The sequence below is a fragment of the Streptacidiphilus sp. MAP12-20 genome, assembly GCF_041262525.1.
In the GTDB taxonomy this organism is placed as follows: Bacteria; Actinomycetota; Actinomycetes; order Streptomycetales; family Streptomycetaceae; genus Streptacidiphilus.
In genome coordinates, this window is record NZ_JBGCCK010000002.1 from 1 (window position 1) to 110,819 (window position 110,819).

Here is a 110,819-nt window from a genome sequence, read left to right on the forward strand (position 1 = left end):
GAGCGGACCTGGTTGGCGACTTGCTGGCGGGCCCAGACCGCGTCCTGCTGGGCGCGGGCCAGCACGGTGATCGCACGGGCCAGCTCGCTGTCGTCGGGCAGCGGCCGGTGGGCGTGCATGTCAGTGCGCAGGATGTTGGCCAGGACCAGGGCGTCACCGGGGTCGGACTTCTTGCGGCTGACACCGTGGCGGTCACGGTAGCGGGCAGCGGCGAGCGGGTTGATTGCGAAGATCGTCCGCTCGCTGGTGCGCAGGACGGCCACGAGCAGGCCGCTTGCGGTCTCGATAGCCACTGGTATCGGCGTCTCGGGGCTGTCGCCGTGCTCGGCGAGCAGGTCCAGCGGCAGCCGGTAGCCGGCGAGGTCGTCGCTGATGCGGCGCTTGGCCAGCAGCTGGCCGTCCTGGTCGACCAAGGCCACGTCGTGATGCGACTCAGCCCAGTCGATCCCGCAGAACACAGACAAACCGTTCCCCTCTCATTGTGCGTTTGCGCAGGTGACAAGCCCGTTCGGGCCACGCGGCGACCTAATCCCAGGACTCGACGGTCCGCCATCTCACTAGCCGTTCGCGGCACCAGCGCACCGCGCGGGCCCCGGTCTCGGTCAGAGCTCGAACGGCTCGCGGAGTTGGAGGGGGTCACCGTGCGGCGGACTCACACCACAACGATCAACGTTCGGCACAGGCCGGTGAGTTTCGCAGCGGCCCGAAGACACCGGGCGCCACCGCTCTTTCAGGAGGTCTCACGGGACCGGGAACCAACAGGAGTCAGCCCGGTGCCCACGAGGCGGCCACGAACCCACCTCATCGACAGTCCGGTCGGCCCCTCAGAGAGGGCCAACCGGAGCCGCTACTCAAGGATTAGGACCTGAAAGCGCATGGACCGCCTGGAGAACGCCGTCCGTCCCTATGCCTGGGGGTCGCATACAGCGATCCCGGCGCTGCTCGGGGTCGAGCCGAGCGGCCGGCCGCAGGCCGAGCTGTGGATGGGCGCGCATCCCGGGGCGCCCTCCGGCATCGACCGCGGCAGCGGCGGGCGCTCCCTGGCCCAGGTGATCGCAGCGGACCCGCAGGGCGAGCTCGGCGCGCACACCGTCGCACGGTTCGGGTCGACACTGCCGTTCCTGTTCAAGGTCCTGGCGGCGGAGGAACCGTTGTCGGTGCAGGTGCATCCGGACGTGGACCGGGCCAGGGCCGGCTTCGCCGCCGAGGAGGCCATCGGAGTCCCGCTGGAAGCACGCCGGCGCAACTACAAGGACCCCAACCACAAGCCGGAGCTCCTCTGCGCGCTGTCCGAGTTCACCGGCGTGTGCGGGTTCCGGGCACCGGAGCAGACGGCGCGGCTGCTGGAACGGCTCGCCGTCCCCGGGTTGTCCGGAGTGATCGAGGCGCTTCGCGCCGAGCGCGCGCCGGATGCCCTGCGCGAGGCGCTCACCCTGGTACTGACCCTGGCCCAGGATGCCGTCGTGGACCTGGTTGCCCATACCCGCGACGCGCTGTTGCGCCTCGCCGCCGAAAGCCCCGCCCCGCCGGACGCTGTCGTGCTGCGCGACTACGCCGCCCTGGCCGACCATTACCCGGCAGACCCGGGCCTGCTCTCCGCCCTGTTGCTCAACCACGTGACACTGGGCGCGGGAGAAGCGGTCTACCTGGGAGCGGGCGTCCCGCATGCGTACTTCCGAGGACTGGGCGTGGAGTTGATGGCCAACTCGGACAACGTGCTGCGCGCCGGACTGACCCCCAAGCACATCGACGTGCCCGAGCTGTTGCGAGTGGTGGAGTTCAGGGCGACCGATCCGGCTGTGATCCGGCCCGTACCGGTGGCGGACCATCCGGGCGAGGAACTGTACGTGGCGCCGATCGACGAGTTCCGGCTCTCCCGCTACCGCCTCGGCAGTTGGCCGTTGCCGACAGACACCCCGCAGATTCTGTTGTGTACGGAGGGGCGTGCAGTGCTGATCGACGCTGCCGGCGAGAGACTGACGCTGTCCCCGGGTGAGTCCTGTTTCATCGCCGCGGGCAGCCCAGCCGTGACGGCCTCCCGTGACGGCAGCGAGACGACGATCTTCCGGGCCACGGTCACGCTCTGAACTCGGACGCCGGCTCGGCCTTGGTCTGCCTTGCCCCGGCCAACCGGGCCTCCGCGCCCCGCTCCTGGCCGGTGCGCGGCTGGCTGGCAGCCGCGCACCGGACGCTGCCTGCCCGGCCTCAGCCGGTGTAGGCCGCGAGCATCTTGGAGAACTCGTACGGCGTCTGGGTGATGTCGGTGCAGCTCGACAGCGCGCCGGTGCAGGCGTTGGCGTCCCGGCCAACCTCCCAGAAGGCCAGTTCGCCGAGGTGGTTCTGCTCGGCGAAGGTGATCAGCTGCTGTGCGTCGGCGAGGCCGAAGACCTCGTCGGACTGGTCGTTCTGACCGATCATCGGGGTGACTCCGACCATGGCCCAGGCCTGGGCGTTGGTCAGGACCGGCCAGACCTGCTTGATCTGGGTCTGGGTGGCCGTCGCCGCGTCGATGGCGTACGTGCCCATTCGGCCGGCCGGGTTCGGCGCGGTCGAGTCCCCGAAGTCCATGGCCATCACGTTGACGGCGTCCACCACCACACCCGCCGACTTCGCGGACTGCAAAGCGTAGAGACCGTCGGCGGTCAGTCCGCTGGGCAGCACCGGAAGCGTCAGGGTGACCTTCAGATCCCGGCCCTTGGCTCGCTGTGCGGCCTGCACCTGGGCGATCGCGGCGGACCTGCGGTCGATCGAGGCGTGGTCGGCCACCGCCGCGCCCTCGATATCGAAGTCGATCCGATCCAGCGCGTAGGTGGTGACCGCCAGCTGGTACTGCGCGGCGAGGCTCGCCACGGTGGTGCAGGACTGGGCCAGTTCGGTGCCGTTCTCGCCGCCGAAGGACGGCCGGACGTCGCCGCCGGCCGCCCGGACCGCCGCGATGTCGGCCGCGTCCCAGCCAGTCGACACGTTGTAGGCGCCGAACCAGCTGGCCGTGCACGGGGTGCTGCCGTTGACGATGAACGCGAGTGAGAGCTGCTTGAGCCCGCTCGCCGCGACGATCGAGGGCAGGCTGGGCGTCGGGTAGGCGCCCATGTCGACGTACGGGGCCCCGACGCCGGGGGCGGTGCCGCTGCCGGCCGCGGCCGTGACCGCATTGGAGGCCGCGGAGACGTTACCGGCCGCGTCGAAGGCGGTGACGGTGAACGTGTGGCTGCTTCCGCCCAGCAGTCCGGTGACGTTCGCCGTGGTCCCCGTCGTGGTCGCGACGACGGATCCGCCCTCGTTCACGTTGTAGCCGGTGACGCCGACATTGTCGGTGGACGCCGTCCAGGACAGGGCGATGCTGCCGGGCCCGGTGCCGGTGACGGTGAGGCCCGCGGGGGTGGACGGCGGGGTGGTGTCGGCTGGTTCGCCCTGACAGGGCAGGCCGTTGATGGTGCAGTTGGTCGGCTGGGTCTGGGTGGCGCCGGTGGAGATGTCCATGCCGACGGCGCTCGCGCTGGCACCGGGGGCGAGCGGGGAGGCCCAGCTCGGCGAGGTGATGGTGTAGGTGTTCCCGGACTGGCTGAGCGTGCCGTTCCAGGCGCTGGTGACCGCTTCGCCTGCGGGGAGGGTGAAGGTCAGCGACCAGGTTTTGACGGTCTGGTTGCTGTTGTTGGTGACGGTGTAGTCACCCTCGAAGCCGCTCGACCAGGTCTGGGTGACGGCGAAGTTCGCCATCAGCCCGGTCAGCCCGGTGCCGGCGTGGGCTGCTGCCGGAACCAGCAGTGACGCTGCGGCCATCGCGGCAGCCGCAGCGAAGTGCAAGGTGACGCGCCTCATGAGCGTGCCCTCCTGGACATGGGCAGCGCGAAATACGCGCTGCAGAGGAACATGTGGGGGTGCTGCCGCGGCGACCCCCACACAGTGGTCCAGACCAATGCCGAGCGTCAAGAGGGCGTCGGCGGCGTTCGCTACGCCTCATCGAGAGTCCTGTGCGGTGAATGCACCTGCCTCGATGTTCTCCTCGAGGTGTTCGACGTTGCTGGTGCCTGCGATCACGACGGTGACCGGGGAGCGGGCGAGCAGCCAGGCGAGCTGAGCCTGCGCGACTGTCTGGCCCGGTCGAGCCGGAGGGGTGTCGGTTGCGCCGTAGCCGAGCGGTCCGAACGGCAGGTACGGAATTCGGTGCTCCGTGCAGAACTCCAGTGTCGGCGTATCGCCCTGGCTGCCGTAGCTGAACACGTTCGACACGCTGGCGACCGGGCCGCGCGCGTGTGCCCGGCGCAGCTGGTCGAGGGTGACGTTGGACAGTCCGACGTGCCCGATCCGGCCCTCTTCGCGCATCGCCAGCATCGTGCCGAATGCGTCGTCGAACGACACGCCGTCGACCACGTCCCCTCCGGACCATCTCAGGTGAGTGAGCGGGATGGATTCCAGTCCGAGTACGCTCCGGTCGCGGTCGATACCGGCCCGCAACTGCTCAGGGCTGTAGTCGGGCTTCGGCGAGTGGCCTTTGTGGGTCACGCGGGCGCCTGCCTTGGTGGCCAGGACGAGGTCCGCCGGGTAGGGCTGCAGCGCTTCGGCGATGTACCGGTTGACGACGTCGTCGCCGTAGTACCAGGCGGTGTCGATCACGCGGACACCGAGCTCGAGGGACCTTCGCAGCACGGCCAGGGCAGCCTCGGGTCGGGCAGCGCGAAGTTGCATGGCCCCGAAGCCCATCCGCGGCACGGTTCGCCCTGCGACGGTGAGCGTCCCGGCCATTGTCGCTGGTGTTGCCATGACGCGCTCCCATTCGTTGTCGTCGATCCGGCGCAAGCCGCTGTTCGGTTTCGGGTTCTTGTCGTTCGCGGCGGCCCGAAGCCGGCGGACGCCAGGCGTCCAGGGTGATCGGGTCCGCCGCCGCGGGGCTGGGACGGGTCAGATCCGTTCAGAGCCGTGCGCGCGGCGTCCGGCGTGTCCGACATGTGTCGCCTGCGAACCGTCGGCGTGCCCAGGTGGGTCGCAGTCCTCGTTCCGGCGCGTGTTGAGCAGGACCGAGACGGTGCCGTCGAGGGCGTTGGCGACGGCGAGGTCGGCTCGGCCGTTGCCCTTGAAGTCGCCGACCGCCACGGTGTCGCCGGTCGAGTAGTGGCCGGCTCCGGTCGGGTAGGACTGCGCGGGCTGGAAGGTGCCGTCGCCGTTGCCACGCAGTACCGCCACCGCGTTGGCGCCGTTCGCCACGGCCAGGTCCAGGCTGCCGTCGCCGGTGAAGTCGGCCACCGCGACCGAGTGCGAGCCGCTCCCGGCCGGGTAGTCACGAGGCGGCTGGAAGCTGCCGTCGCCGTTGCCGCGCAGGACGTGCACCTGGCCGTCGCCCTCGTCGGCGAGCACCAGGTCGAGGTGGCCGTTGCCGGTCAGGTCCGCCGCTGCCACCGAGATCGGGACGACGCCGGCGGGGTAGAGCCGCTGGGGCTGGAAGGTGCCGTCACCGTTGCCCAGGAAGACCGAGACCTTGCCGATACCGTCGTCGGCGACCGCGAGGTCCTGGACGCCGTTGCCGGTGAAGTCGCCCACCGCGATCGAGGCGGGATTGGAGTTGGTACCGGTGGGATAGGTCTGCGGGGCCTGGAAGGTACCGTCGCCGTTGCCTCGCAGGATCGAGACGGTGTCGTCGCCGACATTGGCGACGGCCAGGTCCAGCTTCCCTGAGCCGGTGAAGTCGCCGAGTGCCACGGCGTCCGGGTTGGCTCCGGTGAAGAAGGTTCGCTGGGGCTGGAAGGTCCCGTCGCCGTTGCCGAGCAGCACGGAGACGGTGTTGTCGTCATGGCCGCCGGTGCCCTGGTTGGTGATCACCAGGTCGAGTCTTCCGTTGCCGGTGAGGTCCCCGGCCGCGATCGCGCTCGGGCCCAGGCCGGTGGCGTAGGTCCGCTGCGGCTGGAAGGTGCCGTCCGGGTTGGCCAGCAGCACCGACACCGTGCCGTCGGCGCCGTTGGTGACCGCCAGGTCGGCGCGGCCGTGGCAGGCGAGGTCGGCGGCCACCACAGCGGTCGGGTTCTTGCCCACGGGGTAGTCGGTCTTCGGCGCGAACAGCGGGTGCCCGGTCCGGGGCTGCGCGCCGATCTCTGCTCCGATCCGCTTGCCCAACGCCGCAGCGGATCCCGGCAGGGCGACCGTGATCGGCATGATCAGCAGCACGGCAGCGAGCAGCCCCGCGCAGCGTCTCCTGTTGCCTCGAAGCGTGGCACAGTATCGTCCGATCCCGATCGACGTGATTGTTCCGAGTCCGTCCATCCGACCTCTCCTCCGCGCAGCAGATCGCCCACCTCGCGGCTGATGGTCAGGCAGAGCGATGCGCGGTTCGCACAGTGACACCCCTTTTCGTTACATCGAGTGACGACCAAGCGAACTCATGACGCCGTCCGGCGGACCACCCCGCAGCCGCCCGGCCCTCCGCGCGAAGCGGAGGGCGAATCGGCACATGCCAATCCCGTTGTACTCGGTGTCAGCAGTGTTCGAGCGCGGGCATGCTGAGGTCACCACACGAACCCCTGTCGCTCGAAGGGCTGGAGAGTTCTGGCATGCCTGTTGCCAAACCGTCCGACATCGACGTCAACCGCTTGTCCGACAAGCTGGTGGCGCAGCTCAAATCGTCGCTCGGCCGGCATGGCATCACCCTGCCGTCGCTGCGCGCGGACCATCCGGTGGCCAACCAGCCCCTGATCGACCTCGGCCGCTGCAATCAGCAGACCGCCGAGGCCATGATCGCAGTGCTGGATTCCATCACGCCGCGGGGCTGAGCCGCCCGTCCGGCGCGTCCCAACGGCGCCGAAGCTACCTGAGCTGAGCCGCCGTCTCCCCCGCCGCCGCGATCTCCGCATGGTCTGCCGGGTGCTTCGTGAACTGGGTGCGGTACAGCTCGGCGTAGCGGCCCTCCGCCGCCAGCAACTCCTCGTGCGTGCCTCGCTCCACGATCCGTCCGGCCTCGACGACGAGGATCACGTCGGCGGCCCGCACGGTCGACAGCCGGTGGGCGATGACGAGGGCGGTCCGGCCCTCCAGGGCCTCCGTGAGGGCCTCCTGCACGGCCGCCTCCGAGGTGTTGTCCAGATGGGCCGTGGCCTCGTCGAGGATGACGACGCGCTGGCGGGCCAGCAGCAGCCGGGCGATCGTCATGCGCTGCCGCTCGCCGCCGGAGAGCCGGTAGCCGCGCTCGCCGACCACGGTGTCCAGGCCGTCGGGCAGCGAGCGCACGAGGTCTTCGAGGCGGGCCCGCCGCAGCACGTCCCACAGTTCGTCCTCCGTGGCCGCGGGCCGGGCGAGCAGCAGGTTCTCCCGTACGGAGTCGTGGAAGAGGTGCCCGTCCTGCGTGACCATGCCGAGGGTCGCCCGCATCGACTCGGCGCTCAGGTCGCGCACATCGACGCCCCCGATGCGTACGGCGCCCTGGTCGGTGTCGTACAGCCGCGGCAGGAGCTGAGCGATGGTCGACTTGCCCGCGCCGGACGAGCCGACGAGGGCCACGGTCTGGCCGGGTTCGGCGCGGAAGGAGATGCCGTGCAGGACCTCGTCGCCGTCGCGCGTGTCCAGGGCGGCGACCTCCTCCAGTGAGGCGAGGGAGACCTTGTCCGCGGAGGGGTAGCCGAAGCGGACGTCGTCGAACTCCACCGAGGCCGGGCCCTGCGGGACGTCGCGGGCGTCGGGCTTCTCCTCGATGAGCGGCTTGAGGTCGAGCACCTCAAAAACGCGCTCGAAGCTGACGAGGGCGCTCATGACCTCGACGCGCGCCCCCGCGAGCGAGGTGAGCGGCGCGTACAGGCGAGTCAGCAGCAGAGCGAGCGACACAACGGCGCCCGGCGCCAGGCTGCCGCGCAGCGCGAACCAGCCGCCGAGCCCGTACACGAGGGCGAGCGCGAGCGCGGAGACGAGCGTGAGCGCCGTGATGAACACCGACTGCGCCATCGCCGTACGGACGCCGATGTCCCGCACCCGCCGGGCCCGCGCCGCGAACTCGACGGACTCCTCCTCGGGCCGCCCGAAGAGCTTGACCAGGGTGGCGCCCGGCGCCGAGAACCGTTCGGTCATCCGGGTGCCCATCGAGGCGTTGAGGTTGGCAGCCTCGCGCTGGAGCTTCGCCATCCTGCTGCCCGTCCGCCGCGCGGGGATCACGAACACCGGCAGCAACGCCAGCGCGAGCAGCGTGATCTGCCAGGACAGGGTGAGCATCACAGCGAGGGTGAGCAGCAGCGTCACGATGTTGCTCACCACGCCCGAGAGGGTGTTGCTGAAGGCCCGCTGCGCGCCGATCACGTCATTGTTGAGTCGGCTGACCAGCGCGCCCGTTCGCGTACGTGTGAAAAACGCGACCGGCATGCGCTGCACATGATCGAACACAGCCGTCCGCAGATCCAGGATGAGTCCCTCGCCGAGGGTCGACGACAGCCAGCGGCCGAGTATCCCGAGCGCCGCCTCAGCGAGCGCGATCAGAGCGATGAGCAGGGCAAGGCGTACGACGGTGCTCTTGTCGCCGCCGGACACGATCGCGTCGACGACGCGCCCCGCGAGCACCGGCGTGGCGACGGCGAGCAGCGCGGTCGCCACGCTGAGCACCACGAACTGCCAGATGCGGCGGCGATGCGGACGGGCGAAGGCGGCGATACGGCGCAGCGTCGCCCGAGCGAAAGGGCGGCGTTCCTGCTGGGCGTTCATGACGCTGTGCAGCTGCATCCAGGCTGTGGTCTCCATGCTCATGAGAGAACGGTAGGACCTCAACCAATCTTGAGGTCAACGGAGGCCTCAATCAGCGGCTCGGCGGAGATACGGCCGGAAGGGCGTCACGGAGAGCTCGAGAGCGCAGCAAGTGACAGCGTGCACCCGCTGACCGTGAAGGCCGTAAGCGTCCTTCAAGCCGACAGACCGGTCAGAGCAGTGCGGTCCCGGATGCACCTGCTGGCCTCAGCACGCTCGTCGGCCCCTGCGGTACACCGCAACCACGCGGTGGATGGCTTCGGCATCGGCGACGGGATTGCCGGCGACGGCGAGGATGTCGGCTCGGTGGCCCGGCTGGAGGCGGCCGACCTCGCTTCCGATCCCGCATGCCTCGGCGGCGGTGCTGGTGGCGGCCGCGAGTAGCTCGGTCGTGCTGATGCCCGCGGCCGACAGGTCGGTGATGGCGTGGGGCAGGACGGTGTGGGGCTTGCCGGGGCCGATCCCGCCGTCGGGACCCAGGGTCAGCCGCACGCCCCGCTCCTGCATGTTCTTGATGTGCGCCAGCATCTTCGGCATGAACCGCCTGAGCATCGCGCCCGGGGAGCCCGGTGGTGGCGTGTACGTGGGCAGGACTCCCGCGGTGACCGAGACGATGGCGCCTGCCTCCGCGATGGCGTCGATGACCGCCGGGTCGGGGGCGAATCCCTCCGCTGTCATGAAGCTGACGTGTTCGAGGGTGTCGAAGCCCGCCGTGAGCGCGTCGAGAATGCCCTGACGGCCGTGGACATGGGCGGCGATCCGCAGGCCCAAGCCGTGTGCCTGGTCAACCACGGCTCGCAGTTCCGCCAGGGTGTACTGGGACTCGTGCGGCAGCGTGGTCGGCGTCATCCGGCCGCCGGTCACCATCACCTTGATCAGGTCCGTACCACGGGAGGCCCGCTCGCGGACCGCCCGGACCAGTCCATCGGCTCCGTCCGCCTGCCCGCCCAGGAACCAGCAGTGGCCGCCGGTCGGCGTCAACGGCGGGCCGGCAGTCAGGAGCCGCGGTCCCGCCAACGCATCCGCCGCGGTGTCATCGCGGACGGCCAAGGAGAGGTAGCCGCGGTCGCCGAGGTCACGGGCCGTGGTGATCCCGGCCGACAGCATGGCACCCGCGGCCGTGCGCATGTGCGCCAACAGGTCCTCGTCGTTCGCGGACTGGACGTGCGCGGCCGCCTGCTCGCTCGCGTCGAAGACCAGGTGCGTGTGCGTGTCGATCAGACCGGGCAGCAGGGTGACCTGGCCCAGATCGTGCAGCACGGCCCCGTCCGGCAGCGGCGCACCGATGGTGTCGATACCGACGATCAGGTCCGCCCTGATCAGCACGGTGGCGTTCTCGCCGGGGAGCAGGCGAGCACCGTCGAACAGACGGCGCCCACGGACCGCAAGAACCGGTCGGTCCTCGCCGCCGGGCGCGGCGCTCGTGCTGTCGCTCGCATTCATCACGGCCACCAGGGTTGTCGGCGCATAGGCACTCTCACAGCTTGGCCCGGAGGTGAGCGTCGGACATCTCGCGACCGACCGCCCTGCGTACCGGTGTTCCGTGCCGCCTGTGGAATCAGGCTGTCACGATGAACTGGCCCCTGCCAGGCGACTCGCGCCTCGAACCCCCGCCGCGCACCCGATCGCGATGCACCAGGGACACAGCAGCCGCCGGAGGCGGAAGATCGCTGCGACGAGGCGCGGGCGCCGGCCGTCAAGACCCCCAATGAGCGGAGCGCAGGGCAACGCGCGACGAACATTCGATGGCCGGATAAGTGGATCAACCATGCCCACTTGTCGTGACCTTGACCTGTCGTCACAATCCCGTAGTGGTTGTGTACACGCGCGTAGACAACGACTCGACACGGGAGTGCCGATGAAGAGATCGAGACTGTGGATAGCCGGACTCGCCAGCGTCGCCGTACTGGTCGGCGGGGCGGAGGGGGTGGCTCAGGGCATCGGGATCGCCGACGCCGCCCACCCTGCGACGGGTGTCGGTTCGTGCACGCTGAGAGGCTACAACCCGGCGACGAGCCCGGCGAACGCCAAGAACCTGCCGGTCGGCCACCGTCCGCAGAGCTACAAGCCGGACGACTTCGACTGCACCGGTGCGAAGTTCGCCGCGCCGGGCGTGGAGTTCGCGAAGTTCCGGCAGCCCAAGAACTTCAAGATCGCCAACAAGAGCGTCGTGCGGACGGTCGCCGGCCATCAGGCCGTCGTGGGAGTGCCCACCGCGGCGGTGAACCCGACGGCGCCGTACTTCCCGCCGTTCCAGCACTTCGTGATCATCTATCGCGAGAACCACACCTTCGACGACTACCTGGGCGACTGCGCCACCACGATCGCCGCCGGCTGCAACGGCGTGACGCAGAGCACCAACCACATCAGCTCCGTGCCCAACCTGCACCAGCTCGCGAAGACCTACTCGCTGTCCGACTCGTACAGCACCGGCGTTCAGCCGCCCTCCGGCCCCAACCACTGGTTCCTCTTCTCGGGCCAGTCCTCGTCGAGCAGCCAGCAGCAGTCGTACCCGTCGAACGGCACGCAGTTCGACCGCTTCCTGCAGAGCTCCAAGGGCCCCACGGACGAGGGCACCAACGCCTGTACGGCTCCGTCCGGCGCCAGCAGCGGCACCAGTCCGTACTCGTTCATCATGAACGGCGACATCTACTGGATGCTCAACAGCGGCAGCGGATACTGGAAGAACCCGGCTGACGGCAAGGTCGAGGTCCTGCCGCCGAACCGTCCGGGCACGACCATCCCCGAAGAGCTGCACACCAACGAGTACACCTGCCTGAACCAGAGCCTCCCCGACAGCACGATCTCCAGCGACTACCTCAACTTCATCAGCCAGAACGGGATGCCGTCGTACAACTACGTCGAGCTGTTCAACGACCACCCCGGCACCTACCAGGACATCGCCGGCAACGACACGGCGACGAACAACATCGTCAGCTCGATCATGACGAACCCGACGTACAAGGACAACACCCTGATCGTCGTCACCGAGGACGACACCCAGAACGGCAGCAACGGTCCGGACCACGTCAGCAACACCTACCGCGTGCCGCTGCTCGTCATCGGTAACCCGGCCTACGTCAAGCAGCACTACGTCTCGCACGTGGCGTACAACACGGCCAACGTGCTGGCGGCGATGGAACGCACGATGCAGAACGTGCACTCCGGCGTCATCGACCCGAACAACAACCTGGGCGCGTCCACGTTCCCGATGACGACCGCGGACCAGGCGGCCCTCGGCGACCCGCTCGAGGACTTCTGGGTCCAGGGGGCGACCCCCCTGTCCGCGAGCGCCACCGGGTCCCCGACCACCGGTAACGCGCCGCTGACGGAGAACTTCACCGGATCGGCCACCGGCGGCACGGCCCCGTACACGTACAGCTGGAACTTCGGCGACGGGTCCACCAGCACGACCCAGAACCCGAGCCACACCTACACCGCCGCGGGCACCTACACCGCGACGCTGACCGTCACCGACAGCGCCTCGCCTGCCAACACCGCGACGTCCCAGGTGACGACCACGGTCAACGCGGTCGGCAACCCGCTGGCGGCCACCGCCTCGGCCACGCCGACCTCCGGCCAGGTGCCGCTCAACGTCTCCTTCACCGGCACCGGCACCGGCGGCACTCCGGCGTACAGCTACAGCTGGAACTTCGGCGACGGGACCACCAGCACGTCCCAGAACCCGACGCACAGCTACGGCACCGCGGGCACCTACACCGCGACGCTGACCGTCACCGACAGCGCCTCGCCCGCCAACACCGCGTCCTCCACGGTGAGCATCACGGCCGCCCCGATCGCCGCGACGGCACCTGGCGCGCCCACGGGCCTCACCGGGACGGCCGGAACCGGGCAGGTCGCGCTGAACTGGACGCCGCCGGCCAACAGCGGCGGCGAGACCATCACCTCGTACAAGGTCTACCGCGGCACCGCCAGCGGCAACGAGACGCTGCTGACCAGCGGCGGCTGCAGCGGTCTGGGCGCGGTGACCTCCTGCACCGACAGCGGTCTGACCGCCGGTCAGACCTACTACTACAAGGTCAGCGCCGTGAACGCCATCGGCGAGGGCGCGCAGAGCACCGAGGCAAGCGCGACCGTGCCGAACCCCAGCTGCACACCGCAGCAGCTGCTCGGCAACCCCGGCTTCGAGACCGGCACGGCCTCGCCGTGGTCCGCGACCTCGGGCGTCATCAGCAACTCCTCCACCGAGCCGCCGCACTCCGGCAGCTGGGACGCGTGGCTGGACGGCTACGGGACCACCCACACCGACACCCTGTCGCAGACGGTGACCCTGCCGACCGGCTGCACCACGGCGCAGCTCAGCTTCTGGCTGCACGTGGACACGGCGGAGACATCCACCACCACGGCGTACGACACCCTCAAGGTGCAGGTCCTCAACAGCGCCGGCACGGTGCTGACGACCCTGCACACCTACTCCAACCTCGACCACAACACCGGTTACGCGCAGCACAGCTTCAGCCTGGCCGGCTACGCGGGCCAGACCGTCACGCTGAAGTTCATCGGCGCGGAGGACTACACCAAGCAGACCTCCTTCGTGCTCGACGACACGGCGATCAACGTGAGCTGAACAACGAACATCCCGTATCAAGCCCCCGTCCCCTCAAGGGACGGGGGCCCACGTGATTGCTAGCTGAGGAAGGAACGGATGGAAACGACCACCGCAGTGAGGGGCCACGGCATCACCAAGGTCTTCGGTGACGTCGTCGCGCTCGACCAGGTCGATGTGAATGTGGCGCAGGGTCAGATCCACGGTCTGGTCGGCCCGAACGGTGCCGGCAAGACCACGCTGCTGGGTCTCCTGCTCGGACTGGCGGTCGCCGACGAGGGAAGTCTGGAGATCCTCGGCGCTCCGGTCGGACGCGGGCTCGACGCGCCTGACGGTGTCTCCGGTTTCGTCGACGGCCCAGGCCTCTATCCCACGCTGACTGCGAGGCAGAACCTGGCGACGATCGTCGCGCTGCGTCCGGACGACGCGGTCACGGGGGACGTCGACGAGGCGCTGGAACAGGTCGGCCTCGCCCACGCCGCCGACACCAAGGTCCGCGGCTTCTCCCTGGGCATGCGGCAGCGGCTCGGACTGGCCGCCGCGATGCTGACCAAGCCGCGACTGCTGGTGCTCGACGAACCGTCCAACGGCCTGGACCCGGCCGGTAAGAGGCAGGTGCACACGGTCCTGCGCCGGCTCGCCGCCGAGGGCACCACGGTCGTCCTGTCCAGCCACCGGATGGACGACCTGGAGGCGCTCTGCTCCGAGGTCACCATCCTGTCCTCCGGGCGCGTGGTCTTCTCCGGCCCGCTGAAGAAGCTCACCGACGACACCCGCGAACTCGACTACCTGCTGCGCGCCTCGGACCCGTCCGCCGCCCGCGCTCTGGCGGCCGAGACGCCCGGGATCGACCTCGTGGAAGGCGCCGACGCCCCGGCGCGCCCGGACGGCGACGTTCTCGTCGTCCGCGCCCGGGTGGCGGCTCTGGACGAACTGGTGGCGCGGATCGTGCGCGCGGACCTCGCCGTGCGCGAACTCGCCCCCGTCGTCTCGCCGCTGGAAGCGGCCTTCCTGTCTTTGACCGAGCAGGCAGTCCCCACAGAGCAACCCGCCCCGACCGAGCAGCCCGCCGCCACCGAGCCGGAGGCCCGCCGATGACCGCGACCCTCGCCGACGCCCCGGCCACCAGGGCCGAGCCCGGTTCGAAGGGTGCGCGACGCCCCGTCCCGGTCGCCCGCGTCCTCCGCTTCGAGCTGGTCAAGCAGCTCTCCGCGTGGCGGGTACGCCTGCTGCTCCTGCTCTGCTGGCTCGGCCCGGGCCTGCTCGTCTTCGCGATCGACCAGCAGAGCACCCTGCCGTCCGACACCCTCTTCGGCCGCTCGATGCACGCCACCGGCTGGGCCGGGTCCCTGGTGGTGCTCGGCCTCGCCGGCACCTGGGCGCTGCCACTGGTCACCTCCGTGGTCGCCGGCGACGTGTTCGCGTCCGAGGACCGGCTGGGCACCTGGCGCCATGTGCTGATCACCGTCCGCTCGCACCGACGGATCTTCGCCGCCAAGGCGATCGCCAGCGTCAGCGTGATCGGTCTGCTGGTGGCCGGCCTGGCCGTCTCCGGCATCCTCGGCGGTCTACTCGCGGAGGGGAACCAGCCGCTGATCGGACTGGACGGCCATCTGCTCACCGGCGGGGACGCGGCCGGCCAGGTGCTCCTCGCCTGGATCTGCGTGCTGGCACCGACGCTCGCCCTGGCCGCCATCGGCCTGCTCGGCTCCGTCGCCCTGGGCCGCTCCCCGATGGGCCTGCTCCTGCCCATGATCGCCGCCCTCGGCATGCAGGTGGCCCAGATGCTGCCGCTACCGGTCGCGGTGCGCCTGGCGCTGCCCGGCTACGCCTTCATCTCCTGGAACGGCCTGTTCACCGCTCCCCAGCAGCCAGGGCCCCTGCTCATCGGCATCGGCGTCAGCCTGGTCTGGGCCGTCGTCGCGACGGCGCTGGCGTATGCGCTGTTCGTCCGCCGGGACTTCACGAACCTGAGCAACGACGGCGCCGGACGCCGCGCGCTGACGGTGGGTCTCCTCCCCCTGGTCGGCGTGCTGGTCGCGACGGTCGGCGTCGTCGCCATCGGCACAGGGGGCGGTGGCTCCGGCATCACCCAGGACAAGGTCCAGCGGTCGATGGCCACGGCGTTCGCCAACCTCTTCCCGTACCAGCAGGCGCAGATGCGCCAACCGGCGGTCGACCCGACGCAGTTCAAGACCTCCGCGGTGTGCAGCAAGAGCGACGGGCTCGGCGCGCAGGAGGGGCCGGGGAACGACTGGCGCTGCACGGTCTTCTGGGGTGCCCCCGGCGCCGGCGTCATGGCCCAGGCCGTCTACCAGGTCGACGTCAACCCGAACGGCCGGTACATCGCCGACGGCGACGGCCCGATCCAGGTGAACGGCTACTTCCTGATCATCAACGACGGAAAGCCGACGCCGAACCCGCTGTGGCAGTTCGACGGCAACGTCGACCTGCTTCCGAGTCACTGAAATCGGACTGCGGGCCGGCTGGGTGATCACACCCGGCCGGCACCCGCACATGGGCATGCCCGAGGCGGCGCCGGAGACTGAGCCGGGCGCATGCCGCTCAGCTGATGTGGGCGCTGCCACCGGGGGCGGGCGCCGATGGACCGAGCCCGAAGTGGCCTGGCGCTTGGCGTCTGACCACCTGCCAGAATGCGGGCATGGTCACTCAAGGGGCGGTTCCGGACTCCGTGTTCCGCGTCGGCATGCTGAGCGCCGCCGCGGTCGCCGTCCCGGCGGCGAGCGCGCTCGTGGTCTCCGCCCCGCTGGGGAGGTTCACCGCCATCGGCGGGTTCATCGGGATCTGCGGGCTCGCCTGCCTGGGCATGTGGTGGCAGTTGCGCCCCCGGGCCGTCGACGCCGTCGCGGCCCGGTGGGTGAACACGGGAGCGGTGCTGACCGTGGTCACGATCGCACTGGTGGAGGGCGGGCTGGTGCTCTTCCTCGGCCGCTACCCCGATGACCCGCTCAGCGTCTTCATACCCGCCATCACGGTCGGTGGCACCGGGGTGCTGTGCCTGGTCGCCCGCATCGCGGTCGGGGTGCGCGCCCGCGCGACCCGCCGGCTTCCCTCCGTGTCGGACCGGAAGCCACCCCTGACCTGACGACCCTGCGGGGCCGGCGGCGCCACCCTGCCGTCACGTGTGTGACGTGGGCGACCCGCGCGGCGAGTTGATCACGGGCTACCCCGCGCAGCGTGGGCCGCCTGGTAGCGGGACGGATCATACTGTCCGCGAGGCAAACGTGGACGGCGACGTCGCGGCCGGTCCGACAGTCACGGCGACCCGCAGATCAAGCGAGCAGTCGCCGTGACGTCTCCTCAGCGCACCGTGAGGGTGCCGTGCATGAACTGGTGGATGGTGCAGATGTAGGGGTAGCTGCCCGGTTTGGTCGGCGCGGTGAACGTCGCCGAGGCGCCGGCGTTGATGTGGCCGGTGTCGAACCCGCCTCCGGTGCTCGCGGTGACGGTGTGCGCGGTGGCGTCGTTGTTGATCACCGTCACGGTCGCGCCTGGGGCCACGGTCAGGTCGGTGGGCTGGAACGCGAAGTTGCTGATGGTGATCTGCGCCGCCCCGGAGGGCTGCGCGGCTGAGGACTGGGGGCTCGGCGCATTCGTGCCTGCGCTCGTGGCGGGGGTGAACATGAGCAGGCTCGGGGAGGCCGCCTTGTCCACGGGCAGGAAGTCGTCCGGCACCGGGTACTGGCCCAGGACGAAGTTGAGGATCGCCGCGTGCATCGCCTCGACCGGCGCGATCGTGGCAGCCGTCGCGATCCCGGCCGGACTGGTCACGTTGTAGGTCGCGAACAGGTACGTCTCCGCGGCCTGCTGCTCCAGCTGCAGAGCGAGCTTGGCCACCGCACCCACGTCCGTGGCCGCGCCGAGCGCCCTGAGGGTCGCGGGCTGGTTGGACAGCGGCACACCCGTGATCGCGGGCTTCCCCGCGCCGGTGAGCACGGCGTTCCAGGCTTTGGCGTGGTCCGCGTGCTGACTCATCGCAGTCTCGGCGAAGGTGCCGACCGCCGCAGGGACGGTGCCGAGCTTCCCGGCCTTCGCCGCAGCGAGAGCAGCGGCGTACGCGCCCACAGCCTGGTTCTCCAAAGCCGTGGCGAGCGCGACGACCTGCAGGTCCCCGGTGTACATGCCGCTCGACGAGGCCGACGCGGCCACCGGCAGACCGCTGGCCCCAGACCCGAAGCCGACACTGTTCTTCGTCGAAGAACTGGAGCAGGCGGCCAGAGCGAAGGCCGCGGCCGCACCGCCCGCACCGAGCAGGAAGCGGCGCCGTGACGCCTGCGGGAACAAGGCAGCATCGTCGCGGGCCAAGGCGGCGCGCCGGTCGCGGATCTGCTCGGTCAAATCCGCCGCGGACGCGTTCATGGCGGGCAGGTAGGTGCGGTGGGCCTCGTCGAGGTCCTTTGTGAGCCGGATGAGTTCGTGCTCGCCGATGGGCAGCTCCCAGCCGCCACGGGTCTCGCTCACTGCACAGCTCCTTCGCTGATCGGCGAGGCGTCCTTGGTCGGGTAGAAGGCGTCGGGGAACCCGACGCTGCCGGCAGCCGCGGGCAGCTTGGACGGGTCGACCGGGATGGTGATCAGCTCCGGATGTCCCCCGGCGAGCAGCGCCTGCACCGCCAGCAGCGTGGCGCGGTGCTGTGCCTCCACCGGCGCCACCGAGGCGAAGAGCTTGCGCAGCTGCGGGTCGGAGACCTGCGAGACGTTCTTGGTGTAGGTCTGCGCGGCCACATCCTCCAGCGTGATCGCGAGCTTCACCACATCCGCCGGGCTCTTGATCGACGGCAGCGTCTGCTTCACGATCGCCGCGTACTTCGGGTCCGGGTTGTTCTGCGCCTTCCCGCCGGCCTGGGTCGCGGCCGCGTTGAACGCCTGTGCGTGCGCGGTGTGCTGACTGGTCGTCTTCGCGATGAACGCGGCCACGGCCTTGTTGCCGTCCTTGATGAACGGCAGCTCGGCCGCGGTCGTGTAGACGCTCACGGCGAGGTTCTCGAGCGACGCCGCGGTCTGCAACGCCATCACGTCGTCAGTGCTGCCACTCGCGGCCGCAGCCTTGCCCGTGCCCAGCGGCACCGCACCCCCTGCCAGGGCGGCGACCGTTCCGCCACGCTGCCACCAGCGACGCGGAGCCGCCTGCTCGGCGTACTCCTCGATCGCCCCACGCGTGATCCGCAACGCGTCACTGTTGAGGTCCTGCGACTGCTCGGTCAGCTCCGCGAGCAACCGGGTATCGATGCGCTCCTGGCCCATCACGCCCCATCTCTGTCCACATCAACCCGCACCATCACGGGCATCCCCCTCACCTTCGGGGCCACCCCCGGTGCGGATCGGTCCACACGCGCACCACGTCCGTGAACCACCCGAAAGAGACAACTAGGCCGCCCGGACGAACGAAACCCGGGCCGAAGGAGCCGCAGCCCACCGTCAGGCGCCGAGGACGCGCGAGAGCAGTCCTCGGCGGTTGTGCGTGGCGTGCCGCTGTTGGCGTAGGGACCCGCGGGCGCTAGCGCAGTTGGTCGCGGCGGCGGGTCAGGTAGGCGGTCTCGGCGGTGTTGCCCGCCAGTTCGATGGCTCTGTCGTATGCCGCGCGCGACTGCTGACTGCGGCCCAGCCGGCGCAGCAGGTCGGCGCGGGTGGCGTGGTAGGCGTGATAGCCGGCCAAGCTGTGCTCGAGACGGTCGACGGCTGCCAGGGCCACCTCCGGGCCGTCGAGCTCAGCGACCGCGATGGCCCGGTTGAGGGCGATGATCGGCGAGGGGTCGAGGCGGACGAGCCGGTCGTAGAGGGCGAGGACCTGCGACCAGTCGGTGTCGCGCATGTCGCGGGCGGAGGTGTGCACGGCGTTGATCGCCGCGAGGATCTGGTAGCGACCCGGAGCCACCCCGGCGGCGGCAGCGGCGAGGCGCTCGCGCACCAGCCGGTGACCCTCGGCGATCAGCGCCACGTCCCAGGCCCCACGGTCCTGCTCGTCGAGCGCGACCAGTTCGCCGCCGGCCGAGACCCGGGCGGTGCGGCGGGCCTCGGTGAGGAGCATCAGCGCCAGCAGCCCGGCCACCTCACCGTCCTCCGGCAGGAGCGCACGGATCAGGCGAGTGAGCCGGATCGCCTCGGCGGTCAGGTCGTGACGAAGCGGATCGGTGTCGCGGCCGGTCGCCAGGTAGCCCTCGTTGAACACCAAGAACAGGACGGCGAGCACGCCGGACACGCGTGCCGGGAGATCCTCCACGGAGGGAACCCGATAGGGGATGCGGGCCGCCTTGATCTTGGCCTTCGCGCGGGTGATCCGCCGCTCCATGGCGGTCTCGGCCACCAGGTAGGCACGGGCGATCTCGGGCACGGTCAGACCGCCGACCATGCGCAGCGTCAGCGCCACCCGGGTCTGCATCGCCAGCGCCGGGTGACAGCAGGTGAAGATCAGCCGGAGCCGATCGTCGTCGATGGCGCCGACAGGCTCGGGCGGGTCGTCGTCGTACACCATCCGAGCCTCCCTGTGCTTGTCGTCGCGCTTGTTCTCGCGGCGGATCCGGTCGATGGCCTTGCGGTTGGCAGTGGTGGTCAGCCAGGCGCCGGGGTTGGGAGGCACACCGTCGGCCGGCCACCGCCGCACGGCGGCCGCGAACGCCTCGGCGGCCGCCTCCTCGGCGATGTCGAGGTCACCGAAGCGCCTGGTCAGGGCGGCGACCACCCGAGCCCACTCCTCGTGGTGGGCCCGGGTGATCGCCTGCTCGACGTCGCTCACTGGAACGGCCGCACCTCGATCTTCCGGTCGCAGACCTTCGACGCCTCGGCGGCGAGCTTGAGCGCCACATCCAGATCGGGGGCCTCCCACACCCAGACGCCGGCGAGATACTCCTTCGACTCCACGAAAGGCCCGTCGGTGAACACCGCCTGCTCGCCCCGGTTGTCGATGACCGTTGCCGTGTCGGTGTCCGCGAGTCCGCCCGCGAAAACCCAGTTGCCCTCGGCAATCAGTCGTTCGTTGAACGCGCTGATGGCGGGCTGCCTGTCCGTGCTGCCGGGATTGCTCTTGTCATCGATCACGGAAATCAGGTACTGCATCTGAAGATCATCTCCTCTGGTGTCAAGACAGCGTGCTTTGGTGGTCAGGGACTTCAAGCCGTTGCATACCGCGGGCGCCCGGCCGGCCGGTGGACCTGGATCGACACGCCATTCGCGTCGACCCGCGACTCGACCAGGTCGAGCGCAAGATCCGGACCGGTCTCCGGGAACAGTCTCGCGCCCTGGCCGAGGATCACCGGGACCACGATCAGAGTCATCTCGTCGACCAGATCGTTCTCCAGCAGCCACCTGGTCAGGGCGCCACTGCCGTGCACCTGCAGTTCGCCCCCGGGCTTGGCCTTCAGCTCGCTGACAGCCGCCGCGAGGTCACCGCGGAGAACGGTCGTGTCCGCCCAACGCGGCGCGGTGAGCGTGGTCGAGGCAACGTACTTCGGAGCCTCGTTCAAGGCCACGCCGATGGGATGTGCGCGCATCTGGTCGATTGATCCCCAGGAGCCGGCGAACAACTCGTAGGTGCGCCGACCGAACAGGAACGCCTCGGCGCGCTGGTAGGTCTGCGTGATGAACGTCCTGGTCTCCTCGTCGCCCTTCCCCCGGGCCCATCCGCCGCGCTCGAATCCGTTCCTGCGGTCATCCGACGCGCCGCCATTTCCCTGCATCACTCCGTCGATGGTGACCTGCGTCATGGTCGTAAGCTTCATGATCGCGGCTCCTTTGCCCTGGCGCCTCCCCTGGTGGACGGCCTCACCCCTGCTACGAACACCACCGCCCCGATCCGACACCGCCTCCCGGATTTCTTTGAAGATCTTTCCGGGACGCCGGGCCAGCCGGTCTGCAGCCTGCTGGGTGAGGGCACGCCGCGGCGGGGCCCGGCGGCGTCCGGTGGGCCCCTGAGTCGTCGGGGTGCTAGCCGGTGGTCCCGGTGGCGAAGACAGGCCAGCCGATCTCGGTCCGCCAGGCGCTCTCGTCGGCGGTGTCGCCAGGGCCGATCAGGTAGTACTCGCGCAGCGGCCCGTCGACAGCCAGTTCGTGCTCGGCGACGTGGGCGGCGAGGGTCCCGTACGCGCGGTCGATCTCGTCGTGCGGACCCGTATGGATGATGGTGGCCAGCTCTGCGGCGGGCACGGTCGACGGCGTGACGCGCCCCATCGGTCGGACCCGCCCATCGCATGGAAGGAAGACCGTCGCCCGGCCGTACTCGTCACCGAACAGCTCGTCCGCGAACATTCCTCCAGCAGGACCGTCGGCTCGGATGCGCTGGGCGGCCAGCGTGGCGCGCAGTTCTCCCAGCGCGCCCTGGTACCAGAGCAGGGCGTCGGCCACGCCGACGTCCTCGCTGATCGCCGCGGCGGGCGTCGCCTGCACGCTGCGGTGCCCGATCGCCGCCGGCGCGGTCCCGTGCTCGAGCAGGTCGCGCAGGGACGCCACGGCCTGCTGGGTCCGGGCCAGGCCGTCCTCCATTCGGGCGAGGTGGGCCGCGATGAGGTGGTCACGCGTCCGCAGGTCAGGCGCGGACAGTACGGCCTGGATGTCGTCCAGCGGCATGTCAAGGGCCCGGAACCGGCGGATCACCTGGGCTGCTGGGATCTGCTCGGTCGCGTAACGGCGGTAGCCGGTGTCCGGGTCGACGTCGGTCGGCTCCAGCAGTCCGATCTGGTGGTAGTGCCGGAGCGTTCGGATGCTCAGGTGCGTCGCCTTGGAGAAGTCGCCGATCGTCAGCGCGTGGCTCATCTGCTCATTCTCAACCCTCCCGTTGTGTGAGGGTCAATGCGACATCGCGGCCTTGACCCTCACCTGGCTGGAGCGGTGAGCATCGGAGGTAGCAGACCGACTCAGGCCGGTCAGCCGGTCATCACGACAGCCTTCCGGCTGATAGAGAGGATCCCCGCCATGTCCAGCGTGACAACCGACCTCCCCGCCGTCGTGGCCGAGCACATCGCCGCGGTCAACGCGTTCGACACCGAACGGATCGTGGCGACCTTCGCGCCAGACGCCTACGTCAACGACAACCGGCGCGAAATCTGGGGCGCCGACGCGATCCGCAGGTTCATGGACAAGGAGTTCGTCGGCGACCACGTCACCATGGAGGTCCGCGAGGTCATCGACCACCACGGCGACATCATCGTGCGCGCCAAGTACGACGGCGACTACGACAAGACCAACCTGCCCGAGGTGCTGGTCATGACCAGCTACTTCGCCATCCGCGACGGCAGGATCACCAGCCTGACCGTCATCTTCAACCAGCCCTCGCCGTACTGAGCGTCCGAAGGGATCCCCTGGCGACCGGCCGACTGCGGCACCTCGAGAAGGGCACCTCCAGCGGCTCTTCCCTCAGCGCCGCGCCGCATCTTCACGTCCCACGACGCGGTGATCGACGACCTCCGCGAGCGGCTGGCGCGGACGCGATGGCCGGAGAGGGAGCCCGTCGACGACTGGTCCATGGGGATCCCGCTGGCCTACGTGCAGGAGCTTGCCGGGTACTGGGGGCGGTCCTACCAGATGCAGCGCGTCGCCGATCAGCTGAACCGCTACGAGCAGTTCACGACGACCATCGACGGGGTCGACATCCACTTCCTGCGCGTCCGCTCGCCTGTCGAAGGGGCGACTCCGTGCATCATGACGCACGGCTGGCCGGGGTCGGTGATGGAGTTCATCAAGGTGATCGACCCGCTCGTGGATCCGGTCAGTCACGGCGGGAAGGCGTCCGACGCCCTCGAGCTCGTGATCCCCTCGCTCCCGGGCCACGGGTGGAGCGGCAAGTGGGGAGCCCTTGTCAGTTCGGCGATCGGGCGGCTGGCCGATCCAGCGAAGCTCATCGGGCCGCGTCGGACGGTGCGGTTGTGACCCGCCGTTCGACGCCGGGGAGGCGCGGCGACGGGCGAGGCTCCGGCGGAACGCCCGCCCGCCTCGCACCGCCGCGCTGCCGCGCTTGGGTGATCAGGTCAGTGAGCCCTGTGCCCGGTACAGACCGGCGACGTAAGCGTCGAAGTAGGGGCTCTGATCCCACCCCGTGGTCAGGCTGCCGGTGCTGGTGACACCGTCGACGTAGCCGAGGCCGGTGCCGGTGTTGTACCAGCGCAGCCAGGGTCCGCCGCTGGAGCCGTGACCGTACCGGCAACGGATCTGCAACCTGCTGGTGCCCCACTCGGGGCTCGTCCAGCCGCTGCAGTACATCTGTATCTCACCCCGGTAGAAGTTGTCCGGGTAGCCCAGCACGTACACGGGCGAGGTGCGGCTGCCATTCCAGGTGATGCCGTTGCCCCCGGTGACGTTGACCAGTTTCCTGCCGTTGTTCGGCCACGTGGTCACCATCGCGACATCACGGGCGGCGGTGCTGTACGTGAGCCACGCCTGGAAGGTGCGGAAGGACTTCGCTGCGAAGACACCGTAGGGTACCGAACCGTTGTAGTAGTCCGGCACGTACACCCACTTCGTCATCCACGTGCCGCCGCGTCCCCCGTGAACGCAGTGGGCCGCGGTGACGACCATCTGCCGGGAGGGGCTGTTGAGCGCACTCGCCGAACAGGAGTAGTCGCCTCCGGTCCGGGGATTGTGGAAGAACGCCCGACCAGCCGCGGCGGACGCGTAGATCGCGTGCTGCGACGGCCTGGCCAGGCCGCTCGCCGCATGCTCCGCCGGAAGCGGCGGAACGGACGGGGGAACCTCGGCGACCGCGGGCCTCGATGCGGCGGCGTGGCGGTCGGGGGCAGGCAAGGCATCGAGCGGAGTCGCCTTCCGCATCCGCTGCGGCGTCCAGTAGGCCAGCGACGCGGCACTCGAGTCAGCGCCGGCGTCCGCCGCGGCGACGCCGGCCGTCGCCGCAGCGGCGGCAGTCGTCGCGGCATGGAACTCCGGTCCGGGGGTGGCGCCTTGACCTTCCCCTGGCGCGATCAGGGTGAGCAGGACCGCTGCCGCAGCCGGCAGAAGGAACCTTCGCGTTACACGCACGTATGTACTCCCTCGTTGAATCGCAGCCGGAAAGCGCTGCGGTCCTCCACATCGTGGATCTCGAATCGGCTCGGCCGGCGCCCTCGCCGGCTGGCTCCCAGCCAACAGGTCACACTGCACCGGCCATATATGACCTGGCATCAGTCCCCGTGGTTCCCACGGGCAGCGAATCCCCTTCGTCTTCATCGGTGACGTCCGGTCATCTGGTCATCTGGTCATCCGAGATGATCGCACTCGGTGCTGCGCCTGTCGCCACTTCAACCCAGGTGCCCAGCAGGCCTGCAGGCCTTCAGCACAGGTGACCGGGCAACACCGCCGCTCCTGGTACCCGGCGCTGCGGGACCGCGTGATCCGCCTGCCGACTTGCGCGCGGCGCCGGTCATTGCGCTCGGGTCCCGCTCAGCCGAACGCCGTAGGCTGGAGGGGCGGGGGCCCTCCCGAGCGTCTGCCGAGAGGAGCCCTCGCGCGGGAGCTGACCCGACGCTCACGCAAGCTGATGGAGCGTCCGGCCCTCTCGACGGGGTGGCTGCTGGGTGGGGCGGCGCGTGAGTGCTTGAGCCGCTGCCAGTGCCTCGGCATCAGAACTTCTGCGCGCGAGGCTGCATGCGATGGCGGCATTCAGCGTTGCGGCCTTGCGCAATGTCGACACGGCGACCGCCCGCCAAACCATCGCCGGCCCTGCTCCGTACGGGTCGATCTCCTCCGCCGAGGGCAACGGTGACACGCCAGTGGTCATTCAGTTGGGCACGATGGCGGGATGGATCGTACCGGAACCGGGATCTCGACCACACTAAGGGCCTTCGCGACGGCGGCCGCCGCGGTCGTGGGGTTCGCCGTTCTGGCCGGCTGTTCGTCGGGGACGTCAACGCCCGGGCCGACGACGACCGCGGCAACGGCGACGGCGACGGGCACGGACACCGGGTCAGCAACCGCGACGGGCAGTACCGGCGGAGGAAGCACAACCGGAGGCGGAGATGATGGTGGTGGGTTCAACACCGCTGGTCGTATCTCCGACAACTTCTCCGGCACCTGGCCGGACGACGTCCACCTGACCGTGGAGAACCACTCGGCCACCGACGCCTTCGTCGGCACCGTCCGCGTGGCCGACTGCACCAGCGAAACGCGTACCCAACAGGCCACTCCACCCTCCCAGCCGGTCAACGTGCCCCCGAACGGCGCACAACCGCTCGACTTCAATTTCAACCCGGACACCGAGTCGCCGGCGATCAGCCCGCACACCGTCTGCGTGACCCTGTACGACCAGCAAGGGAATCAGATCGACAAGCGGACGACCACGGTCGTGGACCCCAACGCGCCAACGTCCTCGGAGTCCGCTTCGCCATCGCCCACCCCCTGAGTCCAAGGACGCCCGGAGGACCGCCGTGGCCGAGAGCACCACACCGAGCACCGGCTGGGCGAGCACGCTCGCCTCGATCCTCGGACCCACCACCTACATCGTGGCGCTGCTGTTCTTCTTCGGCTTCAGCTACACCGACGCCCTCTACGAGCACTTCGGCATCGACGCCGCCACCTTGGGGTTCTCCACCCAGGACTATCTGCTGCGCAGCGCCAGCGCCCTGTTCATCCCCGGATTCGTCGCCCTCGCGGTCGGCCTGCTGCTGGTGCTCGGCTACTACCTGTCCGGCTCCGTGGCCCGCCGGCCCCCGCGCGCGCAGCAGCACCCCGCCGACCGTGGTGCGCTGCGCGCTGCCGTCCGCTACGGGTCGTTCGCTCTGATCGCGGTCGGAGCCGTTCTGTTCGTGCTCGGCGTGCTGGGCGGCTTCCAGGTCTGGCCCGCGAGTGAGCTGGCGACGCCGATGCTGCTCGGCGGAGGACTACTGGCCGCCGGCTGTGGTCGGGTGTTCGCCGTGCGCGGCTCGGGACGCGTCTACCCGTTCCGCCAGGAGCTCGTGGCGCTGGTCCTGGTCGGCGCGCTGGTACTGCTCGCCTCCTTCTGGGCCTCCCACGTCGACGCCAAAGTGCACGGCCGCAGCGACGCCGCCTACCTCGCCCACCACCTGTGGCTGCGTCCGGCGGCGCGGGTCGACACCACCGAGCGCCTCTACTTCGACAGCCCGGGAGTGCGCGAAACCGTCCTGCCGGCCAACGGCTCCGCTCAGCGGTTCCGCTACCGCTACGAGGGGCTGCGGCTGCTGGCGCAGTCCGGGAACAGGATGTTCCTCATCCCGGACCAGTGGACCCCCGCGAGCGGCTACGTGCTTCTGGCCACCGCGGACCCGAACATCCGTGTCTCTTTCCACCCAGGCTGAGCGCCGGCAGTTCCCCACCGCTGAGGCCGCCCGGACGCGCTGGACTAGGATTGCCGTGGCGCTGGAGGGCGCCCCCGGGTCCGCGGGAAGGACTGAGTCCACCTCCACGTGAGCAGATCGTGCGGCTGTGGCCTCTTCCTCGGCCTGAGCAGCGGACCGCAGGCCATGCAGGGAGACGCCATGTCCGAATCACTTCCCCAGCACCCCGATCTCGACCAGCTTCGCCGTCGCGCCAAGGAACTGCGCGACGCCGCCCGCCGGGGCGAGTCGGCGGCGTTGGAGCGGTTCGTCCGCCACCACCGGTCCGCCGGAGGCGACACATTCGGCCTGGCCGCCGCCCAGCTGGTCGTGGCCCGCGAGCTGGGCTTCTCCAGCTGGCCCAGACTCAAGGACGCCGTCGATGCCGCCACGGCGGAAGCCCGCACGGTGACGGCATTCGTGTCCGCCTCCGTCGAGGGCCGCATGCGGCAGGCCGCCGACATCCTCCGCACCGAAAGGGACATCGCCCGCCGCAGCCTGCCGGCCGCGACGGTCCTCGGCGACGCCACGGCGGTACGGGACTTGCTCGCCGCCGATCCCGTCGCCGCGTCGGCCCCCGACCGGGACCGCGGCTGGCCGCCACTGCTGTACGCCTGCTACTCCCGCTGGCACCGGACCGACCCGGGCAGAGCGGCCGGGATGGCCGAGGTGGTGCGCCTCCTCCTCGACGCGGGCGCCAATCCGAACACCAACGACGGAGGCCGCCCCCGCTACCGCTCCGCCCTGAAGGGCGCGGTGGAGGTCAACAACCCGGACATCGTCCGGCTGCTGCTCGAAGCCGGCGCCCACCCCGACCCGGGGCAGCCGATCGCGGAAGCCGCCGGCCATCGCGACCAGCGTTGCCTGCGATTGCTGCTCTCCCAAGGCGCCCGGGTGACCGGAACCTGGGCGTTGGGCGCGGCCGTGTTCCACGACGACCCGGTCGCCACCTCGCTGCTGCTCGACGCACTCGCGACGCCGACGGGCGCCGCGGCGGGCCCCGCGACCGAGGCACTGCCGGAGGCCGCCGCCAACGCTTCCCTCCCAGTCGTCGAAGCGCTACTCGCGGCCGGTGCCGACCCCCTGGCCGCCGACGAGGACGGCGTGCCCGCGCTGCGCCTGGCCGTCAGGGCGGGCAAGGGCGACAGCGCGGCACGGCTGCGGGCCCTGGGCGCCGCCGACGACGCGACCGAGGTGGACCAGTTCATCGGCGCGTGCCTGATCGCCGACCGCCCGACCGTCCAACGGCTTCTCGCCCACCACCCCGACCTGCCCGACCGGTTGACGCAGCAGGAGCGTGCCGTGATCTGCCAGACCGCCGGCTCGCGCCCGGCCGATACGGTCGCGCTGATGCTCCAGGCCGGCTTCTCCCCGCACGCACGCAACAGCGTGGGCGAGCAGCCGCTGCACAACGCCGCCTACCTCGGCAACGCCGCGGTGGTCCGGCTGCTGCTCGACGCCGGGGCCGAGGTCGACGCCCGCGACGACCGCTTCGACGGCACCCCGCTGGCTTTCGCGACCGTGGGCAGCCGCGAGCAGGCCGATCGGTCCGGCGACTGGATCGCGACGGTGCGACAGCTCCTGGAAGCCGGCGCCGACAGACGGGGCGTGTGGATCTCCGGGAAGCAGCCCAGCGAGGAGGTCATCGACCTTCTGCGGCAGTACGACATCACGCCCGACCGGCCTGCCGCGCCGCAGCCGGAGAACGCCTCCGACCTCCCCGACCCGGCCGAGGCCGGTGAGCTGGCCGACATCGCCGTCCACCTCGAAGCCGCCTTCCGCGACCACGACATGGACCTGTTCGGGTCACTCCTGCACCCGAAGGTCCGCTGGACCGGTCTCTGCTCCAGCAGAACCGAGGTGCTCGACTGGCTTGAGCGGATCCTGGCGGAAGGAACCCGGCCAACCGTCGAAAGCGTCGAAGTCGACCGCGACGCCGTCGTGCTCGGGATCACCCTGCGCGGCGAAGGGGAAGGCGCCCGGCCCGCGCCTCCGCAACGGATCTACCAGGTGTTCACCATCGACGGCGCCCAGATCGTCGAGATCCACGGCTACCCGGACCACCGCAGCGCGCTCACCCGGACCTGAAGCCGGGCGATCGACGGCTCACGGGGTGTCGGGCGCGAGAATGAAGAGTCCAGCGACCTTTTCGTCGGTGTCGAATGCGACCCGGGCCTTCATGTCGCCGGCCTCGTAGCGCAGCGGGATGTCGACGACGGTGTGGTCGCCGATCCGCCGGACGAAGGGCTCGCCCTCCGCGAAGCCCTCGAACGCGCCGACGAGGCCGGTGACCGTGGCCAGGCCGTTGCCCCGCACCTCATCGGTGAAAGCCGCCAGCACCTCGGTGTTGAACGAGCGCCGCGCCTCGTCCATGCGTCCTTCGAGGACTGCCGTGACGATCGCGACGGCGCGTTCTGCGGCGTCGGCCATGTGGACTGTCTTGTCCATGGGTTCTCCCGTGCGGGGGTCAATGGGCTTGCCGAATCGCTGGAAGGCGGCCTGGCGGGTGACTCCGAGCAGGTCCCCGATCTCCTGCCAGGTGTGGCCGGCGTCCCTGGCCTGCTGCACGCACAGCTTGAGCACCTGTTCCCCCTTGCCGGCGATGTCCTGCGAACGCCGGACCAGGTCGAGGTACGCCGGTGGAGTCAACGGAGCGCCCATCGACCCGGCCAGGACCGAGGCCTGCTCGGCGAGCAGGGCGCAAAGGGACGCCAGGGACGTCGAGGATTCGGTCACATGTAAAGGATGCCTTTACAGCCCATCAATGTCAAGAATCCCTTTACAACCCCGGCCTCACTCAAGCGGCCCGGCGAGCGGCCACCGCATTTGCGTATCCCCGATCAGCCTGCGCAGCTCTCACGGCCAGGCGCCTCGCCGGGATGAGATCTGCCTGAGTACGCACGCGGCGCATCCGCGCCGGAACGGCGCCGGGAAAGCCGTGTCGCGGCTCTGCCGGCCAGGCCGACCAGAGCCGCCGGAGAGGTTGTAGGCAATCATCAGCCCAGTGAAGGCACCGGTTCGCCGAGCAGTAGGAGTCCGAGAAGGATCATTGATTGATGTCCTTCCTCGTCTGCGGATGCCACGGGTCGGCGGCGTCGCATGTCAATCCGCGGAGCTCTTGGAGGGGTCTGGCGCGGAGGCACGGCGTGCGTGTGAGGGCGTCCTGCGGGGGCTCGCGAGATGCTCCAGAGTGGGCGTTGCGAGAAGCATCGCAAGGAAAACCAGGGGCGTAAGCAGAGACAAGAAGATCATGGTTTGCCTTTCCGGCTGCACTCCGCCACGGGATACGGAGAGGCACCGGCCTCCACCTGCAGACCGCATTCAGAAGTCGTCGCGGTGGCGGCGTTGCTCGATGATCACCGCTCCCTTCGGGCCCGACCGCTGCCCAGCGATGGCGCTCCACCGAAGTAGACGAGAGCCGGGATCAGACTGGCCAGGAGTGCGGCGAGTCTGATGAGAGAAGCTATCCCGGACATGATCAACCCCTTCGAATGACCGTCTCCGCGGGCCCCTTTACACGAGGGCCCGATCAGGGACGCGCCTGCCCCCGCTTCCGGTCCACAAACGCATCGGAGCCGTCCTGATCCGAATGTGTCTCTCCGTCAGGCCTTCGGGCTCGGCCTCCGCGAGCCCGTCCACTCGCCACGCCCGATCGTGCGCCCACGCGTGGCCGAAGGCATGTCACATCCCTTCTGCTGCTGGAGGACGGGGTTGCTCCGACATGTGGGGCCGAGGGGCGGAGCCCCCGGGCGCAGGGGGATGGGTTGCACCGGGAGCTCCGCTGTCCGGGCTCGGCCATTGCCGCGGTCCTGCCGGACAACTCGCGTCTGTCCGCTATACCCGTCCCCAAACCTGACAGCGGGGCGAGGGCACTGGTCGCCGGTACGAATGTCCCCGGCGGGGACCTCAGCTGCCCTCGGCGAACAGGGCAGCGTACCGGGACAGGTACAGCGGCCAACCGGCATCGTCGCCGACGCCCTCGGCGACGGCCTGCCAGCCCGAGCCGTGCCGGTCGATGTTGCGGTGCTCCAGTTCGACGCGCGTGCGCTCGGGAGTCTCTGCGATGAACCGGACCTCGACCTCGCTGGTGTTGTCCGGATCGGTCTCGATCTGCCACTGCGGGCTGATGTCCCAGCTGAACACGACGCGGTCGGGCGGCTCGTAGGCGAGGACGCGTGCCCAGCGGCACTCACTGCCGTCGACGGCGCGGTCGTAGATGTGGCCGCCGACCCGGGGCTCGAAAACGGTCTCCGCGATCGGTGCCTTGAGCAGGTTGTGTTCCGGCGGCTTGAAGTCGCCGAACCGCTCGGTGAAGACGGTGAAGGCCCGCTCGATCGACGCCTGGACGGCGATCTGCCGGCGGACCACCGTGGTCGTGGTCTCGGTCATGACTCCTCCTCTTCCGGTTGCTCGACGAGGTCCTGGTAACCGGCCAGCGCCCGGTTCCAGAAGGTGTCGAGCTGATCGCGCAGCGCGGCCACGCCGGCCGGATTGAGCCGGTAGATGCGGCGGGTTCCCGCCGCGCGCTCGGTGACCAGGCCCGCACTCTTGAGCACCTTCAGGTGCTGTGAGACCGCGGGCCTGCTGACCGGCAGTTCGTCGGCCAGTTCGCCGACCGCGCGCGGCCGCTCGGCCAGACACGCGATGATCGCGCGCCTGGTGGGGTCCCCCAATGCACCCAGGGCATCCCCAGCTTGGTAAGTGTCCACGAACGGTAAGTCTAGACTTACCCATGGCAGAGGGCAAGACCAACGAGATCGCGGGAGGCCGCCGACAAACTGCAGCCGAGCCATCCCTCCGCCATCGAGGACGACGGACAAGAGGCGGTGGGCGGGCTGTCAGGTCGGGTCAGCCCGCCCACCGGGACGGCGTGCGCTCGCTAGGCCAGCGTCACGTCGTCGTACGTGGTGTACGTCGGGTCGCCGGCGTAGTTGTCGTCGTGGCTGGTCAGCGTGAGCGTGTACGAGTGACCCGCCGTGACGGAGGAGCTGACCTGCGTCCAACCGGAGCTCGACACACAGGTCTTGGCCAGCACCGTCGTGGTCGTGTTGCTGGTGTTGTCCTTGAGTGTGGCCGTGGCCCAGTCGTAGGTGACGGTGTCCGGGCAGGTCACGTTGTAGTAGAAGGACACCTTGCTGGCGCCGCTCGGCGCGGTGAAGGTCTGCGCGATCGAGGAGTCACCGTTGGTCGGCGACGTCGAACCCAACATGGCCGCGTCGCTGCCGCTGTGCGGGTTCGTGGTGGTCACCCCGGTGGCCGCGCCGGACGCGGTCCAGCCGGAGAGGTTCCCGGCCTCGAAGCCGCCGTTGGTGATCCCGCCGCCGCCACCGCCGCTGGTCGACAGGGCGACGTCGTCGTACTTGGTGTACGTCGGGTCGCCGGCGTAGTTGTCGTCGTGGCTGGTCAGAGTGAGCGTGTACGAGTGCCCGGCGGTGACGCCGGAGCTGACCTGCGTCCAACCGGAGGAGGAGACGCAGGTCTTGGCGAGCACCGTGCTGGTCGTGTTGCTGGTGTTGTCCTTGAGCGTGGCCGTCGCCCAGTCGTAGGTGACGGTGTCCGGGCAGGTCACGTTGTACCAGAAGGACAGCGTGTTGCTGCCGGTGGGCACAGTGAAGGTCTGCGCGATGGACGAGTCGCCGTTGGTCGGCGAGGTCGAACCCAGCATCGCCGCGTAGGTTCCGCTGTGCGGTCCGGAGGTGGTCACGCCGGTGGCCGCACCGGACGCGGTCCACCCGGAGAGGCTGCCCGTCTCGAAGCCGCCGTTGGTGATTCCGCCACCGCCGCCCGAGGGGTTGATCGTCCAGGTGAAGGTGGCACTGCCGTTGGCGCCGGTGGTGTCCCTCACCGTGACGGTCACCGAGGACGTGCCGGCCGTGGTCGGCGTGCCGGAGATCAGACCGGTGGCGGTGTTGATCGACAGGCCCGCCGGAAGGCCGCTGGCCGCATAGGTGAGGGTCTGTCCGGAGGCGGAGTCGGTTGCGTGGATCTGCAGGCTGGCCGCAGTGCCGACGGTGCCGGTCTGGCTGCCGGGGTTGGTCACCGTGACGGTGTTGCCGCCGGCTGTCACGGTGAGGCTGAACGTCGCGGTGTGCGTGGCCGACGCTCCGGTGCCGGTGACGGTGATGCTGTAGCTGCCCGCCGGGGTGCTGGAGGTGGTGGACACGGTCAGCGTCGAAGAACCGCCCGCGGTGACCGAGGTCGGACTGAAGGCCGCGGTCGCGCCGGTGGGCAGGCCGGAGGCGGTCAGGTTCACGGTCTGGGCGCTGCCGGAGGTCACCGCCGTGGAGACCGTGCTGGTCGCCGCCGCGCCGGACGTCACGCTCGCCGAGGCCGGGCTCAGCGACATCGAGAAGTCGTTGACGGGCGTGCCCGTGCAGTTGGGGAGCGTGAAGGAGGAGATGTGGGTGTTCCAGTTGAAGCTGCCGGTCGACGGCTCGTACTCGTCGGTGTACCAGTAGGTGCAGTCGTCGCTCGGGTCGATCGCCATCGAGGTGTAGTCACCCCAGCGGCTGTAGGACGTCTGCACGCCGCCGCCGGTCAGAACGGTGGTCTCGCCCTGTGTCATGGTGCCGAGGGCGTCGCCGGCCAGGCGTCCCGTGAAGCGGATCGAGGGGTTGGTGGAGGCGGAGGACTGCGAGTAGCCCAGCGCGATGTTGCCGGCCTTGTCCTGGGCCATCGAGCCCATCCACCGGTAGGTGGAGTCGGGAGCGTAGGTGCCCTGCTGGTAGACGGTCGGGTTTCCGCCCGACATCCGAAGCTCGTACCACCGCGACCCGACCGAACTACCGGCCGTGACGGAGTCGTTGACGACAAGGGACTCGTGGTCGCCGTAGTTGCGGTACGCGAGCCGGTACATCACCCGGTCGGAGAGGGAGTCGAGTTGCTGCGTGGTCCCGCCCTGGGGAATGCACGTTCCGGTGCTGCCGCACGCGGTCGTGTACGCCGCGACGGTGAGCGTGGAGGGTCCGGTGAAGGTGGAATTCGCCGGGGTGGCCCAGTCGACGTGGAACTTCCAGTAGGCCAGCGTCGTCGACGTCGTGCCCAGGCCCACCATCAACTCCGGCTCACCCGACGGCGGAGCCGTGGAGCCGTCGACGTCCGAGCCCAGGATTCCGCCGTACGAGGAGGAGGTGGTGAAGCACTGCTGCGTGGCCGCCGCACCGGTCAGCATGCTCGCGCGGTCCATCGCGCACGCCTCGGCGTCGATGAAGGCACCGGCCGGGGTGAACATGTTGTAGGTCGTGTAGTAGGCGTCGGGCCACACCGACAGCTTCGGGTAGTCGGGGAAGCTGGAGAACTGGTACGAGTACCGGTTCCACGTGCCGGTGGCGTCCGCGCTGGTCGAGACCGCCACGCACTCGTAGTACGGGCCCGCCGACGAGGTGACGTTCGCGAACTGCTGCAGCACCCAGCGCTGGGCGAGATTGTCCCAGCGCACGGTCGCGTCACCGTCGTTGGCACTCTGGCAGAAGCCGCCGAAGCCGGACCACAGCGAGTTGGTGTTGGTCGGCGCGAGGACCGTGGCGCCGCTCTTGGAGTAGACGGCGTAGGCGGTGTTGACGACCTCGACGATCTGCGTGGAGCCTACGGCCGCGTTCGGGTCCGGCGGCACGCCGGTGATGGAGTAGTTGCCCGAGCCGATGCCCTCGAAGCTGGTCCCGCTGGTCGCGGCCGCAGGGCCGCCGGTGCTGTGCTGCACCACGGGATCGGGCGTGCGGGAGGCGGGCGGGTGCGGCAGCCGCTCCTCGTGGTCCTTGCTCTTGTGCTTCTTCGCGGGCGCCGGGTGCGCTCTTGCCTCGCGGGCCAGGTCGCGCAGCGGGCGGGAGGTGTCGTGGTGGACGGCGGGCTTGGAGTCCGGAGACAGATGGGCGGTGGGGCCCGCCGCGACGGGGGTGGCGGCGTGGGCGGTGGCCGGGGACAGCCATAAGGCGGGAAGTGCGGCGAGCATGGCCGCGAGCGCGGCGATGCGGCCCGAACGGGGTATGGAGCGTGACACTGAACATCCTTTCGGCATCCGGGGATCGCCCGGGAGGCGGAGGGTAAGGACGTTCACGCATGGTGCGTGCGTGTTCGCAACTCGGGAGTCTGGAACGGGATCTGACACCCCACAAGAGGGGTGACCGGAGTTGTGTCATGACCGGGGAAAGATTTACACAGGGCTCTCACAGAACGCCCCACACGTCGCACCCGTTAGCGCGGACGACACCGGTCCGTGACATGACGGCTCCGCGAGCTCCGGACGCCCCACCGCGGGGCGCGCCGGCATCCGCGAAACAGATCCGGAGCCGAGCCGTCAGGCCGGCGGAACCCCGGCGAGAGCGGCTGCGTCCCATGCACGACCGTGGCAACATGCCCCGTGGGAGGCACGATGATTTGGTACCGGACACGAGCGCTCGGCGCCACCGCGGTCTGCGCGGGTGTGATCGCCGCGATCGCCGCCTGCGGCGGGAGCAGTCACGCCGGGTCGGCGTCCTCCGCGCCCGTCGCGACCTCTGTGGCGCCCGGATCCCCCCTGCCCGCCGGATCGGGATCCGGCGGGGCGGCCCCGCCCCGCTCGACACCCGGCACCCGGCAGGCCACCCCTCCCGGCAGCGCCGCCACCCCGACCGGCCCGGCGCCCACGCCAGGGACGTGCCTGTTTGGTGCCGTCCGGATCGTCTACCCAGGATCGGACAACCCGCTGCGCAGCGTCTGCGTCCACGCCGGGTCACAGATCACGGTCACCCTCAATGCGGTGCACTCCTACAAGTGGGCGCCGATCAAGAGCTCCGACTCCGCAGTCGTCCTGATGACGGGCAATCACGCTGCCGAAGGCGGCACTCTTGTCGAGGTCGCGCGCGCCGAGTCCCCCGGCACCGCGACACTCTCCTCCGCCGACACCTTCACCCCCGACCCGCACGGGCCCCCCTCGCGCCTGTGGCAGTTGAGCGTCACAGTCGTTCCGTGACGTGCACCCGCAGCCGCCAAAGCCGGGTCTGCGGACCGAACCGGTCGCCACGGAACGAGGAGGCGGCCCGTAGCTCACCCTCCCCCCCGGTGCCCGCCAGCGCCCTGGCCGTCACCGTCCCCTGGCTTTCGCCCACGTCCAAGAGCACGAGCGATCCGGACGCGACCGGCGCAGACCAGCCGTACGCCTCCGAGCCCTCCAGGGTGATTCTGATCTCCTGACCCAACGCCACCTCGGCGTGACTCACCAACGGATCCCCAGCGCGATAGCGGATCTCCATGCGTCGAGCCTAGCCGCGCGGTTCTGAGTCAACCTCACCTGCCCTAGCTGACCCTTGCCTACTGAACGGCGAACATGAGCCATTCTATGACATGTTCACGCCATTCATGACATCTGAACAGTCACCCAGCTTTCGCACAGGCCATACGTCGTCCCACTCTTGACGCCGCGTCACTGACGCCCCGTGGTGACAACCGACAGCCCATCACGTGGGAATGCCCGCGCGCCCGCCCTTCGCACAAGGAGATCCCCATGGCCCAGGCCCGCTCCCGGTCCGCCGCCGCGATACTCGTCACCGCCTGCGCGATCGTCGCGGCGCTTCCGGCCACCGCGCACGCCGCGGCTGCGCCGACCCATCGCGCCGGCTCACCGCGCACGGCGGCCTTCGCACCTGCAGCGGCCGGACACCGCGGCGTTCACAGCACCGGCCACCACCGCCACTCCTTCGCCGGCGGCCTCTGGGGCGGCTACGTGGCACAGGGCAGCGGATTCCAGAGCATCTCCGGCTCGTGGACCATGCCACAGGTCAGCTGCAACACCAGCAACGACCTGTTCGCGCCCTGGGTGGGCATCGATGGCTACGGCTCGCAGACGGTCGAGCAGACCGGCGTCCAGGTGGACTGCTCCAGCGGCGCGCCCGTGCTGTCCGCGTGGTACGAGATGTACCCGGCGAGCCCGGTGTACTGGAACGATCCCGTGTCGACCGGCGACTCCTTCACCGGCTCGGTCACCACCGACGGCTCGGGCACCTACACGATCGCCCTCACCGACAACACCGCCGGCTGGACCGAGCAGACCCAGCAGCAGCTCGGCGCCCAGAACGTGAGCGCGGAGGCCGTGATCGAGTCACCCACCGGCAGCTACCCGTCTTTCAGCAGGCTCGACTTCAGCGGCGTCACCGTCAACGGTCAGCCGTTCGACGGGTTCTCACCCCAGGCGATCGACAGCGGCCAGTACACCGAGACCGCACTCAGCAACGGCTCCTTCGCCATCGTTCCGGCGTCGGGCGCAGCGGCGGCCGCGTCCACGCACGCCACGGCGAGCCGGCCCAGCACGATCCGCTACTGACTGTTCCGACCGGCAGCCGACGGCGGTCCCACGGCGTGCCTGGGCCATGGGGCCTGGTCGAAGTTCGACGGCTTCGAGGGCCGCGTCGCGCTGCCTACCTGGCTGTACCGGATCGCCACGAACGTGTGTCTCGACATGGCCCCGGCCGACGCCGTACCGCCCGCTACTGACCGCCGGAGGTGCCTCGGTTCAGTTGTCCGCCGAACCTCCGGAAGCCGGGCCGACGAAAGCCAGCGCCTCGCGGGCCAGTGCGGACCACTCCTGCTGGGAGTCCGGGGCCAGGCAGAGCCACTCGCGCATCGGCCGATCCCGGCCCGCGTCGAACCGTTCGCCCTCCGCGGCCTCCACCAATTCGTCCACCCGACGTCGGGGCAGCTTCACCACCAGGCGGCCCTGCACCAGCATCGCGAAGATCTTTCCGTGAACCTTCAGCGCAGCGGAGCCGAAGCGCCCCTCGCGTCCCGGGGCGTCCTCGGGCTCTGTCACACCCTGGACCGGCCCGAGTTCCCGGACCAAGGCGTCGAATCGCTGCTCTGGGGTGACGGGTCTACCGGCCATCGGCTCGATCTCCCTCGCTCTTGCGGGCGACACCGACAGCCGCCGAGGCGAGCTGCCAGTTGCCGTGCCCCTTCAGCAAAGCACCGCCGGTCGGGCAGCGCACGCCTGTCGTGTCGGTGAGCGCCAGCGGTAGCAGGTTTCCCCGGCGACGCTCCGAGGCTATGGTCTCCCGCAGCGTTCACACCGGTCGGCGAACAGCGGGGTCAGCATGAGGGACAGTCAGCCAAATCCGCGGCGGCGGATCACGATCAACGCGTTGATCTCCACCGGATGGATCAAGCCCTGGCGATCCGGCGTGATCGCGATAGAGGACGGCATGCTGGCCCTCGCAACGACCCATGGCCTTCACGTCGAAGCGCCGATCGCCGAGGTCACCTGCAAGCGGTTCAGAATGGGGCAAGAGACACTGCGGATCACCCTCGACGGCACCAAGTACCTCATCAGTTTGGGGGCCGGCACCCTGGACATGGTGAAGGCCGTCCCTCCGCTGTACGTGGCCGATATGAAGTCAGCGGGCCGCGTGCTGGTGGCCCTGGTCGAGCAGGCCGCGCCGCCCAGGAAGTCGACGGCGAAGACACGCGCACCGAGGTAGTCGAACGTCCTGTCACATTCCGGGCATCCCCGGCCGCCGGCCCCACGGCGTCAGCCCCACAGGTACGGCCCGTCGCCGCGCCACTCGACGACTCCGGGCCGGTCGATGTCCGCTGGGTCCATCTCGCAGCGGGCCATGATCATCTTGACGTCGTCGGCCGAGTAGGCCCACCCGACCTCCAGGCCCAGGATCTCGACCCGACGGCACGGGCGCCCCGAGGCGTCGAGAACCGCCCGATGCACGACCACCCGCGCGTCGCTGTGGCCCGCCGAAAAGACCTGACCGCCCATACCTCCAGCCTGCGACCGGCCCGGCGAGTCGGCATCCGGAGGCTCCTCGGTGTGCCGGATCCGCCTCCGTCGGCTGGGCGGGTGCGGTGCTGCCCTCACTACCGCCGCGCACGGTCAGGCCGTCGTCCCCAGCCAGGAGCGGTAGCGCCGCAGGGCGCGGCGCTGGGCCAGGTTGTCGCAGACCAGTGCGTGCGCCGGGTGCGTGCCGAGCGCCGGTTCGCCGCCGCGGGCGAGGCGCCGGATCTGGTGCCGGACCAGTGCCATCCCGGCGGCGGCGGCGAGGGTCTTGTCCGACCAGGTCACCGGCTTGAGCCGCCCCGCCGCCTGCGCGCCCGCCAGCCAACGGTCAGGCAGGTCGGGCGTGGCGGCGAGGGCGGTGGCCAGGCCGACGACGGCGACGCCGTCGGCCAGCACCGTCTCAGCGGTCTCGCGGCGCGTGATCCCGCCGGTCAGCATCAGGGGGACGGGACTGGTCCTGGCCAATTCCGCGGCAAGGTCCAGGAAGTACGCCTCGCGCGCCGCCGTGCGCGCTTCGGCCGGCCGTCCCGACATCGCCGGGCTCTCGTAGCTGCCGCCCGAGATCTCGACCAGGTCGACCCCGAGCGGCTCCAGCATCGCGATCACCCGCTGCGCGTCGTCGGCGTCGAAGCCGCCGCGCTGGAAGTCGGCGGAGTTCAGCTTCACGGCGACCGCGAAGGACGGCGACACCGCGGAGCGCACGGAGCGGACGACGTCCAGCAGCATCCTGGCCCGGTTCTCCAGGGACCCGCCCCACCGGTCGGTGCGCCGGTTCACCAGCGGCGAGAGGAACTGCGAGAGCAGGTAGCCGTGGGCCGCGTGGATCTCCACGCCGTCGAACCCGGCTCGCTCGGCGCGCGCCGCCGTGACGGCGAAGCGCTCGACCGTGGCGGCGATCTGCTTCGGCGTCATGGCGACCGGGCGGCCGAACCGCTTGCTGTGCCTGCCCAGGTCGACGCCGACCGCCGACGGCCCCCAGACCACTCCGGGCATGTTCGCGTAGACCTGGCGGCCGGGGTGGCTGATCTGCATCCACATCGCCGCACCGCCCTCCTTGCCCGCTGCCGCCCACTTCACGAAGGGCTCCAGCGGCGCGTGCTCGTCAAGGACGATTCCGCCCGGCCCGGTCAGGGCCTCGGCGTGCACCATGACGTTGCCGGTGATCAGCAGCCCCGCGCCGCCGGAGCCCCAGCGCCGGTAGAGCGACAGCAGTCGCTCGTCGGGCAGCTGGGCCTCCCCCGCGAGCCCCTCCTCCATGGCCGCCTTCGCGATCCGGTTCCGCAGGACGGCGCCGGAGCTCAGCTCCAGGGGTGAGAACAGCCTGCTCGTGGTGGCGTTCGTCGGATTGCTCGTCGGGTTGCTCGTCATGGGGGATCGCCTTCCGGTGCGCGTGAATGTTGACAGTGCTTACTTAAGCTAACCTGGGATGTAAGCAGCGTCAACATGAGGGGGGAGCGAACCCATGCCCGAGCAGCGGAACGCGTACCACCACGGCGACCTCGCCGCCACCTGCGTGCGCGCCGCGATGGAACTGCTGGAGGAGGACGGCCACAGCTCGCTGTCCCTCCGCGCCGTGGCGCGCCGCGCCGGGGTCTCCCCCACCGCGCCCTACCGCCACTTCGCCAACCACGACGCGCTGGTCTCCGCCGTCGCCACCGTCGGCTACCGCGAACTCGCCGCCGACCTGGCCGCCGCGCATCCCACCCCGTCGACGCCCGACGAACTCGCCTCCGCCGCGGTGGCCTACGTGCAGTTCGCGCTGCGGCGCCCGGCCCTGTTCCGGGTCATGTTCGGCGAGCCCTGCGACACCGACGACGCCGAACGCGTCGCGGCGACGGCGGCGATCTCCGACTACGTCGGCGCCATCGTCGGACGAACCTTCCCCGGCTCCGACCCCGAGGCGCTGGCCACCGCGGTCTGGGGACTCGTCCATGGCCTCGCCGTGCTCCATCTCGACGGCAAGCTCGACGCCACCGATCCCGCCGCGGTCGCGCCCCGGGTGCGCGCCGCCGTCCACGCGCTGCTCGCCGCGGAACTGCCCTGACCCGGCACGCGACGGCCAGGCGGCACGGAATGCGCTGCCGTCGGTGCCCGGGTCCGCCGCACTCTGGTGACCCCACCACACATGACGCGCAGGCTCGGCGCCGCTGATCCGATACCGGGCCGGCGGACACGTTGCGGTTCCCGTCAGTGAGGGTGGGAGTCGTCCCCGTGGCGCGCTTGCGCGTCGAGCGACTCGCGTTGCCGCCAGGTGCCGGGCGGCTCGCCGTGGTGGCGGCGGAAGGCGGCGGCGAACGCGTAGGGCGAGCCGTAGCCGACGGCGCGGGCGATGCCCGTCAGGCCGAGGTCGCCGGAGCGCAGGTGGTCGCGGGCGAGGGCCATGCGCCAGTCGGTCAGGTACTGGATCGGGGTCTGGCCGAGGGCGTCGCGGAAGGTCCGCGCGAAGGCCGCCCGCGACAGACCGCTGAGCGCGGCCAGTTCCGGAACCGACCAGGGATGGCCGGCATCCTCGTGCATCGCCTGCATCGCGGCGTTCAGCCGGGGATCCGCTGCCGCCCGGTACCAGCGCGGTGCGTTCGGGCTGCGGTGGAAGTCGTTGCGGATGGCGAGCACCAACAGCACGTCGAGGAGCCGGTCCAGCACGGTGGGCTGGCCCGGTTGGGGGGTCGCCAACTCGTGCGAGAGCAGCGCGATCACGTCCCGCAGGGGATCACCGACTGCCGCCGAGAGGGTCAGCACCTGCGGCAGCGCGTCCAGCAGCCCGGCGCCGATGTCGCCGGAGAACCGGTAGGCGCCGCAGAGAAACACGGTCGCCCGAGGGTCCTCGGAACTCCCGTCGTGGGCGTGCCGGGCCCGGAAGACCTCCGGTTCGAGGCAGTCGACGCCCGGCGCGTGCCCGATGAAGTGATCAGGGCCGCCGCGCACCAGCGTCACCTCCCCCGGCACGAGCTCCAGCGCGCTGCCGGGGTCGCCGTCCAGCCACAGCCACCCCCGACCCCGGACGACGGTGTGCACGGCCAGCTGCATCGAGCCGGCCAGCCGCAGCCCCCACGGCGGCTCGGCCACCGTCCGGGCGAAGACGGCGCCGGAGGCGCGAGCCCGCGCAAGGCGATCCTGCAGAACGTCCACGCGACCAGTATCAGCAGGACAACCACACGAGGTACAGGCCTGAGCGTTTGACGTAACAGATCGAGCGATTCGCGCATTGATTCACTCGTGGGCGCGCTCTCACGATGGACCCATGACCAGATCACCGCAGACCGCACTCGTCCTCGGCGGCACCGGCCGGACCGGCGCGCCCCTCGCGAAGCAGCTCGCCGAGCGGGGGCTCGGTGCCCGCACCGCGGCCCGCCATGGCGCCGACGTGCTGTTCGACTGGGACGACCCGACCACCCACCCCGGCGCGCTCTCCGGAGTCGACCGCCTCTACCTCGTCACGCCCGTCCTGCGGGTCAGCTTCGCCGATCAGGTGGCCGCCTTCCTCGACCTCGCCGAAGCCGCCGGGGTCCGCCACGTCACCTACCTGAGCACCTACCGCGCCGACCAGACGCCACCGGAGGTCGACATCAGGGCCGTCGAGGCCGACCTCGCCTCCCGACACACCATCGCGCACTCCATCCTGCGCCCCGCCTGGCTGATGCAGAACTTCAGCGACGCACACCTGCCGATCATCGACGGGGTAATCACCGTCCCCACCGGCGACGGCGCGGAAGCCTTCGTCGACGCGGCAGACATCGCCGCGGTCGCAGCCGAGACGCTGCTCGCCCCCGACGCCCACGCCGGCGCGCGGTACGCGCCCACCGGCCCGCAGGCCCTCACCGTCGGCGAAATCGCCGCCACCATCGCCGCCGTGACCGGCCGACCCGTCACCCACCAGGACATCGACCCCGACGTGTGGATCGGCGGCGCGGTCGCGGCCGGTGTCGTCCCTGCCGGCTACGCGGCCATGCTCCACTGGCTGACGAGCAGCATCAGCTCCGGCAACGGCTCCACGCCCAACGACGACATCGAGAAGGTCACCGGCCGACCGCCCACCACCTTCCACGAGTTCGCCCGGCGCAGCGTCCACGCCTGGACCTCCCCGACGGCGGGATGACCATGTCCGCAGACGACATCACCGATTTCGCCGACCTCGCCGACTTCGCGGCGCTGGACCCCTTCTTCCGGGTCATCCAGGACGGACTGGCGGGCCTCGTCGACGGCGAGCACTTCTTCGACCTCCTGGCCGAGGACGTGGTCTTCGAATACGTGATCTCCGTGCCTGGCTACCCACGCCGAGTCCAGGGCCGCCGGGCGATCGCCGACCTGTACCGCGGCTACGGCGACGTCATGGTCCTGCACAGCGCCGACGAACTCGCCGTCCACCGCGATCCCGAGACGTCCGTGGTCGTACTCGAGTACGCGGTGCACGGACGAGCTGTCCACACCGGGCGGGCCTACGACAACCACTTCGTCTCCGTGATCACCGTCAAGGACCGCAAAGCGACGCACTGGCGGGACTACCTGGACCCCATCGCCGTCTTCCAGGCCACCGGATGGCCGGCGACCGATCAGTGAGGATCCTTCATCCCGCGTCCCCTTCGCCGCCTACGCGTCGACGGGCGTGAGAACGAAGATCGGCATCTTCCTGGTGGTCTTCTTCTGGTACTCGGCGTAGTCCGGCCAGGCCGTGACCGCTCGCTCGAACCACACCGCGTACGCCTCGCCGTGGACCTCCGTGGCCTGGTAGTCCTTCTTGACCGGGCCGTCCTGGAGCTCCACATGCGAGTTGGCGATGAGGTTGTGGTACCAGACGGGGTGCTGGGGCGCGCCGCCCAGCGATGCGACGACGGCGTACTCGCCGTCGTGCTCGACGCGCATCAGCGGCGTCTTGCGCAGCTTCCCGGTCTTGGCCCCGACGGACGTCAGCACGATCACCGGCTTGCCCTGGTTGTCGGTGCCTTCGGTGCCGCCGGATCGCTCGTAGATCTCGACCTGGTCCCGACTGAAGTCGAACCTGCTCGGCTCGTACTCCCCGGTGAGAGGCATGTATCCACCATCCAATCCATCGATTGACCCGGCTGCCGCAGCACAGCGTCGCGCCGCTGCCATAAACGGACCTTACCCCGCTTTGCTGTCCAAGGGGACCATGCCGAGCCGGGCCGCTGTGGTTCGCGGGCCGGTCAACCGCCGCAGACGCGCTGGATCAGATCTTCCCAGGCTCGGGTCATCCGTTTCTGGATGTCCGTGGATTCGGTGAGATCGGAGTTCGAGAGGTAGAACAGCAGGGGGCCGTCGAGGGCGGCCGTGAGTTGGAGGGCCAGCATCGGGAGGTCGACACCGTCGAGCCGAAGCTGTCCCAGCAGCATGCGGATGTGGGTGCGGGAGAGCGGCGTCTCGGTGCCGGCCGGTACGGGCAGGCTGCCGTCGAGTGCGGCGCGGGCCATCTCGCGATGGTCGAGCAGGAACGCGATCCTGGCCCGACCGTAGGCGATCAGACGGTCCAGTGGTGCTGCGCCGGGACCGAGCGGCGGCGGCCCTGCCATCACCTGTTGCTGGAAGGCCTGTTCGTCGTCGTCCAGCAGCGCCTGGAAGATTCCGGCGCGGGTGCCGAACCGGCGGAAGACCGTCCCCTTGCCGAGCCCGGCCCGCTCGGCCAGAGCGTCCATGGTCAGGCAGTCAGCGCCACCCTGCTCAGCCAGCATCGTGCGGGCCGTGGCGAGCAGATGCCTGCGGTTGCGTGCGGCGTCGGCGCGCTCGGCGCGGGGTGCTCCCAGGGGGAGGAGGGGTCTTTCCACAGGCTCAACCCTACCGGCCGGAATACTAAGCGGGGTAAAGTCCGTTTATGCTCGTGCGTGGCGGCGCCGCCGCCCGCGCAGCGCCCGCACCGCGGTCGGCGACAACCACCCGACCGTGGAAGTACGTTCAAAGATTGGGAGCACTCATGAGCGACCTGAAGATCGCGATCATCCTCGGCAGCACCCGTCCCGGCCGCAACGGCAAGGCCGTGGCCGACTGGGTGGTGGAGAAGGCATCCGCCCGCACCGGTGCGAAGTACGAGCTGGTGGACCTGGCCGACTACCCGCTGCCACACCTGGACGAGGCGATGCCGCCGGCCATGGGCCAGTACGCGGGAGAGCACACCAAGGCCTGGGCCGCGACGATCAACCGGTTCGACGGGTTCGTCTTCGTCAGCCCGGAGTACAACCACTCCACCTCGGGCGTGCTCAAGAACGCCATCGACTACCTCCACGCCGAGTGGAACAACAAGGCCGCGGCCTTCGTCTCCTACGGCTCGCTCGGAGGCGCTCGGGCCATCGAGCACCTGCGCGCGATCGCGAGCGAGCTGCAGATTGCCACCGTCCGCCAGCAGCTGTCCTTCTCGATGTACACCGACTTCGAGAACTTCTCCGTCTTCAAGCCCGGCCCCCAGCACGAGGACGCCGCCACCGTCCTCTTCGACCAGCTCGAGTCGTGGGCCGGGGCGCTCAAGACGGTCCGCGGCTGAACATCCCAGGATCCGGCCTCGCCGTCGACGGTCGGCCTGCCGAGGCCGGCGGCGGGTCGGTCTCCGACGCGCGGCCGGCCGGGTCAGGTGCTCGTGGGTTCACATCCTGCGGGCCGTGACCCGTGGATGTACTGGTCGGCCCAGGCGCTGATGATGTGCGCCGCTCGCTGCGCTTGTCCTCGTGCGGTCAGCAGATGGTCTGCTCCTTCGAGCGAGACGAAGCTTCGCGGGTGTCGCGCCTCGCGGAAGATCTCCCCCGCGTTGGCGATGTCGACGGTGTCGTCGGTAGGCGAATGCAGGACGAGCAGCGGCAGGTTCAACTCGCGTATCCGGTCGCGCAGGCGAGCCTGGCGGACGTCATCGACGAAGGCACGCTTGAGAACCAGGGTCCTCCCGCCGACGAACCACTCGTGCGACCCCTCGCTGAGAACGCGATCCACGACCGCGTCGTACTGTCGCTCGACGTGGCTGGGATCGGCAGGCGCCCCGATCGTGGCGACCGCGCGGACGCCGGTCGCCTCGGCCGCTGCGGCGATGGCGGCGGCGCCTCCCCACGAGTGACCCACCAGCAGGTCTGCCGGAGTCCCTCGCTCTGCCATCAAACGTGCCGCACGGACGGTGTCCTGGACCTTGATGGTGAAGGAACCGTCCCCCCAGTCGCCGTCGGAGTCTCCGATCCCGAGGTTGTCGTAGCGCAGCATCCCGATCCCCTCGCGGGCCAGCTGCTTGCTGACCCGCGAGGCGGCCGGCGAGTTCTTGCCGAGTGTGAATCCGTGAACGAAGATTCCCCAGCCCCGGATCTCGCCTTCCGGCAGGTCGATCGACCCGGCCAGTTCGGGGCCCACGATGCTCTTGAATCTCACTTCTTCAGTCACGTTCTGATCACTCCGGCAGAACTGTCAGCGCGGTGATCTCGTCGGCGAGGCGCGGGCCGAGCTCGCCCCAGCCGTCCTTGTAGCCGTAGACGCCGGCCAGGGTGCGAGCCTCGTAGTCGCCGTTCATGATCTCGATGTCGTTGGCGGTGATGAGTGCCGGGTGGGCGACGCCGACGGCGGCCGAGACCTTCAGCAGCTCCCTGCGCAGGGTGCTCAGGTAGGCAGCGGCCCGGGTGGCCTTCGACGTCGGTTCGAGGCCGCGCGCCAGCCACGGGTTCTGGGTGGCGATGCCGGTGGGACACCTGTCGGTGTGACACTTCTGCGATTGGATGCAGCCGATCGACAGCATCGCCTCACGGGCAACGTTGATCATGTCGGCACCCAGGGCGAAGGCGACCGCGGCGTTCTCGGGCAGACCGAGCTTGCCGGAGCCTATGAAGGTCAGGTCGTCGGTCAGCCCCAGCTCGGCGAAGGTGCCGTAGACGCGGGAGAAGCCCATCCGGAACGGCAGCGCCACCGAGTCGGCGAACATCCGCGGCGCCGCCCCGGTGCCGCCCTCGCCGCCGTCGACGGTCACGAAGTCGACACCACGGTCGCCGCGCTCCATCAGCGTGGCCAGCTCCTGCCAGAAGCCCATCTCCCCCACCGCGCTCTTGACCCCGACCGGCAGACCGGTCTCGGTGGCGAGCAGCTCGACGAAGTCGAGCATCGAGTCCACGTCGCTGAACGCGGTGTGCCGCGACGGGGAGGCGCAGTCCTTGCCGACCGGGATGCCGCGGATCGCGGCGATCTCCGGGGTCACCTTCGCGCCCGGCAGCATTCCGCCCAGCCCGGGCTTGGCGCCCTGGGAGAGCTTGATCTCTATCGCCTTGACGGGGGCGCTCGCGACGACGTCCCTGAGCTTGTCGAGGTTGAAGCTGCCGTCCTCGTTGCGGCAGCCGAAGTACGCCGTGCCGATCTGGAGGACGAGGTCGCCGCCGTTGCGGTGGTACGGCGAGAGACCGCCCTCGCCCGTGTTGTGCATCGTGCCCGCCAGCGCCGCCCCCTTGTTGAGCGCCGTGATGGCCGCGCCGGAGAGCGATCCGAAGCTCATCGCCGAAACGTTCACCACACTCGTCGGCCGGAACGCCTTGGCGCGCCCGCGCGGCCCGCCCAGCACCTTGGCCGAGGGCAGCGGGGCCTGCGGGTCGTGCGCGTCGGGCAGAGCGTCGGCGAACGTGCGCTGCTTCAGGTAGGCGTGACCCTGCACGTGCTCGACGTCGACTTCGGTTCCGAACCCGAAGTAGTTGTTCTCCTCCTTCGCCGACGCGTAGATCCAGGTGCGCTGGTCACGACTGAACGGGCGCTCTTCCTCGTTGGAGGTCACGATGTACTGCCGCAGCTCCGGCCCGATCGTCTCCAAGAGGTACCGGGCGTGCCCGATCACGGGGAAGTTCCGAAGCAGCGCGTGCCTCTTCTGGACAAGGTCGCGGGCAGCCACCAGCGCCACTGCTGTCGCGGCGACCGCGCCGATCCTCCGGGCGTGCATGAACGTTCCTCCTGGATGCACGACTCCACCACGCTGCGGTGGATGTCGTTGTGTGTCGTGTCGGGCGTCTGGCGACGGGCACGGCCAAGGGGGCGTCGGCGTCCGTCGAGGAATGCGTGACGATATTAGGAGGCCGCCCGGACAAGCGTGTGGTCAGGGTGCTGGTCCGGACTTCGACGGAAGGCTGACGCGAGTTCGCCGGGTTGACCGGTCATGAGGTACAGGCAGTGATTGGATCAAGAGCGCACTGGATCCGGGCGGGGAGGGGAAGATCGGGATGGGGACAGATCGGGTGGACGTCGTCGCCGCACTCCATGAGGCCGAGCAGAGGCTGCAGGGCGCTGTTCGAGCAGGTGATGTCGAGGCACTCGACCTCCTCCTGGACGACCGTGTCGTCTACACAGGACCCGATGGCCGCTCCCTCACGAAGGAAGAGGACCTCGAGGCACACCGGTCGAGGATCCTGGCCGTCGAAGTCTTCGACCAGCAGGACCTGCACGTGACCGTGGTGGGCGCAACGGGGATCACCCGCGTGTTGGCCGCGATTCGGGGCACCGCCGCGGGACAGCCGTTCGCTGCGCGCCTTCGCTACACCCGCACCTGGGTACACGCCGATGGCGCCTGGCGTGTCCTCGCCGCCCATGCCAGCTCAGTCCCGGACCTCGGCTGACCGTTCGACCGCAGGTGGTCCGTTCACGGGTCCGGCCGGGGCGCTGCACGGCGCACGGCACGCCCAGTGACCGTGGCACCGCTGGTGAGACCGCGTCGCCAAGGGGCGACTCCCTCGATCTCGATCTCCAGGGAGAAGCTCAGGAACGTCCGGATCAGCACGATCACGCCCAGCACGGCGACGTTGTCCAGCGTCGGCGCCACGGCCACCGTGCGGATCAGGTCTGCCGCGACGAGGACCTCCAGCGCCAGCAGCAGCGTGCCGCCGAAGCATTCCCGCAGTGCCTGGTACCCCTCCCCCGCCCGACCCGTCCGCCGCCAGGACCGCGCCGCGACGACCACGGCGAGCGCGAAGCCGAGAACCAGGATCACGGCGCCAAGGCCCTCGAAGGCCTGGGCGACGCGGTCCATCACGTGGGTGAACGTCACGTCGTACCTCCGCGCCTCACGCCGCACCGCCTGGCTCCATCCTTGCTCGCCTCGTCCCGTCCGGCGACCGTTGGGCGGCGGACGGGGACGACGGCGTCGGTGAGCGGTGCCGTGCGGAGCGGCTAGCCCTCGCCGATGACGTTGGCCTGGGAGGCGGGGAAGCAGCTGGGCTCGCCATGGGCCAGAAGGACCTCCATGGAGCCCATGGAGGACGGGTGCAGGTCGCCCTTGAGGGTGTGCTGGACCAGCACCAGGGTGTCCCCCTGCGGGATGGCGCTGGGCCGGATCACCATCAGGCGTCCGTTCTTCGGATCCAGGGACTGGACCTTCTCGAGGTCGGTGTTGTCGGTGCGGACATTGGCGGGGCAGGAATCCGAGAGCTTCAGGACCACGGCCGGCACATGCAGGCTGCGCAGCGCCTCCTGGAGTCCGGACAGCTTCGCGCCCATCACCTGGAGGGTGACGGTCCCGTCCTTGCGGGGAACCACCGTGTAGGAGGCGTTGCTCAGGACCGGCGCACTGCCGCCCTGTGGGCGGGCGGTGCTCTGGCGTGCGCCTGCCTGCGGGGCGGTGGTGTGGGCCGTGTGCGGGATCAGCACCGCCGCGGTGGCGGCTGCGGCCAGTCCCAGCGAGGTGACCGCGATGCGCCGGGTGTGGCGCGGCCGCAGGGGCACCGTCGCCGCGGGCGGGAGGGCCGAGGCGCGGGCGGTGAGTTCCTCGGCGAGCTGCTGCTGGAAGTGCACGGGAGTGGTCATGAGCGGGCCTCCGAGACGGCGTGCAGGGATGTGGCGATCCGGGTGTCGACGCGCTGCAGCGCCTTGCGGGCGCGGTGCAGGCGCACCCGGGCGGTGGCCGCGCTGATGCCCAGGGCCTGTGCGGCCTCGCGGGTGGTCAGTCCGTCCAGGGCCACCAGGACCAGCACCTCGCGCAGCGGCTCGGACAGGGCCGCGTGCTGCGTCGCCAGCTGCCGGGCGTCGCAGGCGGCGTCGATGCGGCCCTCGATCGCGGTGACGTCCTGGTCGTCCAGCATCCGCCGACCCGCGATCCGGGCGGCGGCCCGCTGCTCGCGGGCACTGCCCCGGAAGTGGGCGGCCAGGACGTTGCGGGAGATGCCGTAGAGCCAGGCGACCGGCGCGCCGCGCCGGGCGTCGTAGGTGTGCGCCTGTTCGAGCGCGGCCAGGAAGATGTCGGCTGTCAGGTCCGCGGCCAGGTGCGGGCTGTCGGTGCGCCGGGTGACGAAGCCGAGCACAGCATCGAACTGCTGCTGGTAGAACACGGCGAACCCGGCCGGGTCACGCATGGGTGGCGCTATTGAATGCTCCGCTTGCACGGACGACTCCTTGAACAGACGAGCAATGCCTTACATCTCTACTTGGCTCGGGCCCCGCAAAGCGTTACACGCCTCCGTATCGGCGCACCGTGCGCAGTTGCCTGGCACTGACAGGGTCAGGCACGTCCCGCCTCCTCCTGCCCATACTCAAAGCCATGAAGAGCAAGTCTCAGTTGGGGCGGTTCCTGAGGACGCGTCGGGCGCAACTGCAGCCGTCGGACGTCGGGTTGCGGGAGTTCGACGAGCGTCGGCGGGTGCCTGGCCTGCGGCGGGACGAGCTCGCCCAGTTGGCGGGGGTGAGCGAGTCCTACTACACACGACTGGAGCAGGGAGTCTCGCGGGGCGCGTCGACGGAGGTGCTGGACGCGCTCGCCGGGGCGCTGCGCCTGAACGAGACCGAACACCGCCACCTCTACGACCTCGCCGGTGTCGGAAGGGAAGTCGACCGCAGCCGAACCCGCAAGCCGACACCACCCGAACGCATCACCGAGATGACCAGGCAACTCATCGACGCCTTCGGGGACACCCCGGTCGTCGTGCTCGGCCGCCGCAGCGACGTACTGGCCTGGAACCGCACCGGGCACGCGCTCTTCGCCGGGCACCTCGACCCGACGAGCCCGCAGGACCCCGCCCGGCGACCGAACACCGCACGCCTGGTCTTCCTCGACGCCCACACCCGGGACCTGTACGAAGACTGGCCGAAGAAGGCCCGAGACGCGGTCGGCAGACTGCGCCTGGCCGTCGGCCGGTACCCCGACGATCCACTGCTGGCCGCGCTGATCGGCGAACTCGTCATGCGCAGCCCGGAGTTCACGGACCTGTGGTCCCAGCACCCGGTCCGCGCCTGGGACATCGCGGACTACCGCATGAGACATCCACTCGTCGGCCCGATGGATGTGACCCAACAGGCCATCCCGGTCCCCAACGGGCAGGGACAGCGGCTCGTCGCGGTCACCGCCGCAGCGGGCTCGCCCTCGCAGGCCGCGCTGTCCCTCCTCGCCCAGGCCACCGCCCCGGACGCGCGCATCCGTCCGGCAATCGAAGACCCGACCGCCGTATCGACCCCCCAATGAACGGAGACACCATGTCCACGCTCTACACCACCGAAGCACTCTCCACCGGCGACGGCCGCAACGGACAGGTTCGCACCCTGGACGGGGTGCTCGACGAACTCCTCGTGGTCCCCAAGGAGATGGGCGGCCCCGGCGGCGAAAGGACCAACCCCGAGCAGCTCTTCGCCGCCGGCTACGCCGCGTGCTTCCACAATGGCATGCGCGTGATAGCGGGCCGACAGAGGCTGAAGCTGGGCGAGTCGACCGTCAGGTCCACGGTGAGCCTGATCACCCTGGACGACGGAGGATTCTCGCTGAAGGTCGCCCTGTCCGCGCATCTTCCCGGCCTGGACCAGGCCACGGCCGACCAGCTCATAGCAGCCACTCACCAGGTGTGCCCCTACTCCAACGCCACCCGAGGCAACATCTCGGTCACCCTCGAAGCAACGGTCTGAGCCGGGAACGAGAAGGAGCAGGTCGGAGGCCGCTTCCACCGCAGGGTGGGAGCGGCCTTCCGCTCCGCATAGGCCTTCCAGCGCTGGTCAGCGCTCTACTGGTGCTCGCGCCGGTACGGGTCGCCCGCCGGCAGCCAGGAGTCCGGGCCCTGCAGCCCCAGGTCCCCGACGGCCTCGCAGAGTGCGTCGGCCACGGCGAGCACCGCCGCGCGCTGCTCGTCGGCGCGCCGGACCAGCGACCACGTCCAGTACACCTGCGGCGCCACCAGCGGGCGCTGGACCAGGTCCGGCGGAAGTGGAGTGGTCTGGCCCTTGGGAGAGTTGACGACCGGTCGGCCCAGGCGGCGGGCATGGTCGAAGAACGCGGGACCCATCACACCGCCGTCGGAGATGCGCTCCGCCCTGGCGCCCGTGTCGCGGACCAGCTCCTCGGCGTAAGCGTTCCACGACGCCCAGGAGGTGGCGTCGTCATCGAGGAGCACGACGGCGTCCCGAGCGCGCACGGCGCCGGTGGCGGCCCCCGCGGACACGGCGTAGAGCCGGTCCGCGCCGACCAGTCGGGCCACCAGGCCCAGCTGCTGCAGATCCTCGTCCCGCACCCAGCACACCGCGAGGTCCAGGCTGCCGTCGGCGACCCGAGCGGCCTGGGTGTGGGAGGGCGCGACCCACGCGTCGACGTGCACCCGGGCCAGCGCGGAGGTGCGGGCGGTCAGGTCGGGCGGCAACCAGGTGACGTAGCCCAGCCGGACCGGCTCCGAACCGGACAGCCGCCCGGCTCGGCGCCGCAGGTCGTCGGCGCGGTCCAGCAGGGCGCGCACGTGCGGGAGCAGTGCCGTGCCCGCCGGAGTGAGCGCCACCGAGCGCCGGTCGCGGTCGAACAGGACCACCCCGAGGTCACGTTCGAGTGCCTTGATCGGCTGGGACAGGGACGGCCCGGCGATCAGCAGCCGGGCAGCGGCCCGGCCGAAGTTCAGCTCCTCGGCGACCGCGACGAAGTACCGGAGTTGGCGCAGCTCCATGACCCTCATGTTACGGCCGGTAGGAGGCTGCGCCTATCAGCAGCGAGGACGCCGGTCGTGGCGCCCGGTCCGACGGCGCGCGCACGATGAGAGCACGCGGTAAACCCGAGTACCCCAAGAACGGAGCCTGACCGTGAACGAGTTCCTGGTCGAGATCACCACCACCGTGCCCGACGGCACCGCCCCCGACGAGGTCGACCGCCGTCGCGCCGCCGAGGCCGTCCGCGCTCGCGAGCTGGCCGCCGCCGGGCACCTGGCCCGGCTGTGGCGCCCGGTCGGCGAACTGCGCAGCATCGGCATCTGGCTGGCCGCCGACGAGGACGAGCTCCGCGAGAAGGTGCTCGGCAATCTCCCGCTGCGCCCGTGGATGACCCTCACCGTGACCCCACTCGAATCGCACCCGAACGACCCGGGCCGGTCGTGACGATCGGCCGGCCCTCCCGGCAGACCCGGCCGCCCGCGCGCGTCAGGACAGGGCGATGTCGTCGTAGTAGGTGTAGGTGGGGTCGCCGGCGTAGTTGTCGTCCTGGTTGGTGAGCGTGAGGGTGTAGGAGTGGCCGGCCGTGACGGCGGCGGTCTTGGCGACCCAGCCGGAGCTGGAGACGCAGGTCTTGGCCAGGACCGTGGTCGTCGTGCCGGTGGTGTTGTCCTTGAGTGTGGCCGTGGCCCAGTCGTAGCTGACGGTGTCCGGGCAGGTCACGTTGTAGGAGAAGGAAAGCTTCGTCGAGCCGGACGGTGCCGTGAAGGTCTGCGCCGCGGTCGAGGTGGTGGACGGGGCGGTGGAGCCGAGCATCGCGCCGTAGCTACCCGTCTGGGCTGCCGAGGATGTCACCGTCGCATGGCCCGTCGTGGTCCACCCGGAGAAGTCGCCGGTCTCGAAGCCGCCGTTGGTGATCCCGCCGCTGACGGAGGGATTCACCGTCCAGGTGAAGGAGTTGGCGGCACTCGGCCCGGTCGAGTCCGTGGCGGTCGCGGTCACCGTGGCGGTTCCGGAGGTGGTGGGCGTTCCGCTGATCAGGCCGGTGGCCGTGTCCAGGGTCAGGCCCGCGGGGAGGCCGGTGGCGCTGTAGGTGAGGGCGCCGCCCGCGGTGTCCGTGGCGGAGAGCTGCAGGCTGGCGGCCTGGCCGACCGTGCCGGTCTGGGCGCCGGGGTTGGCGAGTGTGACGGAGCCGCCGGTGGAGCTGCCGAAAGTGACGCCGAGGACGGCGTGGAGTTCGATGCCGTTGGGGGCGACGCCGGTCTGGCCGTGGAGGAAGTCGAAGAAGCCGACGCCGGTGAGGGTGATGGGGACGTTCGCGGTCTGGAAGCTGCCGGTGGGGCTGTAGGTGGCGTCGAACGCGGACCGGGCGCTGGTGATCGCGGAGAGCAGGGGGCTGCCGGATCCGACGCAGGCCGGGTCGGGGATCTCGGCGATCATCGTGTGGCCGCTGCCGTCATTGAGGACGAGGTGGTAGTCGGAGTCGGCTTCGAGCTTGTACTCGACGAGGGTCGCGTTGAGCCGGAAGACGGTGGTCTCGGTCGGCTGGACGCGATTGGCGGCGGGCAGCGAGCTGGGCGCGGTCAGGGCGTCGAGGGCGGCGATGGTGGTGGGCGTGGTGGAGTTCAGGTTGATCAGGCCGACGTCCGCGTCGGTGCCGGTCTTGACGGCCCAGCGTTCCACGCCGCAACTGCCGGTGGTCGAGTTGCGCTGAGCGACGACGTCCTCGTGCTCCTCGGCGTCAGGGCTGGGGCTGTGCCGCGGACCGGCACTGACCGCGTTCGCACCGAACACGGCGGCCAGCGCGACGGCTATCAGAGCGACCAGGTAGATGAGCGACTTGCGTCTCGTCGGACGGATCTTCACGAACGCCTCCCATGGGGTCCGAGCGCTGCGGGGACGGGCTGGACGGGGGTTCTGGAAGGAGTGTGACGGTCCGTCGGTTTACGCGCATAGACCACCCAGGTGAAGACTTGGTGATGCACAGCCAAGCGGCCCCGCCCACGGTGCGGGCGGGGCCACGAGGACGCACTGTGCTCAGCGAGAGGCGCTCAGGTGCGGCGCACCGGTGCGGTGCCGATCGGGTGGTTGACGCTGAAGCGCACCGGCCCGGTGGCGGAGGGGATGCCACCCGCGCGCAGGGCGAGGCCGCCGGCGATGGTGTACATGGCTTCGTCGTAGGCCTGGCCGTTGGTAGGCGCCTTGCCGACCGCGAAGAGGGCGACGCTCTTCCCGTTGACGACGGAACAGGAGATGTAGTCGCCGACCATGTTGCCCTGCGTGGTGGTCGGGATCTGGGCCATGGTCATGGGCCCGGCCACCGTCTGCGCCGTGGTCCAGGTGCTGCCGCCGTTGGCGGAGGAGATGAAGCCGACGTACATCTGGCAGGTCGAGGCGGTGCAGCTGGCGTTGGGATAGAAGTAGTAGTACACGCCCAGCTTCGCGGTGCTGCCGGAGGTGGCGTGGTCGACGCCGAGACCGGGGATGAAGTGGTCCACCGTGCTCGTGGTGGCGTCGATCGGCACCCGGGTCACGGCCGACCAGCTCGCGCCGTCGGTCGAGGTGGAGTAGACGATGTCGTTGGAGGAGCAGCCGGAGCGGAACCGGCAGTCCTGCCAGGCGACATAGACCTTGCCCGCGGCGTCGATCTCCGCCGACGGCAGGCCGTCACCGGCGCGGAGCCCGCCGCCGACCGTGGAGGAGGAGATATTGGCGACCAGGACCGAGGAGCCCCAGCTCGCACCGCCGTTGGTGGAGGTGAAGGAGCGGATCGAGGTGCCGTTGGTGGAGAACGGGACGATCACGTTGCCGTTGGGCTGGACCAGCGGCTGACCGCCCAGGCCGGAGTCACCGCTGGCGGGCGAGCTCGGGGCGGACCAGGTCGCGCCGCCGTCCGAGGACGTGGACATGATCTCCTGGTTGCCGCTGGAGGTGATGTCGGCCTCGCTGTAGCAGTTGCCGTAGTGCGGGCTGGTGGCGGTGTTGTCGCAGACGATCCAGTTCTTGTCGTAGCCCTGGCCGTCGTTGCCGATCGCCATCACCGGGTTCTGCCAGTTGATCCCGTCGGTGGAGCGGCTGATGGTCACGCCGGCGCCGTTGACGTTGGCGTCCAGGACCAGGCCGGAGACCATCCAGGTACCGTGCTTGGCGTCGTAGGCCACCGACGCGTCACTGACCCGCGCCCAGGTGCCGCCCTGGTAGGTGGTGATGCCGGGCAGCATGCCGTGCTGCCAGGTGGCGCCGCCGTCGGTGGAGGTGTTCCAGCTGATGTCCGAGGAGCCGCCGTCGTTGAACCGGCCCACCTGGGAGGAGGAGACGATGGTGTTGCCCCAGGCGAAGGTGTCCGGCTCGACCTCGGTCGCGTGCTGGCTGGTGCTGTTGGTGAACGGATCGGTGCTCACCTGCAGCAGCGAGGGTCCGGTGCCGTTCACGGTCAGCGTGTAGCCGGCGGTGTGGGTGGCCGAGGTGCCGGTGCCGGTCACCGTGATCGCGTAGCTGCCCGGTGGAGTCGACGAGGACGTGGACAGCGTCATGGTCGAGGAGGCGCCCGCCGTGACCGAGGTCGGGTTGAATGTGGCCGTCGCGCCGGACGGGAGGCCGGACGCGGAGAAGGTCACGGTCTGCGCGCTGCCGGATGTCACCGCGGTGCTGAGGGTGCTGGTCGCGGCGGAGCCGGGGTTGACCGCGCCGGAGGCGGGGCTGTCACTGAGGGAGAAGTCGTTGCCGGTCACGCCGCCGGTGATCGCGACGTCGTCGTACAGGGTGTAGGTCGGGTCGCCTGTGTAGTTGTCGTCCTTGCTGGTGAGCGTGAGGGTGTAGTTGTGACCGGCGGTCAGGGCCTTCGTGACCTGCTTCCAGCCCGAGTTGGCCACGCAGGTCTTGGCCAGCACGGTGGTCGTGGTGTTGCTGGTGGTGTCCTTCAGCGTGGCGGTCGCCCAGTCGTAGGTCACCGTGTCCGGGCAGGTGACGTCGTACCAGAAGCCGAGCACCGGGCTGCCGGACGGCGCGGTGAACGACTGCGCGATCGAGGACGCGCCGTTGGTGGGCGACGTCGAGCCGAGTATGGCGGCATACGTGCCCGAGTGCGGATTGCTCGTGGTCACCGAGGTCGCCGGCCCGGACGCCGTCCAGCCGGACAGACTGCCCGTCTCGAAACCGCCGTTGGTGATCGACGTGGCGGCGACGGCCGGCGTGGGGGCCGACAGCAGTGCGGTGCCGATCCCTAACAGGGCCGTGGAAACGGCGGCGGCCATGGACCGCCGCCAACGGGAATGCAGAGGTGCGCGCATACAGGGGACTCCTCACCGAGGAAACACGGAAACGTGCCCGCACATGGAGCAGTGGACGAGCCGTCAGGTCAGGTCGGCCCGCCCACCGGGGACGGCGTGGCACTGGCAACTCGCGAGTGTGGTCCCTGATGTGACACCCCGCAAGGGAGGTGACACGCTTTGTGTCATGGACTCTTAAGCTTTACGAAGCACGCGTCCCACGCGCCTCCAAGGGCACTGTCGTTAGCATGCGCGCAACAAGCCGCGCTGCTGAGCATGCGACACTGCGGAACCCGAAGTGCCGCCTGCGCGGCTGGGCCCCGCAGGCGTCGGGCGGGCCGGGCCGGTCAGCCCTGGTGCCCCGGCAGGCGGGCCAGGAGGGGGGCCAGGTCGATGCCGCTCGGCAGGGTGCCGAACGCCAGGCCGCGTTCGGGCGTCAGACGGGAGGCGCAGAAGGCGTCCGAGACGGCGGCCGGCGCGTGCCGGACGAGCAGCGCCGCTTGGAGAACCAGCGCCATCTGTTCGACCAGGCGGCGGGCCCGCAGCTCGATGTCCTCGGTCGGCGCCAGCTCGTCGCGGAGCCGACGCCACGCGGCGTCGAGGCGCGTGTCGGCGCCCGCGGCCGCGTCGATCTCGGCGGCGAAGGCCGCCAGGGACTCGGGCTCGCGGGTCAGCGCGCGCAGTACGTCGAGTGCCTGGACGTTGCCGGAGCCCTCCCAGATGCCGTTGAGCGGCGCGTCGCGATAGAGCCGGGGCATTCCTGACGCCTCGTCGTAGCCGTTGCCGCCCAGGCACTCCAGCGCCTCGGCGACGGCTGTGGGCTGCCGCTTGCAGACCCAGTACTTGCCGACGGCCGTGGCCAGCCGCAGGAAGGCGCGCTCCTGCGCGTCGCCGCGCTGGGCGCGGTCGACAGCGCCCGCGACGCGCAGGGCGAGTGTGGTGGCGGCTTCGGACTCCAGGCCGAGATCAGCGATGACGTTGCGCATCAGCGGCTGGTCGATCAGCTTGGCGCCGAAGACCGAGCGGTGGCGTACGTGATGGGCCGCCTGGGCGAGCGCCGCGCGCGTGCCGGAGGCGGAGCCGAGGATGCAGTCGAGCCGGGTCATGGTGACCATGTCGATGATCGTCCGCACGCCCTGCCCCTGTACGCCGACCAACCAGGCCACCGTGTCGTCGAACTCGGGCTCGCTGCTGGCGTTGGAGCGGTTGCCCAGCTTGTCCTTGAGCCGCTGGATCCGGAAGGTGTTGCGGCTGCCGTCCGGCAGCACCCGCGGGACCAGGAAGCAGGAGAGCCCGCCGGGAGCCTGCGCCAGCACCAGGAACAGGTCGTTCATCGGCGCGCTGGTGAACCACTTGTGACCGCGCAGCCGCCAACTGCCGTCGGGGCGCTCGACGGCGCTGGTGGTGTTGGCGCGGACGTCGGTGCCGCCCTGCTTCTCCGTCATTCCCATCCCGGCGAGCAGGCCGCGCTTGCCCAGCGGCGCGCGCAGGCCGGGATCGTAGACGCGGCCGGTGAGCAGCGGCTCGTACTGCGCGGCCAGTTCGGGCTCGGCGCGCAGCGCGGGGACGACGGCGTAGGTCATCGAGATCGGACAGCCGTGCCCGGACTCGGCGGTGCTCCAGGTCATGAAGCCGGCGGCGCGGGCCACGTGTGCGCCGGTCCGGTCGTCGGCCCAGGGCGCGCCGGCCAGGCCCTCGCGGACGGCGACGTCCATGAGCGCGTGGTACGCGGGGTGGAAGTCGACCTCGTCGATGCGGCGGCCGTAGCGGTCGTGGGTGCGCAGCTCGGGCTCGTGCCGGTTGGCCTGCTCGGCCCAGAGCTGAACCTCCTCGCTGCCGGCCAGTCGCCCGACCCGGTGCAGGTCCGCCACGTACCAGCCCGCGCCCTCACGGTGCAGGCCCTCCAGCAGCACCGGATCGGCCGCGACGTCGTGGCCGACCAGCGGCGGGGGCTGGTTGGTCACCTCATGCGTGCGGGCGGTCGGGTTGCTGTGGGGCGGGGGCGTTGTCTCCACGGTCATCGGGAACCTCCTGGATGGACGGAACGTGCGTCGACTCGGGCACCCGCGCAGCGCAGGGACATGGCGGTCAGTTCGGCGACGAGCGCGTCCGCCGCGCCGTCGTCGTGCGCGGCGAGCGGGTCGACCAGCACCTCGCCGATCGCACCCGTCAGGGCCGCCGCGGTGATCTCCGGATCCTGCGCGGGCAGCAGTCCGGCGGCCACGCCCTCGCGGATCACCTGCGCGAAGAGCTCGCGATAGCGGCGGCGGAACTCCAGCCGCTGCTCCCCCACAGCCGGTTCCGTCGGCGCGGCCAGCAGGGCATACGCCAGGCCGCGCCGCTCCAGCGCGCGGCGCGCGAACACCGCGATGCCCTGCGCCAACCGGTGCACCGCGTCACCGTCTCCGCCGTGCAGCACCTCGCCCAGGACCTCAAGCTCCCGCCCCGAGGCTCGGCGGAACACCTCGATCGCCAGGGCGGCCTTGGAAGGGAAGTGCTGGTACACCGAGCCCGCCGACATGCCCGCTGCGGCGGCGACCACCGTCACCGAGGCATTGGCCCAACCGACCTCGGCCACCACCGTGGTGGCCTGCTCAACCAGATGCTCGCGGGCCGCTTTGAGGCGGTCCTGCTCGGCGGGTGTCTTGCGGTAGGCCATGAAAGAAGTGAACCATTATTCAGAGCTTCAGATCAAGGCTGCCCAGCCGGCGCCCGACACCGCCCGAATCAGCTATCTTGTATCAAGCATTTGATACAAGGGGGATGGATGAAGACCACCGCACGTGAAGATCTGCTGCGTTGGGCCGGGCTGGCCCTGGGGGCGCTGGCAGCCGTCTGGGCCGCCGGCCAGGGGCAGCTCGGGATCGGGCCGCTGCTGGCGCCGACGCTGCTCGGCGTCGGCGCGGTGCTGGGTGCGCTCGGAGCAGACGCGACCGCTCCCGGTCCGACGGGCGCGGTCCGCGTCGCCGAGCTGACCCCCCGTCGATTCCTCGACTTCCTGACCCGGCGAACCGTGGTCGCGCTCGGTTGCGCGGGGGCGCTGCTCGTGTCGCTTCTGGTGTTGGCCGCTGCGACGGCGAGCCCCGATGATCTCGGGCGGACCGGGCGGGCCTTCGGGTACGCGTGCGGCGAGGTCAGCGTCTTGCGGAGCCCTTGGCCCGGCACCTACTACAGCCTGCCCCTGGCGGCCGTGCTGGGTGCGGCCACTCTCGCCTGCGGCCTCACGCTGAGGCGGATGGCCAGGCGCCCTGGTGTGGACGAGAGCTGGCGCCGCAGGAGCGCCGCACGGGTGGCCGCTGCCTGGGGGCTGATGGTGACCGCGTCACTGGCGGGCGTCTCCCTGGCGATGGCCGGCGCTTTGAGTGGCCTGCCCTGTGCGGCATCCGGCACGCTCGATGCCGCCTCCTGGGCACTGGGCGCGGTTGCGACCGGCGCCGGTGTGGCGGCGCTCGCCTGCGGGATCGCCTTGAGCCGGCGGTCGTGAGTGAGCCGTCGCGCGGCGGCACCCTGGCCCTGCGGGTGGACACGCGCTCGCCGATCCCGCCGTACGAGCAGATCCGCGGACAACTCGCCACGTTGATCGCGGCAGGCCGTCTGCCCCCAGGGCACCGCCTGCCACCGGTCCGCCAACTCGCCGCCGATCTCGGCCTGGCGGCGGGTACTGTCGCCCGCGCCTACCGGGAACTCGAGGCCGCCGGCCAGGTCGCGACCCGCCGCGCGGCCGGCACCCGGGTCTTGCAGCCGTCCCCGCCTGTCCCCTATGCGGCGGAACTCGCGGGACTGGCCCGGGAGTTCGCGGACGGGGTACTCGCGATTGGAGCGGATGCGGACTCCGCGCTGGCCGCGGTCCGCGCGGCACTGGACCAGCACTCGTGATGGGCGACGGGCGCGCGAAAGGCCCGGGGGTCTAGTGTCGCCTCTACCTTTGGCCTGTGGGCCACGGCACGGTGGTCTCCACCGGGACGGCGTAGTCGACACCGGGAACGTCCCAGCCGTAGAGCTGGCCGACCTGCCGGCGGAACCAGACAGTGTCCGCGCTGTCCGCGACGTTCTCGGTGGTGACCGCGTCCCACAGGGCGCGGACCTGGTCCTGTACGGCGGGGTCGAGCTCCCAGCCGTCCAGGCGGATCCGGCCCGTCTCGTCCAGTACCAGCTCCTGCTCGCCGTCGAGCTGCTGCCACAGGGCGGTCATCTGCTGCGCGGTGGACTGGAATCCGTCGTCGCCGAGGACCTTGTGCAGCAGGCTGGTGTAGAGCGCGATGCTCGGGATGGCGGTGGACGCCTGGGTGACGGCGGCTCCCGCCACCACGGTGTACGCGCGGCGCTTGCTGCCGAGCCGCTCATCCAGCTGACGGGCGGTCGCTTCCAGGTGCTCCTTGGCGGCGCCGATGGTCCCGGCCCGGTAGATCGCTGCGGTCAGGTCTGAGCCGACGTAGGTGAGTGCCGCGGTGGTGAAGTCCTCGGCGAGCAGGTGGGCCTGGTCCAGGGCGTCGACCCAGCGCTGCCAGTCCTCCCCGCCCATCACCTTGACGGTCTCCTCCCGCTCCGGCGCGGTGGCCGGCTGCAGGGTGGAGGAGCCGATCGCGGGCCCGTCCGTGCCGAACTCGAGCGTCTTGGCCGTGTAAGCGCCATCCAGCGGCTGGATGACGGAGTGGTAGACCTGCCCGGTCTCCGGATCGGTGCGGCGCGGTGCGGCGATGCTGTAGATCAGGTGGTCCACCTTGCCGTACCGCTCCGCCAGCAGCTTGACGACCTCGGCCTTGGCCGAGTCAGCGAACGCGTCGGTGTTGAGGAAGGTGAAGACGCCGGTGAGTTCGGCGGCACGCGCGGTGCGGTACCAGCCGGCGGAGGCGGTGCGCCGCTCGGTCTCCGGCGCCTCGAAGGCGACACCGACGCCGACCGCGCCGCGACGAACGGCGGCGAGGGTCGCGGCGAGCCCGTACCCGGCGCTGAACCCGATGACCAGCACAACGGGGCGCTGCGCGGCCGGGGCGCGGCCGGGGATCTGCTCCCACAGCTGGTCGACGGTGGTGGCGGCGCCGGTCGGGTGCGCGTTGACCATGAGGAAGCCGCGGCCTCCAGGGGTCAGGTGTCGCTGGCTCACGAGGTGGTGACCTTTCCGTTGCGGGTGCGGGTGTGCTGGTCCAGGCAGCTCTGGACGTCCCTGACGGTGGCGAACCGTCCGACCGTCGCGTCCGGGATCACGATCCCGAGCTCGCGCTCCAGGTGGGCCGCACCCCTATGGTCGCCGAGCGCGTCGACCGGCACGGTCGCGCGCCGCGCCAGATTCGCGGACAGAACCTTGTCGGTGTCCATCAGATGCGACACGGCACGGCTCGCAGGCGGTCAGGCCCCGACTAGTCGGCCGGCTCCGGTGTGAGCGTGTCTTCGTGGCGGAGGCGGTAGGCGACGGCCAGGCACCAGGGGACGCCGAAGAGCGCGACCAGGACGAGTCCCAGCACGAGCGGTGCCGGGCGTGCCGCGCCCAGTCCGAGGCAGGCGACAGCGGACCCGGCGCAGGTCCAGGACAGCGGGCGGTACAGTCCGCGTTTGCTGTGCCAGGCTTCGAGGCTTGCGGCCACGAGCATCGTGCTGACCAGCACCGCTGCCGCGCCGCCGCAGAGCACCCAGGACGTGGCGGCCGCGGTGCGGGACGCGTGGGCGTGCTCGACCAGGCTGACCATCGCCGCGCCCATCGCGGCCACCGCGGCCGTGAGCGGCAGGTGGGCGAGCATCCACTGCGCGGTGGCGGCCGGGGTCTGCCGCGGCTCGCGGTGGCCGGCGAAGTCGAAGTAGGTCCACCAGGCGCCGAAGCCGACCACGACGGCGAGCAGCGCGACCGCGACGACGAGCACGCCGACCGGCTCGGCCGCGAGCCCGCTGACCACCCCGGTGACGGTCTCCCCCAGCACGATGATGATGAGCAGCCCGAACCGCTCGATCAGGGCGTCGGTGATGTTGAGCGTGACGTACGCGCCCGGCGTGGCTCCGAGGATCTCCGCGCCGAGGCCGACCAGGTAGGCGAGATCGAGCAGCCCCCACGTCCAGACCCGGGCGGTGGCGGGGAGCAGTGCGCTTCCGGCGAGGATGACGGCGCAGAAGACGGTTCCGGCGACGAAGAGGCGGCTGGAACCGCGGTACTCGGGCCGGTCGCCACGGGAGGCCAGCAGCCACAGCACCGCCAGGACCGCGAACAGGATCCCTGCTGCGACGGCGAATGCCCCTCCCCGCGCGCCGCCCGCCTCGGGGATGAAGGCTCCCAGGGGGACGAGGACCAGGATCTGGAGCAGGAAGGTGATCCGGGCCCGGGCGTCCTCGTGGCCGTGCAACTCGTGGTGGAGACTCCCGTTGACCCAGGCGATCCACACCAGCCCGAACACCGCGGCGTACTCGCCGAGGCCACGCCAGGTGAGCTGCCCCGCGAGATGGTGGGCCGCCTGCGCGACGAGGACGACGACCACCAGGTCGTAGAAGAGCTCCAGCGGGCCGACGACGCGCTCGCGCGGCTGCTCGCCGTGGGCACGCGGCGGCTGCCACAGCTGGCGCAGCAACCGCCGCCGGAACGTCGGCTCGCCGCCGCTCACGGCGGGGGCGGGAGGGCCTTCGTCCGTCATCCGGTGACGCTCCTCAGGGCGCGCAGGGCCGGGTTTCGGTCCAGTCGACCATCAGGCGGCGCTCGGCGAAGAACCACTCGCCGTCCTGCTTGACGAATTCGTCGAGATAGCGGATCGACGCGATCATGATCGTGCGCTCGGAGTCCGCGCCGAACGAGATGTGGTGGGCCAGGCAGTAGCTCTCGCCGCTTGCCCGTTCGCCGTCGAGGGAGACGGTGCTCTGGCCGTTGAAGTGGGTGGTGGCCCGGTAGGTGTTCAGGTTGTCGAACACCGGGGCGAGGGCCTCGCGGCCGTGCAGTTCCTGGGTCGGCTCGGCCGCGGTGGCGTCCATGTACACCAGGAAGCGGGTGTCCTCGGTGAACAGAGCCATCTGCCCCTTGGCGTCCCGACGGTCGGCGCAGTGCGCGTAGGCGTCGATCAACTCGCGGATGGCCAAGCGGTCGGCGGCCTGCTCGGGTGTGATCGAGGTGTGGGAGGACATGACGACCCCCTTCGTGAAACTATTTGACATCTGTATAAGAGCACCGGTGGCGGGTCTCCCGCAACCGGGCGGAAGGAGCTGGAGGGCAGCGCTGTGAGCGGTCGGACCGACCCGCGCGTCACGCGGACCACCAGCGCCCTTCGACAGGCCGTCGTGGAGCTCGCCTCGCAGCGGTCCGTCTCCCGGATCACGGTCGCCGAGTTGGCCGAGCGCGCGGGAGTCACCCGGGCGACCTTCTACAACCGCTACAGCACGCCGCTCGATCCGCTCATCGAGGTGCTCTACGCCGACTTGGAGTCGGGGCACCGGCTGGAGGACTGCCGCCGCGCCGAGGGGTACCCGGGCCCGGCGCTGCTGCGGCTGGCCGTCTCGGAGGTCGCCGACCACGTCGAGCGGTTCGCGGCCGTCTACCGCAACGCCCTCTCCGACCCAGCGGACCGCGGTGTCTACGACGCGATGGTGCGGCACTTCGGCGACTACGCACTCGACTTCCTGGCTCGCGTCGCCGGTCCCGGGCTTCCGGACGTCAGCCACCAGGTGATCGCGCAGTTCCTGGCGCACGGCTTCGCGGGAGCGATCAAGGCGTGGCTCAGCGATCCGGACGTCACCAAGGCGCAGCTCGTCGACGCGACCGTGGCGTGCGCGCCCGCCTGGTGGGCGGGCGCAGCCGAATCCCCGGGCCGGCCGCGGTAGGACGAGCCGGCGCGGCGAGTCAGGAACGAGCGGCGGTTCGTGGCGGAATCGAGCACGGACCTGTTTCAACTACCTTTCACGGGAGTGGTGATCGGTCCGGTCGTGCGCGGTTCTGGTGAGGTGTCAGTCCTGCGGGGCAGGGCTGCCGTCGGGGGCGCGGCGGGCTCGGATGGTCGCGGTCAGCTGCAGGCGCCGCGCCGCCACGCCCTTGAGCTTGGTGACTCCATGGGCGTAGCGGTCCACGGTCGCGGTGGCCTCGACGGCGATCTCGTCCCCGTCGACCTCGGCCTTGGACACCGTGAACGTGACCGGTACCCGTACGCCGTGGGCGGTCAGGTGCCCCTGGAGGGCCCACGCGCCGGCCTGGTCCAGTTCCGCGGCGGTCGAGGCGAACCTGATGTCCGGGTAGGTGTCGGTGTCCAGCAGGACGCTGGACAGGACCTGGCTGTCCCGCCTCTTGTTGCCGGTGTCGAAGCTGGCCGCGTCGGCGATGGCGTACTGGCCCGGCTCCGGCGTTGCGGTGGTCATGACGACCTCCTATGAGTTGAACCCTTCAAGTCGAACCCTAGACCCTTTGACTTGAAGCTTCAAGTTATACTCGCCCTATGCGCGCAACTCGCTCTACGAGGCCCTCGTGCGCGCCGCACATGGAGGCGGCCCCTGCCTCGTTCGGGGGAGAGCCGAGACAGGGACCGCCGTTCGTGCGCTCCGCTCAGTCGGCGGAGCGGGTGCGCCATCCCGCCCGAACACGTCCAGGCCGCGCTTGAGGCCGTCACCGACTGCCCGGCCTCGGCGGTGCGCCGCCTGGCGAGATCGGGCCTGGGCCCCCAGCCCGGTCGGTGTCAGTCGACGGGGCCGAGAATCCGTTTGCGCGGCTCGCCCGGGCCCGCACCTTTGTCCGTGTCCTCGCCGGCTGGGCGGTTGCGGGGCGTGCCCAGGTTCTGCCGGACCGAGTCCAGGATGGTCAGTCCCTGGCCGACCAGACCGGCGGCGATCTGCCCCAAACCGTCGGCGCCGTTCAGCACGTTGACGTTGGCGCCCGCGAGGCCGCCTGCGGCCTCCTTGACGATCAGCGGCAGCTGGTCGATCAGCAGCCGGTCCAAGGCCACCCGGTCGTGGGACGCCGCCGCCTCCGCCTGGATCTTCATCCGCGCGGCGTCGGCCAGGGCCAGCACCCGGATCCGCTCCGCCTCCGCCTCGGCGGGGCGCACCACCTCCGCCACCAACTGCTGCTGCCGCAACTCCGCCGCCCGCTGCGCCAGTTCGGTCTGCGCCGTCAGCACCTCCTGCTGCGCGTGCGCGGCGGCGAGCGGCCCGGCCTGGGCGGCCGCCGCCTGGGCGCGGTCGACCTCCGCGTTGTACTGCGCCTTGACGACGGCGGTCTGCCGGGCGTACTCGGCCTGGTTCCTGGCGGCGGCCTGCTCCGCCTCGGCGGAGGCCTGGGTGGCCGCAGCCTGCGCGATCTTCGCCTGGCGCTGGATCGCGGCCTGGTGCGGGGCGGCCATCGCCGCGATGTAGCCGGTCTGACCGTCGTCGATCGACTGGATCTGCAGCGAGTCGACGATCAGGCCGATCCGGCCCATCTCGGCCTTCGAGGTGTCCAGTACCTCGCTGGCCAGCTTCTGCCGCTCGGTGACGATCTCCTCGACCGTCATCGACCCGATGATCGACCGCAGGTGACCGGCGAAGATCCGTCCGGTCAGCACCGACATCTGGTCCTGGTCGGACAGGAACCGCTGCCCGGCGTTGATGATGCTCTCGGTGTCGTTGCCCACCTTGAACGCGATCACCGCGCGGACTGTCAGCGCGATGCCCTGATGGGTCACGCAGTTCTCGTCGACTTCCGCCTCGCACATCGCCAGCGTCAGGAAACGGGTCTTGCGCAGGACCGGCAGGACGAACGCGCCGTGGCCGGTCACCACGCGGAACGGCGCGTTTCCCATGCCGCGGCGGCCTCCGGAGATCAGCATCGCCTGGTCGGGGGCCGGAACACGATAGCCGAACATGATCATCACCTCGGTCGGCAGCACCCCGCCGGGTTCTGATCGGGCCGTCGGGTGACGACCCGTTCCTCCGGGCGGCGCTCGGCTCACGGACCTCGATCGGACCTCGATCGGAGCACGGCCGGGCGCCACCCCGGGCCGAAGGGGAATCCACCGTGGATGGCATGCCGATTCGGAGACCAGAGGTGTGTCACCCTCCATCGTGCACCCACGGAAGCGCCAGGGCGCCGGGCTTCCGACGGCATTCCGTGGTGGGGCGGGAGTAGCGTGGGTGATGTGGAGTCGCGTTCGCTCCCCGCCCAACCGAACGGAAGCGGGAGGAGCCGTGGAAGACCAGCAGTTGCCCCCGCTCGGATTCGCCGATGTCCGGATCATCGCCGCCACCCCGGACGCCGCACGCCAGGTCGCGCTCCTGTTGCGCAGCGCGTTCGTCAGCACCGAGCAGCGCAGCTACCCGACCGGCGAGGACGGGACGGGTACGAGGCTTCACCTCAGCGTGGACACCACCCGCGCTCCCGAGGCGCCTGAACCGATCCCCGACCGTTCGTCCGGCGGTGACCACCCGCACCCGGGCGAGGTCTGACCCGAACGCGAGCTGCCCGATCCGGTGCGGATCGGCGGCCCGGGTCTGGTCCGTTGTGCCACGGCGCGGAGTACCGTGGAGTTACCGAGGGTATTCCGAGCACCGGCTGCATTGCCCCTGTCGTTCTCGGCGAACGCCGACGCCGGGCTCGCGCGCGGGCCCGGGGACAGGACGCGCACCATGTCCGTGTCACTCCTGCGGCTGCCCCCGGCAGCCCTGCCGCCGCCCCGCAGGGAAGCATCGGCGTTGCGGCTCTCGTTGCGTCCGACCGGTGTCCCCGGCGACCTGCCCGTGGGCGCCCTGGACGGCGCCTGGTGGCCGCGCTCCGACGACCTCCTGCGTGAACTGCCGTCGCTGGTAGCCACGTTGGACCGCGTGTGGGGGCGGATCACCCGGGTCAACGTCAATCCGCGTCACTGGCAAACGCTGCCGCGCGAGATCCCGGTCCAGGGCCATGTGGTCAAGGTCGGCTGGTTCACGACCGAGCTGGACCCGCACAAGCTCCTGCTCCTCTCCTACCGCCTCGGCCGCTGGGACCTGCTGGTCATCCCGCCGGAGACCAACCCCGAGGCCGCCGCGCGGCTGATGTCCGCCGCCACCGACCCGGCCGGCGCTCCGTCCGCGAGCGCACTGATCGCCGCCGAACGCGGCCGTCACGACGGGCTCCTCGCCGGGTTCGCACCCGGCGACCCGGGCGCGGAATCCGCGTGGGAGTCCGAGGGCGGCGCGGCGCTGATCGGCGCGCGGGCGATCCCCCTGATCATGCCCGTCGGCCTCCAGCGCGCCTCCGCGGGCAGGTGAGCACCATGACCACCCTGTTCACGCTCCTCGTGATCGCGGCCATGATCGGCGTCGGCGTCCTGCTGATCCAGCTGGCCAACGCCCGGCACACCGCGCTCTCGGCAGCAGCCAAGCCGCACCACCGGCGCCTTCGACGCCACGGTGCGACAGCCGCGCACACACTCCGGCGCCCCTGACCGACCGGGCCGTCGGCGAACCGGGGCCGTCCCGGCCGAGCAGACTTCCTGTCGACTCGGCCGGGATGGTCCTGGCCATGTGCCACCCGACAGCAGGAAGCGTGCCCGGTCGGCTGACCCTTCCCGCTCCGCTCCGCGAACCGGCGCAACCTGCGCCGGGGACGGCACGGCCGCGACCTTCGGGACGCGGCCACTCAGAGAGGTCGACATCATGACCACGAACACCGCCGTCCCCGCGCTCCCCACCCGTCCGCAGGCCCGCCCCTCGCTGCGGCTGGCCCTGACACCCGACGGCCCCCGGCCCAGGCTCGATGGCGCGTGGTGGCCGCACTCGCGCAACCTTGCCGCGCAACTCCCGGATCTCATCGCAGAGTTGGATCGCACCTGGGGCCGGATCACCCGAGCCGCCGTCCACGACACCGCCTGGACGCAGCTGCGCCACAGCGTCCCGACCGGATCCCACGACATCCGCGTGAACTGGTACGACTCCGCCCACGACCCGCACGCGATCACCCTCTTCTCCTACCGCATCGGGGAGTGGGAGCTGCTCGTGGTCCCGCCGGAGACCGCTCCCTGGCGGGCGAAGCAGCTCATGACCGCCGCCGCACACCCCGGCAACCAGCGGACCGCCCGCGCGCTCCTCACCCACGGGCCCGCGGAACCGTCCCCGGACACCGCACCGCGCGATCGCATCCACATCCGCACCCGGCACGCTCACGACCCCGACCCCGAGCCCGCCGCCGCCGCCGCCGCTGGACGCTGACCGCGTTCAGCAGTCCCCACGAGGTGAAGTCATGACCAGCACCATCGAGGTCTACATCGACAACTCCGGAGAGTGGCGCTTCCGGCTGACTGGCATCCGCGGCGAGACCATCGCCGCCAGCAATGCGTTCACCTCGGAGCTCGCCTGCCTGGCCGGGGTCGCCGCCCTGCAGACCAGCGCCGTCGATGCGCAGGTCACCGTCATCGCCCCTTCCGCCATGTAGGCAACCGCCCCCGACCGGACAGCAGGGGCCGCGCCACCGGACCGAAGACGACGGCGGCGCGGCTCCTGTCCGACTGCATGAACGTGCAGACCTGAGTGGAGGGCGTCGTCAGCGGGTGGCGTGGTAGCGGAGACCGTCCATCAGGAGGTCGAGGAGGCGGGCCATCCGGGCATGGTGCTCCGGGGTGGTGGCGGCGAGTGACAGGCCGCTGAGGCTGAACAGCACGTCGGACGGCTCGACGTCCGCGCGCAGGATGCCCGCCGCTGTACCGGCCCGCAGGAGTTCGGTGATCGCGGCGGTCAGCATCGCCCGGCTGTGCGAGAACGGGTCGCCCCCGGAGGCGATCAGGGCGCGCAGCGCGTCGGACATGCCGCGCTTCGTGGACATGTAGTGGACGAAGCCGTCCATCCAGGCGCGCAACGCGGCGTCAGGCTCCCTGGCACTCAGGAGCTCCGCGGCGGAGTCGCAGAGTTTCGCGAGTTCGCTGCGGTAGGCCGCCTCCACGAGTTCCTCGCGAGTGGCGAAGTGGCGATAGAGGGTGCCGATGCCCACCCCTGCCTCCTTCGCGATCGCGTCGAGCGTCACGTCCGGCCCGTCCTGGGCGAAGGCCCGCGCGGCCACCTCGATCAGTCGGTCGCGATTGCGGCGCGCGTCGGCGCGCAGCGGCCGGGGGTCGGCGGTGGTCACGGTGATTCCTCCTTCTGGCCCTCGAAGGGGCAGACGGGCTTGCAAGCGGAGGATCCTCCGCTTAGTCTCGAGATATGCGGAGGGTCCTCCGGTTCTCAGTCTACCGGCCGCACCCCCCCGCGCCCCAGCTCCGGGCACACCCAGCCAGACGGGAACCACCATGAACGCCACCACTCCGCCCGCTCGCCTCACCACGCCCTTCGACGCCGAGTCCACCGCCGCCGAGGTCATCTCCGGCATCGACCTGACCGGTCGCCGCGCCGTCGTCACCGGCGGGGCCTCCGGCATCGGCGTCGAGACGGCACGCGCCCTCGCGTCCGCCGGCGCGCAGGTCACGCTGGCCGTCCGGGACCTCGCCGCGGGCGCCCGCACCGCCGAGGACATCACCACGACGACCGGCAACAAGGACATCCACGTCGCACCACTGGACCTGGCCGACCAGGCCTCCGTCGCGGCGTTCGTCGCCGCCTGGGACGGACCGCTGGACATCCTGGTCAACAACGCCGGTGTGATGGCCTCGCCCGAGCTCCGCACGCCGGAAGGCTGGGAGCTCCAGTTCGCCACCAACCACCTCGGGCACTTCGCGCTGACCACCGGCCTGCACGCTGCCCTGGCCCAGGACGGCGGCGCGCGCGTCGTGGCCGTCAGCTCCAGCGCCCACCACCGCTCCCCGGTGGTCTTCGAGGACATCCACTTCCGCGAGCGCCCGTACGAGCCCTGGTCCGCCTACGGCCAGTCCAAGACCGCCAACGTCCTGTTCGCGGTCGAGGCAGCCAAGCGCTGGGCGGCCGACGGGATCACGGTCAACGCCCTGATGCCCGGCGGCATTCGCACCAACCTCCAGCGCTACGTCTCCGACGAGGAGCTCGCCCGGCTGCGCGCCCAGGCCGCCGGCGGCACGGAGCTGAAGTGGAAGACCACCGAACAGGGCGCGGCCACCTCCGTCCTGCTCGCCGCCTCACCCCTGCTGGAGGGCGTCAGCGGCCGCTACTTCGAGGACTGCAACGAAGCCGTCCGCGGCGAGCTCGGCGCACGAACGGGCGTCGCGGAATACGCGCTCGACCCCGAAGCCGCCGCCCTGCTGTGGCAGGTCTCGCACGACACCCTGGGCAGCCGCGACTGACCGTCCCCCCTCCTGCTCCTGTCAGCGGTGGGCCGCCGATCGAGCGAGCCCCGGCGCACCTCGCGTCGGGGCTCGTCTACGGTGCGGGGCGCGAGTAGGGTGCGGCCATGGATCTCCGGTGGGACTGGCTGCACCCCTTGATGCGTGTTCCGTACGTGCCGACCCTCGGCCCCGTCCACCCTGACGCGGTGGCCCCGGAGCTGTTCGCCGACGTGCTGGCGGTCGCGGGTACGAGCCGGTTCCTGGCGCACGACAAGGACCTCCGCTGGGCATCGGCGAAGGACGAGCACGTCCTCGTCGCCGACATCGAGCACAGCCCTGAGCGCACGCTGATCCCCACCCTGTCGACACGCGGGCGGGGGACGGTCAAGGTCCACCACTACGGACCCGACGCCTCGACGGCTGAGCTTCTGCGGCTGGCCGGGAAACTCGCCGCCCGCGAGGACGCGGCCTACGCCCGTGCTGTCTGGTTCACTCCGACCGAACCGGACCAGCCGAGCGGTGCGGTCACCCGGATCCAGCTGAAGACCTTCCGCTCCGGAGGCGACGACCCGGTCGACGGCGTCGAGGACCTGCGGCACCTTTCCGAGCCTGTGCGCGGCAGGTTCGCGGTGTTCGCTGAGCAGATGGCCGCAGACGGCTTCGCGTTCCTCTGGCGCCAGTTCCAGGCCGACGCCCTTACCGGGCCCGTCCTGACTGTCGCCTCCGGCGGCCGAGTGGTGGGGGCCATCGGACCGATGGAGACGATGAAGGATCCGATCGGTCAGGTGCGTCTCCTCCCGCAGTACTTCGGCGTCCTGCCCGAGGAGCGTGGTCACGGGTACGGCCGGCGCCTGTGGCGCGCCGCGATGCACTGGGGGCAGTCCAACGGTGCGGACTACCAGCTGCTGTCGACCGGGCTCGGCGGCGCAGCGGACGCGCTCTGCCAGGCCGAGGGGCTCGACGCCCTCGGGTGCGTCCACACCGCCACGGCATAGCCCCGGGCCGACGGCAGAATGCCCCCGGTTTTCGGGCTCGTCGGCGCTTCTCTCGAATCTCGAAGGGAGGGGCCCCGGCTCGTCGTCCGGGGCCCCTCTCGCGCCATCGTACGTGCGTTCTAGGCGTCCCCTGACCGTGGTACCCGTCCTGACCGGAGGGGGCTGCACTACGGCAGGAGCACGATCTTGCCGCGGCTGTGCCGACGCATCAGGTCGCGGTAGGCGGCCCGGACCTCGGTGAGCGGGTAGGCGGCGGCGATCGGGACGTCGAGCTCGCCGGCGGCGACCAGCTTGACGAGCTCGGCCAGCACGTCGACGGTGGCGGAGCCGCTCATGCCCTCGCTCTTGACGCCCTTCCGGGCCGCGCCGGCGAAGTCGATGATCGTGTTGATCCGGTCCTTGGCGACGCCGAGTTCGAGAGCGAGGTCGATGTAGCCGTCGCCGAAGGTGTCGACGAACGCGTCGACTCCTTCGGGCGCGGCCGCGCGGATCCGGTCGAGCACGCCGTCGCCGTAGGTCACCGGGACCACGCCGTGCTCGCGCAGCCAGGCGTGGTGGGACTCGCCGGCCAACCCGACGACGGTCGCCCCGGCCAGCCGCAGCAGCTGCACCGTCAGTGAACCCACCCCGCCGGCGGCGCCGGAGACGACGACCGTGTCGCCCGGCCCGGCCCCGACGGCGCGCACGTTCGCGTACGCGGTGGTACCGGCGACGAACAGCGAGCCGCCGACTCGCCACGGCACGGCGGGGTCGCGCGGCACGAGGTGGGCGGCCGGGACGGCGACCAGTTCGGCGTGGCTGGAGCGGGTGTCCACCCAGCCGATCACCTCGTCGCCGACCGACCAGGTGCGCACCGCCGAGCCGGTCTCCTCCACCACACCGGCGAGGTCGCTGCCCTGACCGGACGGGAACGTCGCGGGCCAGCGGTCATGCAGAGCGCCGATCCTGATCACGTTCTCGCCGGGGTTGATCCCGGCTGCTCGCACGCGCACCAGCACCTCGTCGGCCGCGATCTGCGGCCGCGGCACGTCCCGGACCTCCAGCACGTCGATGTCGCCGTACTCGTCGAACCGCACTGCCTGGGGCATCTCGCCCCTCCCTTCGGGGGTTCCTGTTCCTCTCCACCAGGAAACCCGCCCGCCGAGGCCTGATCCATGCTGGATTCGCGCGAAGAAATATGCGAGCGTCTCATGGTGTGGACGTACTGACAGATCTGCTGCAGCGCTCGCGCGCCCGTGGTGCCGCGTTCTCGCACTCGACGGCGCGCGGCGCGTGGGGAGTCCAGTTCCCGGCCGGGGCCAAGCTGGCGATCCACGGCCTCCTCGGCGGCGAGGCGTTCGCGTGGACCGATGACGCCGGCCGGTCCCGCCACGTGCTGTCGGGCGACATCATCCTGGTCCGCGGGCCGGTCGAGCAGTTCATGGCCCACGCGCCGGGCGCGGAGGTGATCCCGTTCGTCGGCCAACCCTCCTCCGGCCCGCCGGGCGGCGCACGGCGGATGGTGTTCGGCACGGAATCGGGCAACCCCACGACGTTCTTCTGCGGCGCGTACACCTTCGAGGGCGAGCTGTGCGCGGGCCTGCTCGCGGGGCTGCCGGACCTGACCGTGGTGCGCTCGCGCGCCGGGTCGAGCCTGCGGGCGGCCCTGGACCTCTTCGCCGGCGAGCTCCTCGGCGACGCGCCGGGACAGCAGGCCCTGCTGGACAGCCTGCTCGACGTGATCCTCGTGCAGGCCTTGCGCGAACAGCTCGCCACCGATGTGCAGGCCGCGCCCGCCTGGTTCCGCGCGATGGACGACCCGGCGGTCGGGGCCGCGCTGCGCGCCGTGCACGCGGCCCCTGCGCGCGCCTGGACGGTCGCCGACCTGGCCGCCGAGGTGTCGCTGTCGCGCGCGACGTTCGCGCGCCGGTTCACCGCGCTGCTCGGCGTCGCCCCGCTGAGCTACGTCGCCGACTGGCGGATGGCCCTCGCCCGCGAGCAACTGCGCGACGGCGCCTCCGGCCTGGCGGCGGTCGCACGCTCCCTGGGTTACGCGTCCGAGTTCTCCTTCGCCGCCGCCTTCAAACGCCACCACGGCACGTCCCCCGGCCGCTGGCGGACCGCCGCGACCCCGCTGTGAATGCGCCGCGAACCGCCCCGACCAGTACCTCGCCGGTTCGCCCATGCGAACGACGGACCACGGACGCGGGCCATGGGGATTCGCCGCGTTCTGCTTCCTGGTGGCGGTCCTCACCGAGCCCGCGGGCGGCCCGGCGGCGTTCGGCGCCGCGACGCTCGGCGCGCTCGGCGTCCAGCTGCTCGTGCGCCGGATCCAGGCGGGCGGCGGCCGCAGGACGTCGCCGGTTCCGGCCGCGCCTGCGGCCGATCCGGTGCTGAGCGGCGGGAGTTGAGCGTCACGCGGCCGGTCGGACCTACTCGAACCGCGCGGTGTCGCCCGCCCCTCGGCGGACGATTTCGGCGCTGCCGCTGGAGAAGTCGATGACCGTGGTCGGCTCGGTGCCGCAGTCCCCCGAGTCGAGCACGGCGTCCACCTCGTGGTCGAGCCGTTCCTTGATCTCCCAGCCCTGCGTCATCGGCTCGTCCTCGCCCGGCAGGAGCAGCGTGCTGGACAGCAGCGGCTCGCCGAGTTCGGCGAGCAGCGCCTGCGTGACGACGTGGTCGGGAATCCGGACACCGACCGTCCGCTTCTTCGGGTGCAGCAACTGCCGTGGCACCTCGTTCGTCGCGGGGAGAATGAAGGTGTAGCTGCCCGGCGTCGCCGCCTTGATCGCGCGGAACACGTTGTTGTCGATATGCACGAACTGCCCCAGCTGCGCGAAGTTCTGGCACACCAGCGTGAAGTGGTGACGGTCGTCGAGATGCCGGATCGACCGGATTCGGGCCAGGCCGTCGCGGTTCCCGAGCTGGCACCCCAGGGCGAAGCACGAGTCCGTCGGGTACGCGATGAGCGCGCCCGACCGGATGAGGTCAGCCACGTTGCTGAGGACGCGCTGCTGCGGATTCTGCGGGTGCACGTCGAAATACTTCGCCATCCGCCGAGCCTACGAGATGGGCGGCGAATCCCCCGACCCCACGGCCGACCGACACGCCGGTGGTGGGGGTCAGTCGGCCGTCCAGTCGACCGTGAGTCCGTCGCGGGCGGCGAAGCGTTCGACATTGCCGCCGAGGACCCGCTGAATCTCCGCCAGCGCCGCCGGGTCGGCGGCCTCGACCGTGAGCACCAGGCACTCCGGCTCAGCCGTGATCCGGCAGGTCCCCGCGCCGCCGGGGAACACGATCAGACCCTCGGGCTCCGTCCACTCGGCTCTTGCGGCCCGCCAGGTCGCGTGGCTGCACAGCTGCTTGCCGTAGCGGACGCTCTTCGGCGTCCGGACCCGGCCGACGGAGCGGACCGCCTCATCGCGGGCCGACGCGACCGGGCGGCGACGCCGCAACAGCAGCGCGGCGACGCCCCGGAAGTGGTTGCGGATCAGGTCGCTGTGGGAAGACGAGCTGTGCATCGTGACCTCCTGTGGTGAGGTGGGACGGCGCTAGGGTCGGGGTCCGGCCAGGGTCGGTGTCAGGGTCGGTGTCAGGACACGTCGCGGCGCATGGATGTGGTCACGGCGAGCACCGCGAACGCGAGCACGTAGAGGGCCAGGACGGCCCCACCGCCCCAGCGCGGCAACAGGTTCCCCGACACCATCGCCCTGGACCCGGCGCCGAGCGCCTGGCCGGCGTTGAACGGAAGCCAGCGGGCGAGGTTGCCGATCAGTTGGCCGACGACGCCTTCGACCAGCGCGACCCACGCCAGCGCGACCGCGATCGCACCGACGAGGCTACGGACGAGCGCGCCGACCCCCACGCCGATGGCGGCGAAGGCCGCGGCCCAGGCGACGCCGCCGCCGATCGTGGTCCACATCTGGGCGTCCCCCCAGACGAAGGACACGCCCTTGTCCGACCACCAGGCCGCCGCGACGCCGAGTCCCACCAGGCCGGCCGCGGTCCCGGCCAGCGCTCCCAGGACCGCGTAGACCAGGAGCTTCGCGCCGATGACGCGTCCTCGGGCCGGAGTGCTCAGATACGTGTCGGTGATCGTCTTGTGCCGGTACTCGCCCGCGACCGCGAGGATCCCGAAGACGAGGGTGAACATCGAGCTCAGCCCCACGTGCGCGAGCGCCTCGCCCTGTTTGGTCGCGTCGAGAGCCGTCTTGCTGGAGACCACCAGGCCGCTGACGCCGGCGATCACCAGCAGGGGGCACGCGGCCAGCAGCAGCCACGGGCTGCGGACGGTGCGCAGCTTCAACACCTCGGTGCGGATCAGACTCTGCATGTCGTTCACTCCTCGCGGTCAGCCGCGAACCGGTGCCGTGACGGCGCCGGTCGCAGGGTCGGTGTCGGTGGCGGTGGCGGTGTCGGTGTTCGACGTCACCCGGAGGAACGCGGCTTCGAGCGTCTCCCCCTTCGCGCCGGTCAGTTCGGCCAGCGGACCTGCGAAGCGCAGCGTGCCGCCGGCGACGATGACCACGCGGTCGACGGTCTGCTCCACCTCGCTGAGCACATGACTGGACATCAGCACCGTGCGGCCCTCGCCGGCCAGGGAGCGGAGCAGTTCCCGCAGTTGGGCCATGCCCGCCGGGTCCAGTCCGTTGGCGGGCTCGTCCAGGATCAGCACCTGGGGGTCACCGAGCAGCGCCGAGGCCAGACCGAGACGCTGGCGCATGCCGAGCGAGTAGCCGCCCACGCGTCGACCCGCGGCATCAGCCAGGCCGACGCGGTCCAGTACCTCCTCGACGCGCGACTGCGGGATGCCGCTCGCCTCGGCGAGGATCCGCAGGTGATCGCGCCCACGTCGGCCGGGGTGGAAGCCGGTCGCCTCCAGCACCGCGCCGACGACCCGCCTCGGGTCGGTCAGCTCGGCGTAGTGGCGGCCGTCGATCAGAGCCTGCCCCTCCGTCGGCGTCACCAAGCCGAGGAGCATCCGCAGCGTGGTGGTCTTGCCGGCTCCATTGGGCCCGAGGAAGCCGGTCACCACCCCGGGCTCGACCGCGAAGGTCAGTCGGTCGACTGCCGTCACCGACCCGTAGCGCTTGGTCAGGCGGTCCATCGTGATGCCACCGGTCATGGGGTCCTCCGGCGCGGTGCGGGTGAGGAGATCGTGTTCATCGGGGTCGCCCCTTCGCTGGGTTCCATGGCACTCGGATTCGGGTGCCGCAACCACCCTCCCGATCTCGCCGCCCGCGTGTCGTCGCCCGGCCACGGCAACCCCGGCTACCGCATCCGCGGTGGTTACCGGCCCGTCTACCGCGTCCGCGGTACGCCCGGCCGCGACGCAGGGCTGACGGCACCCCGGAGGAGCCCGCCTAAGGTGAAGGCATGAACGTCATCCGCCACCTGCGTCGCACCGCGCGCCGGCACGCGCATGCGGCGGACCTGACGATCGCGCTGGCGGTCTTCGCGGCCACGATGGCGACCACCTTCGCCGGTCATGGGTCCGCGGCCGTCGCGGGCGACCGCGCCCTCGCGATCGGCTCCGCCGCGCTGGCCTGCGGGGCGCTGGCCGGGCGACGCCGTCTTCCGCTGACCGTGCTGGGGGTCAGCGCCGTGGCCACCGAGGTGTTTCTCGTCCAGGTCGGCGGCAGCAGCGGGATGCTGATCGTGCTGGCTCCGTTGATCGCCCTCTTCACCGTCGCCGACCTGGTGGGACGCCGGCGCGGCGTGCTTCTCGGCGGTCTGGCGGTCGCCGCGCTGGCGTTGATGCACGCAGTGCACCGGCCGGCGCTGCTCGGCCCGGGGAATCTGGCGTTCATCGCGCTGGGCGGTCTGGCCCTCGCGGCCGGCGACTCCTCCCGCAACCGCCGCGCCTACCTCGCCGAGGTCGAGCGGCGCGCCGCGCGCGCGGAACTCGACCGCGAGCAGGACGCGCGGAACCGCGTCGCCGAGGAGCGACTGCGGATCGCCCGCGACCTGCACGACGCGGTGGGACACCAACTCGCGCTCATCAGCGTCCAGTCGGACGTCGCCGGACAAGCCATCGACCACGACGGCGCGGCGGCTCGCGAAGCCCTCGCCCACGTCAAGTCCGCGAGCCGCAAGGCCCTGGGGGAACTGCGCGACACGGTCAGCCTGCTCCGGCAACCGGGAGACCCCGTCGCCCCCACGGCGGCTCCCACGCCGGGACTGGACGGCCTCGACGAATTGCTCGCCGCTCTGCGCGCCTCCGGCCTGGATGTCGATCACGCCACCGAGGGCGCCGTCGTCCCGCTGGCGCCCGCGACCGACCTCACCGCGTACCGCGTGATCCAGGAGTCGCTGACCAACGTCTACAAGCACTCCGGCGGGCGGCAGGCACGTCTCACTCTCGCCTACCACCGGCAGGAACTGCGCATCACGGTCGAGGACCTGGGGACTGGGAACGGCCTCGGGATCGGGATCGGGAGCACGGCAGACCGATACGCCCTCGCCACGGAACCCGACCCCGCCGGTCGGTACGGTCGCCACGGTCGGCACGGCATCGTCGGCATGCGCGAACGGGTTCTCGCGCTCGGCGGACACTTCACCGCCGGACCGCGCCCGGACGGCGGCTTCCACGTGGCAGCCGGCCTCCCCTACCAGCCCCTCGACCTCGCCCCGGAGCGCGCCCCGTGACCATCCGCGTCGTCATCGCCGACGACCAGCCCCTGCTGCGCAGCGGCTTCAAGGCCCTGATCGCGTCCGCGCCGGACCTGGAGGTGGTCGGCGAGGCGGGTGACGGGCGCGAAGCGGTGCGGCTGGCCAGATCCGCCCGGGCCGACCTGGTCCTGATGGACATCCGCATGCCGGTCCTGGACGGCCTCGCGGCCACCCGCATGATCACCGGCGACGAGGACCTCGCCGGGGTGAAGGTTCTGATCCTCACCACCTTCGAGATCGACGAGTACGTCTTCGAGGCGCTGCGCGCCGGGGCGAGCGGCTTCTTGGGCAAGAGCGCCGACGCGGAGGACCTGCTGCAGGCCGTTCGCACGGTCCACCGGGGAGAGGCGCTGCTGTCGCCCGCCGCGACCAGAACCCTGATCAGCCGGTTCCTCGCCTCCCCCGCACCCAGTCGGCCCATGGACGACACCGCGCGCCGCCAACTGGAGGCGCTCACCGACCGGGAACGGCAGATCACCGCGCTCGTGGCCACCGGGCTGTCCAACGACGAGATCGCCGCGCGGCTGGTGCTCAGCCCTGCCACCGTCAAGACGCACGCCAACCGGGCCATGATCAAGGTCGGCGCCCGCGACCGCGCCCAGCTCGTCGTCTTCGCCCACCGCAGCGGCCTCGCCGAATCCGGGTCGTGATCCGGCGTCACAGCGTCACAGCGTCATAGGCCGCTGGGCCAGGCGTAGGAGCTCGGCACCTTCACCGCCGCGTTCTCCGCCGCGGTGCCGTAGACCAGGGCGATCTCGTCGTGTGCGTGCAGGATGATCGCGGCCGGGTCGCCCGAAACCTTGGTCCCGTTGACGTAGGCGGAGAAGGAGTGCGTCGCGTCGGTCTTCAGCCCGCCGATGTGGTCGGCCGCCATCGACACCTGCCACTGGGTCACGAACTGGCCCAGTGAGAAGACGGCCTGCACCGGTGACTCCACATGGATGACACCGGACTCGTCGTGGGTGTGCAGCGGACTGAGTTGCTGCGCGCTCACGTCGATCCCGATGTCAGCGGGCACCGTCGTCGCCTTGCCGTCGGTGTAGACGTCCAGGTGGGCGTGGATGTGCAGGGCGCTGCCCTCGCTGGACAGCATCGGCAGCCCTGCGGCCTTGACCGCCGCCGCCGCGTCGGCCGGGGCGCTCCACGGCGGCAGAGTCGTGCGGCCCTCCGCCGTGGTGCGGGGCTGCGACGGGATCCCGAACGACGAACCGGACCCACTCGATCCGCCGCCACGCACTGCCACCAGGACCGCGCCGGCGATCACCGCCGCCACGGCCACGGCGATACCACCGCGCAGCAGCATGCGACGCCGCCGCTCATGCCGGGCCGCCTCGGCCCGCGCCGCCGCTGCCTTGGCCCGTCGGCCCTCCGGGCCGGTCGCGTCCTGCTTCTTCCCTGCCGCCATCCGCCGCCGCTCCCTGAAGTGCTCCCTGGCACATGGTCATCACACCTCTCCCAGCATGCCGGTGGTCCTGGCCCCCCGCCCGCTCAGCCACGCCAAGCCGCCGGCGCTGGTGCCGTGCGGTTTGCCGAAGAGCTGCAGTGTCGCCATACTATTCGCGAAGGCGAATATCTGGAGTCGTGGAGGCGTCCGGCGTGACCGATACCGAAGTCCTCACCGACGCGGCCGCACCCACAGTCGGCGACGACGACTGCTCGCACACCGACACGGTGGCCCGGTTCTTCCGCGCGCTGGCGGATCCGACCCGGCTCGCCCTGCTGCAGTTCATCCTCGCCGGCGAGCGCACTTCCGCCGACTGCATCGAGCACGTGGGCGTCTCGCAGCCCCGGGTGTCGGTCCACCTCTCCTGCCTGGTCGACTGCGGCTACGTGACCGCCCGCCGCGACGGCAAGAGACTGCGCTACTCCGTCGGCGATCCGCGCGTCGCGAACCTGGTCGCGCTGGCCCGCGCGCTGGCCAGGGACAACGCCGCCGCGCTGGACTGCTGTGACCGCATCCCCGACAGCAGCGACAGTACCGACTGATCCGACCGATCCGGAGGACCACCCCGTGCAGATCACCGTGCTCACCGTCCCCGACTGCCCCAACGCCCCGGTGATCACCGAGCGGATCGCCGCCGCGCTCGGCGGCCACCCGGCCGACCTGGCGTTCGTGGAGGTAGCCGGCCAGGACGATGCCACGCGGTGGGGCATGACCGGCTCCCCCACCGTCCTCCTCGACGGCATCGACCCGTTCGCCGAACCCGGCGCCGAGCCCAGCGTCTCCTGCCGCCTCTACCGGAGCCAGGACGGCCGCACGCAGGGCGCGCCAGGCGTGGAGCAGCTGCGCCAGGCACTACGGGAGGCCGGACTCCAGATCCAGCCCTGACCGGGGCGACACCACCCCGCCATACTCGAACAGGCGTACGCATTAGGCATCCTGCTCACCCGTTCGGCCTACGTCTTCGAGCGCGTCGCCCGCGCCCGCGGCGCCCTGGACAGTTCGATGGAAGCCGGCTGCCGCCACGCAGCAGCGGCCGACACCGGGCCTCCGACCGAAAGGGCGTTTCACGTCGTATGAATCAGCCGCGATGGTGGGCGAGCGCCGGAGCAGCGCCACGAAGGGACCGAACCGGAGAGGCGAATGCCTCGTGATCCGGTTCGAATCCGTCACCAAGGCGTACCCGGACGGCACGGTCGCGGTGGACCAGCTCGATCTGGTCGCGCCCTCCGGCCGGATCACGGTTCTGGTCGGGCCGTCGGGCTGCGGCAAGACCACCAGCCTGCGCATGATCAACCGGATGATCGAACCGACCGGCGGCCGCATCTGGCTCGACGACCGCGACACCGCCTCCGTTCCCACGCACGAACTGCGCCGGGGCATCGGCTACGTGATCCAGCACGCCGGGCTGTTCCCGCACCGCACCATCCTGGACAACATCACGACCGTGCCGGAGCTGATCGGCCACGACAGGAAGCGGGCCAGGGCCCGCGCCCGGGAGCTGATGGAACGCGTCGGGCTGCCGTCCCAGCTCGCCAAGCGCTACCCGGCCCAGCTCTCCGGCGGCCAGCAGCAGCGCGTCGGCGTCGCCAGGGCGCTGGCCGCCGACCCTCCGGTGATGCTGATGGACGAACCGTTCAGCGCCGTCGACCCGGTCGTGCGTGAGCAGTTGCAGAACGAGTTCCTGCGGCTCCAGGGCGAGCTCGGCAAGACGATCGTCTTCGTCACGCACGACATCGACGAGGCCGTCAAGCTCGGCGACCAGGTCGCGGTGCTCAGGACCGGCGGACGGCTCGCTCAACTCGCCACGCCCGCCGAGCTGCTGTCCGACCCTGCCGACACCTTCGTGGCCGGCTTCGTCGGACGCGACCGGGGCTACCGCGCGCTCGGTTTCGCCGTGGCCGGCAGCCTGCCGATCCGCCAGGACCCGGCCGTCCGGCTCGGTACGCGGCTCGACCAGGCCAGGAGCCTCGCCGAGGACGGCTGGGTCCTGGTCATCGACGCGGAGGACCGGCCGCAGGGCTGGCTCCGCACCGGCGGTCCCGCCGACGCGGCACTCTCCGGGGAGGTGGCCCCGGAACGGCTGAACCTCGGCGGCACACTCGCCACCGAGAGCGCGACCCTGCGCGAGGCGCTGGACGCCGCCCTCTCCTCGCCCAGCGGGCGCGGTGTGATCGTCGACGCGGAGGGCCGGCTGCTCGGCACGGTCGCGGCCTCCGAGGTGCTCGCGCGGATCGAGGAGCAGCGCCGGACGGATCGCGGGCGTCCCGATCCCCAACGGCCGGAGCGCTACCGGCCCGACCCCGAGATGCCGGGAGGTGCGGCCTCCTGATGGCCCTGCACGCCGTCCTCGCCGTCGACTCCTCACCGCTGGGCATGTTCGGGTACTTCCGCGAGCACCGCAGCGAGGTGCTGAACTGGCTCGGCTACCACGCCTGGCTGTCCGCGGTCCCGGTCGTGCTGGGCCTGCTGATCTCCCTCCCGCTGGGTTGGCTCGCCCGCAGGTACAAGTGGACCTACCCGCCGCTGGTCACCGCCGCGGGCCTGCTCTACACCATCCCGTCGATCGCCCTGTTCGTCTCGATGCCGAGCCTCATCGGCACCCAGATCCTCGACCCGATCAACGTCGCCGTCGCGCTCACCGTCTACACCGTGGCGCTGCTCGTCCGGGTGGTGGCCGACGGACTGACGGCGGTGCCGGAGGATGTCGCGCAGGCGGCCACCGCGATGGGACTGACCCGACGTCAGCGGCTGTGGAAGGTGGAGCTGCCGCTCGCGGTGCCGGTGATCGCCGCAGGCGTGCGGGTCGCCGTGGTCGCCAACGTCAGCCTGGTCGCCGTGGCAGGCACCATCGGGGTCCCCAATCTCGGCCAGCTGTTCACCACTGGCTTCCAGCTCTCGGTGGGCAACCCCTACTACCCGCCGATCACCCTCGGCATCGTGCTGTGCGTGCTGCTGGCGCTGCTGCTCGACCTACTGGTGGTGGGCGGCACGTGGCTGGCCACCCCCTGGCGCAGGGCGGTGGGCCGCTCGTGATCCAGTGGCTCAACGACCCGGGGAACTGGACCGCCACCGGCGGGGTCTTCGACCAGCTCGTGTCCCACCTCCAGTACGCGCTGATCGCCCTGGTGATCGCCACCGTGCTGGCCCTGCCCGCCGGACTGCTGATCGGGCACACCGGCCGCGGCCGATGGCTGGTCACCGCGGCCAACGCCGTGCGCGCGCTGCCCGTGGTCGGCCTGCTGATCCTGCTCTACGTGATGCTGGCCCCGCACATCCACGGCCGCGGCGACACCGTCTACCTGCTGCCGACCGAGATCGTGCTGGTCCTGCTGGCGATCCCGCCGATCCTGTCCACCACCTTCGCGGGCGTCGAGAACGTCGACCCGGACGTGCGGGACGCGGCAGCAGGCATGGGCATGCGCGGCGGCCAGGTGGTGCGGCGGGTCGAGCTGCCGAACGCCCTGCCGCTGATCTTCTCCGGCCTGCGCAGCGCCGCCCTCCAGGTCATCGCGACCGCCACCGTCGCCGCCTACCTGGGCCTCGGCGGTCTGGGCCGCTTCGTCTACGACGGGCAGGCCAGCCAGAACTTCGCCGAGCGCAATGCGGGAGCGCTGCTGGTCGCCCTGCTGGCGGTCGCCGCGGACCTCGTGCTGGCCGTGGTCCAGCGCTACACCGTCTCGCCCGGCGTCTCCGGCCGCTTCTCGGAGCGGAGCGCCCAGGGCGACGCCGAGACCACCGAAACCCCTGTCCGGCCCTCACCGGATCCCCTCCAGGAGAAATCATGAAGAAGGCACTCACGCTGGTCCTCGCCGCAGCCTCCGCGGTGGCGCTCACCGCCTGCGGCAGCAGCGGCAGCAGCGGCGCCAACGGGCTCTCGGGCGGAAGCGCCAGCAGCGTCGCCTCCGGCGGCGGCGGTGCGACCGTCGCGTCGAAGCTGATCCTCGGCGGCTCACCGGAGTTCAAGACCCGCTCCGACGGCCTTCCCGGCCTCCAGCGGGTCTACGGCGTCGTGTTCGGCTCCTACAAGGCCCTCGACGCGGGCGGCCCGCTGACCATCAACGCGCTGAAGAGCGGTCAGATCGACGCCGGTGACATCTTCACCACCGACCCCTCGATCGCGGCCAACGGCTTCGTCGTCCTCCAGGACCCGAAGAACCTCTACGCCGCGCAGAACGTGCTGCCGCTGATCAACAAGGCGAAGGCGACGCCGGGCGTCACCGCCGCGCTCAAGGCCGTCTCGGACAAGCTCGACACCGCCACGCTCGCCGCCCTCGACGTCAAGGTGATCACCGACAAGCAGGACCCGGCGGCCGTCGCCAAGGGCTGGCTGGCCCAGCAGGGCCTCGACAAGACCGGCACGGGCGCGGCTGGCACCGCGCTCAAGGTCGGCTCGGCCAACTTCCAGGAGAGCGTCCTCCTCGCCGAGATCTACGCCGAGGCTCTCCGCGTCCAGGGCGCCAACGTGACGACCCGGCTGAACATCGGCAGCAGGGAGACCTACGTCCCCGGTCTCAAGGACGGCTCGATCGACCTGATCCCCGAGTACAGCGGCGTGCTGCTGCAGTACTTCGACCCGAAGGCCACGGCGGTCTCCTCGGCCGACGTCTTCGCGGCGCTGCAGAAGGCCGTCCCGGCCCCGCTCACCGTCCTCGACCAGTCCAGCGCCCAGGACAAGGACGCCATCGTGGTCACCAAGGCGACGGCGGACAAGTACCAGCTGACCTCGATCGCCGACCTGGCCAAGAACGGCTGACCGCGCCCGGCCTCGCTACTGCGCGGTGGCGAGGCCCTGGAGGACCTCCGCGCCGGGGAGGCGGGACAGGGCCCAGCCCGGGAGGATCAGCTTTCCGCGCCGCCGGCCGCTGCCGACCAGGACGAACGGCGCCTCGGCCACCGCCGCGTCGATCAGCAGCGGCCAGGAGGCCGGCAGGCCGACGGGAGTGATCCCGCCGTACTCCATGCCGCTCTCGCTCACCGCCACGTCCATCGCGGCGAAGGAGGCCCGGCGGGCGCCGAGATGCTTCCGTACGGTCGAGTTGACGTCCACCCGGGCGTCGGCCAGGGCGAGGCAGGCCGCGAGAGTGCTGATCCCGCCCCGCTTCGCGGCCACCACCACGCAGTTCGCCGACACCTCGGCCGGGACGTCGTAGGCCTCGCAGAAGACCGCGGTGTCGGCCTTGTCAGGGTCGGTGTCCACATACAGCACCGACTCCGCAGCCTCGCGCGAACCCCACGTCCGCAACGCCTCCGTCACCGGAGCGGCCAGCACGTCGACCGCGTCGAGTGCCCTGCGCACCGTCGCGAACCTGCCGAAAGGAACTTCCACCTGGTCGTCCATCACACACCCGCGCTGTACAGAACATGGCCGAAGCCACGCTACCAAGCAGGCGCTGATCCGACCTACGGCCACCGGATTTCACTCTCCGTCATTCGGTACACGATCCGTACGCGCCGCCGCAGAGCAGAGTGAAACAGATCACGACCCTCTCCGGTCGGTGTGAGGGTGTCGGACGGGTAGGTTCCTGCGTCCAGGGGGGAAGGACTTCCAACGACTCCCCGATCCCGGATCCCCGTCACACCTTCCTCTGACGAGAGACGCGAGACATGTCTGCACAAGAACCCGCGCACCACCCGCCGCAGCGCATCGGAGTGGTCGCCGAGTCCACCTCTGGGGAGACGCGCGTCGCGGCGACGCCGTCGACCGTGCGTCTGCTGCTGGGCCTCGGTTACGAGGTCGTCGTCGAGTCCGAGGCCGGCGCGGCCTCCGGCTTCGGCGACCAGGCCTACGCCGAGGCCGGGGCGAGCATCGGCGAGGCCTGGGACGCGGATGTCGTTCTGAAGGTCAACGCTCCCTCGGACGGGGAGATCGCGCGGCTTCGCGAGGGCGCGACGGTCGTCGGCCTGCTGGCTCCGGCGCAGCGGCCCGAGCTCCTCGAGTCGCTCGCGGCACGCGGAGTGACCGCGCTGGCGCTGGACGCCGTGCCGCGCATCTCGCGCGCGCAGTCGATGGACGTGCTGTCGTCGATGGCGAACATCGCCGGGTACCGGGCGGTGATCGAGGCCGCGCATGTCTTCGGACGGTTCTTCACCGGGCAGGTGACGGCCGCCGGCAAGGTGCCGCCGGCGAAGGTGCTGATCGCCGGCGCGGGTGTGGCCGGTCTCGCGGCCATCGGCGCCGCCTCCAGCCTGGGCGCGATCGTGCGGGCCACCGACCCGCGGCCCGAGGTGGCCGACCAGGTGAAGTCGCTGGGCGGCGAGTACCTGCCCGTCAACGTCGCCCAGGAGGCGAGCACCGACGGCTACGCCAAGGCGACCTCCGCCGACTACGACCGCGCCGCCGCCGAGCTCTACCACGAGCAGGCCAAGGACGTGGACATCGTCATCACCACCGCGCTGATCCCCGGCCGTCCCGCACCGCGCCTGCTCACCGCCGCGGACGTGGCGGCGATGAAGCCGGGCAGCGTCGTCGTCGACATGGCCGCGGCCTCGGGCGGCAACGTCGAGGGGACCGTCGCCGGGCGGGCGATCGTGACCGACAACGGGGTGACCATCATCGGTTACACCGATCTCGCGTCCCGGCTGGCCGCCCAGGCCTCGCAGTTGTTCGGCACCAACCTGGCCAACCTGCTCAAGCTGCTCACCCCCGGCAAGGACGGCCGGCTGACGCTCGACTTCGACGACGTCGTGCAGCGGGCCGTCACCGTCGCGCGGGCGGGCGAGGTGACCTGGCCGCCGCCGGCCGTGGCGGTCTCCGCCGCGCCCGCCGCGCAGCCGGTGGCCGCGCCCCCGAAGGCCGCGGAGCAGAAGGAGTCGCGGCTGACCCCGGCGGCGCGCTTCGGGCTGATCGGCGCCGGGATGCTCGCGATGTTCGGTCTTGTCGCCTTCGCCCCGGCCCAACTGGCCGAGAACTTCACGGTGTTCGCGCTGGCCGTGGTGATCGGCTACTACGTCATCGGCAAGGTGCACCACGCGCTGCACACCCCGCTGATGTCGGTGACCAACGCGATCTCCGGCATCGTCGTGATCGGCGCCCTGCTCCAGATCGGGCACGAGAGCTGGGTCGTCACCACGCTGTCCTTCGTGGCGGTCCTCCTGACGAGCGTGAACATCTTCGGAGGCTTCGCCGTCACCCGCCGCATGCTGTCCATGTTCTCGAAAGGCTGAGCCCCGATGACCTCAACGACGGCCTCCCACGCGGCCGACCTGGTCGCCGCCCTGTTGTTCATCCTCAGCCTGGCCGGCCTCTCCCAGCACCGCACCTCACGCGCCGGTGTCGCCTACGGCATCGCGGGCATGGCCCTGGCTCTGGTCGCCACCATCGTGGTGGCGGCGCAGAGCATCTCCGCAGGGGCGGTCGCGCTGATCGTGCTGGCGATGGCGCTCGGCGCGGCGATCGGTCTGTGGCGGGCGCGGCGCGTCGAGATGACGCAGATGCCGGAACTCATCGCGGTCCTGCACAGCTTCGTGGGTCTCGCGGCGGTGCTCGTCGGCTGGAACAGCTACCTGGAGGTGGAGTCGCACGGCTCCGCGCAGACCAGGATCGGCGCCGACCTGCTGGGCATCCACCACGCCGAGGTGTTCATCGGCATCTTCATCGGCGCGGTCACCTTCACCGGCTCGATCGTCGCCTTCCTGAAACTGTCCGGGCGGACCAACTCGCGCCCGCTGATGCTCCCTGGCAAGAACGGGCTGAACCTCGGCGCGCTGGCGGCGTTCGTGGCGCTGACGGTCTGGTTCACCGCTGGCCCGAACCTGCCGCTGATGGTCGCGGTGACGGTGCTGGCGCTGGCACTGGGCTGGCATCTGGTGGCCTCGATCGGCGGCGGCGACATGCCCGTCGTCGTCTCGATGCTGAACAGCTACTCGGGCTGGGCGGCGGCCGCGGCCGGCTTCCTGCTGAACAACAACCTGCTCATCGTCACCGGCGCGCTGGTCGGCTCCTCCGGCGCCTACCTGTCCTACATCATGTGCAAGGCGATGAACCGGTCCTTCCTCTCCGTCATCGCGGGCGGCTTCGGCATCGAGGCGCCGAAGGGCGGCGAGGAGGAGCAGGGCGAGCACCGCGAGATCCGCGCCGTGGAGGCGGCGGAGCTGCTGGAGCAGGCCCGGTCCGTGATCATCACGCCCGGCTACGGCATGGCCGTGGCCCAGGCCCAGCACCCCGTCGCCGAGCTGACCCGACGCCTTCGTGAGCGCGGCGTCGAGGTCCGCTTCGGGGTCCACCCCGTCGCCGGCCGTCTGCCGGGGCACATGAACGTGCTGCTGGCCGAGGCCAAGGTGCCGTACGACATCGTGCTGGAGATGGACGAGATCAACGACGACTTCGCCGAGACCTCGGTGGTGCTCGTGATCGGAGCCAACGACACGGTGAACCCGGCGGCGATGGACGATCCTTCGAGCCCGATCGCGGGTATGCCGGTGCTGCGGGTCTGGGAGGCGGAGCAGGTGATCGTCTTCAAGCGCTCCATGGCCTCCGGCTACGCGGGCGTGCAGAACCCGCTGTTCTTCCGCGAGAACAGCAGCATGCTGTTCGGCGACGCCGAGCAGAGCGTGTCGGACATCCTCCGCGCGCTCGACGCCGACGGCCGCCGCGAGCCGGCCCCGTCCGCGCGGCAGGCAACGGTCGCGGGCTAGTCACCGCGCACCCGTGGCCCCGTCCCGCGCACCCGGCCCTCTGGCCCGCGCGGGACGGGGCATGACCCGCGTCAGCGAAAGGTGACCAGGACTGCACCCCACTGCGCGGTGGTCGTCCCGGTCGCCGCGCAGCGCGCTTCGTCGGAGGCGACGCGGTAGGCGGTCGTGAGCTTGTAGGAGGAGAGCTCGAGGACGGGCAGGTCGGTCCAGCCCGCGACGAACTGCGGTGCGGTGCCGGTGTTGGTGCCCACCGCGCCGACCATGAGATCCCCGCTCCTGCAGGTGAGCGGATGCCGGCTCGTGCTGAAGGCCGTGCCGCCGAAGGGACCGTAGCCCTCGGCGTGTCCGGCGACGGCGTGGATCCCGCGGAACTCGTCGACGGCCACGTGGTACTTGCTCGAGTGCGGGTAGCTGAGCGTGATCTGGTCGGCGGTGCCCAGCGGACGCACGTCGAAAGCGACCAGGACCAGGGTTCGGTGGCGGGAGGCGTCGGTGACGTCGCCGGCGATCCGATAGGTGTTGCCCTGGCTGTCCTTGGCGTGGACCTCGCCGGCGCAGGTGCTGGTCAGCATGACGGTGACCACCAGGGTGTCCCCGGCGGACACCTCACGGATGAAGGGCAGCACGACCTCGGTGCCGTCGAGGCGAGCGGCCTCCGAGGCGGGGCGTGCGATCCAGCTCGGCCCGGGGGTTCCCGTGGACGCCTGTGGGACGTCGGCTCCTTGGGGGACGTAGGAGCCGGGTGACGCGGGAGCGACGCCCGAGGGGCAGCCGGTCGGATCGGTGGGGTAGCCGAGCGGCACCCGAGGGCCGGTGAGTGCGAGGGTGCCGCCCACGCCGAGCAGCAGGCCGAGAATCAGCGCCGCCCCGTGCGTGACCGCTCGCCGCGCCCGGCTTCCGCGGCCGCGCCGGGCGGGTGCGGGTGCGGGTGCGGCCGCCGTGAGAGTCGGAGCGGGAGTCGGAGTTGTCGGGAGGGTCGGGGCCTCGGCCTGGACCTGGGGCTCGGCCGGAGCAGGTCCGGCTGGGGGCGCCGACGCGCGACTCTTCTCCTGCAGCACGGTCCGCTGGATGCGGATCCACTCCTCGCCCCAGGCCTTCGCCTGCTCCTCGTTCGCGTCCAGAGCGCGGAGCAGCGCGGTGACGCGGTCAAGCGGCGGAAGCTGCGGGCGGTCGGGGCTCAGGGTGTGCGCGATAGTGCTGCGCGGGAGCCCGGTGCGCCGCTGGAGTTCCCGCAGCGAAAGGCCTCGGGTCTGCTTGAGCGCTCTGCGGTCCGACGGTGCTGAGCCTGCTCGGGCTGAGTCCGGTCGCGCGCGTCGTCTACGCCGAGATGCTGGAGCATCCCGACTACGGCCTGTCCGAGCTGGTGGCCTCGTCCGGCCTGCCGGAGCACCAGGGGCACGGCGCCTGCGACGAGCTGGCCGACCTCGCGCTGCTTCGACCCTCGCGCGAACGGCCGGGTGCGCTGCGCACGGTGAGCCTGCAGGTCGGACTCGATCTGGTGCTGCGGAGGCAAGAGGCGGAGTTGGCGCGAAGGGCGGCGAGAACGCGACCTGGAGCTCGCTTCACCGCCCAGCCGACCCTCTTCGTCTCCGAGGACCAGCTCGCCACCGCCCACCAGATCGTGTCCACGACCGGGACCTACGCGGCCGGCACCAGTGGATGGCCTCCGTGGTCACCCTCCGGTAGACACCTCTGCGCCTGAGCCTCGCGCAGGGCGGCTCTGTCATGGCCGCGGAACGGCTCGGCTCGTCGTGGGCCGGCCGCGGAAAGCCTGTCGACCCGGACGGAGCCTGGCTCCCATTTACGAACAAAACAGACAAAGACGGAGGTTGTACCCGCCGCCAAGAGGCCAGCTGAGACGCAGGTCACGGCCCTTTTGTGGCGTGTCGCACTTTACCGGCGGTAACGCTTGCTCCGCTTGTAAAGACCGTGTGACGGTGCACGAGGCAGGCGGACAGAGAGCCTGCCGGGAGCCCAGTGGACGGCGCACCGAGTGCCGAACATCCCCGCTGAGCCGTTCCCCTGCTCGGTCGGGCCAGTCCCGAAAGCCACCGGGCGTGCGAACTCCCCTCGCAGCGACGCCGATTCGGCGAGCGCGTGGATCCGTACGCCCTCGGTCTTGGGCAGTCCCGTCGACATTGGAGTGTCATGCGTCACCGTCGCCAGAACCTGCGGATCTCTCTCGCCCAGCTCAACAAGCGTCTCTCCGCGGTGCGCCTCAACAAGCGCCTCTCCGCCGGCATCGGCGCCGCCCTTCTCGTTACCGGCGCTGCCACCGGCACCGCCGTCGCCCTCACCGGCGGCGGTTCGGGAACGACCCACATCGCCACCGCGGCGAGCACCCAGGCCGCCGCGCGCGCAGCCAGCGACGCCGCGAACCGTTCCGAGCAGCGGGCCGCCCTCGGGGCCCAGGCCTCGGCGGCTGCGAAGGCCGCCGCCGCCAAGGCGAAGGCCGAGGCCGACGCCAAGGCCCAGGCCGCCGCGAAGGCGAAGGCCGAGGCTGCCGCCAAGGCGAAGGCCGCCGCGCAGGCCCAGGCTGCCGCCAAGGCGAAGGCCGCCGCGCAGGCTCAGGCTGCCGCGAAGGCCAAGGCCGATGCTCAGGCCCAGGCCGCCGCACAGGCCCAGGCTCAGGCCGCCGCCCAGGCGAAGGCTCAGGCCGCTGCCCAGGCCGCCGCCGCTGCCGCCGCGAAGGCCGCCGCGACGCCGACCTACTCCAACGACCTGTCCGGCTGGATCGCCCAGGCGCAGGCCGTTCTCGCCGCCAACGGCGACCACGTGCCGCCGGCCGACGCGATCACCGCCCGTGCGATGACCGAGTCCTCGGGCAACCCGAACGCGGTCAACAACTGGGACTCCAACGCGCAGGCCGGAACCCCCTCCGAGGGCCTGATGCAGGTGATCCAGCCGACGTTCGCCACCTACTCGCTGCCCGGTCACCAGGACATCATGAACCCGGTCGACAACATCATCGCCGCGGTCCGCTACGCGAACGCCACCTACGGCGCCTTCGAGAACATCGCGTACGGCACGAGCGGTTACTGACCCAGGTCGCTGCCCGCTCTCCGCACCTGCCCGTCGGTACCGATCCCGGTACCGGCGGGCAGGTGGCGTTGCGCCCTCAACCGGCCGTGAACCGGTAGGCCGTCGTCGAGCGGAAGACCTGACCCGGCCGCAGCACGGTGGAGGGAAACTGGGGCCGGTTCGGTGAGTCGGGGAAGTGCTGGGTCTCCAGGGCGATGCCCGCGAAGGGGAGATAGGGGCGCCCACCCGGGCCGGTGATGCTGCCGTCGAACAGGTTGCCCGTGTACACCTGGAGCCCCGGCTCGGTGGTCAGGCACTCCAGATGTCTCCCCGAGGCCGGGTGCCACAGCGTCGCCGCGAGCTCGGGGCTTTGGTTCCTACGGGGGTACAGCACCCAGTTGTGGTCGTACCCGCCGCCTGCGATCCGCAGCTGAGGGTGGTCGGCTGCGATCAGCTGCCCCAGCGGCCGGGGGGTGACGAAGTCGAAGGGCGTGCCGACCACGGGTGCCGCCTCTCCCAGGAGAGGGATGAGTTCCTGGTCGACGGGGGTGTAGCTGTCGGCGGCGATGTGCAGGACATGGTCCAGCACGTCGCCGCTGCCCTCTCCTGCCAGGTTGAAGTAGGCGTGATTGGTCAGGTTGATCACCGTCGGGGCGTCGGTGACCGCGTGATAGTCGACGGTCAGGGTCCCATCGGTGTCGAGGCTGTAGATCGCTGTGACATCGACTGCGCCGGGAAAGCCCTGGTCGCCGTCATCGCTGTGGAGGTGGAACGCGACGCCGACACGGTTGTCGTCGCGGAAGGGCTGGGCCTCCCATATGCGGTCGTCGAAGCCTCCGGGGCCGCCGTGGAGGGTGTGGCGGTCGTTCTCGTTGCGGGGAAGCTCATGAACGGTTGCGCCGACGGGAAGTCGGCCACCGCTGACGCGGTTCGCACAGCGCCCGATGGTGGCGCCGAAGTAGCGTGCCTCCCCCAGCAGTTGGGCGGGGTCAGCGGCGGAGAGCACAACGTTCGACCGGCGCCCCCGGCAGTCGGGGACATGCAGGGCGCTCAGCGTGGCGCCGAGGGTGAGCATCTGCGCGGTCACCGCGTCGTCGGAGCCGAAAGTCCATCGGTCCACCCGCCTGCCGTCAGGAAGACGCGCGGAGGACTCGCGGGAGACGTGCAGCATGGGGTCCTTCGTCCGAGGTCGGGATGCGGGCCGGTGTGTGAATGACGGCTGTGCGTGCCTGGTCGGCAGGTGAGGCCCTCACGCACACACCGGCCGGTTCAGGAGCGCTTGGCCAGCTGCCTGGCGCGGAGCCGGTCCGCGAGGATCGCCACGCCGAGGACGCCGCCGAGGACGATGTTCGTGTAGTTGGAGTTGATCTGAAGCGTCGTGAGGCCGTTGTTGATCAGCTCCAGCAGGACCGTGCCGGCCACGATCCCGAGGATTCGCCCCTGCCCACCCGTCAGGCTGACGCCGCCGATGACCGCCGCCGCGATCGCCGACAGCTCCCACCCGACGCCGACACCGCTGGCGGAGCCCACGCCCATGCGGCCGAGCACCAGCATCGACGCGAGTCCCGACAGCAACGACGAGGTCACGTACATCGACACGATCCGCCGGTTCCCCCGGATACCGGCCAGCCGGGCCGCCTCAGGATTGCCGCCGACCGCGTAGACCTGGCGGCCGGCATAGGTCCGCTCCAGGAAGAACCAGGCCAGCACCGCCACGATCACGAAGAGCACCAGCGGGACCGGGATCTGGGCCAGGTAGGTCTGCCCCACATTGCCGAAGAACCCGGAGATGCCCACGATCGACGTGCCCGAGGTGATCGCCAGCGTCACGCCCTGGGCGACGGTGTAGGTCACCAGGGTCACCACGAACGGCGGCATCTTCAGCCGGGTCACGGCCAGGCCGTGCCAGAGACCCACCAACCCGGTGATCGCCAGCGTGGCGAGCACCGCCACGCCTGCCGGCAGGCCGGCCCGGACGTTGAACCAGGACATCAGGATCACCGAGGTGCCCAGCAGCGCCCCGACCGAGAGGTCGATGCCGCCGGTCAGGATCACCAGCGACTCGCCGATCGCGATGAGTCCGTACTGGGCCAGGTCGAAGCCCATGCCCTGGAGGTTGACCGCGCTGGCGAAGGTGTCGCGGGCGAGCGCGAGTGCGATGAACACCGCGATGCAGGCGACGACGACGCCGACCTCGGGAGTGTCGACCAGGGCGCGCAGCCGGTTCCGAACGGGCGCCTCCGCGCCCTCACGGGCGGGAGCGGTCTGGGTGGTCATGCCGTTGCCTCCGTGCTTGCGGTCAGCGGCTGCGTTCCCGCGGCAGCTGTCATGATCCGTTCCTTGCTGAACTGCTCCCGTTGCAGGTCGGCGACGATCCGCCCGTGAGCCATGACGACGATCCGATGACAGATCCACAGCAGTTCCTCCAGTTCGGAGGAGGCCACGAGGACCGCCAGGCCGTGCTGGGCCGCCTTGTCGATGAGGTGGTAGATCTCCGCCTTCGCGCCGACGTCCACGCCGCGCGTGGGCTCGTCGAGCAGCAGCAGATCGGGGTCGGTGTGCAGCCAGCGCCCGAAGACGACCTTCTGCTGATTGCCGCCGGACAGCGAGCCGACCGGCTGTTCCTGTGAATGCATCCGCACACCCAGGTCCTCGACGATCTGCCGGGAACGGTCCTTGTCGCCCTTGGGGCTGAGCACGCCCCGCCACGAGTCGCGGCGCAGGGTGGCCAGGGTGGCGTTCCAGCGGACCGGGTGCTGGAGGAGCAGGGACTGCTCCTTGCGGTCCTCGGGCACGAGGCCGACACCGGCGGCGACTGCCTCGGCCGGGTGACGCGGGTGGAACCGCTTGCCGTTCAGCTCCACCTCCCCGCCGGTGCGGGGCTGCGCGCCCATGATGCTGTGCAGCAGGCGGCTGCGGCCCGATCCCATCAGTCCGGCCACGCCGACGATCTCGCCGGCGCGCAGCTCCAGGTCGACCGGGCCGAGGCCGTCCGCGGTCAGCCCGCGGGCGACCAGCACGGTGCGGGACTCCACGGACGCGGGCGGTGCGATGTCGCTGCGGGCCAGTTCGCTGCCGACCATCTCGCGGATCATCCGCTCCTCGGTGGCCTCCTCGGGGGTGAGGTCGGCCACCAGCCTGCCGCCGCGCAGCACGACGACGCGGTCGGCGATGTCCCTGACCTCGTCGAGGCGGTGGCCGATGAACAGGACAGCGCCCCCGTCAGCGGTGTGCCGACGGGCGAGGTCGAGGACCTTCCCGGCTTCCACCGGCCCGAGCGAGGAGGTGGGTTCGTCGAGGACGAGCACCAACGGCCGGTTCCCCCAGCCCTTGGCGATCTCAATCATCTGCCGGAGCGGGACCGGCAGTTGAGCCACCGGCCGGTCGACGTCGACGCCTTCGACGCCGACGTCCTGGAGCAGTCGCCGGGCCTCGCGGCGGGTGCCGGCCCGGTCGAAGAGGGCGCGGCGCAGCAGCCCGGCGTTCTGGGTGGCACGGGTGTGCCGGCCGAGGAGCAGGTTCTCGGCGACGCTGAGGCCGCCGACCAGCGGGAACTCCTGCGCCACCATGCTGACGCCGAGGGCCTTGGCGTGGTCGGGCCTGCCCGGATGGAGGGACCGGCCCGCGATCGTGATCTCCCCCGTGGTCGGGGAGACGGTGCCGGAGAGCACACCCATGAGGGTGGACTTCCCGGCGCCGTTCTCCCCTACCACGCAGGTGATCTGACCACGCTTGAGCTCCAGCTCGGGGATGTCCAGCACGGTGACCGGCCCGTAGCTCTTCTTCACCGCGCGCAGGACCGCGGCCGCTTCCGCCGCCGCTTCCGTGGCCTGTCCGGCGCCGCTGTGGGGAGCGTTGGTGGTCACCTGGGTCACCCCGCGATGCCGAGCGCGGTCTGCTTGGCCTGGAACGCGCTCAGGTTGCCCTGGGTCACCACGCCGACGCCGGAGCTGAGGGTGGTGCCGTCGGACTCCAGGTAGGGTTTGACGAGCGCGAGCGTGGCGTCCTTGCCCAGCACCTTCAGCGCGGCCAGCAGGTACGCGCCGGTGTAGCCCTGCTGGTAGGGCGACTGGACCACGGTGGCCTGGATGACCCCCTGCTGGATGAACTTCAAGGTCTGCGCGTCGCTGTCGTCGGAGACGACCTTGACCTGGCCCGTCTTGCCCGCCGCCTGGACCGCCTGCGCGGCCGAGGGGCCGTCGTAGGAGTAGACGCCGTACAGGCCGGTGACGTTGGGGTCGGTCTGGATGGCGGTCTGCGCGTTGGTGAGCGCCTTGGAGGCGTCCAGGTTGTCGGCGAGCTTGTTGACCACCTTGATGCCGGTGCCCTTGAGGGTGTCCTCGAAGCCCTGGATCCGCTCGACCGCGTTGGACGCGGTGAGCGAGCCGACCAGGACGACGACCTCGCCCTTGCCACCGAGGGCGGCCTTCATCGCCTCGCCGGCCTTCTGGCCCGCGGTGTAGTTGGGGGTCCCGAGGTAGAGAGCCGCGCCGTCTTCGGCGGGCAGCGGGGAGTCGATGGCCAGCACCGGCGTCCCGGCCGAATTCGCGGCCTGGATCGGCGACTTGATGGCGGTCGGGTCGATCGCCGAAACCGAGAAGGCGCTGATGTTCTGGCCGCGCAGGGTCTGGATCATGGACAGCTGCTGGTCCAGCCGACCATTGGCCGGAGCCTGGAAGGTGCCCTTGACACCGAGGTCGGACAGCCCCTTGTTGAAGCCGATCTTGCCCGCGTTCCAGTAGTCCACGGCCACGTTGACGACCATGGCCAGGTCCAGCTTGGACACGTCCTTGCCCTGGAGCGCGGACTTGAGCGCGGCGTCGAGCTTGGTCAGGTTGTCGTCGTTGAAGGTGATGTCGCCCTGGATCACCGGAGCCGCGGCCGGCGCAGAGCTGCCGCCCGAGGAGGACCCGGTGGCGTCACTGCTGCCGGCGCCCTGCTTGCTGCAGGCAGTCGCGGTCAGAGCCAGCGACGCGACGGCCGCCACGGCCGCGAGACGGGCGCCTCTGTTCCGGTGGGTGGTGCGAGCGCTCATGGTCGTTCCTCTCGATCTTTGCCAGAAGGGGTGGATCGCGCAAAGACGTGCTGTGAACCGGAGCGTCGTAAGGTGCACGACTCCTTGTTATCGCTCACACGGGACCATGCGGGACCGTGCGCGCGAAATCCTGAAGCGGCGCCCTCACCTGCTGCGTGGGCGTCCGCTGCTGGCCCGCAGGACCAGCTCGGGGGCAACCAGCGCCACCCGGTGGTCGGTGGCCCTGGAGCGCGGGGAAGGGCGGAGGGGAGGACTCTCGATGCGCTGGAGCAGCAGTTCCAGGCCGCGACGGCCGAGTTCCCCGAAGTCCTGCCGGACGGTGGTCAGCGGCGGTGTCAGGAAGGCGGCCTCGGGGATGTCGTCGAAGCCGACCACGCTGATGTCCTCAGGCACCCGTCGGCCGCTCTCCTGAAGCGCCCGCAGGACCCCGAGCGCCATGTGGTCGTTGGCGCAGAACACGGCGGTCACCGTCAGGTCGCCGGCCAGACGGAAACCGGCCTCGTAGCCGGAGCGGGCCGACCAGTCCCCCGCCAGACAGGGCACCACCTGTCGTCCCCGCTCGTCCAGCGCCTGCCGCCAGCCCGCCTCGCGGGCGTTCGCCTCCAGCCAGTCCTTGGGGCCGGCGACGTGATGGACGGTGGCGTGGCCGAGGTCGAGCAGGTAGCGCACGGCCGCCAACGCGCCGGCGTGGTTGTTCACGCCCGCCCCTGGCAGCTGTCCGGAGTCGGTCGGGCCGACGGTCACCATCGGGACGGTGCCGACGCGCTGGGCCAGCGCCGCGACGGTGGACCCCTGGGAGGCGATGACCGCGATTCCCTCGACGGCCTGGTCCCGCAGCCGGTCCACGGCCTCGTGGACGGAGTGGATGCCCTGGTAGCGAAGGCTCGCGATGCTGATGAAGTAGCTCGCCGCACGGGCGGCCTGCTCGATGCCGTAGAGCATCTGCGAGGGCCCGTACAGGGTGCTCTCGAAGCTGATCACACCGAGCGTCTGCGACTTGCGGGTGACCAGGGTGCGCGCGGCGCTGTTGGGACGGTAGTCCAGTTCGCGGATCGCGACGAGAACCCGCTCCCTGGTCTCAGGACGCACGTTCGGCCTGTCGTTCAGGACCCGCGAAACGGTCTGATGGGACACGCCGGCCAGCCGGGCCACATCCGCCATCACGGGCAGTGCGCCGTCCGCGGTGCTACCTGCCGGCATGGGTGACTCCTGGAAAGGGGTTGCGTGGGGAAGGGCTGAGGATGTGAACGTGCGACCCTGAGTGTCCGTCAGAGGCCCGCTCCGCTGGGGTACTCGATTGTTTGCGTTCACAAATGCTGCCGTCAATGGGTCGTGCAGGTCACGTTTGGGTTTCTTGCGCAGCGCCCGGGCAGGGTCGCGCCGGGCCTGGAGCGTGGCCTGGCACCGGGCACGGAGCGGCCACCCTCGGTGCTCGGACAGCTCACCGCAGGCGCACCGCAGGCCCTCGGCCTGGGCACGCCTGGGACGCTCCGGCCGCGGTGAGCGGGAGCAGCCGCGTGCCACACTGCACGCCTCCCGCCCACCTGCCAGGCCTGCCGCGGCGCAGACGGCAGGCGCCTGCCGCGGGCCGCCGCAAGAGGGTGCAACGGCGGCCTGCGGCAGAGACATGGCACGGAGGGCCAGTCGCACCATCAGGGGCGCGCGGCTCTGCTTGATCAACTGCGTGCGCGACAAGCCACCCTGGGTGGTGAGTCCCCGCGTCAGAAGCCCTGCGCCAGCCGGTGGTACGCCTGGTTCCAGCGCAGTTCCTGGGTGAAGCGGCGCGTGGTGGTGGCCGCGTCGATCAGAGCGAGCTCGGTGCCGGTCATCTCCGCGAAGTCGTGCAGTTCCTCGGCGCCCACCGCCGTGGACAGCACGGTGTGGTGCGGGCCACCGGCGGTCAGCCAGGCCTCGGCCGAGGTGGCCAGGTCCGGCCTCGGCGCCCACACCGCACGCGCCACCGGAAGCCTGGGCAGCGGCTCCAGCGGCTCCACGATGTCGATCTCGTTCGCCACCAGCCGGAACCGGTCCCCCACATCCGCCAGACCGACCACGACCGCGGGCCTGGTCGCGGCGTCGAAGACCAGGCGGACCGGGTCCTCGCGGCCACCGATACCCAGCGCGTGGACCTCACAACTCGGCTGCGCGGCAGCGATGCTGGGGCAGACCTCCAGCATGTGCGCACCGAGAATCAGCTCCTGGCCCGGCGTCAGGTGATAGGTGTAGTCCTCCATGAAGGAGGTCCCCCCCGGCAGGCCCCTGCCCATCGCCTTGAGCGTGCGCAACAGCGCGGAGGTCTTCCAGTCACCCTCGCCGCCGAAGCCGTAGCCGTCGGCCATCAGCCGCTGCACCGCCAGGCCAGGAAGCTGACGCAGTCCGCCCAGGTCCTCGAAGTTGGTGGTGAACGCGCCGAAGCCGCCCTCGGTCAGGAAGGTCCGCAGCCCGGCCTCGATCCGGGCCGCGTAGCGCAGCGACTCGTGCCGCTCCCCGCCCGGCGCGAGCTCCGGGGCCAGCCGGTACTGCTCGGTGTACTCCTTGACGAGCGCGTCGGCCTCCGCGTCGGCGACCTCGTCGACGACGGCCACCAGGTCGTTGACGCCGTAGGTGTTGACCGAGACACCGAAGCGCAGTTGCGCCTCGACCTTGTCGCCCTCGGTCACCGCCACGTCGCGCATGTTGTCCCCGAAGCGCGCCAGCTTCAGGCTGCGCAGCTCGGCCCGGCCGACCGCGGCCCGCGCCCACGCCGCGGTCCGCTCGGCCACCCGTGGGTCGCTGACGTGGCCGGCCACGGTCTTGCGGGCGACTCCGAGCCGGGCCTGGATGTAACCGAACTCGCGGTCGCCGTGCGCGGCCTGATTGAGATTCATGAAGTCCATGTCCAGGCCGGCCCAGGGGATCTCGACGTGGGCCTGGGTGTGCAGGTGCAGCAGCGGCTTGGCGAGAGCGTCGAGCCCGGAGATCCACATCTTCGCCGGGGAGAAGGTATGCATCCAGGCGACGACGCCGACGCACTCGTCGGCCGCGTTCGCCTCCAGCATCACCCGGCGGATGGCCGCCGCATCGGTGAGCACCGGCTTCCACGTCAGCTGCACCGGCAGCCGCCCGCTCTCCGTCAGCTGCCGGGCGATGGCCTGGGACTGCTCCGCGACCTGCCGCAGGGTGTCCGCCCCGTAGAGATGCTGACTTCCCGTCAGGAACCAGACCTCGCTCATGCTTCGACTCCCCGGGGTTCGCCGGCCTGCTGGCCGTAGACGTTCTGGTAGCGGTCGTACAACTTGTCGATGTCGGCCTGGCCGAGCCGCGCCACCGGCCCGAGCTGCCGGGCCAGATGGACGGTTCGGGCGACGTCCTCGCACATCACCGCGGCCTTCACGGCCGCCTGGGCGTTCCTGCCGATGGTGAACACCCCGTGCTGACGCATCAGCACCGCCGGCGAGCGGTGGTCCTTCAGCGTGGCCACGATGCCTTCGCCGATCGAGTGGTCCCCGATCAGCGCGAACGGACCGACCGGGATGTCGTCCCCGAACTCGTCGCCCATCGCGGTGATCGCGCACGGGATGGGCTCGCCGACCGCCGACCAGGCGGTGGCGTAGGGCGAGTGGCTGTGCACCACCCCGCCGACCTCGGGCATGTTCCGGTACACGTAGGCATGCGCCGCCGTGTCGGAGGACGGCTGGTGCGACCCCTCGACGACGTTGCCGTTCAGGTCGGTGACGATCATCGTGTCCGGGGTCAGGTCGTCGTAGGAGACGCCGCTGGGCTTGATGACCATCAAGTCCCGCCCTGGCACCCGGGCGGAGACGTTGCCGCTGGTCCAGGCGACCAGCCCCCAGCGCAGCAACTCCGCGTGCAGCGCGCAGACTTCGGTCTTCAGGGTCTCGATCTTCAGGGTCTCGATGCTGATATCGGCGGCACTCATGCGGTGACTCCGTCGAGGTCGGGGTGCATGTCGGGGAGCGTGTCGGAGAGGGTCGCGGGCAGGTTCGCGGCGGTGCGGGCCTGGTCGCGCAGGGCGCGCAGCCGGTGCATCGCGCCGGAGCCACCGCGCCCGAAGTGGTCGTGCAGCTCCCGGTACTCGGCGTAGAGCAGGTCGTAGGCCCGCGCGCGGTCGGGATCCGGGGTGTAGAGGGCACGATGGACGCGTCCCATCTCCTCGGACGCGGTCCGGATGTCCGAGTAGGCGCCTGCGGCGACCGCCGCGTGGATCGCGGAGCCGAGAGCCGGACCCTGATCGGACCCGATGACGTTGATCGGGCGACGCAGCACGTCGCTGTAGATCTGCATCAGGAAGGCGTTCTTGGGCAGTCCCCCGGCCACGGTGAACTCGGTGACCGGCACCCCGGACTCCTCGAACGCCTCGACGATGGTGCGGGTGCCGAAGGCGGTGGCCTCAAGCAGCGCCCGGTAGATCTCCTCGGGGCGGGTGTCGAGAGTCAGCCCGAGCAGCAGCCCGGAGAGATGGTGGTCCACCAGGACGGAGCGGTTGCCGCTGTGCCAGTCCAGCGCCACCAGCCCGTGCGCGCCGACCGGCTGGACGGCGGCCTTCTCGGTGAGCAACTGGTGTGCGCTGATGCCGCGTTCACGGGCCTCGCGGGCGTACTCCTCCGGCAGCGCGGTGCGCGCGGCCCAGCCGAAGATGTCGCCGACGCCGGACTGCCCGGCCTCGTAGCCCCAGAGGCCCGGCACGACGCCGTCCGCGACCACTCCGCACATGCCCGGCACCTCGGAGAGCCGGTCCGAGTTCATGATGTGGCAGGTGCTGGTGCCCATGATCGCCAGCAGGTGGCCGGGTTCCAGGGCCCGGGCGGCGGCGTTGGTGACGTGGGCGTCGACATTGCCCACGCTGACCGGAATGCCCTCATTCAGACCGGTCCACGCCGCCGCCCGGGAGCTCAGACCCCCCGCCCGCGCGCCGAGCGGAGACAGGGGGAACTCCACCTTCTCGGTGAACCCGGCGAAGTCGGGGTGCAGCGCCGCCAGGAACTCGGCTCCGGGACGGCCGCTGCCGGGAAGCAGATCGGGCTGGTGGATGCCCTTGTATCCGGCGGTGCAGAGGTTGCGGTTCTCCGCGCCGGTGAGCTCCCAGACGATCCAGTCCGCCGCCTCGATCCAGCGTTCGGCGGCCTGGTAGACCTCAGGGTCCTCCTCGAGCAGTTGCAGAGCCTTGGCGTACTCCCACTCGCTGGAGATCTTCCCGCCGTACCTGGCCGGCCAGGGCTCCCCGCGCTGCTCGGCCAGGGCGTTGATGCGATCCGCCTGGCCCTGCGCGGCGTGGTGTCGCCACAGCTTCGGGTAGGCGTGCGGACGCTCGCCGAACTGCGGCAGCTCGCAGAGCGGAGTACCACCGCGGGTGGTGGGCAGCACCGTGCAGGCGGTGAAGTCGGTGCCGAGGCCGGTGACCTGCTCGGGGGTGACTCCCGCGGCTGCGAGGGCGGCGGGAACGGCGTGGCGCAGCACGTCACGCCAGTCCTCGGGAATCTGCAGCGCCCAGTCGGGCGGGAGGGGGCGGCTGTCCCCGGGCAGGTTCCGCTCGACGACACCGTGCCGGTACTCGTGCACCGCGTCTCCTAGCTGGACGCCGTCACGCACGCGCACGACGACGGCGCGCCCGGAGAGGGTGCCGTAGTCGACGCCGATGGTGACGGCCTCTTCGGCGGATATCTGCTCTCGCACCGGACACTCCTGGGATCTGCGAGTAGGTGAACGCGATGTCGCATTGCATGTGAGCGCTAACAATGACCGGGACCCTGGGGCACCGCTCCGCCAGGTGAACCGGAGCGACGATGGGGTGAGGGCGGGTCCCGATAGATTGTTAGCGCTCACATATACGGCCGTCAACCTTCCGCACAGGATTTCCCGAGGCGCTCACACCTCGCCGGTGGCCGAACCCGGCTGTCGCACCATGAAGACGTCGATCGGGTCCTGACCCTCCACCGTGAACCCATGGCGCTCGTACAGCCGTCGGGCGGCGCTGCCCTGAAGGACATTCAGGCGGACGGGCATGCCGTCGGCATCGGCCCGGTCCAGAAGCGTGCGCAGGACTGCCGAGCCGAGCCCCCGGCCCTGGAGGTCCGGGTCGAGATAGAAATGCTCCAGCCAGTGGCCATCCTCGGCCGGCCGCACGGTGACGGAGCCCGCGAAAGCGCCGTCCGCCACGATGACCGACGTGTGCTGCGGCGAGAAGGAATCGCGCAGCCGCTGCCGGACCCGGTGCTCGTCGAACCGCCCCAGGCGCTCCAGATCCGGACGCATCACCGCCGCCCGCAGCTCCGCGATCACCTCGACGTCGCCCTGCTCCGCGCAGCGCAGCGCCCAACCCGTCGAAGTGCTCGACTCACTCGTCCGCGCATCCATGGCCGGATTATCCCAGCAGCCCACTGATCCCGGACGACGGGCCACCACGCCGTAGCTGCGCCCGTTCGCGACGACCTCGCCGAGAGGGACCATTCCGAAGCCGTCCACGTGAAGGCGTCCAGCGCGTCTCGCTCAGCGGCCCGTCCTGCCAGCGCAGCTCGTCCCGGGCCTGGAGCGGCGGAGCGACGCACAGGCCCGCGACCCCCGCGAACATCGCGCGGCGCTGCCGCGTCACCGGTCAGTGACGCCGGTCCCGCCGCGCGAGTGACTGGTGACCTTCAGCTCGTGGAAGGGGGTGGCAGTCCGAGTTGGCTGCGGATCGTCGTCACCGCGTCCTCGACGGGAACGTTGGCCGCCGTCAGTCGCGCCTCGTACTGGCGCAGGAGCGGGAGCGTGGTGACGTCGGCGGCCGTGGTGGTGAGCTCGGCGCGGGCCTCGTTGACCGTGGCCAGGCGTCGGGCGACCGCCTCGGTCTGCGGGGGAAAGGTCAGGGCCAGCAGGCGGCGGTCGAACAGGCGCTCCGTGTCCGCAGCGTCGCGCAGATCCGCCTGCGCGGCGGCGAGTCGTCCGCGATCGGGGCCCGCCAGCCGGTCGAAGTCGATCTCCAGGCGACGGTTCCCCGCGACCGCGATGGCGAGATACCGCGCGGCCTCCGCTCGCCGCTCCGGGCTCGGCGGTGGCGCCGCGCGGGGCGGGGCCGCGGGGTGACCCGACGCGCACCCCGCGGCCAGCAGCACGATGCCCAGCGACGCCGCCCCGACCCACGCACCGTGCCGTCCTCGGCGTTCGCGACGCTGCACCTCAGTGCCGGTCATGGCGCCGGTCTCAGTACCCGTACCCGCCTGTCGAGGGGCTGGGCGCCGGGGTCGACGGCGTGGTCGACGGCGCTGTCGAGGGGACGCTCGTGATCGCGTTGCCGTCGACGCCGACGACGTACCAGGTGCCGCCGAAGCTCGCGATGCCCTCGCCGTTGACGTCACCGGCCTTGGAGTCCTGGGCGAAGGTGTACAGGGGGTGGCCCTTGTAGGTGACCTGCGCCGTATGGTCGGTCCGTGTGGTGGTCCCGACCAGGGAGGCGGTCACGCCGCTGTTGGTGGGGGTGCCGGTCGTGTGGTCAGGCGGCCACACCGACGTACACGTGCCGTTGCAGCTCGACTTCGCACCGGTGTCGGCGGTCAGCAGATACAGCGTGCGGCCGGAGCCGTCGACCAGGATCTGCCCATACTTCGAGCTCTGGGCGTGCAGGGCGGTCGTGGCCGCTGGTGCGCTGCTGGACGGCGGCGAGGAGACCGAGTTCTTGGTGCTGGAGCTGCATCCGACGGCGAGGGTCGCGACGGCGGCCGCACCGGCTGTGATGGCGATGACACGGTTCATGGTGCTCTTCTTCCGCCGGAACCACCGCCCCACCTGCTGCGAGGCGATCGGTCCGCGAGCCGCCGAGAGACGGGCCTGCCGGGAATACGCGCGGGAGCGGCTCCGGGTTCATGATCCCCCGTGGGCTGCCCTCGCGCAGGTCGGCGCTGCCGGCCGTCAGCGCGGCGGGGAGTCGAAGCTGGCGTAGTACGCGGCGGCCATGTCCTCGTCGCCGTGGCCCTGGGCCGCGGCGCGGGCGAAGCGCTCGGCGCAGGCGGCCGCCACGTCGAGGCGGACGCCGTACCGCGCCCCCGCCCGGACGATGAGCCGGGCGTCCTTCTCCGCGGTGGTCACCGCGAAGGCCGCCGGGGTGAGCCGGCCCTCCAGCAGCAGCGCGGCCTTGGCCTGCAGGTAACCCATGTCGAGCGGGCCGCCGCCGACGGCGTCCAGGAAGCTCTGCGGGTCCACGCCGAGGCCCTGGGCCAGCGCCAGCGTCTCGCCGACCGCGTTGGCGACCGCGAGGACCCAGCTGTTGGCCACCAACTTCAGTCTGGTCGCGCTGCCCGCCGCGGCGTCCTCGCCCGTCCACATCGTGCGAGCGCCGATCACGTCGAGGACCGGCGTGACGAGCTCCCGCTCCCCGCTCGGGCCGGCCGCGAGGACCAACAACTGGCCCGCCTCGGCCGGCTGCCGGGTGCCGAGCACCGGGGCGTCGAAGAGGACCAGGCCCAGGTGCCGCGCGAGCGCGGCCAGTTCGCCGACAGCCTCGACGCCCACGGTGGTCGACTGCACCCAGGCCGCGCCGGCGCGCAGGGCCGGAGCCGCGGCGCGCATCACCTCCAGCACGGCGGGGCCGTCGTGCAGCATGGTGAGCACGACGTCGGCGCCCCGCACGGCCTCGGCCGGACTGTCGGCCACGTGGACGCCGTCAGCTGCCAGCGACTCCGCCTTGGCCCGGGTACGGTTCCAGGCCCTGGTGTCGTGCCCCGCGCGGGCGAGGTTGCGGGCCATCGCGGCGCCCATGATTCCGGTGCCCAGCACGCCCACGGTCAGCTTGCCCGTCGCGTTGTCTGTCACGTCGTCCGTCACGTCCGTCATGCCGTTCACGATATTCGCCGGGACGCCCGTCCGCCGGTTCCGCTCACCGCCCGCCTGTCGGCGTCTCCAGTTCGGTCAGCGCGCGGTCCAGCATGGCCGTGAAGAAGTCGACCGCCTCGGCGTCGATGCAGAGCGGCGGCTTGATCTTGAGGACGTTGAGGTGGTCCCCGGTGGGCTGGACCACGACGCCGAGGTCGAGCATCCGGTCGCAGAGCTCGGCGGTCTCCTCGGTGGCCGGCTCCAGCGTGGCTCGGTCGCGCACCAGTTCCAGGCCGAGGTAGAGGCCCGAGCCGTGGACCGCGCCGACGATCGGGTGTCGACGGCCGAGCGCTTCCAGGCCCGCCTTGAGCCGACCGCCGGTGCGCACCGCGTTGCCCTGCAGGTCCTCGTCGCGGATGGCGTCCAGGACGGTGAGGCCGACGACGCTGGAGACGGGGCTGCCGCCGGTCGAGGAGAAGAAGTAGCCCTGGTCGCGGTAGCGCTCGGCAACGGCCCTGGAGGTGATCACGGCGCCCAACGGATGGCCGTTGCCCATGGCTTTGGCCACGCAGACGATGTCAGGGACGACCTGCTGCTGCTCGAACCCCCAGAACCAGTGACCGAGCCGCCCGTAGCCGACCTGCACCTCGTCCGCCACCGCCAGGCCGCCTTGGCGCCGCACGGCCGCGTAGACCTGCTCCAGGTAGCCGTCGGGCAGCGCCACCCCACCGGCGTTGCCGTAGTAGGTCTCGGCGAGGAAGGCCCCGGGCGCCCGCCCGGACGCGGCGAGCTCGTCGATGACCTGGACCGCCTCCGGCGCGTAGCGGACGGCCTCGGCGCCGCGGTGGCGGCCGCGGTAGGAGTTGGGCGAGTCCACGGTGTGCACCCAACCGGGCCGGGTGGCCAGGGCGTTGGGGTTGTCCTGGAGCGAGGTGGAGACGGCGTCGGAGGCGTAGGTCCAGCCGTGGTACGCCTCGCGCAGGGCCACGACGTCGTGCTGCCCGGTGGCGCCGATAGCGAGGCGGAGGCCCAGATCGACCGCTTCGGAGCCGGAATTGACCAGGAAGACGGTGTCCAGCTGCTCCGGCAGGAGCGAGGCCAGGCGCTCGGTGAACTCGACCACCGAGGCGTAGTGGAACCGCGAGTTGGTGTTGAGTCGGCGCAACTGCCGCGCGACCGCGCGCTCGACGGCGGGGTGGGCGTGGCCGATCGCGCTCACGTTGTTGACGATGTCGAGGTAGGCGCGGCCCTGGTCGGAGACCAGGTGGTGGCGCCAGCCGCGCTCGATCCGGGGCGGGTCGTCGTAGTAGTGCCCCTGCACGGTCGCGAAGGAGGCCGCGCGGCGGGCCAGCAGGGCCGTGTTGGCGCCCGCCGTGGCGGGCGCGGCGGGCAGTCCGAGCAGCGCGGACGGGTCGGCGGTGAGCGTCAGCCAGCCGGCGGCGTACTCGGGTCGGACCACCTCCGGTACGGCGTCGGTGGCGTGCGGGCCGCGCTGCAACGACACGTGCAGGCGCGCGCCCTCGGGCAGTACGGCCAGTTCCTCGCCCGCGCGGACCTCCGCTCCCCCCTGCGCGGCGTCCTTGCCCGCACTCCAGGAGAGACGGAGCGTCAGATCACGGCAGACGAGCTCCAGTCGACCGGCATCCGCGCTCAGCACCCGGCCGTCCCAGGGGGCCTGCAGCACGGCCCCGCGGCCGAACCAGAGCTCAAGCCCGGTGGCGACGGTGGCCGGGGAGTCGGCCGAGAGCACGCGCGAGCGGGTGAGTCGCGCCGCTCCGTACGGCGCGGCGACGACGTGCGGCCCGTCGGCGAGGAGGGCCTGCGCGAGGCGGTCCTCGAGGCCAGGTTCCAGCCAGGCTCCGCGGTCCATGGCGTCCGCGTCGGCGGTCAGATCGAGCAGCGCGACGTCGCCCGGCTGCAGGCCCGCGACCAGCCCGGCGGTCGGGGCGGGGACCTGCGGCTCCTCGGCCAGACCGAGCCGGTCGAGGACCAGTCCGGTCATCACGTCCACGGGGACGCTGGTGGCCTGCTCGAAGATCCGCCATTCGCGGTCGAGCGCGGCCTGGACGTAGCCGTTGTCGCCGTCCACGGCGGCCTGGTGGCGTCCGCTGGCCACGAGGGTGGCGGCGCGGAGCACGACGAGCGGCCACAGTGCCCGCACCTCAGCGCGGCTGAGCGGACGCTCGGCGTGGAAGGCCTGGATCGCCGGCAGCGCGTGGTGCGGCTCCACGCCGGCGTGGTGCAGCAGCGAGGAGAGCGGCACCGCGAGCTCGCAGACGGCCCAGCTGGTGGTCAGGTCGCCGAAGTCGATCACGCCGTCCGGCCGTGGCGGCACGCCGCCGACGGCGGCGACCAGGTTGTCGTCGGTGAGGTCCAGGTGCACCGCCTGGCGCGGCAGCTCCGCGCGCACGGCGGCGAGCCGGCTCCAGGCGTCCTCCGCCGCCGCTGCGACGGCCGCGCGCTGGGCGGGCTCGGCGATGTGCTCCAGCAGCAGGGCGACGACGCGGTCGGCGTACTGGAGATCCCACTGGAGGACGCGGTCCAGGCCGGGGTGCCGGAAATCGCGCAGCGCAGCGCTGACCCGGCCGGCGATCCTGCCCATCGCGGCGACGGAACGCGGCGACAGATGACGCGATCCGGAGAGCGTGCCGCCGGGCAGGTGCCGCAGCAGCCGAGCGGTGACCGGACCGGACTCCGTCTCGACCACAGCGGCCTGCCGACTCCGGTCCGGCCGCCGCAGGACGGTGGCGATCCGCAGGTCGGGACAGGCTGCGGCGAGCAGATCCGCCGCGTCGTCCTGGGCCGCGATCTCGGTCGCTCCGAACGCCGGATTGGCGATCTTGAGCACGGCGAGGTCGCTGCCGTCCTCGGCGCGGAGCAGGAAGTTGGCGTCCTGCTGGCTGCCGAGCGACAGGACCTGCGCCGGGGCGCCTCGTTCCGGACCGCTCAGCTGCTCGGCGATGCGTCGGGCCTCATCGGCGCCGACCCGGGGCGCGGGCAGTGCCTCGCTGGCGAAGAAGTCGACGGTGGGCGGCTGTTGCGGCTGCGACGTCATGAGGGTTCCTGGCTGCTCGCTGGTCAGGGTGCACACGCGCGGCGAGCGTCAGGGATGAGCGCGACACGCGATGCGCCCAACCATACAGTCCAATACTGCACAGGACACGGGCTGGACGATTGATTCGAGCGTCGAATCGACCGAATCGAGCGCAGTGGCGTCACATATCGAACATCGAAGCCGAGAGCTACTCCACCCCTGCCGCGTCCAGCAGGGTCGTGGCCGTCGCCACGGCGAGGCCGTCGATGCCGCGCGCCTGGACCACACCCCAGACGCTGGACCCGTCGAAGACCACCGTCAACTGCCGCGCCAGCAGCTCGGGCTCACGCGCCCCACCCCGCTCGGCCTCCCGCCGGAAGAAGCGGGTGAGCGCGTCCTTGTAGGCGCGGGCGACCTCGTGCGCCGGATGCTCCGGCGACTTGAGCTCCACCGCCGTCGCCGCGAACGGACAGCCCCGGAACGCCGGGTCGGCCGACAGTTCCTCCAGGCTCCGGAAGACGTGGAGGATCCGCTCACGCGGCGACCGGCCGACCTCGGCGGCGGGAACCATCCGCGCCGTGTAGTCGGGCACGCGGCGCTCCAGGCTCGCCGCCACGACCTCGTCCTTGCTCCCGAACAACTGGTACATCGAGCGCTTGGACACCCCCGCAGTCCGGCACAGCGCCTCGACTCCGACATGGACGCCCTCCCGATAGAAGAGCTCCGCGGCCGCATCGAGCAGACGGTCACGCGTCGAGGAGGCAGAGGTGGAGGTGTTCGCGGGCGTCATGCGCCCAGCCTACGGCGGGGCTCGACAAACGGAAACCGATCGGTTTACGGTAGCTGGAAACCGATCGGTTTCCTCGCGCACGCACCCCCGCCACCCCAGGCCCGCACCACCCCAGGCACAGGAGATTTCTCATGACCTCGATCAAGGGCTCGGTCGCCCTCGTCACCGGCGGCAGCCGCGGCATCGGCAAGGCGCTGGTGGAGCAGCTGTACGCACGCGGCGCCACCAAGGTCTACGCCACCGCCCGCGACCCGCGCACCGTCACCCACCCCGACGCGGTCCCGCTGGCTCTGGAGGTCACCGACCCCGCCTCCGTCGCCGCCGCGGCCGAGCAGGCCAAGGACGTCACCATCCTGATCAACAATGCCGGCGCCCTGGTCGGGGCCTCCTTCCTGGGCTCCCCTGTCGAGGACGTGCGCCACGAGTTCGAGACCAACTTCTACGGTCCGCTGCTGCTGACCCGTGCCTTCGTGCCGGTCATCGAGCGCAACGGGGGCGGGCACATCCTCAACGCCCACTCCGTCCTGTCCTGGCTGGCCAACGGCGGCTCCTACAGCGCCTCCAAAGCCGCCCTGTGGTCCCAGACCAACTCGCTCCGCCTCGAACTGCGTCCTCGCGGCATCGGAGTGACGGGCCTGCACATGGCTTACGTGGACACCGACATGGCCGCCCGCGTCGACGCCCCGAAGGCCAGCCCCGAGGACATCGCCGCACAGGCGCTGGACGGCATCGAGGCCGGTGCGCACGAGGTCCTGGCCGACGAGACGACCCGGCAGGTCAAGGCCGCACTCTCCGGCGATCTCGGCGCGCTCTACCCCCAGCTCGCGGATTGACCGGGTGCCACCTCGGGGACGTTGTCACAGGCGGGGCGTAAGGTCCGCAGCATGTCGTCCGACTTTCCGGCAGCCGCCCTGCGGGACGAGGCGGAACTGGAGCAGTACCGCCGCGAGTTGACCAGCTACTGCTATCGCATGCTCGGTTCGCCCTTCGAGGCCGAGGACGCGGTGCAGGAGACGATGCTGCGCGCCTGGCGGGGCGCGGCCGAGTTCCAGGGACGCTCCTCGCAGCGCACCTGGCTGTACCGGATCGCGACGAACATCTGCCTCGACATGCTGCGGGGGCGCAGGCGCCGCGCCCTGCCGATCGGTCTGGTCCCGTCCACGTCGGCGAACGACCCGGTGCTGGGCCCGGCTCTGCCGCAGACGCGCTGGGTGCTGCCGGTCCCGGACGCTCGGGTGCTGCCCGACAGCTCGGATCCGGCCGAGCTCGCCGCCTCGCGCGAGAGCGTCCAGCTCGCCTTCGTCGCCGCGCTCATGTGCCTGCCCGCTCGCCAACGGGCGGTACTGATCCTGCGCGAGGTCCTGGGTCTGACGGCCGCCGAGGTGGCCGACCTGCTCGGCACGACCACCGCTTCGGTGACCAGCGCCCTGCAGCGGGCCCGGGTCACCCTCGCCGGGCAGGCGGCCCTCCCCACGCCGCCCTCCCGCCCGGACGACGCCGCCCGGCACCGGCTCCTCGCCGAGTACGTCGACGCCTTCGAGCGCTACGACGTGGCCCGGCTGACCTCGCTGCTGCGCGACGACGCCGTGCAGCAGATGCCCCCTTTCGCGTTGTGGATCCAGGGCGCCGACGAGATCGGCCGCTGGATGCTCGGCCCGGGGAGCGAGTGCCGCGGCTCGCGCCTGCTGCCGACCAGCGCCAACGGCTGCCCGGCCTTCGCCCACTACCGCTCGGACGGCAGGGGCGGGCACCGGGCCTTCTCGATGCAACTGCTGGAGGTGGAACCCGAGGGCGACCGCATCCGCGCGCTCCACAGCTTCCTCCTCCCGGAGCTCTTCGCCACATTCAGTTTCCCGCTCACGCTCTGACGACCGATTAGTTTCTCGCAGTCGCGTCGTCCAAGTCTTCGAGGGACGGC

General features: G+C 70.9%; 111 protein-coding genes and 1 pseudogene. 48 read left to right on the plus strand and 64 right to left on the minus strand.

Features of this window, described 5'->3' with window-relative positions:
• Nucleotides 1-464: IS110 family transposase (locus tag ABIA32_RS02200; protein WP_370091993.1), on the minus strand; the 464-nt coding region annotated here is incomplete at its 3' end.
• Between the two features lie 411 nt (nucleotides 465-875).
• On the opposite strand from ABIA32_RS02200, the gene manA reads away from it, so the two are divergent.
• Nucleotides 876-2,087, plus strand: coding sequence for a mannose-6-phosphate isomerase, class I (manA, locus tag ABIA32_RS02205; protein WP_370091995.1), 1,212 nt, complete (start codon nucleotides 876-878; stop codon nucleotides 2,085-2,087).
• 118 nt (nucleotides 2,088-2,205) lie between these two features.
• Here manA and ABIA32_RS02210 read toward each other — a convergent pair whose 3' ends face one another.
• From ABIA32_RS02210 to ABIA32_RS02220, 3 genes are all read right to left on the minus strand, one after another.
• The gene (locus ABIA32_RS02210; RefSeq protein ID WP_370091996.1) at nucleotides 2,206-3,819 is read right to left on the minus strand and encodes a cellulose binding domain-containing protein; all 1,614 of its coding nucleotides are present in this window, start codon (nucleotides 3,817-3,819) and stop codon (nucleotides 2,206-2,208) included.
• Nucleotides 3,820-3,957: 138 nt separating this feature from the next.
• Nucleotides 3,958-4,761, minus strand: a complete 804-nt coding sequence (locus tag ABIA32_RS02215; protein WP_370091998.1) for an aldo/keto reductase — start codon at nucleotides 4,759-4,761, stop codon at nucleotides 3,958-3,960.
• A 138-nt stretch (nucleotides 4,762-4,899) separates the two neighbouring features.
• Nucleotides 4,900-6,156, minus strand: a complete 1,257-nt coding sequence (locus ABIA32_RS02220) for an FG-GAP repeat domain-containing protein (protein WP_370091999.1) — start codon at nucleotides 6,154-6,156, stop codon at nucleotides 4,900-4,902.
• Nucleotides 6,157-6,539: 383 nt separating this feature from the next.
• Between ABIA32_RS02220 and ABIA32_RS02225 the strand changes: the two genes are divergently transcribed.
• The gene (locus tag ABIA32_RS02225) at nucleotides 6,540-6,758 is read left to right on the plus strand and encodes a hypothetical protein (RefSeq protein WP_370092000.1); all 219 of its coding nucleotides are present in this window, start codon (nucleotides 6,540-6,542) and stop codon (nucleotides 6,756-6,758) included.
• 34 nt (nucleotides 6,759-6,792) lie between these two features.
• Here ABIA32_RS02225 and ABIA32_RS02230 read toward each other — a convergent pair whose 3' ends face one another.
• Nucleotides 6,793-8,703 (minus strand): ABC transporter ATP-binding protein, encoded by a 1,911-nt coding sequence (locus ABIA32_RS02230; protein WP_370092440.1) that lies wholly within the window; start codon nucleotides 8,701-8,703, stop codon nucleotides 6,793-6,795.
• A gap of 210 nt (nucleotides 8,704-8,913) precedes the next feature.
• A complete protein-coding gene (locus tag ABIA32_RS02235) occupies nucleotides 8,914-10,149 on the minus strand; it encodes an amidohydrolase family protein (protein WP_370092441.1) in 1,236 nt (411 codons plus the stop codon).
• A gap of 415 nt (nucleotides 10,150-10,564) precedes the next feature.
• Here ABIA32_RS02235 and ABIA32_RS02240 point away from each other — a divergent pair, with 415 nt between their 5' ends.
• From ABIA32_RS02240 to ABIA32_RS02255, 4 genes are all read left to right on the plus strand, one after another.
• Nucleotides 10,565-13,294, plus strand: coding sequence for a PKD domain-containing protein (locus ABIA32_RS02240; RefSeq protein ID WP_370092001.1), 2,730 nt, complete (start codon nucleotides 10,565-10,567; stop codon nucleotides 13,292-13,294).
• A 78-nt stretch (nucleotides 13,295-13,372) separates the two neighbouring features.
• Entirely contained in the window at nucleotides 13,373-14,371 is a 999-nt protein-coding gene (locus ABIA32_RS02245; RefSeq protein ID WP_370092002.1) for an ABC transporter ATP-binding protein, read from the plus strand.
• Nucleotides 14,368-15,741, plus strand: a complete 1,374-nt coding sequence (locus ABIA32_RS02250) for an ABC transporter permease (protein ID WP_370092004.1) — start codon at nucleotides 14,368-14,370, stop codon at nucleotides 15,739-15,741. The genes ABIA32_RS02245 and ABIA32_RS02250 overlap by 4 nt, the downstream gene beginning before the upstream one ends.
• 194 nt (nucleotides 15,742-15,935) lie before the next feature.
• A complete protein-coding gene (locus ABIA32_RS02255) occupies nucleotides 15,936-16,379 on the plus strand; it encodes a hypothetical protein (protein WP_370092005.1) in 444 nt (147 codons plus the stop codon).
• A 215-nt stretch (nucleotides 16,380-16,594) separates the two neighbouring features.
• On the opposite strand, the gene ABIA32_RS02260 is transcribed toward ABIA32_RS02255, so the two are convergent.
• The 6 genes from ABIA32_RS02260 to ABIA32_RS02285 form a co-directional block, all read right to left on the minus strand.
• The gene (locus tag ABIA32_RS02260) at nucleotides 16,595-17,755 is read right to left on the minus strand and encodes a ferritin-like domain-containing protein (RefSeq protein ID WP_370092007.1); all 1,161 of its coding nucleotides are present in this window, start codon (nucleotides 17,753-17,755) and stop codon (nucleotides 16,595-16,597) included.
• Nucleotides 17,752-18,537 (minus strand): ferritin-like domain-containing protein, encoded by a 786-nt coding sequence (locus tag ABIA32_RS02265; RefSeq protein WP_370092008.1) that lies wholly within the window; start codon nucleotides 18,535-18,537, stop codon nucleotides 17,752-17,754. Before ABIA32_RS02265 ends, ABIA32_RS02260 begins: the two co-directional genes overlap by 4 nt.
• 253 nt (nucleotides 18,538-18,790) lie before the next feature.
• A complete protein-coding gene (locus ABIA32_RS02270; RefSeq protein WP_370092009.1) occupies nucleotides 18,791-20,026 on the minus strand; it encodes an RNA polymerase sigma factor in 1,236 nt (411 codons plus the stop codon).
• Nucleotides 20,023-20,403 (minus strand): YciI family protein, encoded by a 381-nt coding sequence (locus ABIA32_RS02275; RefSeq protein ID WP_370092011.1) that lies wholly within the window; start codon nucleotides 20,401-20,403, stop codon nucleotides 20,023-20,025. Before ABIA32_RS02275 ends, ABIA32_RS02270 begins: the two co-directional genes overlap by 4 nt.
• Nucleotides 20,400-21,008 (minus strand): dihydrofolate reductase family protein, encoded by a 609-nt coding sequence (locus ABIA32_RS02280; RefSeq protein WP_370092012.1) that lies wholly within the window; start codon nucleotides 21,006-21,008, stop codon nucleotides 20,400-20,402. Before ABIA32_RS02280 ends, ABIA32_RS02275 begins: the two co-directional genes overlap by 4 nt.
• 205 nt (nucleotides 21,009-21,213) lie before the next feature.
• Nucleotides 21,214-22,038, minus strand: coding sequence for a MerR family transcriptional regulator (locus ABIA32_RS02285; protein WP_370092013.1), 825 nt, complete (start codon nucleotides 22,036-22,038; stop codon nucleotides 21,214-21,216).
• 159 nt (nucleotides 22,039-22,197) lie between these two features.
• On the opposite strand from ABIA32_RS02285, the gene ABIA32_RS02290 reads away from it, so the two are divergent.
• Complete coding sequence (locus ABIA32_RS02290) at nucleotides 22,198-22,566, plus strand: nuclear transport factor 2 family protein (RefSeq protein WP_370092014.1); 369 nt, start codon at nucleotides 22,198-22,200, stop codon at nucleotides 22,564-22,566.
• 108 nt (nucleotides 22,567-22,674) lie between these two features.
• On the plus strand, nucleotides 22,675-23,151 hold the full coding sequence (locus tag ABIA32_RS02295) for an epoxide hydrolase family protein (RefSeq protein ID WP_370092016.1): 477 nt from the start codon (nucleotides 22,675-22,677) through the stop codon (nucleotides 23,149-23,151).
• 93 nt (nucleotides 23,152-23,244) lie between these two features.
• Here ABIA32_RS02295 and ABIA32_RS02300 read toward each other — a convergent pair whose 3' ends face one another.
• Nucleotides 23,245-24,255, minus strand: a complete 1,011-nt coding sequence (locus ABIA32_RS02300) for a serine protease (protein WP_370092017.1) — start codon at nucleotides 24,253-24,255, stop codon at nucleotides 23,245-23,247.
• A gap of 757 nt (nucleotides 24,256-25,012) precedes the next feature.
• On the opposite strand from ABIA32_RS02300, the gene ABIA32_RS02305 reads away from it, so the two are divergent.
• The 3 genes from ABIA32_RS02305 (at nucleotide 25,013) to ABIA32_RS02315 (ending at nucleotide 28,631) form a co-directional block, all read left to right on the plus strand.
• The gene (locus tag ABIA32_RS02305; protein WP_370092018.1) at nucleotides 25,013-25,612 is read left to right on the plus strand and encodes a hypothetical protein; all 600 of its coding nucleotides are present in this window, start codon (nucleotides 25,013-25,015) and stop codon (nucleotides 25,610-25,612) included.
• 25 nt (nucleotides 25,613-25,637) lie between these two features.
• Complete coding sequence (locus tag ABIA32_RS02310) at nucleotides 25,638-26,525, plus strand: hypothetical protein (protein ID WP_370092019.1); 888 nt, start codon at nucleotides 25,638-25,640, stop codon at nucleotides 26,523-26,525.
• A 180-nt stretch (nucleotides 26,526-26,705) separates the two neighbouring features.
• The gene (locus tag ABIA32_RS02315) at nucleotides 26,706-28,631 is read left to right on the plus strand and encodes an ankyrin repeat domain-containing protein (RefSeq protein WP_370092021.1); all 1,926 of its coding nucleotides are present in this window, start codon (nucleotides 26,706-26,708) and stop codon (nucleotides 28,629-28,631) included.
• Between the two features lie 18 nt (nucleotides 28,632-28,649).
• Here the strand turns inward: ABIA32_RS02315 and ABIA32_RS02320 are convergent, their stop codons facing one another.
• From ABIA32_RS02320 to ABIA32_RS02335, 4 genes are all read right to left on the minus strand, one after another.
• Entirely contained in the window at nucleotides 28,650-29,279 is a 630-nt protein-coding gene (locus ABIA32_RS02320; RefSeq protein ID WP_370092022.1) for a DUF3887 domain-containing protein, read from the minus strand.
• A gap of 1,170 nt (nucleotides 29,280-30,449) precedes the next feature.
• Nucleotides 30,450-30,932 (minus strand): SRPBCC family protein, encoded by a 483-nt coding sequence (locus ABIA32_RS02325; protein ID WP_370092024.1) that lies wholly within the window; start codon nucleotides 30,930-30,932, stop codon nucleotides 30,450-30,452.
• Nucleotides 30,929-31,252, minus strand: coding sequence for an ArsR/SmtB family transcription factor (locus ABIA32_RS02330; RefSeq protein ID WP_370092025.1), 324 nt, complete (start codon nucleotides 31,250-31,252; stop codon nucleotides 30,929-30,931). Before ABIA32_RS02330 ends, ABIA32_RS02325 begins: the two co-directional genes overlap by 4 nt.
• Before the next feature lie 170 nt (nucleotides 31,253-31,422).
• Entirely contained in the window at nucleotides 31,423-34,539 is a 3,117-nt protein-coding gene (locus tag ABIA32_RS02335; RefSeq protein WP_370092026.1) for a putative Ig domain-containing protein, read from the minus strand.
• Between the two features lie 372 nt (nucleotides 34,540-34,911).
• On the opposite strand from ABIA32_RS02335, the gene ABIA32_RS02340 reads away from it, so the two are divergent.
• Nucleotides 34,912-35,490, plus strand: coding sequence for a hypothetical protein (locus ABIA32_RS02340; RefSeq protein ID WP_370092027.1), 579 nt, complete (start codon nucleotides 34,912-34,914; stop codon nucleotides 35,488-35,490).
• On the opposite strand, the gene ABIA32_RS02345 is transcribed toward ABIA32_RS02340, so the two are convergent.
• On the minus strand, nucleotides 35,474-35,770 hold the full coding sequence (locus ABIA32_RS02345; protein ID WP_370092028.1) for a hypothetical protein: 297 nt from the start codon (nucleotides 35,768-35,770) through the stop codon (nucleotides 35,474-35,476). The genes ABIA32_RS02340 and ABIA32_RS02345 overlap by 17 nt on opposite strands.
• A 251-nt stretch (nucleotides 35,771-36,021) precedes the next feature.
• Here ABIA32_RS02345 and ABIA32_RS02350 point away from each other — a divergent pair, with 251 nt between their 5' ends.
• On the plus strand, nucleotides 36,022-36,837 hold the full coding sequence (locus ABIA32_RS02350) for a G1 family glutamic endopeptidase (RefSeq protein WP_370092029.1): 816 nt from the start codon (nucleotides 36,022-36,024) through the stop codon (nucleotides 36,835-36,837).
• 189 nt (nucleotides 36,838-37,026) lie between these two features.
• On the opposite strand, the gene ABIA32_RS02355 is transcribed toward ABIA32_RS02350, so the two are convergent.
• A complete protein-coding gene (locus ABIA32_RS02355) occupies nucleotides 37,027-37,395 on the minus strand; it encodes a hypothetical protein (RefSeq protein WP_370092030.1) in 369 nt (122 codons plus the stop codon).
• A 208-nt stretch (nucleotides 37,396-37,603) separates the two neighbouring features.
• On the opposite strand from ABIA32_RS02355, the gene ABIA32_RS02360 reads away from it, so the two are divergent.
• A complete protein-coding gene (locus ABIA32_RS02360; RefSeq protein WP_370092031.1) occupies nucleotides 37,604-37,987 on the plus strand; it encodes a hypothetical protein in 384 nt (127 codons plus the stop codon).
• Between the two features lie 50 nt (nucleotides 37,988-38,037).
• Here the strand turns inward: ABIA32_RS02360 and ABIA32_RS02365 are convergent, their stop codons facing one another.
• Entirely contained in the window at nucleotides 38,038-38,277 is a 240-nt protein-coding gene (locus tag ABIA32_RS02365) for a hypothetical protein (protein WP_370092032.1), read from the minus strand.
• A gap of 114 nt (nucleotides 38,278-38,391) precedes the next feature.
• A complete protein-coding gene (locus ABIA32_RS02370) occupies nucleotides 38,392-39,663 on the minus strand; it encodes an NADH:flavin oxidoreductase/NADH oxidase family protein (protein ID WP_370092034.1) in 1,272 nt (423 codons plus the stop codon).
• 94 nt (nucleotides 39,664-39,757) lie between these two features.
• Between ABIA32_RS02370 and ABIA32_RS02375 the strand changes: the two genes are divergently transcribed.
• Nucleotides 39,758-40,339 (plus strand): TetR/AcrR family transcriptional regulator, encoded by a 582-nt coding sequence (locus tag ABIA32_RS02375; protein ID WP_370092035.1) that lies wholly within the window; start codon nucleotides 39,758-39,760, stop codon nucleotides 40,337-40,339.
• Nucleotides 40,340-40,482: 143 nt separating this feature from the next.
• On the opposite strand, the gene ABIA32_RS02380 is transcribed toward ABIA32_RS02375, so the two are convergent.
• Complete coding sequence (locus ABIA32_RS02380) at nucleotides 40,483-41,424, minus strand: cupin domain-containing protein (protein WP_370092037.1); 942 nt, start codon at nucleotides 41,422-41,424, stop codon at nucleotides 40,483-40,485.
• A gap of 112 nt (nucleotides 41,425-41,536) precedes the next feature.
• Between ABIA32_RS02380 and ABIA32_RS02385 the strand changes: the two genes are divergently transcribed.
• The gene (locus ABIA32_RS02385; protein ID WP_370092038.1) at nucleotides 41,537-42,391 is read left to right on the plus strand and encodes an NmrA family NAD(P)-binding protein; all 855 of its coding nucleotides are present in this window, start codon (nucleotides 41,537-41,539) and stop codon (nucleotides 42,389-42,391) included.
• Nucleotides 42,392-42,393: 2 nt separating this feature from the next.
• The gene (locus ABIA32_RS02390) at nucleotides 42,394-42,852 is read left to right on the plus strand and encodes a nuclear transport factor 2 family protein (RefSeq protein WP_370092039.1); all 459 of its coding nucleotides are present in this window, start codon (nucleotides 42,394-42,396) and stop codon (nucleotides 42,850-42,852) included.
• A 30-nt stretch (nucleotides 42,853-42,882) separates the two neighbouring features.
• On the opposite strand, the gene ABIA32_RS02395 is transcribed toward ABIA32_RS02390, so the two are convergent.
• A complete protein-coding gene (locus ABIA32_RS02395; RefSeq protein ID WP_370092040.1) occupies nucleotides 42,883-43,323 on the minus strand; it encodes a nitroreductase family deazaflavin-dependent oxidoreductase in 441 nt (146 codons plus the stop codon).
• Nucleotides 43,324-43,457: 134 nt separating this feature from the next.
• Nucleotides 43,458-44,072: a TetR/AcrR family transcriptional regulator gene (locus ABIA32_RS02400; RefSeq protein WP_370092041.1), complete on the minus strand. Its 615-nt coding sequence runs from the start codon at nucleotides 44,070-44,072 to the stop codon at nucleotides 43,458-43,460.
• 146 nt (nucleotides 44,073-44,218) lie between these two features.
• On the opposite strand from ABIA32_RS02400, the gene ABIA32_RS02405 reads away from it, so the two are divergent.
• Nucleotides 44,219-44,782: an NADPH-dependent FMN reductase gene (locus ABIA32_RS02405; RefSeq protein WP_370092042.1), complete on the plus strand. Its 564-nt coding sequence runs from the start codon at nucleotides 44,219-44,221 to the stop codon at nucleotides 44,780-44,782.
• Between the two features lie 83 nt (nucleotides 44,783-44,865).
• On the opposite strand, the gene ABIA32_RS02410 is transcribed toward ABIA32_RS02405, so the two are convergent.
• Both ABIA32_RS02410 and ABIA32_RS02415 read right to left on the minus strand, forming a co-directional pair.
• Nucleotides 44,866-45,645 carry an alpha/beta hydrolase family protein gene (locus ABIA32_RS02410; protein ID WP_370092043.1) on the minus strand — a complete coding sequence of 260 codons (780 nt, stop codon included), beginning with the start codon at nucleotides 45,643-45,645 and terminating at the stop codon, nucleotides 44,866-44,868.
• Between the two features lie 19 nt (nucleotides 45,646-45,664).
• Nucleotides 45,665-47,185, minus strand: coding sequence for an FMN-binding glutamate synthase family protein (locus tag ABIA32_RS02415; protein ID WP_370092044.1), 1,521 nt, complete (start codon nucleotides 47,183-47,185; stop codon nucleotides 45,665-45,667).
• 292 nt (nucleotides 47,186-47,477) lie between these two features.
• Between ABIA32_RS02415 and ABIA32_RS02420 the strand changes: the two genes are divergently transcribed.
• Complete coding sequence (locus tag ABIA32_RS02420) at nucleotides 47,478-47,855, plus strand: nuclear transport factor 2 family protein (protein WP_370092045.1); 378 nt, start codon at nucleotides 47,478-47,480, stop codon at nucleotides 47,853-47,855.
• A 23-nt stretch (nucleotides 47,856-47,878) separates the two neighbouring features.
• Here ABIA32_RS02420 and ABIA32_RS02425 read toward each other — a convergent pair whose 3' ends face one another.
• The 3 genes from ABIA32_RS02425 to ABIA32_RS02435 all read right to left on the minus strand — a co-directional run bounded on the left by ABIA32_RS02425 (nucleotide 47,879) and on the right by ABIA32_RS02435 (nucleotide 49,583).
• Nucleotides 47,879-48,283, minus strand: coding sequence for a DUF1622 domain-containing protein (locus tag ABIA32_RS02425; RefSeq protein ID WP_370092046.1), 405 nt, complete (start codon nucleotides 48,281-48,283; stop codon nucleotides 47,879-47,881).
• Between the two features lie 122 nt (nucleotides 48,284-48,405).
• Entirely contained in the window at nucleotides 48,406-49,038 is a 633-nt protein-coding gene (locus tag ABIA32_RS02430; RefSeq protein WP_370092047.1) for a hypothetical protein, read from the minus strand.
• Nucleotides 49,035-49,583: an RNA polymerase sigma factor gene (locus ABIA32_RS02435; RefSeq protein WP_370092048.1), complete on the minus strand. Its 549-nt coding sequence runs from the start codon at nucleotides 49,581-49,583 to the stop codon at nucleotides 49,035-49,037. The genes ABIA32_RS02430 and ABIA32_RS02435 overlap by 4 nt, the downstream gene beginning before the upstream one ends.
• A gap of 185 nt (nucleotides 49,584-49,768) precedes the next feature.
• Here ABIA32_RS02435 and ABIA32_RS02440 point away from each other — a divergent pair, with 185 nt between their 5' ends.
• Both ABIA32_RS02440 and ABIA32_RS02445 read left to right on the plus strand, forming a co-directional pair.
• Nucleotides 49,769-50,686: a helix-turn-helix domain-containing protein gene (locus tag ABIA32_RS02440; protein WP_370092049.1), complete on the plus strand. Its 918-nt coding sequence runs from the start codon at nucleotides 49,769-49,771 to the stop codon at nucleotides 50,684-50,686.
• Complete coding sequence (locus tag ABIA32_RS02445) at nucleotides 50,683-51,120, plus strand: organic hydroperoxide resistance protein (protein WP_370092050.1); 438 nt, start codon at nucleotides 50,683-50,685, stop codon at nucleotides 51,118-51,120. The genes ABIA32_RS02440 and ABIA32_RS02445 overlap by 4 nt, the downstream gene beginning before the upstream one ends.
• A gap of 95 nt (nucleotides 51,121-51,215) precedes the next feature.
• Here ABIA32_RS02445 and ABIA32_RS02450 read toward each other — a convergent pair whose 3' ends face one another.
• On the minus strand, nucleotides 51,216-52,148 hold the full coding sequence (locus ABIA32_RS02450; RefSeq protein WP_370092051.1) for a LysR family transcriptional regulator: 933 nt from the start codon (nucleotides 52,146-52,148) through the stop codon (nucleotides 51,216-51,218).
• A 124-nt stretch (nucleotides 52,149-52,272) separates the two neighbouring features.
• Here ABIA32_RS02450 and ABIA32_RS02455 point away from each other — a divergent pair, with 124 nt between their 5' ends.
• Entirely contained in the window at nucleotides 52,273-52,563 is a 291-nt protein-coding gene (locus tag ABIA32_RS02455; protein ID WP_370092052.1) for a muconolactone Delta-isomerase family protein, read from the plus strand.
• 42 nt (nucleotides 52,564-52,605) lie between these two features.
• On the opposite strand, the gene ABIA32_RS02460 is transcribed toward ABIA32_RS02455, so the two are convergent.
• From ABIA32_RS02460 to ABIA32_RS02475, 4 genes are all read right to left on the minus strand, one after another.
• Nucleotides 52,606-53,982 (minus strand): putative Ig domain-containing protein, encoded by a 1,377-nt coding sequence (locus tag ABIA32_RS02460; RefSeq protein WP_370092053.1) that lies wholly within the window; start codon nucleotides 53,980-53,982, stop codon nucleotides 52,606-52,608.
• A gap of 185 nt (nucleotides 53,983-54,167) precedes the next feature.
• Nucleotides 54,168-56,405, minus strand: coding sequence for a hypothetical protein (locus ABIA32_RS02465; protein WP_370092054.1), 2,238 nt, complete (start codon nucleotides 56,403-56,405; stop codon nucleotides 54,168-54,170).
• Nucleotides 56,406-56,731: 326 nt separating this feature from the next.
• On the minus strand, nucleotides 56,732-58,405 hold the full coding sequence (locus ABIA32_RS02470) for an acyl-CoA dehydrogenase family protein (protein WP_370092055.1): 1,674 nt from the start codon (nucleotides 58,403-58,405) through the stop codon (nucleotides 56,732-56,734).
• On the minus strand, nucleotides 58,402-59,043 hold the full coding sequence (locus ABIA32_RS02475; RefSeq protein WP_370092056.1) for a TetR family transcriptional regulator: 642 nt from the start codon (nucleotides 59,041-59,043) through the stop codon (nucleotides 58,402-58,404). Before ABIA32_RS02475 ends, ABIA32_RS02470 begins: the two co-directional genes overlap by 4 nt.
• 108 nt (nucleotides 59,044-59,151) lie before the next feature.
• On the opposite strand from ABIA32_RS02475, the gene ABIA32_RS02480 reads away from it, so the two are divergent.
• A complete protein-coding gene (locus tag ABIA32_RS02480) occupies nucleotides 59,152-59,868 on the plus strand; it encodes a hypothetical protein (RefSeq protein WP_370092057.1) in 717 nt (238 codons plus the stop codon).
• Nucleotides 59,865-60,260: a GntR family transcriptional regulator gene (locus tag ABIA32_RS02485; protein WP_370092058.1), complete on the plus strand. Its 396-nt coding sequence runs from the start codon at nucleotides 59,865-59,867 to the stop codon at nucleotides 60,258-60,260. Before ABIA32_RS02480 ends, ABIA32_RS02485 begins: the two co-directional genes overlap by 4 nt.
• Nucleotides 60,261-60,303: 43 nt before the next feature.
• Here the strand turns inward: ABIA32_RS02485 and fabV are convergent, their stop codons facing one another.
• The 4 genes from fabV to ABIA32_RS02505 are packed head-to-tail and all read right to left on the minus strand — an operon-like array spanning nucleotide 60,304 to nucleotide 63,479.
• Nucleotides 60,304-61,488 (minus strand): enoyl-[acyl-carrier-protein] reductase FabV, encoded by a 1,185-nt coding sequence (gene fabV, locus ABIA32_RS02490; protein ID WP_370092059.1) that lies wholly within the window; start codon nucleotides 61,486-61,488, stop codon nucleotides 60,304-60,306.
• Complete coding sequence (locus ABIA32_RS02495; RefSeq protein WP_370092060.1) at nucleotides 61,485-61,700, minus strand: hypothetical protein; 216 nt, start codon at nucleotides 61,698-61,700, stop codon at nucleotides 61,485-61,487. The genes fabV and ABIA32_RS02495 overlap by 4 nt, the downstream gene beginning before the upstream one ends.
• Before the next feature lie 41 nt (nucleotides 61,701-61,741).
• The gene (locus ABIA32_RS02500; RefSeq protein WP_370092061.1) at nucleotides 61,742-62,998 is read right to left on the minus strand and encodes a low temperature requirement protein A; all 1,257 of its coding nucleotides are present in this window, start codon (nucleotides 62,996-62,998) and stop codon (nucleotides 61,742-61,744) included.
• A gap of 13 nt (nucleotides 62,999-63,011) precedes the next feature.
• A complete protein-coding gene (locus ABIA32_RS02505) occupies nucleotides 63,012-63,479 on the minus strand; it encodes a nuclear transport factor 2 family protein (RefSeq protein ID WP_370092062.1) in 468 nt (155 codons plus the stop codon).
• 93 nt (nucleotides 63,480-63,572) lie between these two features.
• On the opposite strand from ABIA32_RS02505, the gene ABIA32_RS02510 reads away from it, so the two are divergent.
• A complete protein-coding gene (locus ABIA32_RS02510; RefSeq protein ID WP_370092063.1) occupies nucleotides 63,573-64,172 on the plus strand; it encodes a TetR/AcrR family transcriptional regulator in 600 nt (199 codons plus the stop codon).
• 123 nt (nucleotides 64,173-64,295) lie between these two features.
• Here the strand turns inward: ABIA32_RS02510 and ABIA32_RS02515 are convergent, their stop codons facing one another.
• A complete protein-coding gene (locus tag ABIA32_RS02515) occupies nucleotides 64,296-64,700 on the minus strand; it encodes a YceI family protein (protein ID WP_370092064.1) in 405 nt (134 codons plus the stop codon).
• Between the two features lie 314 nt (nucleotides 64,701-65,014).
• Nucleotides 65,015-66,178, minus strand: a complete 1,164-nt coding sequence (locus tag ABIA32_RS02520) for an SPFH domain-containing protein (RefSeq protein WP_370092065.1) — start codon at nucleotides 66,176-66,178, stop codon at nucleotides 65,015-65,017.
• A 322-nt stretch (nucleotides 66,179-66,500) separates the two neighbouring features.
• Between ABIA32_RS02520 and ABIA32_RS02525 the strand changes: the two genes are divergently transcribed.
• From ABIA32_RS02525 to ABIA32_RS02545, 5 genes are all read left to right on the plus strand, one after another.
• Nucleotides 66,501-66,758: a hypothetical protein gene (locus tag ABIA32_RS02525; protein WP_370092066.1), complete on the plus strand. Its 258-nt coding sequence runs from the start codon at nucleotides 66,501-66,503 to the stop codon at nucleotides 66,756-66,758.
• 180 nt (nucleotides 66,759-66,938) lie between these two features.
• Complete coding sequence (locus tag ABIA32_RS02530) at nucleotides 66,939-67,559, plus strand: DUF5994 family protein (protein ID WP_370092067.1); 621 nt, start codon at nucleotides 66,939-66,941, stop codon at nucleotides 67,557-67,559.
• 5 nt (nucleotides 67,560-67,564) lie between these two features.
• Nucleotides 67,565-67,735: a hypothetical protein gene (locus tag ABIA32_RS02535; protein WP_370092068.1), complete on the plus strand. Its 171-nt coding sequence runs from the start codon at nucleotides 67,565-67,567 to the stop codon at nucleotides 67,733-67,735.
• A gap of 211 nt (nucleotides 67,736-67,946) precedes the next feature.
• Nucleotides 67,947-68,498, plus strand: a complete 552-nt coding sequence (locus ABIA32_RS02540; RefSeq protein ID WP_370092069.1) for a DUF5994 family protein — start codon at nucleotides 67,947-67,949, stop codon at nucleotides 68,496-68,498.
• Nucleotides 68,499-68,529: 31 nt separating this feature from the next.
• Complete coding sequence (locus tag ABIA32_RS02545) at nucleotides 68,530-68,721, plus strand: YegP family protein (protein ID WP_370092071.1); 192 nt, start codon at nucleotides 68,530-68,532, stop codon at nucleotides 68,719-68,721.
• A gap of 108 nt (nucleotides 68,722-68,829) precedes the next feature.
• Here the strand turns inward: ABIA32_RS02545 and ABIA32_RS02550 are convergent, their stop codons facing one another.
• Complete coding sequence (locus tag ABIA32_RS02550; RefSeq protein ID WP_370092072.1) at nucleotides 68,830-69,408, minus strand: TetR/AcrR family transcriptional regulator; 579 nt, start codon at nucleotides 69,406-69,408, stop codon at nucleotides 68,830-68,832.
• Nucleotides 69,409-69,568: 160 nt separating this feature from the next.
• On the opposite strand from ABIA32_RS02550, the gene ABIA32_RS02555 reads away from it, so the two are divergent.
• Nucleotides 69,569-70,531 carry an SDR family NAD(P)-dependent oxidoreductase gene (locus tag ABIA32_RS02555; RefSeq protein ID WP_370092073.1) on the plus strand — a complete coding sequence of 321 codons (963 nt, stop codon included), beginning with the start codon at nucleotides 69,569-69,571 and terminating at the stop codon, nucleotides 70,529-70,531.
• A gap of 107 nt (nucleotides 70,532-70,638) precedes the next feature.
• A complete protein-coding gene (locus ABIA32_RS02560) occupies nucleotides 70,639-71,508 on the plus strand; it encodes a GNAT family N-acetyltransferase (RefSeq protein WP_370092074.1) in 870 nt (289 codons plus the stop codon).
• A gap of 167 nt (nucleotides 71,509-71,675) precedes the next feature.
• Here the strand turns inward: ABIA32_RS02560 and ABIA32_RS02565 are convergent, their stop codons facing one another.
• Nucleotides 71,676-72,596 carry an NADP-dependent oxidoreductase gene (locus ABIA32_RS02565; RefSeq protein ID WP_370092075.1) on the minus strand — a complete coding sequence of 307 codons (921 nt, stop codon included), beginning with the start codon at nucleotides 72,594-72,596 and terminating at the stop codon, nucleotides 71,676-71,678.
• A 107-nt stretch (nucleotides 72,597-72,703) separates the two neighbouring features.
• Between ABIA32_RS02565 and ABIA32_RS02570 the strand changes: the two genes are divergently transcribed.
• Nucleotides 72,704-73,627, plus strand: a complete 924-nt coding sequence (locus tag ABIA32_RS02570) for an AraC family transcriptional regulator (protein ID WP_370092077.1) — start codon at nucleotides 72,704-72,706, stop codon at nucleotides 73,625-73,627.
• 43 nt (nucleotides 73,628-73,670) lie between these two features.
• Entirely contained in the window at nucleotides 73,671-73,898 is a 228-nt protein-coding gene (locus ABIA32_RS02575) for a hypothetical protein (RefSeq protein ID WP_370092078.1), read from the plus strand.
• 21 nt (nucleotides 73,899-73,919) lie between these two features.
• On the opposite strand, the gene ABIA32_RS02580 is transcribed toward ABIA32_RS02575, so the two are convergent.
• The 4 genes from ABIA32_RS02580 to ABIA32_RS02595 form a co-directional block, all read right to left on the minus strand.
• On the minus strand, nucleotides 73,920-74,540 hold the full coding sequence (locus ABIA32_RS02580; protein WP_370092079.1) for an L-threonylcarbamoyladenylate synthase: 621 nt from the start codon (nucleotides 74,538-74,540) through the stop codon (nucleotides 73,920-73,922).
• A 69-nt stretch (nucleotides 74,541-74,609) separates the two neighbouring features.
• The gene (locus tag ABIA32_RS02585; protein ID WP_370092080.1) at nucleotides 74,610-75,008 is read right to left on the minus strand and encodes a DUF2218 domain-containing protein; all 399 of its coding nucleotides are present in this window, start codon (nucleotides 75,006-75,008) and stop codon (nucleotides 74,610-74,612) included.
• Nucleotides 75,009-75,079: 71 nt separating this feature from the next.
• The gene (locus ABIA32_RS02590) at nucleotides 75,080-75,820 is read right to left on the minus strand and encodes an ABC transporter permease subunit (protein WP_370092082.1); all 741 of its coding nucleotides are present in this window, start codon (nucleotides 75,818-75,820) and stop codon (nucleotides 75,080-75,082) included.
• An 18-nt stretch (nucleotides 75,821-75,838) separates the two neighbouring features.
• Nucleotides 75,839-76,612 (minus strand): ABC transporter ATP-binding protein, encoded by a 774-nt coding sequence (locus ABIA32_RS02595; protein ID WP_370092083.1) that lies wholly within the window; start codon nucleotides 76,610-76,612, stop codon nucleotides 75,839-75,841.
• A gap of 251 nt (nucleotides 76,613-76,863) precedes the next feature.
• Here ABIA32_RS02595 and ABIA32_RS02600 point away from each other — a divergent pair, with 251 nt between their 5' ends.
• Entirely contained in the window at nucleotides 76,864-78,135 is a 1,272-nt protein-coding gene (locus tag ABIA32_RS02600; protein WP_370092084.1) for a sensor histidine kinase, read from the plus strand.
• Nucleotides 78,132-78,809: a response regulator gene (locus ABIA32_RS02605; protein WP_370092086.1), complete on the plus strand. Its 678-nt coding sequence runs from the start codon at nucleotides 78,132-78,134 to the stop codon at nucleotides 78,807-78,809. The genes ABIA32_RS02600 and ABIA32_RS02605 overlap by 4 nt, the downstream gene beginning before the upstream one ends.
• A gap of 23 nt (nucleotides 78,810-78,832) precedes the next feature.
• Here the strand turns inward: ABIA32_RS02605 and ABIA32_RS02610 are convergent, their stop codons facing one another.
• Entirely contained in the window at nucleotides 78,833-79,564 is a 732-nt protein-coding gene (locus ABIA32_RS02610) for a hypothetical protein (protein WP_370092088.1), read from the minus strand.
• A gap of 191 nt (nucleotides 79,565-79,755) precedes the next feature.
• Here ABIA32_RS02610 and ABIA32_RS02615 point away from each other — a divergent pair, with 191 nt between their 5' ends.
• From ABIA32_RS02615 to ABIA32_RS02640, 6 genes are all read left to right on the plus strand, one after another.
• The gene (locus tag ABIA32_RS02615; protein ID WP_370092089.1) at nucleotides 79,756-80,145 is read left to right on the plus strand and encodes an ArsR/SmtB family transcription factor; all 390 of its coding nucleotides are present in this window, start codon (nucleotides 79,756-79,758) and stop codon (nucleotides 80,143-80,145) included.
• Between the two features lie 25 nt (nucleotides 80,146-80,170).
• Nucleotides 80,171-80,488, plus strand: a complete 318-nt coding sequence (locus tag ABIA32_RS02620) for a hypothetical protein (RefSeq protein ID WP_370092090.1) — start codon at nucleotides 80,171-80,173, stop codon at nucleotides 80,486-80,488.
• Between the two features lie 262 nt (nucleotides 80,489-80,750).
• Nucleotides 80,751-81,932 (plus strand): ABC transporter ATP-binding protein, encoded by a 1,182-nt coding sequence (locus tag ABIA32_RS02625; RefSeq protein ID WP_370092092.1) that lies wholly within the window; start codon nucleotides 80,751-80,753, stop codon nucleotides 81,930-81,932.
• On the plus strand, nucleotides 81,932-82,636 hold the full coding sequence (locus tag ABIA32_RS02630; protein ID WP_370092094.1) for an ABC transporter permease: 705 nt from the start codon (nucleotides 81,932-81,934) through the stop codon (nucleotides 82,634-82,636). Before ABIA32_RS02625 ends, ABIA32_RS02630 begins: the two co-directional genes overlap by 1 nt.
• Nucleotides 82,594-83,388 (plus strand): ABC transporter permease, encoded by a 795-nt coding sequence (locus ABIA32_RS02635; protein ID WP_370092095.1) that lies wholly within the window; start codon nucleotides 82,594-82,596, stop codon nucleotides 83,386-83,388. The genes ABIA32_RS02630 and ABIA32_RS02635 overlap by 43 nt, the downstream gene beginning before the upstream one ends.
• Nucleotides 83,385-84,356 (plus strand): glycine betaine ABC transporter substrate-binding protein, encoded by a 972-nt coding sequence (locus ABIA32_RS02640; protein WP_370092097.1) that lies wholly within the window; start codon nucleotides 83,385-83,387, stop codon nucleotides 84,354-84,356. The genes ABIA32_RS02635 and ABIA32_RS02640 overlap by 4 nt, the downstream gene beginning before the upstream one ends.
• A 15-nt stretch (nucleotides 84,357-84,371) precedes the next feature.
• Here ABIA32_RS02640 and ABIA32_RS02645 read toward each other — a convergent pair whose 3' ends face one another.
• A complete protein-coding gene (locus ABIA32_RS02645) occupies nucleotides 84,372-84,941 on the minus strand; it encodes a YbaK/EbsC family protein (RefSeq protein WP_370092099.1) in 570 nt (189 codons plus the stop codon).
• Nucleotides 84,942-85,207: 266 nt separating this feature from the next.
• Between ABIA32_RS02645 and ABIA32_RS02650 the strand changes: the two genes are divergently transcribed.
• Together ABIA32_RS02650 and pntB are read left to right on the plus strand one after the other, a co-directional pair.
• Nucleotides 85,208-86,767 carry a Re/Si-specific NAD(P)(+) transhydrogenase subunit alpha gene (locus ABIA32_RS02650; RefSeq protein WP_370092100.1) on the plus strand — a complete coding sequence of 520 codons (1,560 nt, stop codon included), beginning with the start codon at nucleotides 85,208-85,210 and terminating at the stop codon, nucleotides 86,765-86,767.
• A gap of 6 nt (nucleotides 86,768-86,773) precedes the next feature.
• The gene (pntB, locus tag ABIA32_RS02655) at nucleotides 86,774-88,237 is read left to right on the plus strand and encodes a Re/Si-specific NAD(P)(+) transhydrogenase subunit beta (RefSeq protein ID WP_370092101.1); all 1,464 of its coding nucleotides are present in this window, start codon (nucleotides 86,774-86,776) and stop codon (nucleotides 88,235-88,237) included.
• 71 nt (nucleotides 88,238-88,308) lie between these two features.
• On the opposite strand, the gene ABIA32_RS02660 is transcribed toward pntB, so the two are convergent.
• Together ABIA32_RS02660 and ABIA32_RS02665 are read right to left on the minus strand one after the other, a co-directional pair.
• On the minus strand, nucleotides 88,309-89,295 hold the full coding sequence (locus ABIA32_RS02660; protein ID WP_370092102.1) for a hypothetical protein: 987 nt from the start codon (nucleotides 89,293-89,295) through the stop codon (nucleotides 88,309-88,311).
• Nucleotides 89,296-89,343: 48 nt separating this feature from the next.
• Nucleotides 89,344-89,490, minus strand: a pseudogene (locus ABIA32_RS02665) (helix-turn-helix domain-containing protein); the annotation flags it as partial.
• A gap of 23 nt (nucleotides 89,491-89,513) precedes the next feature.
• Between ABIA32_RS02665 and ABIA32_RS02670 the strand changes: the two are divergent.
• Nucleotides 89,514-89,939, plus strand: a complete 426-nt coding sequence (locus tag ABIA32_RS02670; RefSeq protein ID WP_370092103.1) for a hypothetical protein — start codon at nucleotides 89,514-89,516, stop codon at nucleotides 89,937-89,939.
• A 446-nt stretch (nucleotides 89,940-90,385) separates the two neighbouring features.
• Nucleotides 90,386-91,279, plus strand: a complete 894-nt coding sequence (locus ABIA32_RS02675) for a lytic transglycosylase (RefSeq protein WP_370092104.1) — start codon at nucleotides 90,386-90,388, stop codon at nucleotides 91,277-91,279.
• Between the two features lie 76 nt (nucleotides 91,280-91,355).
• On the opposite strand, the gene ABIA32_RS02680 is transcribed toward ABIA32_RS02675, so the two are convergent.
• The 14 genes from ABIA32_RS02680 to ABIA32_RS02745 form a co-directional block, all read right to left on the minus strand.
• On the minus strand, nucleotides 91,356-92,429 hold the full coding sequence (locus ABIA32_RS02680; protein WP_370092105.1) for an aldose epimerase family protein: 1,074 nt from the start codon (nucleotides 92,427-92,429) through the stop codon (nucleotides 91,356-91,358).
• Nucleotides 92,430-92,527: 98 nt separating this feature from the next.
• On the minus strand, nucleotides 92,528-93,535 hold the full coding sequence (locus tag ABIA32_RS02685; protein ID WP_370092106.1) for an ABC transporter permease: 1,008 nt from the start codon (nucleotides 93,533-93,535) through the stop codon (nucleotides 92,528-92,530).
• On the minus strand, nucleotides 93,532-95,124 hold the full coding sequence (locus ABIA32_RS02690) for a sugar ABC transporter ATP-binding protein (protein WP_370092107.1): 1,593 nt from the start codon (nucleotides 95,122-95,124) through the stop codon (nucleotides 93,532-93,534). Before ABIA32_RS02690 ends, ABIA32_RS02685 begins: the two co-directional genes overlap by 4 nt.
• A gap of 5 nt (nucleotides 95,125-95,129) precedes the next feature.
• Entirely contained in the window at nucleotides 95,130-96,293 is a 1,164-nt protein-coding gene (locus ABIA32_RS02695; protein WP_370092108.1) for a substrate-binding domain-containing protein, read from the minus strand.
• 144 nt (nucleotides 96,294-96,437) lie between these two features.
• On the minus strand, nucleotides 96,438-97,493 hold the full coding sequence (locus ABIA32_RS02700) for a LacI family DNA-binding transcriptional regulator (RefSeq protein ID WP_370092109.1): 1,056 nt from the start codon (nucleotides 97,491-97,493) through the stop codon (nucleotides 96,438-96,440).
• Between the two features lie 521 nt (nucleotides 97,494-98,014).
• A complete protein-coding gene (gene araA, locus ABIA32_RS02705) occupies nucleotides 98,015-99,505 on the minus strand; it encodes an L-arabinose isomerase (RefSeq protein WP_370092110.1) in 1,491 nt (496 codons plus the stop codon).
• On the minus strand, nucleotides 99,502-100,212 hold the full coding sequence (locus tag ABIA32_RS02710) for an L-ribulose-5-phosphate 4-epimerase (RefSeq protein ID WP_370092111.1): 711 nt from the start codon (nucleotides 100,210-100,212) through the stop codon (nucleotides 99,502-99,504). The genes araA and ABIA32_RS02710 overlap by 4 nt, the downstream gene beginning before the upstream one ends.
• Complete coding sequence (gene araB, locus ABIA32_RS02715) at nucleotides 100,209-101,966, minus strand: ribulokinase (RefSeq protein ID WP_370092112.1); 1,758 nt, start codon at nucleotides 101,964-101,966, stop codon at nucleotides 100,209-100,211. Before araB ends, ABIA32_RS02710 begins: the two co-directional genes overlap by 4 nt.
• A 192-nt stretch (nucleotides 101,967-102,158) precedes the next feature.
• Nucleotides 102,159-102,647, minus strand: coding sequence for a GNAT family N-acetyltransferase (locus ABIA32_RS02720; protein ID WP_370092442.1), 489 nt, complete (start codon nucleotides 102,645-102,647; stop codon nucleotides 102,159-102,161).
• A 278-nt stretch (nucleotides 102,648-102,925) separates the two neighbouring features.
• Nucleotides 102,926-103,462, minus strand: a complete 537-nt coding sequence (locus tag ABIA32_RS02725) for a hypothetical protein (protein WP_370092113.1) — start codon at nucleotides 103,460-103,462, stop codon at nucleotides 102,926-102,928.
• A gap of 10 nt (nucleotides 103,463-103,472) precedes the next feature.
• Nucleotides 103,473-104,021 (minus strand): hypothetical protein, encoded by a 549-nt coding sequence (locus tag ABIA32_RS02730; protein WP_370092114.1) that lies wholly within the window; start codon nucleotides 104,019-104,021, stop codon nucleotides 103,473-103,475.
• A 156-nt stretch (nucleotides 104,022-104,177) separates the two neighbouring features.
• Entirely contained in the window at nucleotides 104,178-105,098 is a 921-nt protein-coding gene (locus tag ABIA32_RS02735) for an NAD(P)-dependent oxidoreductase (protein WP_370092115.1), read from the minus strand.
• A gap of 43 nt (nucleotides 105,099-105,141) precedes the next feature.
• Complete coding sequence (locus ABIA32_RS02740) at nucleotides 105,142-108,132, minus strand: aminotransferase (RefSeq protein WP_370092116.1); 2,991 nt, start codon at nucleotides 108,130-108,132, stop codon at nucleotides 105,142-105,144.
• Between the two features lie 187 nt (nucleotides 108,133-108,319).
• Nucleotides 108,320-108,901, minus strand: coding sequence for a TetR/AcrR family transcriptional regulator (locus ABIA32_RS02745; protein WP_370092117.1), 582 nt, complete (start codon nucleotides 108,899-108,901; stop codon nucleotides 108,320-108,322).
• Between the two features lie 131 nt (nucleotides 108,902-109,032).
• Here ABIA32_RS02745 and ABIA32_RS02750 point away from each other — a divergent pair, with 131 nt between their 5' ends.
• Nucleotides 109,033-109,734: an SDR family oxidoreductase gene (locus ABIA32_RS02750; protein ID WP_370092118.1), complete on the plus strand. Its 702-nt coding sequence runs from the start codon at nucleotides 109,033-109,035 to the stop codon at nucleotides 109,732-109,734.
• Nucleotides 109,735-109,785: 51 nt separating this feature from the next.
• Entirely contained in the window at nucleotides 109,786-110,769 is a 984-nt protein-coding gene (locus ABIA32_RS02755; RefSeq protein ID WP_370092119.1) for a sigma-70 family RNA polymerase sigma factor, read from the plus strand.
• Nucleotides 110,770-110,819 lie beyond the last annotated feature (50 nt).

Excerpts from the sequence above, each read along its gene's own strand:
- ABIA32_RS02395 (WP_370092040.1), bottom strand. The coding sequence starts at position 43,323 with ATGCCTCTCACCGGGGAGTACGAGCCGAGCAGGTTCGACTTCAGTCGG.
- ABIA32_RS02385 (WP_370092038.1), top strand. The coding sequence starts at position 41,537 with ATGACCAGATCACCGCAGACCGCACTCGTCCTCGGCGGCACCGGCCGG.
- ABIA32_RS02365 (WP_370092032.1), bottom strand. The coding sequence starts at position 38,277 with ATGGGCGGTCAGGTCTTTTCGGCGGGCCACAGCGACGCGCGGGTGGTC.
- ABIA32_RS02245 (WP_370092002.1), top strand. The coding sequence starts at position 13,373 with ATGGAAACGACCACCGCAGTGAGGGGCCACGGCATCACCAAGGTCTTC.
- ABIA32_RS02480 (WP_370092057.1), top strand. The coding sequence starts at position 59,152 with ATGAAGACCACCGCACGTGAAGATCTGCTGCGTTGGGCCGGGCTGGCC.
- ABIA32_RS02575 (WP_370092078.1), top strand. The coding sequence starts at position 73,671 with ATGCGAACGACGGACCACGGACGCGGGCCATGGGGATTCGCCGCGTTC.
- ABIA32_RS02730 (WP_370092114.1), bottom strand. The coding sequence starts at position 104,021 with ATGAACCGTGTCATCGCCATCACAGCCGGTGCGGCCGCCGTCGCGACC.
- ABIA32_RS02445 (WP_370092050.1), top strand. The coding sequence starts at position 50,683 with ATGAACGGAGACACCATGTCCACGCTCTACACCACCGAAGCACTCTCC.
- ABIA32_RS02230 (WP_370092440.1), bottom strand. The coding sequence starts at position 8,703 with ATGGAGACCACAGCCTGGATGCAGCTGCACAGCGTCATGAACGCCCAG.
- ABIA32_RS02215 (WP_370091998.1), bottom strand. The coding sequence starts at position 4,761 with ATGGCAACACCAGCGACAATGGCCGGGACGCTCACCGTCGCAGGGCGA.
- ABIA32_RS02415 (WP_370092044.1), bottom strand. The coding sequence starts at position 47,185 with ATGCACGCCCGGAGGATCGGCGCGGTCGCCGCGACAGCAGTGGCGCTG.
- ABIA32_RS02675 (WP_370092104.1), top strand. The coding sequence starts at position 90,386 with ATGCGTCACCGTCGCCAGAACCTGCGGATCTCTCTCGCCCAGCTCAAC.
- ABIA32_RS02725 (WP_370092113.1), bottom strand. The coding sequence starts at position 103,462 with ATGACCGGCACTGAGGTGCAGCGTCGCGAACGCCGAGGACGGCACGGT.
- ABIA32_RS02430 (WP_370092047.1), bottom strand. The coding sequence starts at position 49,038 with ATGACCACTCCCGTGCACTTCCAGCAGCAGCTCGCCGAGGAACTCACC.
- ABIA32_RS02565 (WP_370092075.1), bottom strand. The coding sequence starts at position 72,596 with ATGCCCCAGGCAGTGCGGTTCGACGAGTACGGCGACATCGACGTGCTG.
- ABIA32_RS02530 (WP_370092067.1), top strand. The coding sequence starts at position 66,939 with ATGTCCGTGTCACTCCTGCGGCTGCCCCCGGCAGCCCTGCCGCCGCCC.
- ABIA32_RS02285 (WP_370092013.1), bottom strand. The coding sequence starts at position 22,038 with ATGAGCCACGCGCTGACGATCGGCGACTTCTCCAAGGCGACGCACCTG.
- ABIA32_RS02685 (WP_370092106.1), bottom strand. The coding sequence starts at position 93,535 with ATGACCACCCAGACCGCTCCCGCCCGTGAGGGCGCGGAGGCGCCCGTT.
- ABIA32_RS02370 (WP_370092034.1), bottom strand. The coding sequence starts at position 39,663 with ATGACGAGCAACCCGACGAGCAATCCGACGAACGCCACCACGAGCAGG.
- ABIA32_RS02645 (WP_370092099.1), bottom strand. The coding sequence starts at position 84,941 with ATGGACGACCAGGTGGAAGTTCCTTTCGGCAGGTTCGCGACGGTGCGC.
- ABIA32_RS02465 (WP_370092054.1), bottom strand. The coding sequence starts at position 56,405 with ATGCGCGCACCTCTGCATTCCCGTTGGCGGCGGTCCATGGCCGCCGCC.
- ABIA32_RS02680 (WP_370092105.1), bottom strand. The coding sequence starts at position 92,429 with ATGCTGCACGTCTCCCGCGAGTCCTCCGCGCGTCTTCCTGACGGCAGG.
- ABIA32_RS02375 (WP_370092035.1), top strand. The coding sequence starts at position 39,758 with ATGCCCGAGCAGCGGAACGCGTACCACCACGGCGACCTCGCCGCCACC.
- ABIA32_RS02435 (WP_370092048.1), bottom strand. The coding sequence starts at position 49,583 with ATGCGTGACCCGGCCGGGTTCGCCGTGTTCTACCAGCAGCAGTTCGAT.
- ABIA32_RS02535 (WP_370092068.1), top strand. The coding sequence starts at position 67,565 with ATGACCACCCTGTTCACGCTCCTCGTGATCGCGGCCATGATCGGCGTC.
- ABIA32_RS02500 (WP_370092061.1), bottom strand. The coding sequence starts at position 62,998 with ATGACGGACGAAGGCCCTCCCGCCCCCGCCGTGAGCGGCGGCGAGCCG.
- ABIA32_RS02280 (WP_370092012.1), bottom strand. The coding sequence starts at position 21,008 with ATGAAGCTTACGACCATGACGCAGGTCACCATCGACGGAGTGATGCAG.
- ABIA32_RS02345 (WP_370092028.1), bottom strand. The coding sequence starts at position 35,770 with ATGGAGATCCGCTATCGCGCTGGGGATCCGTTGGTGAGTCACGCCGAG.
- ABIA32_RS02210 (WP_370091996.1), bottom strand. The coding sequence starts at position 3,819 with ATGAGGCGCGTCACCTTGCACTTCGCTGCGGCTGCCGCGATGGCCGCA.
- ABIA32_RS02745 (WP_370092117.1), bottom strand. The coding sequence starts at position 108,901 with ATGACGCCCGCGAACACCTCCACCTCTGCCTCCTCGACGCGTGACCGT.
- ABIA32_RS02520 (WP_370092065.1), bottom strand. The coding sequence starts at position 66,178 with ATGTTCGGCTATCGTGTTCCGGCCCCCGACCAGGCGATGCTGATCTCC.
- ABIA32_RS02255 (WP_370092005.1), top strand. The coding sequence starts at position 15,936 with ATGGTCACTCAAGGGGCGGTTCCGGACTCCGTGTTCCGCGTCGGCATG.
- ABIA32_RS02610 (WP_370092088.1), bottom strand. The coding sequence starts at position 79,564 with ATGGCGGCAGGGAAGAAGCAGGACGCGACCGGCCCGGAGGGCCGACGG.
- ABIA32_RS02350 (WP_370092029.1), top strand. The coding sequence starts at position 36,022 with ATGGCCCAGGCCCGCTCCCGGTCCGCCGCCGCGATACTCGTCACCGCC.
- manA (WP_370091995.1), top strand. The coding sequence starts at position 876 with ATGGACCGCCTGGAGAACGCCGTCCGTCCCTATGCCTGGGGGTCGCAT.
- ABIA32_RS02405 (WP_370092042.1), top strand. The coding sequence starts at position 44,219 with ATGAGCGACCTGAAGATCGCGATCATCCTCGGCAGCACCCGTCCCGGC.
- ABIA32_RS02640 (WP_370092097.1), top strand. The coding sequence starts at position 83,385 with ATGAAGAAGGCACTCACGCTGGTCCTCGCCGCAGCCTCCGCGGTGGCG.
- ABIA32_RS02360 (WP_370092031.1), top strand. The coding sequence starts at position 37,604 with ATGAGGGACAGTCAGCCAAATCCGCGGCGGCGGATCACGATCAACGCG.
- ABIA32_RS02650 (WP_370092100.1), top strand. The coding sequence starts at position 85,208 with ATGTCTGCACAAGAACCCGCGCACCACCCGCCGCAGCGCATCGGAGTG.
- ABIA32_RS02695 (WP_370092108.1), bottom strand. The coding sequence starts at position 96,293 with ATGAGCGCTCGCACCACCCACCGGAACAGAGGCGCCCGTCTCGCGGCC.
- araA (WP_370092110.1), bottom strand. The coding sequence starts at position 99,505 with ATGAGCGAGGTCTGGTTCCTGACGGGAAGTCAGCATCTCTACGGGGCG.
- ABIA32_RS02235 (WP_370092441.1), bottom strand. The coding sequence starts at position 10,149 with ATGAATGCGAGCGACAGCACGAGCGCCGCGCCCGGCGGCGAGGACCGA.
- ABIA32_RS02740 (WP_370092116.1), bottom strand. The coding sequence starts at position 108,132 with ATGACGTCGCAGCCGCAACAGCCGCCCACCGTCGACTTCTTCGCCAGC.
- ABIA32_RS02735 (WP_370092115.1), bottom strand. The coding sequence starts at position 105,098 with ATGACGGACGTGACGGACGACGTGACAGACAACGCGACGGGCAAGCTG.
- ABIA32_RS02700 (WP_370092109.1), bottom strand. The coding sequence starts at position 97,493 with ATGCCGGCAGGTAGCACCGCGGACGGCGCACTGCCCGTGATGGCGGAT.
- ABIA32_RS02750 (WP_370092118.1), top strand. The coding sequence starts at position 109,033 with ATGACCTCGATCAAGGGCTCGGTCGCCCTCGTCACCGGCGGCAGCCGC.
- ABIA32_RS02475 (WP_370092056.1), bottom strand. The coding sequence starts at position 59,043 with ATGGCCTACCGCAAGACACCCGCCGAGCAGGACCGCCTCAAAGCGGCC.
- ABIA32_RS02600 (WP_370092084.1), top strand. The coding sequence starts at position 76,864 with ATGAACGTCATCCGCCACCTGCGTCGCACCGCGCGCCGGCACGCGCAT.
- ABIA32_RS02540 (WP_370092069.1), top strand. The coding sequence starts at position 67,947 with ATGACCACGAACACCGCCGTCCCCGCGCTCCCCACCCGTCCGCAGGCC.
- ABIA32_RS02355 (WP_370092030.1), bottom strand. The coding sequence starts at position 37,395 with ATGGCCGGTAGACCCGTCACCCCAGAGCAGCGATTCGACGCCTTGGTC.
- ABIA32_RS02265 (WP_370092008.1), bottom strand. The coding sequence starts at position 18,537 with ATGGGCCAGGAGCGCATCGATACCCGGTTGCTCGCGGAGCTGACCGAG.
- ABIA32_RS02440 (WP_370092049.1), top strand. The coding sequence starts at position 49,769 with ATGAAGAGCAAGTCTCAGTTGGGGCGGTTCCTGAGGACGCGTCGGGCG.
- ABIA32_RS02250 (WP_370092004.1), top strand. The coding sequence starts at position 14,368 with ATGACCGCGACCCTCGCCGACGCCCCGGCCACCAGGGCCGAGCCCGGT.
- ABIA32_RS02505 (WP_370092062.1), bottom strand. The coding sequence starts at position 63,479 with ATGTCCTCCCACACCTCGATCACACCCGAGCAGGCCGCCGACCGCTTG.
- ABIA32_RS02710 (WP_370092111.1), bottom strand. The coding sequence starts at position 100,212 with ATGAGTGCCGCCGATATCAGCATCGAGACCCTGAAGATCGAGACCCTG.
- ABIA32_RS02340 (WP_370092027.1), top strand. The coding sequence starts at position 34,912 with ATGATTTGGTACCGGACACGAGCGCTCGGCGCCACCGCGGTCTGCGCG.
- ABIA32_RS02450 (WP_370092051.1), bottom strand. The coding sequence starts at position 52,148 with ATGAGGGTCATGGAGCTGCGCCAACTCCGGTACTTCGTCGCGGTCGCC.
- ABIA32_RS02720 (WP_370092442.1), bottom strand. The coding sequence starts at position 102,647 with ATGGATGCGCGGACGAGTGAGTCGAGCACTTCGACGGGTTGGGCGCTG.
- ABIA32_RS02590 (WP_370092082.1), bottom strand. The coding sequence starts at position 75,820 with ATGCAGAGTCTGATCCGCACCGAGGTGTTGAAGCTGCGCACCGTCCGC.
- ABIA32_RS02315 (WP_370092021.1), top strand. The coding sequence starts at position 26,706 with ATGTCCGAATCACTTCCCCAGCACCCCGATCTCGACCAGCTTCGCCGT.
- ABIA32_RS02555 (WP_370092073.1), top strand. The coding sequence starts at position 69,569 with ATGAACGCCACCACTCCGCCCGCTCGCCTCACCACGCCCTTCGACGCC.
- ABIA32_RS02755 (WP_370092119.1), top strand. The coding sequence starts at position 109,786 with ATGTCGTCCGACTTTCCGGCAGCCGCCCTGCGGGACGAGGCGGAACTG.
- ABIA32_RS02290 (WP_370092014.1), top strand. The coding sequence starts at position 22,198 with ATGTCCAGCGTGACAACCGACCTCCCCGCCGTCGTGGCCGAGCACATC.
- ABIA32_RS02545 (WP_370092071.1), top strand. The coding sequence starts at position 68,530 with ATGACCAGCACCATCGAGGTCTACATCGACAACTCCGGAGAGTGGCGC.
- ABIA32_RS02630 (WP_370092094.1), top strand. The coding sequence starts at position 81,932 with ATGGCCCTGCACGCCGTCCTCGCCGTCGACTCCTCACCGCTGGGCATG.
- ABIA32_RS02390 (WP_370092039.1), top strand. The coding sequence starts at position 42,394 with ATGTCCGCAGACGACATCACCGATTTCGCCGACCTCGCCGACTTCGCG.
- pntB (WP_370092101.1), top strand. The coding sequence starts at position 86,774 with ATGACCTCAACGACGGCCTCCCACGCGGCCGACCTGGTCGCCGCCCTG.
- ABIA32_RS02495 (WP_370092060.1), bottom strand. The coding sequence starts at position 61,700 with ATGGACACCGACAAGGTTCTGTCCGCGAATCTGGCGCGGCGCGCGACC.
- ABIA32_RS02515 (WP_370092064.1), bottom strand. The coding sequence starts at position 64,700 with ATGACCACCGCAACGCCGGAGCCGGGCCAGTACGCCATCGCCGACGCG.
- ABIA32_RS02325 (WP_370092024.1), bottom strand. The coding sequence starts at position 30,932 with ATGACCGAGACCACGACCACGGTGGTCCGCCGGCAGATCGCCGTCCAG.
- ABIA32_RS02225 (WP_370092000.1), top strand. The coding sequence starts at position 6,540 with ATGCCTGTTGCCAAACCGTCCGACATCGACGTCAACCGCTTGTCCGAC.
- ABIA32_RS02585 (WP_370092080.1), bottom strand. The coding sequence starts at position 75,008 with ATGCACAGCTCGTCTTCCCACAGCGACCTGATCCGCAACCACTTCCGG.
- ABIA32_RS02595 (WP_370092083.1), bottom strand. The coding sequence starts at position 76,612 with ATGACCGGTGGCATCACGATGGACCGCCTGACCAAGCGCTACGGGTCG.
- ABIA32_RS02580 (WP_370092079.1), bottom strand. The coding sequence starts at position 74,540 with ATGGCGAAGTATTTCGACGTGCACCCGCAGAATCCGCAGCAGCGCGTC.
- ABIA32_RS02560 (WP_370092074.1), top strand. The coding sequence starts at position 70,639 with ATGGATCTCCGGTGGGACTGGCTGCACCCCTTGATGCGTGTTCCGTAC.
- ABIA32_RS02305 (WP_370092018.1), top strand. The coding sequence starts at position 25,013 with ATGGATCGTACCGGAACCGGGATCTCGACCACACTAAGGGCCTTCGCG.
- ABIA32_RS02470 (WP_370092055.1), bottom strand. The coding sequence starts at position 58,405 with ATGACCGTGGAGACAACGCCCCCGCCCCACAGCAACCCGACCGCCCGC.
- ABIA32_RS02240 (WP_370092001.1), top strand. The coding sequence starts at position 10,565 with ATGAAGAGATCGAGACTGTGGATAGCCGGACTCGCCAGCGTCGCCGTA.